Genomic DNA, 115,343 nt, shown 5'->3' on the forward strand with positions numbered 1-115,343 from the left:
ACCGATCCTCCCTTCGGCGCCGTGCACCGGTGAACCCGGAGGGCCCCATGGCGCGCCACCCCCCCGCCCGCAGTGGCTGCGCTGATAAGGGGTCACCCCACGTCGGCGTTTTCGCAGGTCAAACGGGTTGTCGTCAAGGGGCCGTCAAGTCGGCGCCAGGGCCCGTCAGGGAGGCGTCAACGCGTGGGGGCGGCCGGTGGATCGGATGTTTGCTGTCCTGGTCAATGTCCGTTCTGTCCGATTGAGGAGCACGTGATGGCCGATCTGGTCTTCGTGGCCATCACGGTCGCGGTGTTCGCGCTGGTGGCCTTCATCGCCAAGGCGGTGACGAAGCTGTGAGCGCGGAGAACATCGTCGGGCTCGTCGTGGCCGTCGCGCTGCTGGGCTACCTCGTCCTCGCGCTCGTCTTCCCCGAGAAGTTCTGAGGCCCGGACATGGGCCCCGTACCCGCCCAAGTGCTCCAGGTCGTCGCCCTCGTGGCGGCGCTGGCCCTGGTGTACCGGCCCTTCGGCGACTACATGGCCGCCGTCTACAGCTCCGGCAGGCACCTGCGGGTCGAGCGCGTCCTCTACCGCTGCTTCGGCGCCGACCCCGACGCCGAGATGCGCTGGCCTTCCTACCTGCGGGCGGTCCTGGCATTCTCCTTCGTCGGCGTGCTCTTCCTCTACCTGTTCCTGCGGGTCCAGAACCATCTCCCGCTCTCCCTCGGATTCGCCGCGTTCAGCCCCGACCAGGCGTTCAACACCGCGACCTCCTTCGTGACCAACACGAACTGGCAGTCGTACATGGGCGAGAACTCCATGGGGCACGCCGCCCAGGCCGCCGGTCTGGCGGTGCAGAACTTCGTGTCGGCGGCGGTCGGCATGGCCGTGGCCATGGCGCTGGTCCGCGGCTTCGCCCGGTCCCGCACAGGGGACCTCGGCAACTTCTGGGCCGACCTGGTCCGCGGCACCGTGCGCATCCTGCTGCCGATCGCCTTCGTCGCCGCGATCGTCCTGATCGCCTTCGGCGTGGTGCAGAACTTCGCCGGCTGGCACGACGTGTCCACCCTCGCCGGCGGCCATCAGACGCTGACCGGCGGGCCGGTCGCGTCCCAGGAGGCCATCAAGGAGCTGGGCACGAACGGCGGCGGTTTCTACAACGTCAACTCCGCCCACCCGTTCGAGAACCCGGACGCGTTCACCAACCTCTTCGAGATCTTCCTGCTCCTGGTGATCCCGGTCTCGCTGACCCGGACCTTCGGCAGGCTGGTCGGCAGCGTGAAGCAGGGCTACGCGATCCTCGCCGCCATGGGCGTCATCTGGATCGCCTTCGTCGCCCTGATGAGCTGGGCGGAGTTCGCCCACCCCGGCTCGGCGAACCAGATCGCCGGCGGCGCCATGGAGGGCAAGGAGCAGCGCTTCGGCATCGGGGGCTCGTCGCTGTTCGCGGTGAGCACGACCCTGACCTCGACCGGCGCGGTGGACGCCGCCCACTCCTCCCTCACCGGGTTCGGCGGCGGCATCACGCTGCTGTCGATGATGCTCGGCGAGATCGCCCCCGGCGGCACCGGGTCCGGCCTCTACGGCATCCTGATCATGGCGATCGTCGCGGTCTTCATCGCGGGCCTGATGGTCGGCCGTACGCCGGAGTACCTGGGCAAGAAGATCGGCACGCGCGAGATCAAGCTCGCCGCGCTCTACATCCTCGTCACCCCCGCGATCGTGCTCTGCTTCACGGCCCTGGCCATGGCGCTGCCGATCCCGCCGCACTCCATCCTGAACAGCGGCCCGCACGGCTTCTCGGAAGTGCTGTACGCCTACACCTCGGCCGGCAACAACAACGGCTCCGCCTTCGCGGGCCTCAGCGCCGACACGCGGTGGTACAACACGACGCTCGGCCTCGCGATGGTGCTGGGCCGCTTCGTGCCGATGATCTTCGTCCTGGCGCTGGCGGGCTCGCTCGCCGGGCAGAAGCCGGTCCCGGCCACCGCCGGCACCCTCCGCACCGAGAAGCTGCTCTTCGCGGGTCTGCTCGTCGGCGCGATCCTGATCATCACGGGCCTGACCTACTTCCCGGCGCTGGCCCTCGGCCCGCTGGCGGAGGGACTGTCATGAGCCGCGCGGACCGACCCACCCCCGAAGAGGAAGCCATGTCCACCGCATCGTCCCCGCGCGGGTCCAGGGCGGGGACGGCACCGCACGCCCCCGCCGCGGGACAGCGCGGCCGTGTCTCGGGCGGCATGTTCGACCCGGCGCAGTTGCTGAGGTCGCTGCCGGACGCGCTGCGCAAGCTCGACCCCCGGGTGATGGCCAAGTCGCCCGTCATGTTCGTCGTGCTGATCGGCTCGGTGTTCACCACCGTGCTGGCGGCGCTGTCCCCCGCCGACTGGTTCGGCTGGGCGATCACCGTCTGGCTGTGGCTGACCGTGATCTTCGCCAACCTGGCGGAGGCCGTCGCCGAGGGCCGCGGCAAGGCCCAGGCCGACACCCTGCGCAAGGCCAAGACCGACACCGTCGCGCGCCGGCTGACCGACGGCAAGGAGGAGCACGTCCCGGGCGCCTCCTTGCGGATCGGCGACCTGGTGGTCTGCGAGGCCGGCGACATCATCCCGGGCGACGGCGACGTCGTCGAGGGTGTCGCCTCGGTGGACGAGTCGGCCATCACCGGTGAGTCGGCCCCGGTCATCCGGGAGTCCGGCGGCGACCGCTCGGCGGTCACCGGTGGCACCAAGGTGCTGTCCGACCGCATCGTCGTCCGCATCACGTCCAAGCCGGGCGAGACCTTCATCGACCGGATGATCGCCCTGGTCGAGGGCGCCTCCCGGCAGAAGACGCCCAACGAGATCGCGCTCAACATCCTGCTGGCCTCGCTGACCATCGTCTTCCTGCTGGCGGTCGTCACCCTGCAGCCGTTCGCGATCTACGCGGGCGCCGAGCAGTCGATGATCGTCCTGGTCGCTCTGCTGGTCTGCCTCATCCCGACGACCATCGGCGCGCTGCTGTCGGCGATCGGCATCGCCGGCATGGACCGCCTGGTGCAGCGCAATGTGCTGGCGATGTCCGGGCGCGCCGTCGAGGCCGCGGGTGACGTCTCGACCCTGCTGCTGGACAAGACCGGCACCATCACCCTCGGCAACCGCCAGGCCGCGGAGTTCGTCCCCGTGGCGGGCGCGGGCGAGGCGGAGCTGGCGGACGCCGCGCAGCTGTCGTCGCTGGCCGACGAGACGCCCGAGGGCCGCTCCGTCGTCGTCCTGGCGAAGGAGCGGTACGGCCTGCGGGCCCGGAGCGAGGGCGAGCTCGGCCGCGCCGAGTTCGTGCCCTTCACGGCCCAGACCCGCATGTCCGGCGTCGACCTGGAGGACCGGCAGGTCCGCAAGGGCGCCGCGTCCGCGGTCACCGCGTGGGTCACCGGGAACGGCGGCGACGTCGCGGCCGACGCCCAGCACGTCGTGGACTCCATCTCCGCCGCGGGCGGCACCCCGCTGCTGGTCGCGGTCAAGGACAGCGGCGCGGCCCGGGTCCTGGGTGTCGTCCACCTGAAGGACGTCGTCAAGGAGGGCATGCGGGAGCGGTTCGACGAGCTGCGCCGGATGGGCATCCGCACCGTGATGATCACGGGTGACAACCCGCTGACCGCCCGCGCGATCGCGGACGAGGCGGGTGTCGACGACTTCCTGGCGGAGGCGACGCCCGAGGACAAGATGGCGCTGATCAAGCGGGAGCAGGCGGGCGGCAAGCTCGTCGCGATGACCGGTGACGGCACCAACGACGCCCCGGCGCTGGCCCAGGCCGATGTCGGCGTGGCCATGAACACCGGTACCTCGGCCGCCAAGGAGGCCGGGAACATGGTGGACCTGGACTCCAACCCCACCAAGCTCATCGAGATCGTGGAGATCGGCAAGCAGCTGCTGATCACCCGCGGCGCGCTGACGACGTTCTCCATCGCCAACGACGTGGCGAAGTACTTCGCGATCATCCCCGCGATGTTCGCGATCGTCTACCCGGGCCTGGACAAGCTCAACATCATGCAGCTGTCCTCGCCGGAGTCCGCGATCCTCTCCGCGGTGGTCTTCAACGCGCTGATCATCGTCGCCCTGGTGCCGCTCGCCCTGCGCGGCGTGCGGTACCGGCCGACCGGTGCCGACCGGATGCTCCGTCGCAACCTCGCGATCTACGGCCTCGGCGGCCTCGTCGCCCCGTTCATCGGCATCAAGATCATCGACCTGCTCATCTCCCTGATTCCCGGAATCGGCTGACCACCATGAACACTTCCGCACGCCACTCCGCCCGGCTGCTCTGGAGCGCCCTGCGCGCGCTGCTGGTGCTGACCGTCGTGACCGGCGTCGTCTACCCCCTCGCTGTGTGGGGCGTGGGCCAGGCGGCCTTCCACCGGCAGGCGAACGGCTCCGAGGTGACGGCCGGAGGCAGGGTCGTCGGCTCGGAGCTCATCGGCCAGAACTTCACGACCGGCAAGGACTTCGCGCCCGACCCCCGCTGGTTCCAGCCGCGTCCCTCGGCCGCCGACGCTGGGAACGGCGCGGGCCCCTACGACCCGACGTACACCAGCGCCTCCAATCTGGCGGCCACCAGCAAGGTGCTGACCGACCTGGTGAAGGAGCGCAAGAAGGACGTCGCCGCGTTCAACCACGTGCCGCAGTCCCAGGTCCCGGACGACGCCGTCCAGGCCTCCGGCTCGGGCCTCGACCCGGACATCTCCCCGGCCTACGCGGCCCTCCAGACCGCCCGCGTCGCCCGTGCCAACGGCCTGCCCACCGCCAAGGTCGCCAAGCTCGTCAAGGAGCACACCGACGGCCGGCAACTGGGCTTCCTCGGCGGGCCGACCGTCAACGTCCTGGAGCTCAACGTCGCCCTCGAGCGGCTGGCCGGCTGACCCCGCCGCCTCTCCGCCCCGCCCCGTGGCATCAGGGACGCGTCAGGGGCGGCGCCGGCAGCGTACGGAACCCGCCAAGGCGGCGGGCCGGGGCCGCGATCGCGGGAAGAGTGGTGGTCGCGAGGGGGGCCCGAGGAGGCCGCTCCGCGGTGTGCGAAGGGGGGCGCAGCCCGATGGCGATCGCCGTCACTGCTGCGAAAGACCGGGAGGCGCCTGCGGGGGCGCCGGAACCGGACCCCGGAGGGCGCCACCGCGTCCCACCGGAGGCCCCCACGCGTCGCCCACGGAGGCCGCGCGGCCATCGCCCGGTCACCGTACCGGCACGGCTGCGCGGCCTCCGCGCGCTCGTCCTGACGGCGTGCGCGGCGCTCGTGGCCGTCCTGGTGACGGGCGGCCTGGCCGCCGACGCTTCGTGGGACGCGGTCAGGGACCACTCCGCGCCCCGCGTGACCAGCGCTACCGGGCTGTACTTCGCCCTGAACGACATGGACGCCCAGATCGCCAACCAGTTGCTGGCAGGCCGCACCGCGTCGCTCGCCCGGACGCGCTCCGACGCGGCTCGCGTCTACGAACAGCGCCGCGTCGAGGCCGCCGGCTACCTCCGCGACCTCGCCGGGGCGGCCGCCGGTGATCCGGAAGGCGAGCGCGCGGTCGCCGCCGCCATCGCGGACTTCGGGGCGTACGAGGAACTGGCCGCTCGCGCCTTGGCGCTGGGCCGCATCGCGGAGTACCGCAATGCCACGCGTTTGATGCGCACACGCCTGCTGCCCGAGGCCGACGCCCTGGTGACGGGGAACGACCGCGCCTTCGAGCACACCTACCGGGACGCGCTCGCGCGGGAGGCGCGGTCGCGCGACGCGCTGCTCGCTTCGGGCCTGGCGCTGCTGGCGGTCCTTGTCGCGCTGCAGATCCACCTCGCCGGGCGTTTCCGCCGCGTGATCAATCCCGGGGCCGCAGCGGCCACCCTGCTTGTGCTCGCCGCGACCGTGGCGGGCGCCGCGGGCGTCGGGGCGCAGCGACACGATCTGGACGTCGCGCGACGGGACGCGTTCGACTCCGTCCTGGCCCTCACCCGCGCTCGCGCCGTCGCCTACGACGCCAACGCGGACGAGTCCCGCTACCTGCTCGACCGGGCCCACGCCGGAGCGCAGGAGGCCGCCTTCCTCGGCAAGAGCCAGCGGCTGCTCCGGGTGCCGGACGCCACGATCGACACCTATGCCGCCGGGCTCGACGCCGTCCGCGTCGACGACCGTGCGACGGGCTTCCTCGGCGACGAGTTCCGCAACATCACCTTCCCCGGCGAGCGCGCTGCCGCCGCACGCGTGCTCGATCGCTACCGGGTCTACCAGCGCGACGACCGCACGATTCGCGCTCTCGCCCGGTCCGGCCGGCACACCGAGGCAGTGGCCTACGGCACCGGGTACGCCCCCGGTGAGTCCAATCACGACTTCGCCGCCTTCGACGCGGCGCTGCGCGACCTCATCGCCATCAACATGTCCGCGTACAAGCACGCCTCCGCCGACGGCGCGCGCGCCGCGCTCCCGCTGCCACTGGGGCTCGCGGGCGGCGTGGCCGTGGCGGCGGGTCTGGTCCTGTTCGGCCTGCGACCCCGCCTCGCGGAGTTCCGCTGAGCGGCGCCGGTGTCAAGGCGGCGTCAAAGGCCCTCCGCGCGACGTCATGGCTTTGCCAACGCCCTGGGCGGCGGTGACGGCGAGGCGTTTCGCTACCAATGAGGCGGTGCCACGCACCGCACATCCCGCGCGAGGAGGCGCATCGGATGGCGCAGAGCGTCGTCGTGGACGATCCGCCGGGCCGCGTGCCCGGCCGGCTCAAGGTGTACCTCGGCGCCGCTCCGGGCGTCGGCAAGACGTACCGGATGCTCGACGAGGGCCGGCGGCGGGCCGCGCGCGGCACGGATGTGGTCGTCGCCCTCGCGGAGTGCCACAGCCGCCCGCGCACGCTGGAGATGCTGCACGGCCTCGAGGCCGTGCCCACGACGCGGCGCCCGTACCAGGGCGCGGAGTACGCGGAACTCGATGTGGCCGCCGTGCTCGCCCGGCGTCCCGCGGTCGCGCTCGTCGACGAACTCGCCCGCACCAATGTGCCCGGCGGCCGGAACGCCGAGCGGTGGCAGGACGTCGCCGAGCTGCTGGCCGCCGGGATCGACGTGGTGACCGCGGTGAACATCCAGCACCTGGAGTCGCTGAACGACGTGGTGCGGGAGATCACCGGCATTCCGGAGCCCGAGACCGTGCCCGACGCCATCGTGCGCGGCGCCGACCAGATCGAGCTTGTGGACATCCCGCCCGAAGGGCTGCGCCGGCGCCTGGCGCACGGCAACGTGTGCGAACCGGGCGGCATCGATGCCGCACTCGCCCACCGCTTCCGGATCGGCAACCTCACCGCGCTGCGCGAACTGGCCCTGCTGTGGCTGGCAGGGCGGGTCGACGAGGCGCTGCAGAGGTACCGCAGCGAGCACGGCATCGGACGGGTGTGGGAGACCCGCGAACGCGTCGTGGTGGCGCTGACCGGCGGGCCGGAGGGCGAGACGCTGATCCGCCGGGCGGTGCGGATCGCCGACCGGGCGGCGGGCGGCGCCCCCGGTGCGGGCCGGGGCTGCGACGTCCTGGCGGTGCACGTGGTGCGGAGCAAGGGCGGCCTCCCCGGCGTCCCGCCCGGCACCCTCGCCGAGCAGCGGCAGCTCGTGGAGGGCCTGGGCGGCAGCTACCACACCGTCGTCGGCGACCACGTCCCCACCGCGCTGCTGGACTTCGCCCGGGCCGAGAACGCCACCCAGCTGGTCGTCGGGGTGAGCCGGCGCGGCCGGCTGGCCCGGCTGGCGTCGGGGCAGGGTGTCGGCGAGACCACCGTCGAGCACTCCGGGGACATCGACGTCCACATGGTCACGCACGGGCGGGCGGGCCGCGGGCGCCTGCTGTCCCTCCGCGGCGGCGGCCTGCCCATCGTGCGCAAGGCCGCCGGGCCGGTGGCGGGCGTTGTGCTGCCGGCGCTGCTGACCGTCCTGCTCGCGCACACCCGCGGGCACCTCAACCTCACCAGCCAGGCCCTGCTCTTCCTGCTCGCCGTCGTCGGCGTCGCCTGCCTCGGCGGGGTGGTCTCCGCACTGCTCGCGTCGGTCACGGCCTCCTTGCTGCTCAACTACTGGTTCATCCCGCCCGTCGGCCGGTTCACGATCAACGACACCAACAACGCGCTGGCCACCGTGGTGTTCGCCGCGGTCGCCGTGACCGTGGCGGCCGTCGTCGACCGGTCGCTGCGGCTGTCCCGCCGGGCGGCCCGCGCGACGGCCGAGGCGGAGACGCTGTCCTCGCTCGCGGGGGACGTCCTGCGCGGCGACCAGGCCGTCCCGCTGCTGCTGGAACGCACCCGCGAGGTCTTCGGGATGGACAGCGCCGAGCTGACGGGAGCCGACGGGCCGCCGGCCGGGGAGGGGCCACCGCCGGTCACCGTGCCGATCGGGGGCGACGCCCGCCTGGTGCTGCGCGGCCGGGGCCTGGCCGCCTCCGAACGGCGGGTGCTGACCGCGTTCGCCGCCCACCTGACCGCCGCCGTCGACCACGCCCGGCTGGCCGAGGCGGCGGCCGAGATCGAGCCGGTCAGGGCGGCCGACCGCATGCGCACGGCGCTGCTCGCCGCCGTCAGCCACGACCTGCGCACCCCGCTGGCCAGCGGCTGGGCGGCGGTCAGCTCGCTGCGCAGCAGCGACGTCGACTTCTCCGCGGAGGACCGCGAGGAACTGCTCGCCACGGCCGACGAGTCCATGGCCCGGCTCAGCCGGCTGGTGGACAACCTGCTCGACATGAGCCGGCTGCAGGCCGGCGCGCTCAGGCTGCGGCCGGTGCCCACGGCGCTGTGCGAGGTGCTGCCGCTCGCCCTCGACAGCCTTCCTGGGGACCGGGCGCCGGTTCTCGCCCCGGAGTTGGAGCGCGCCCCCGACGTCCTGGCGGACGCGCCCCTCCTGGAGCGGGTGCTCGCCAATCTGGTCGCCAACGCGGTCCGCTACGCGCCCGCCGGGAAGCCCGTGCTGGTGACCGCCAGCTCGCTGGCCGACCGGGTGGAACTGCGCGTCGCCGACCGGGGGCCGGGGCTGCCGGAGGACGCGCGCGAGCGGGTTTTCGAGGCGTTCCAGCGCCTGGGCGACACCGACAACAGCACCGGGCTGGGCCTGGGCCTCGCCCTGTCCCGCGGCCTCGCCGAAGCCATGGGCGGCACCCTTGTGCCCGAGGACACACCGGGCGGCGGGCTCACCATGGTGCTGTCCCTGCCTGCCGCACCAGCACCGGAGCGCGCGGCCGCCTGAGCACCGCCGGGGCGGCCGGAAGGCGTCAAGGCCACGTCAACATGACCGGGTGCCGCGCATCGTGTCCCGTTTGTCCATTGCTGGGACCATAGGATTTGCTACGTCGGCGCGCCGGACAGCCGGCGCAATGAAGCGGAACGTGGAGTCATGGCACGCGGCATATTGCGGATCTACCTGGGGGCCGCCCCTGGAGTGGGCAAGACCTACGCCATGCTCTCCGAGGCGCACCGGCGGCTGGAGCGCGGCACCGACCTGGCCGTGGCCTTCGTCGAGCACCACAAGCGGCCCCGCACCGAGGTCATGCTGCACGGCCTGGAGGTGATTCGGCGCAAGGAGATCGAGTACCGGGACACGACGTTCACCGAGATGGACGTCGACGCGGTGCTCGCCCGCCGGCCCGAGGTCGCCCTTGTCGACGAGCTCGCCCACACCAACGTCCCCGGAAGCCGCAACGAGAAGCGCTGGCAGGACGTCGAGGAACTGCTCCAGGCCGGGATCAACGTCATATCGACGGTCAACATCCAGCACCTGGAGTCGCTCGGCGACGCCGTCGAGTCGATCACCGGGGTGCGCCAGCGCGAGACCGTCCCCGACGAGGTGGTGCGCAGGGCCGACCAGATCGAGCTGGTCGACATGTCGCCCCAGGCGCTGCGCCGCCGCATGGCGCACGGCAACATCTACGCCCCCGACAAGGTCGACGCGGCCCTGTCCAACTACTTCCGGCCGGGCAACCTGACCGCGCTGCGCGAACTGGCGCTGCTGTGGGTCGCCGACCGGGTCGACGAGTACCTGCGGCAGTACCGCGCCGACCACCACATCTCCACCACCTGGCAGGCCCGCGAGCGCATCGTCGTCGGACTGACCGGCGGCCCCGAGGGGCGCACCCTGATCCGGCGCGCGGCCCGGATGGCCGCCAAGGGCGCGGGCGGCGAGATCCTCGCCGTCCACATCGCCCGCAGCGACGGCCTGGCGGCCGGCTCGCCCAAGGAGATCGCGGTCCAGCGCACCCTGGTGGAGGACCTCGGCGGCTCCTTCCACCACGTCGTCGGCGACGACGTGCCCTCCGCCCTGCTGGACTTCGCGCGCGGCGTGAACGCCACCCAGATCGTGCTGGGCACCAGCCGCCGCCCGGCCTGGCAGTACGTGCTCGGCCCCGGCGTCGGCGCGACCGTGGCCCGGGAGTCCGGTCCCGACCTGGACGTGCACATCGTCACCCACGAGCGGGCCGCCAAGGGCCGCGGCCTGCCCATCGCCCGCGGGGCCCGGCTCGGCCGCTCGCGGGTGATCGCGGGCTGGCTGACCGGCGTGCTCGGCCCGATCGTGCTGTGCGCCGTGCTGACGCATCTGCACAGCGGCCTCGGCCTGGCCACCGACATGCTGCTGTTCATGGCCCTGACGGTCGCGGCGGCGCTCACCGGCGGCCTGTACCCCGCGCTCGTCTCCGCCGTCGGCGGCTCCCTGCTGCTGAACTACTACTTCGCGCCGCCCCTGCACACCTTCACGATCTCCAAGCCGGAGAACGTGATCGCCATCGTGATCTTCGTGGTGGTCGCCCTCGCCGTCGCCTCGGTCGTGGACCTGGCGGCCCGCCGCACGCACCTGGCGGCCAGACTCCAGTCCGAGGCGGAGATCCTGTCCTACCTGGCGGGCAGCGTGCTGCGCGGGGAGCACTCGCTGGAGGCGCTGCTGGAGCGGGTGCGGGAGACCTTCGGCATGGAGTCGGTGGTCCTGCTGGAGCGGGCGGGTGAGCACGAGGCGTGGACCTGTGCCGCCGGTGTCGGCGGCACAGGGTGCCTGCGTCCCGAGGACGCCGACGTGGAGGTGCCGGTCAGCGACAACCTCTCGCTCGCCCTCACCGGCCGCGTGCTGCCCGCCTCGGACCGCCGTGTGCTGTCCGCCTTCGCGGCCCAGGCCGCCGGCGTCCTGGACTGGCAGCGGCTGGAGGACGAGGCCGCCCTCGCCCGCGGCCTCGCCGAGGGCAACCGGATCCGCACCGCCCTGCTCGCCGCCGTCTCCCACGACCTGCGCACCCCTCTCGCGGGCATCAAAGCGGCGGTCAGCTCGCTGCGCTCGGACGACGTCGCCTGGTCCGAGGAGGACGAGGCCGAACTGCTGGCGGGCATCGAGGACGGCGCCGACCGGCTGGACAACCTGGTGGGCAATCTGCTCGACATGTCCCGGCTGCAGACCGGCACCGTCAATCCGCTGATCCGCGAGATCGACCTGGACGAGGTTGTGCCCAAGGCACTGCGCGGCGTCCCCGACGGAAGCGTCACCCTGGACGTCCCCGAGACGCTGCCCATGGTCTCCGTCGACCCGGGACTGCTGGAGCGCAGCGTCGCCAACATCGTCGAGAACGCCGTGAAGTACAGCCCCGAGGGAACCAAGGTGCTGGTGGCCGCAAGCGCCCTCGGCGACCGCGTCGACCTGCGCGTGGTCGACCGCGGACCGGGCGTGCCGGACACCGCCAAGGACCGGATCTTCGAGCCCTTCCAGCGCTACGGCGACGCGCCCCGGGGCAACGGCGTCGGCCTCGGCCTGGCCGTCGCCCGCGGCTTCGCCGACGCCATGGACGCGGCCCTGCATCCGGAGGACACCCCCGGCGGCGGCCTGACCATGGTGCTCACCCTCAAGGCCGCGCCCGGCAGCCCTCCCGCGACGCCGGACCTCCCCGCCGAGGCGACGACATGAGCGCGTCGCCCGGTCACATGTCCGTGGCCGCCGCAGCCCCCAAGACCGTTGCAGTGAACGAAAGGCAGGCCCCATGAACCGGGTGCTCGTGGTCGACGACGAGCCGCAGATCGTGCGGGCTCTCGTGATCAACCTGCGTGCCCGCAAATACGAGGTCGACGCCGCCCATGACGGTGCGACCGCGCTCGCGCTCGCGGCCGCCCGGCACCCCGACGTCATCGTGCTCGACCTCGGTCTGCCCGACATGGACGGCGTCGAGGTGATCCGGGGCCTGCGCGGCTGGACCCGGGTGCCGATCATCGTGCTCTCCGCCCGCCAGGCGTCCGACGAGAAGGTCGAGGCGCTGGACGCGGGCGCGGACGACTACGTCACCAAGCCCTTCGGCATGGACGAACTGCTGGCCCGGCTGCGCGCCGCCGTCCGGCGGGCCACGCCCGGCGGCCCCGAGGACGGCGCCGCCACCGTGGAGACCGAGTCCTTCACCGTCGACCTGGCCGCCAAGAAGGTCAACCGCGACGGCGCCGACGTCCGCCTGACCCCGACCGAGTGGCACCTGCTGGAGGTCCTGGTCCGCAACACCGGCCGCCTGGTGAGCCAGAAGCAGCTGCTCCAGGAGGTCTGGGGGCCCTCGTACGGCACGGAGAGCAACTATCTGCGGGTCTACATGGCGCAGCTGCGGCGCAAGCTGGAGGCGGACCCCGCGCATCCCCGGCACTTCATCACCGAGCCGGGGATGGGCTACCGCTTCGAGAAGTGAACCCGGCACCTGGCCCGGTACCCTTCGGAGTATGAGTGGTACCACCCGTTCGGACCGACCCGCCGGCCGTTTTCGCCGGATGCTCGACCGCCTGTCCACCTCCCAGGAGGAGCTGCACTCCGACGAGCTGCGGCGGGACACCGCGGACGTCGGGTGCACACGGATCTGCGACTGCCACGACCGTGACATCGTCACGGTGACGGGTACACTGCGCGCAGTCACGCTGCGTCCCCGTGCCGGCGTCCCCGCGCTGGAGGCGGAGCTGTTCGACGGCTCGGCGGCGCTCGACGTCGTGTGGCTCGGGCGGCGGAGCATCGTCGGTATCGAGCCGGGCCGCAGGATCATCGCGTCGGGGCGGATCTCCATGAACCGCGGCCGTCCGGTGCTGTTCAACCCCAAGTACGAGTTGCGTCCGGTCGGACAGGAGTAGCCGGTGGCGTCGATCGACAAGCGGACCGGGACAGAGCCCGGCACCGATGCCGGGCCGCAGGGCCCGGAGCACGACGCGGCGGCCTCCAGGGCAGCCGCGGACCACGCGCTCCTGGAGGCCTTCGGCGGCGTCTGGGGCATGGTGGACACCACGGTGCCCGGTCTGGTGTTCGTGCTGATCTACACGATCAACCACGACATCAAGACGGCGGCGGTGGCCGCGCTCGGCCTCTCCCTGGTGCTGGCGCTCGCCCGGCTGGTGCGCAAGCAGACGCTCAAGCACGCCTTCAGCGGCGTCTTCGGCGTCGCCTTCGGCGCGGTCTTCGCCATGCTCTCCGGGGACGCGAAGAACTTCTACCTGCCGGGCATGCTCTACACCCTGGGGCTCGCGGTCGCCTACGTGATCTCGGCGCTGGTGGGTTACCCCCTGATCGGGCTGCTCCTCGGCCCGATCCTGAAGGAGAACCTCTCCTGGAAGACCAGGAACCCCGGGCGGCTCGTGGCGTACACCAAGGCCACCTGGGCCTGGGGCATCATCCTGCTGGCGAAGTCGGCGGTGCTCTTCCCGCTGTACTTCTGGGGCAACGCCACCCAGCTCGGCTGGGTCAAGGTCGCGCTCGGCATCCCGCCGTTCCTGCTCGCCGTCTACCTGACGTGGATCTTCCTCGCGAAGGCCCCGCCGCCGATCGACGTGATCGCGGAGATGGAGGCCGCCGAAGCGAAGGAAGCCGAGGAACGGGCCGCCAAGGAGGCCGCGGAGCGCTGACAGCGCCCGCTGGCGACTCCCTCCGCACGGCACGAAGGGGCGCCCGGAACCACGTGGTTCCGGGCGCCCCTTCGTATGCGCCGGGCCCGCGGGTCAGGCGCCGCTGCGGACCGAGAGCAGGTCCTCCAGCTGCTCCTCGCGGTGCGGGGCCGCGACGAAGAGCAACTCGTCGCCCGCCTCCAGCGCGTCGTCCTTGGACGGCGTGAGCACCCGGTGACCACGGATGATGGTCACCAGCGCGGTGTCCTCGGGCCAGCGCACGTCGCCGACGCGGGTGCCGACGAGCGCGGCCTCCTCGGGCAGCGTCAACTCGACCAGGTTCGCGTCACCCTGGCTGAAGCGCATCAGCCGGACCAGGTCGCCGACGCTCACCGCCTCCTCGACCAGGGCAGACATCAGCCGCGGGGTGGAGACCGCGACGTCCACGCCCCAGGCCTCGTTGAACAGCCACTCGTTCTTGGGGTTGTTCACCCGGGCGACCACGCGCGGCACGCCGTACTCCGTCTTGGCGAGCAGCGACACCACGAGATTGACCTTGTCGTCGCCCGTGGCGGCGATCACCACATTGCAGCGCTGCAGCGCCGCCTCGTCCAGCGAGGTGATCTCGCAGGCGTCGGCCAGCAGCCACTCCGCCTGCGGTACCCGCTCGACCGAGATCGAGGTCGGGTTCTTGTCGATCAGGAGGACCTCGTGGCCGTTCTCCAGCAGCTCACCCGCGATCGAGCGGCCCACGGCACCCGCCCCTGCGATGGCGACCCTCATCGGCTCGTCTCCTCGGGACCCTTGGCGAACGCGGCCTCGACCTGCTCGACCTCATTGGTGCGCATCATCACGTGGACGAGGTCGCCCTCCTGCAGAACGGTCTCGGACGTCGGCAGCATCGCCTCGCCGAGCCGGGTGAGGAACGCCACGCGCACCCCGGTCTCCTCCTGGAGCCGGCTGACCTTGTGGCCCACCCACGCGGTGTCGGTGTGCACCTCGGCGAGCTGCACCCCACCGCTCGGATCGCGCCACAACGGCTCGGCACCCGACGGCAGCAGGCGGCGCAGCATCTGGTCGGCCGTCCAGCGCACGGTGGCCACGGTCGGGATGCCCAGACGCTGGTACACCTCGGCACGGCGGGGGTCGTAGATGCGGGCGGCCACGTTCTCGATGCCGAACATCTCACGGGCCACCCGGGCCGCGATGATGTTGGAGTTGTCGCCGCTGCTGACGGCGGCGAAGGCGCCGGCTTCCTCGATGCCCGCCTCGCGCAGCGTGTCCTGGTCGAACCCGACCCCGGTCACGCGGCGCCCGCTGAAACCCGAGCCCAGGCGGCGGAACGCCGTCGGATCCTGGTCCACCACGGCCACTGTATGACCTTGCTGCTCAAGGGAGTGCGCGAGAGTGGAACCCACTCGCCCGCAACCCATAATCACGACGTGCACGACCGTCCTTCCGGCTGTCAACGATGTGGCCGATTCCCTCTCAGGGTCTCAGACCGCGGCCAAAGCTACACACGCACGTAACCGCTCGATAGGTGGGCGGTGGGTCGGAAACCTTGACGATCCTCTAACATCCTCGGGTGTCCAAACTGACCGACCTTCCGAAACGGATCCTGATCGGGCGGGCGCTGCGGAGCGACAAGCTCGGGGAGACCCTCCTGCCCAAGCGGCTGGCTCTCCCGGTCTTCGCCTCGGACCCGCTGTCCTCCGTTGCCTACGCGCCGGGCGAGGTGCTCCTCGTCCTGTCGATCGCGGGAGTGTCGGCCTACCACTTCAGCCCCTGGATCGCGGTCGCGGTCGTGGTGCTGATGTTCACGGTCGTCGCCTCATACCGGCAGAACGTGCACGCCTACCCCTCCGGGGGCGGCGACTACGAGGTCGCGACCACCAACCTCGGGCCCCGCGCCGGGCTCACCGTGGCCAGCGCGCTGCTCGTCGACTACGTGCTCACCGTGGCCGTGTCGGTGGCCTCGGGCGTGGAGAACCTGGGCTCGGCGGTGCCGTTCTTCGTCGAGCACAAGGTGATCGGCGCGATCGGCATGATCGTGCTGCTCATGCTGATGAACCTGCGCGGTGTGCGCGAGTCCGGGACGATCTTCGCGATCCCCACGTACGCCTTCGTCTTCGGCGTCTTCTGCATGCTGCTCTGGGGCATCTTCAAGATCGCCACCGGCAGCGAGATGCACGCTCCGACCGCGGGCTACACGATCAAGGCCGAGCACACCGGACTGGCCAGCTTCGCCCTGGTCTTCCTGCTGCTGCGGGCCTTCTCCTCCGGCTGCGCCGCGCTCACCGGCGTCGAGGCGATCAGCAACGGCGTGCCCGCCTTCCGCAAGCCGAAGTCGAAGAACGCCGCCACGACGCTGGCCGCCATGGGTCTGCTCGCGGTGACGATGTTCTGCGGCATCATCGCGCTCGCGCTGTACACGAAGGTGCGGATGGCCGAGAACCCGGCCACCGACCTGCTCGTGAACGGCAAGCCGGTCGGCGCGGGTTACACCCAGGACCCGGTGATCGCGCAGGTCGCCTCCGCGGTGTTCGGCGACGGCTCGATCCCGTTCATCTTCCTCGCGGGGGCCACCGCCCTCGTCCTCTTCCTGGCGGCCAACACCGCGTACAACGGCTTCCCGGTGCTCGGCTCGATCCTCGCCCAGGACCGCTACCTGCCGCGGCAGCTGCACACCCGCGGCGACCGGCTGGCCTTCAGCAACGGCATCGTGCTGCTGGCCGCCTTCGCCGCCGTGCTCGTCTACCTCTACGGGGCCGACTCGACCCGGCTGATCCAGCTCTACATCGTCGGCGTCTTCGTGTCGTTCACCCTGAGCCAGATCGGAATGGTCCGGCACTGGAACCGGCACCTGGCCGACGAGACCGACCCCGCGGTGCGCCGCCACATGATCCGCTCGCGCGCGATCAACACCTTCGGCGCCTTCTTCACCGGCCTGGTGCTGGTGGTCGTCCTGCTGACCAAGTTCACCCACGGCGCCTGGGTCGCGGTCCTGGGCATGGGCCTGTTCTACGCGACGATGACCGCCATCCGCCGCCACTACGACCGGGTCTCCAGCGAGCTCGCGGCCGCGGAGGAACCCGGCGAGGAGGAGGCCAAGCCGTCCCGGGTGCACTCGATCGTGCTGGTCTCCAAGGTCCACAAGCCCACGCTGCGCGCCCTGTCCTACGCCAAGCTGTTCCGCTCGGACTCGCTGGAGGCGCTCAGCATCAACGTCGACCCGGCCGACACCAAGGCGCTGCAGGCGGACTGGCAGCGGCGCGGCATCGACGTGCCGCTGAAGGTGCTGGACTCGCCCTACCGCGAGATCACCCGGCCGATCGTCGACTACGTCAAGAGCCTGCGCCGCAGCAGCCCGCGCGACGTCGTCTCGATCTTCATCCCGGAGTACGTGGTCGGCCGCTGGTACGAGCACCTGCTGCACAACCAGAGCGCCCTGCGGCTCAAGGGCCGGCTGCTGTTCACCCCCGGTGTGATGGTCACTTCGGTGCCCTGGCAGCTGGAGTCCTCCGAGCGCGCCAAGGTCCGGGCCCGCAAGGGCGCCGAGTGGAACGCCCCCGGTTCGGTGCGCCGCGGCGAGGTCGGCCGCCCGCGCAGGCGCCGGGAGCCCAGCGAACGGGCGTGAGAGGAGGGCGGCGGCGCACCGTAGACTGGTGAGCTGCCGTCCTCGTCCCCCCGTTGTCAGGAGCCCGTTCCGAGATGCAGCACCGTACGAAGGCCCCCGAGGCCGACGCCCTCGTCGGCGAGCGCTACGAGGTCGAGGTCGGCCCCGTCGCGCACGGCGGTCACTGCGTCGCCCGCCACGAGGGCCAGGTGCTGTTCGTCCGGCACGCCCTCCCCGGCGAGCGCGTGATCGCCCAGGTCACCGAGGGCGGCCCGGACTCCCGCTTCCTGCGCGCCGACGCGGTGGAGATCCTCGAGGCCTCCCCGGACCGGGTCGAGGCGCCCTGCCCCTTCTCCGGACCGGGCAAGTGCGGAGGCTGCGACTGGCAGCACGCGGCGCCCGGCGCGCAGCGGCGGCTGAAGGTCCAGGTCATCACCGAGCAGCTGGAGCGGCTCGGCGGCCTCACCCCCCAGGAGGCCGGCTGGGACGGCACCGTGGAGCCCGCTCCCGGCGACAAAGTCGCCAAGGGCGAGGTCCCGGCCTGGCGCACCCGTGTCCAGTACGCCGTCGACGCCGACGGGCACGCCGGTCTGCGCCGCCACCGCTCCCACGAGGTCGAGCGGATCGACCGCTGCCTGATCGCCGCCCCGGGCGTCTCCGAGCTGGGCGTGGAGTCCCGCGACTGGCCCGGCATCGCCACCGTCGAGGCGATCTCCGCCACCGGCTCCTCCGACCGGCAGGTCATCATCACGCCGCGCCCCGGCGGGCGGCTCCCCATCGTGGAGCTCGACCGGCCGGTGTCGGTCATGCGCGTCGACGAGCAGGGCGGTGTGCACCGCGTCCACGGTCGCGGCTTCGTGCGCGAGCGCGCGGACGACCGCACCTGGCGCGTCGGGTCCGGCGGCTTCTGGCAGGTCCATCCGATGGCCGCGGAACTCCTCGTCGAGGCCGTCATGCAGGGCCTCACGCCCCGCAAGGGCGAGACGGCCCTCGACCTCTACTGCGGAGTGGGACTGTTCGCCGGCGCGCTGGCCGAACGGGTCGGCGAGACCGGTGCCGTGCTCGGCATCGAGTCCGGAAAGCGCGCGGTGGAGGACGCCCGCCACAACCTCGGCGACCTCGACCGGGTCCGCATCGAGCAGGGCAAGGTCGAGACGGTCCTGCCCCGCACCGGCATCACCGAGGCCGACCTCGTCGTGCTCGACCCGCCCCGCACGGGCGCCGGCCGCGCCACGGTCGCCCACGTCGCCTCCCTGGCCCCCCGCCGCATCGCGTACGTCGCCTGCGACCCGGCCGCCCTCGCCCGCGACCTGCGCTGGTTCGGCGAAGCGGGCTATGTCCCGCGCCGCATGCGGGCGTTCGACCTCTTCCCGATGACGCACCACGTGGAGTGCGTGGCGATCCTGGAGCCTGCGCCCAAGGACAGCTGACCCCCGCGCCCCCGGCGGGGGCACGGGTCGGGGCCGTGCAGACTGGTGGCATGCAGACTTCCGAGGCCGGGCCGTGGGAAGCGGCGCCGGCCGCACCCCTGAAGAGGGCGGACGCGCGCCGCAATCACGAGCGGGTCGTCGCCGCCGCGATCGAGGTGTTCGCCGAGCTCGGCCCGCAGGCCACCGTGCCGCAGATCGCGGCCAGGGCGGGGGTCGGCAAGGCCACCGTCTACCGGAGCTTCCCGGCCAAGGAGGACCTGGTCGAGGCGATCGCGCGGCTGCGCCTGGAGGAGCTCCGGCGGGAGACCGAGGCCGCGCTCGGCGAGACCGACCCCGGCCGCGCGTTCCACGCCTATGTGCTGCGGCTCTTCGAGACCCTGGCCCGCGACCGGCTGCTGACCGGACGGCTGGCGGAGGCCGCCTCGCCCGCGGCCGGCTCCGTCCTCACCGTGCTGACGGAGTTGATGCAGGCGGCCAAGGCGACCGGGACGGTCCGCGAGGACGCGACGCTGCTGGACCTGAGGGTCGTCCTGTGCGGCGCCGCGCTTCAGCTCATGACCGTGGCGGAACGCGACCCGGCGGTCTGGCGGCGCTACGGGGAACTGGTGCTCCAGGCCCTGCGGCCCTGACGCGTCGAACTTCGGAAACCGCGGAAGACGCCGTCGTCGTCCGCGAATCCGGTGAAGTCCTCCCAGGCCATGTTCGCCAGGGCCAGGTTGTTCTCGATCGAGTACAGCTGACGCGCGACGACGCGCAGCGTGTCGAACCGCCCCTGCTCGCCGACCCGCAGAGCGAGCAGCGGCATCTCGGGGGAGGCGAGCGAGGTCCTGTCGGCCATGACGACGAGCCGGTCCCGGGGCCGCTCCCGCCTCGGCGAGAGCGCCGCGATCCGCGCGGGTGCCAGGTCGCGGCAGGCGGGGTCCTCCACGATGTGCAGGTAGGCGATGAAGCCGTCCTCGGAGGGGGTGGCGAGTGCCCGGCGCATCAGGCGCCAGGCCGCGTCGTCGGAGAAGTCGACACGGACGAGCGGGGTCTCGTCGCCGTCCGGCTGGGGGAGCATGTTCACGGGGACCGCCTCGGGTGGGGTCAGCGGCTGCCGGATTCCGGGCCGGGAGCGTCGTTGAGGACGGGTTCGTCGCCGTACACCTTGGTGATCTCGACATCGAGCACCGTGCACACCCGGCTGAACGACCAGTAGTAGCCGGCCACTTGCAGCACCTCGACGATCTCCCGGTCGCTGAGGAACCGCCGCGCCTCGGCGAAGAGTTCGTCGGACACGTGCGGGCTCCGCACCACCTCGGCGGTGAGGCGGAGGAGGGCCTTGTCGTACGGCGACAGGGCGGGGCTCTCCAGCTCCCGCTCGGCGATGAGCCGGCGCGTCGCTGCGTCGACTCCCGCGGCCTGCGCCATCGGCTCGTGCTGGGCGGTGACGAAGGCGCAGTCGGTGTACTCGGCGACGGTGAGGATCACCAGTTCCCTTGAGCGGGCGGGGAGTTCGAGTGCGGTGAACTGCGCCTTGGCGAGCTCGATGAAGGGCCGCACCGTGCCGGCCGAGTGGGACAGCATCTTGACCAGCGGGTCCGGCGGGAGGAAGGAGAGGAATTCGCGCACGTCGGCAGGGAGGGCGTGCGGGTCCGGGTTCGCCAGGCGGGGCATGGGGGTTCTCCGTTCGTTCGGTGGCTCGGTGGCTCGGTGGCTCGGTGCTTCTGCTGCTTTCTGCGGGTCAGGGAGCCGGGTCCGGGGCGAGGCTGAAGCCGGTCTCGCTCAAGTGCCGGAAGCGGCCGTCCTCGGCCAGCGTTCCGAAGATCGCGATCTCCCGGTGCTGGGTGGAGCCGTCGGCAAGCGTGATCTCGAAGACGTGCCGTTCGGCATAGACGGAGCCGTCCCGCAGTTCGTCGACCACGGTGACGGTGCCCTTGGTGATGCCGGCGCGGGTGCGGGCGACCATGGCGGCGAACTCGGCGCGGTCGATGGTCCTTCCGTCGCTGCGGTGGGTGTAGTCGGGGGCGTAGTACGTGTCCAGGGCCTCGTCCAGGGGGAGTCGGGGCTCGAACACCAGGGCTCGGAGGGCTTCGCTGATCCGCGCGTGGGTCATCGCTGGCGCCTTTCTGAGGGGCCGGGGAAGATGTGGACTCTGAGGTCCGGATGCCCCGAACGCTACCGGACCCATGAGTCCGGTACCAACGTGAGGACCGTCATACGGGCACGCGAGGGCAGGTGGCGGCACCTGGTGGCCGCGTCGGCGCGGAGCGGTGGCGTGACGGATCTGCGGGCGTCGTGCGCCCGCGGCCGTTGCGGCGGCGCGGTCGCCGCCCCGCGTCAGACGGCGGGGGTGTGCGCGCCGGTGCGGACGCCGCGGATGCCGGCGACCAGGAGGTCGACGCCGCGCGCGTAGTAGACGTCGTCGCTCGCGCACGACGCCAGGGCGGCCGCGGCCGCGACGACGTGCGGGTAGCGCTCGGCGGGGAGCGCCTCCAGGGATGCCCGCTTGGCCTGGACCGCGTCGTCCCGTGCCGGCGCTTCCTCGGCCCGGCCGCCGCCGGGCTCCGTCACGACGAGCGTGACCATCGAGCAGAGGCACTGGCTCGCGATCTCCGCGGCCTGCTCGACCTCGAAGCCCGCGCCGGCCAGCAGTTCCAGCGTCCGCTCCGCGATGGCCAGACCCGACGGCGAGCCGAGGATCCGGGTGGTGACGAGTCCGGCCGCGGCGGCGTGCGGGCGCAGGACGGTGAGCAGCGACGTGAGGACGCCGTGGAGTTGGGCGTCCCAGGGGCGGTCGTCCGGTTCCGGGAGGCGGACCTCGGACAGGAGGCGCTCGGCGACGGCGTCGAGGATCTGGTCCTTGTCGCGGAAGTGCCGGTAGAGGGCCATCGCGGAGACCCCGTGCTCCTGGCCGACGCGGCGCGTGGTCACGGCGGTGAGTCCTTCCGTGTCGGCGAGGGAGAGGGCCGTGGTCACGAGGACGTCGCGGTCCAGGCGCTTCCTCGGTGACTCCATGTGCGACCTCCCTGACCGACCGGGTTTACAGCGTACATGTGCGAGGGCCGATGCGGGGACGCACTTGTTTACGCTGTAATCTCATGCCTATGCTTACGCTGTAAACATCATTCTTCCGGAATCGCCCCGACGCGTTCCGGCCCGGCGCGCGGCATTCGGCGACGCGTCAACTTCTCCGCACCATCTCCCTGTTCTGATGAGGAATTCCATGCGGCGCAGCCCTTGGGCGACCCTGACGGTGTTGGCCCTCGCACAATTCATCGTGGTGCTCGACGTGACGATCGTGAACGTCGCACTGCCCCGTATCCAGACGGATCTCGACTTCACCGCCGACGGCCTGCAGTGGGTCATCAGCGCATACACCCTGGTGTTCGGCGGGTTCCTGCTCCTCGGCGGCCGCGCCGCCGACCTGCTGGGATCCCGGCGGGTCTTCCTCACCGGCCTCGCCCTCTTCGGCGTCACCTTGCTCGTCGCCGGCCTGGCCGGCACCCCGGGCGCGCTCATCGCCGCCCGGGCCGTGCAGGGACTGGGCGGAGCCCTGATGTCCCCGGCGGCCCTGTCGATCCTGACGGTCACCTTCGCGCACGGCAGGCAGCGCAACATCGCCATGGGCGTGTGGGGCGGCTTGGCGGGCCTCGGCGGCACGCTGGGCGTGGTGGCCGGCGGCCTGCTCGTCGACTCGCTCAGCTGGCGCTGGGTCTTCTTCGTCAACGTCCCCGTCGTCGTGGCCCTGATCGCGGCCACCCCGCTGATCATCCGCGCCGTCGCCCGCCGGTCCGGTCACGGCTTCGACCTCCTCGGCTCGGTGCTGAGCACCGCGGGACTGCTGGCCCTGGTCTACGGCGTGGTGCGGGCCGAGCCGGTGGGCTGGGGATCGGCCGAGGTCGTCGGCTGCCTTGCGGCGGGAGTGGTCCTGCTGGCCGCCTTCGTCGCGGTCGAGGCCCGTTCCGCGGCGCCCCTCGTGCCCTTGCGGCTGTTCCGCTCCCGGGCACTCAGCTCGTCGAGCGGCGCCCTGGCCCTGAACGGCGCGTCCTTCCTTGCGATGTTCTTCCTGACCGCGATCTACCTCCAGCAGGTCCGCGGTGCCTCGGCGCTGAGGACCGGCATGGAGATCCTGCCGATGGGTGCCGCCGCCATCCTCGTCGCCGTCGTCACGCCGCCGTTGGTGCACCGTTTCGGCACGCGCACCGTCCAGTTGTGCGGCGCCGCGCTGAGCGCGCTGAGCCTGCTGCTCCTCGCCGGGACGGGCGCGGACAGCGGATACGCCTCGCACCTGCTGCCGGGTCTGATCCTGTTCGGGGCCGGTGTCATCGCGGTCGGTGTCCCCGCGCAGATCGCGGCCGTCGTGGACGTCGAACACCATGAGGCAGGTGCGGCCTCGGGTGTCGTCACCGCCTTCTACCAGGTCGGCGGCGCGCTGGGACTGGCCCTCGCGACGACCCTGTCCGTCTCGCGCTCCCATGCCGCGCTCGCGGACGGCATGGCCCAGCAGCAGGCCCTCGTCGAGGGGTTCCACCGCGGACTGCTCGTCGCGGCCGCCTTCGCCGTGGTCAATGTGGTGGTGACGCTCGCCTCGCCCAGGATCGCGCCGAGCGCGGAGCAGATTGCCGAGGCAGCAGCCACCGCCTGACGAAGCGTCAGTTCCTCGCGGCTGTGCCCGGCGCTTGAAGTCGGCGGGCTCCGTGCCGCGGTCGGAAGTCCGGGCCGGAGTGAGACGCGCGCCACTGTGGCCGGACTGGCGGACCGGAGCGGTGTCGTTTAATGTTCAACCATGTGCAGGGCGGCGCCCTGCCCGCAAGATCCGGCACAGCAAGGAGCGAAACACGTGACACGCGTCTCGATCATTTTCTACTCGGCCACCGGCTCGGTGCGGAGCCTGGCGCAGGCGATCGCCGAAGGCGCGCAGAAGGAGGGGGCTGAGGTCCGGGTGCGCCGCGTGGCGGAACTCGCGCCCGAGGCCGCGATCAACAGCAACCCCGTGTGGGCGGAGAACCACCGCGCCTCGCAGGACATCCCCGAGGCCACGAACGACGACCTCGAGTGGGCCGACGCCGTGCTCTTCGGCTCGCCGACCCGCTTCGGCCTCCCGGCCGCGCAGCTCAAGCAGTTCATCGACCAGACCGGCCCGCTGTGGGCCCAGGGCAAGCTGGCCAACAAGGTCTACGCCTCCTTCACCTCCGCGGCCAACGCCCACGGCGGCCAGGAGAGCACCATCCTCGCGATCAACAACACCTTCTACCACTGGGGTGGACTCATCGCGTCCCCCGGCTACACCGACCCGCTGCTCTTCGCGGCCGGTGGCAACCCCTACGGCCCCTCGCACCCCTCCAACAACGGTGCGGACCTTCCCGACGCCGCGCGTCTGGACGCCGCCCACTACCTGGGTGCCCGTGTGACCCGCATCGCCACCGCGCTCAAGCCCGGCGGCTCCCTCTGACCTCTCCGGTCCGGCCGAGGCCGTCGTCCCTCTGGGGGCGGCGGCCTTCGCGCGTTCCCGACGGGGCGGGTGAACCACGAGGGAACTCTTGGTCATCGATTTCTCAGGGAAGCGTTTTGACCTGATTCCGCTGCCTAGCATGAGGTGATCAACGCACCGTACGACACCGGGGGAGGCCCGGAATGCCCTTGTCCGGCCCGGGACTGCGCTCACCCCGTCTGTGGGGCGCCACCGGCATCGTGGTGGTGCTGGCCGTCTTCGCCGCCGTCGTCCTGTGGCAGGACTCACCTCCTGCCGCGCGGGCGGCCGCGGCCGGACCACCGCACACCACCGTCCAGGTCTCCCGCGGTGCCTGCGGCACCGGCTGGGCCGACGCGCGGCCCGGCCTTCAGGTCTTCGACCTGCACAACTCCTCCGACGTGGCCGCCGAGGTCTACCTGGAGGACGCCGCGAGCAAGGCCGTGTACGGCGAGGTCGAGGACATCGGCCCCGGCACGACCCGTTCGCTGACCGTCGACATCGGCAAGGGCGCGTACGCGTTCCAGTGCGTGCCCGACGACGGCGACGCGATCACCGGGCCCACGGTCCGCATCACTTCGGGACAGGGCGGGCCCGCCGCCGCCCCGGTCAGCCGGCAGGACCTTGTCCCGCCGTCGATCGCCTACCAGAAGTGGGTCGCCGGAGGGCTGGACCGCGTGGTGCGGCTCACCGGGGATCTGCGGGACGCCGTCGACCGCGGTGATCTCGCCGCGGCGCGCAAGGCCTGGCTGCCGGCGCACCTGGAGTACGAGCGGCTCGGCGCCGCGTACGACGCCTTCGGCGACGCGGACGGGCAGATCAACGGGACGGACGCGGGCCTGCCCGGTGGCGTGGCCGACCCGTCCTTCACCGGCTTCCACCGCATCGAGTACGGGTTGTGGCACGGCCGGTCCGCGGGCAGCCTGCGCGCCCCGGCGGCCGACCTGGTGGCGGCCGTCACCGCGCTGCGCGACAGCTGGTCGCAGGCCCGCATGGACCCGGCCCAACTGGGCCTGCGGGCACACGAGATCCTGGAGAACACCGTGCAGTTCGAGCTGACCGGACGCACCGACTACGGCAGCGGCAGCAATCTGGCCACCGCCCGCGCCAACCTCGACGGCACCCGTGAGGTCCTGTCCCGGTTGCGCCCCCTGCTGGCGACCCGGTACCAGGAACTGCCGCAGCTGGACCACGAACTGGACGCGGCACAGGACACGCTGGACGGGCTCGCCCCGGACGGCGAGTGGATCCCGCTGGCCCGGCTGACCCGGGCCCAGCGCGAGAAGGTGGACGCCGCCCTGGACGAACTGGTGGAACGGCTGGCCTCGGTGGCCACCCTGTGCGAACCGCGGAGGACGGTGTGAGCTCCGTGGAAGGGCCGGGAACCGGAGGAGTCGGACGGCGTGGTTTCCTGCGGGGCGCGGCGCTTGCCGGAGCCGGGCTCGCCGCCGGCGGAGCGGCGCCGCCCTCCGCCGGTGCGGCGGACGACGGCGCAGCGGCCGCACCGCCCGTCGCCCCGTTCCACGGCCGCCACCAGCAGTCGGTGATCGCGACCGCGCGCCGGGTCACCGCGTTCACCGCGCTCGACGTGACCGCGGGCACCCGCGCCGAACTCACCGACCTGCTGCGCACCGTGACCGACCGCGCCCGCGCGCTGACCTCCGGCGGCACACAGCGGCCGGTCGGCATCACCGGACCGCCCGCCGACTCCGGGCTGCTCGGGGAGCGGGTGCCCGGCGGCGCGCTCGCGGTGACCGTCGGCGTCGGCGGCTCCCTCTTCGACGGCCGGTTCGGTCTCGCCGATCGCAGGCCCCGCCGGCTGACCGCGATGCCCGCCTTCCCCGACGACGACCTGCTGCCTGAGTGGTGCCACGGCGACCTCAGCCTGCAACTGCACGCGGACGACACGGACACCGTGCTGCACGCGCTGCGCGACATCGCCCGGCACACCCGCGGCGGCATGCAGGTCCGCTGGCGGATGGACGGCTTCAGCAGCCCGCCGCGCCCTGCCGGCACCCCGCGCAACCTCCTGGGATTCAGGGACGGCACCGCCAACCCGGACTCCTCCGACGCCCGTGAGATGGACCGCCTGGTGTGGGTCGGCCAGGGCGCCGGCGAGCCGGACTGGGCCGTCGGCGGCAGCTACCAGGTGGTCCGGCTGATCCGGATGCTCGTGGAGTTCTGGGACCGGGTCTCGCTGCCGGAGCAGGAGCGGATGTTCGGCCGGGCCCGCGAGTCCGGAGCGCCGCTGGACGGCAACCACGAGCGGGACACACCCCGTTACGCCGACGACCCCAAGGGCGACGTCATACCCCTGGACAGCCATATCCGGCTCGCCAACCCGCGTACCGCGGGCACCGCGGACCAGCGCATCCTGCGGCGCCCCTACAACTACGACCGGGGCGCGGACGCCAACGGCAACCTCGACATGGGCCTGCTCTTCTGCAGCTACCAGCAGGACCTGGCCCGCCAGTTCGAGACCGTCCAGCACCGTCTGGCGGGCGAACCGCTCGTCGACTACATCAAGCCCTTCGGCGGCGGCTACTTCTTCGCACTGCCCGGTGTGAAGGACGCGGACGACTGGTACGGACGCGCCCTGCTCGGCTAGAGCGCTCGTCATACACCACGCGGGGACCGTACGCACCCCGGGTCAACTGATGGTCAAGTTTTGGCCCGGCTTCCCTGACCGCCTGTTCATCCCGCCGCCACCAACGCTCCGACATCACGCCGCTCCACGGGCGGAGCATCCGAGAACGTACGCCAAGGCAACGATCCTCTGCGGAGCGTGACAGAACATGATCAGCAGGAAGAGACGAGCGGCGATGCGGAGCCTGGGGGCGCTTGCGGGCGCCGCCGCCCTCACCGTTCTCGGCGGCAGCGCGGCCACCTACGCCGCGACGCCCAACTGGCACCACCCCGCCCCCTCGACGGCCACGCCCATCAAGCACGTGGTCGTCCTGTTCGACGAGAACGTCTCGTTCGACCACTACTTCGGCACCTACCCGACGGCCGCCAACACCGACGGCACCAAGTTCAAGGCGGCCAAGAACACCCCGCGTGACATCGACACCCTCGCGAACGCCGGGCTGCTGAAGAAGAACCCCAACCAGTACGCGCCCCAGCGGCTGGCCTCCTCGCAGGCGCTGACCTGCGACCAGAACCACAACTACGGGCCGGAGCAGTACGCCTACAACGGCGGCAAGGCCGACCAGTTCGTGCAGAACACCAATGTCGACACCTGCAGCGGCGGCCTCTTCGGCGAGCCGGGCCTGGTGATGGACTACTACGACGGCAACACCGTCACCGCGCTGTGGAACTACGCCCAGCACTACACCCTGGGCGACCGCTCGTTCAGCTCGGTCTATGGGCCGTCCACCCCCGGCGCCCTCAACCTGATCGCGGGTCAGACACACGGCGTCGTCTCCGTCGACCCGGCCTCGGGCACCGAGCACCCGAAGCAGACGTCCACGCCGGACGCCTACACCGTGCTCTCCCCGAACTCCAAGGGCGTCGGTACGGTCATCAACGACCCGGACCCGGCGTACGACGACTGCGCCGACAAGGACCACACCAGTACCAACGCGCTCGGCGCGATGCAGGGCCGCAACATCGGCGACCTGCTCAACGCCAAGAACGTCAGCTGGGGCTGGTTCCAGGGCGGCTTCCGGCCCTCCACGCCGTGGGACGGCAAGCAGGGCGACTACGCCAAGTGCGACACCACGCACGCCAACATCGGCGGCGCAGCGGCCGTGGACTACAGCCCGCACCACTCGCCGTTCGAGTACTACAAGTCGACGTCCAACCCGCACCACCTGCCGCCCAAGAACGTCGACGAGATCGGGCACAACGGCCAGGCCAACCACAACTACGACCTGACCGACTTCGACGCGGCCCTGAAGGCGGGCAAGCTGCCCGCCGTCAGCTTCGTCAAGGCGCCCGAGTACCAGGACGGCCACGGCGCCTACTCCGACCCGATCGACGAGCAGCACTTCCTCGTCCAGCAGATCAACGCCGTGCAGCAGTCGCCGCAGTGGAGCTCCACCGCTGTCGTCGTCGCGTACGACGACTCCGACGGCTGGTACGACCACACGTTCGTCAAGCCCCGCAACGGCTCGAAGGACACCACGGTCGGCTCGAACGGCAAGACCACCGACAGCCCCGCCTGCCAGGCCGGCCCCAAGGCCGCCGGTGGCTACGCGGACCGCTGCGGCCCCGGCACGCGTCAGCCGCTCCTGGTGGTCTCCCCGTACAGCAAGGTCAACAAGGTCGACCACACGCTGACGGACCAGTCCTCGATCATCCGTTTCGTCGAGGACAACTGGCACACCGGCCGGGTCGGGGACAGCTCCTTCGACGCCACGGCCGGCTCGCTGGCGGGCATGTTCGACTTCCGGCACCCGAACAACAAGCAGCTGGTGCTGAACGCGGACGGCTCGGTCAAGTCCTACGGCCCGATCCGGCACGTGGCGCCCGTCGCCACGAGCATCACGCCGGGACCGGCCATGCGGATTACCGCCGCGACCACCGACGCCCCGGCGTTCCCGGCCCTGCCGGTGGGCCTGGCCGTCGGCGCGCTGCTGGCCGCCGGTGCCACCGGGACCTGGTTCACGGTCCGGCACAACCGGCGTACCGCCGCCTGACGCGGACGTGGCGGTCGGCCTGACGGCCGCCACGGCGGAGGGCCTGCCCCTGGGGGCGGGCCCTCCGTTCGCGTTCGCCGTCAGTCCCGCGTCAGGGCGCAGTCCGGGCACCGGCCCCAGAAAGTCACGGCGGCCTCCTCGATCTCGTAGGTGTCCGGGATCTCGGGGCTCAGGCACGGCGCACGGCCCACGGCGCACTTGACGTTGCGGATGCTCCCGCAGGAGCGGCAGACGAAGTGGTGGTGGTTGTCACCGCGCTCGGTCTCGTAGCGGCCCGGCTGGCCGGGGATCATGGTGCAGCGAACCAGCCCCGCGTCCGTGAGGGCGCGCAGGACGTTGTAGGTGGCCTGCAGGGACAGGCCGCCCGTGACACGCAGGGCCAGATGACGCAGCGCCTCGGCGTCGGGGTGGCCCGGTGACTCGTCCACCGCCATGAGCAGCGCGATGCGCTGCGCCGTCACCCGCAGCCCGGCCGTCCGGAGCCGGGCGGTGGCGGCGGCCATGGGTTCGACGCTGGTCACAGGGTGTGCTCCGCGTGTGTCGGGGACCTGCCGGGACCGCAGTGCAGCTCGAACCACACGGCCTTGCCCGTCTGGTTGGTGTCGGAGCCCCAGCGAGCGGCGAGAAGTTCGACCAGCGTCAGTCCGCGGCCGCTCTCGTCCTCGGAACCCGCCCCCACGACCTGGGGCGGGTCCGGACTGCCGTCGATCACGGCGCAGCAGATGGTGTCGCCCAGGAGTACGCAGTTCAGGGCCAGCGGTGCGCGGGCGTGCCGCAGCGCGTTGCCGACCAGCTCGCTGACCAGGAGTTCGGCTGTGTCCGCGACATCGTCCAGGCCCCATTGGCGCAGCGCTCCGCGAACCGCTTCGCGTGCGTGGTGGCAGGCCTGACTGGACCAGGGAAGCGCCCAGGATCCCGCGGCAGCGGACGGGGTTCCTGCGCCGCCGGAACAAGGCGTCTTGGAGGGCAGCAATGCAGCGCCCATGATCAACACCAGCTCGAGAGAGGTGAATAAAAAGCTCTAATTAGGACAATACTCCACTTCTGGAGTGAGTCAAGTGAAACGACTCGCTCCTCGAAAGATGTCGCTCCAGTCGCTGGAGTGAAGGGGTGGCATCACTCTGCGTCACGGTCGGGGGTGGTGGCCGGGGCCGGGGAGGGGCGGCCTCCGGATTCGCCCGGGCGGGTGCGGGTCGCCCGACGGCATGCTCTTGGATGTGGGCATGACCGTTCACGACATCGCCCGGCGCCTGCCCGGCATTTCCGTACTCCGCGACCACTGCCGCGCGTTGGCCATGCTGGATGCGATCCTCAGCCCCGAGTGGGCCGGCCGGTACCACTCCTACGACTCCCAGTGGTCCGGGAGTGAGGAGATGGCCTCGATGCGCGACGGCTCCGGCAACGAGTACGCGATCGTCTTCTCGCCTGCGGGCGCCTACGTCTGCGGGTTCGCCCACGAATCGCCGATGAGTCCCTATGTGGCGGACGGCCCCTGGCCGGGCGTCCTCGACGAGGTCCCCGAGGTCTTCCGTCCGTACGTCGAGGAGCCGGCGTTCTCGGACGAGGACGGTATGCCGGTGGTGACCGTCTGTATGTGGAGGCAGCCCCAGGACACCGCCTGGCGGGCGGGAGTGATCGAGTTCCCCCAGGACGGGACGGACGACCCGGACGGCGCGGGCTGTCTCTTCGCCCTGCTGGCTGACCGCTCGGCGGAGGAGTACCGGGACTTCGCGGAGGACTACTACGAGACGCCGGTCGACGGGGAGGCCGTCCGGCATGTCCTCGCGCTCCGCCCGCTGACCGCGGAGGTGGTCGCCGCGCTGAATCCGGACGTGGCCCCGGCCGATCTCGCCAAGGACATGGAGCAGATCGGCTATCCCCTCGGCTGAGTGCCCGCTCCGGCGCGTACTGCGCGCTCCGCGGCGGCCTTGACCGCGGTCATCCATATCTCGTGCTGGGCGCGGAGCTTGCCGGGGCTGAACACGAGGCGGACCAGCGGGGCCGCCATCGACTCCTCCACGCGCAGGACGGTCCCGCCGTCCGGCGTCGCCGTGAGCACTTGGCGGTCCACCGCCTTGACGCCCATGGCGACGCCGGTCCAGGTCAGTTCACGCCCCTCGTCGACCACGGCGAAGCGGGACGTGATCGTGGCGCGGCCCATGGCCCAGATGAACTCGGCGTCCTGGGTCACCCCGTTGTCGAGCCGCACGATTCGGCGGCCGGGCAGCACCGACGACCATCCGGAGGGGTCGGCGATGATCTCCCAGACCCGCTCCGGCGGTGCTTCGATCCGCATCTCCGACACGCTCACGACCGGCGCGTCGGCGTCGATCCGGCGCCGCTTGGCGAACTGGTCGTGCAGGTCCTGCCGGTTAGGGCCGCGGTAGAGCAGTTTCATGACGAACCCCATTCGTGACGGGTGAGGCATGCTTCGAACTGTGAGCAATGCTCTCGCAGTGCATTGCTCGGAGTCAAGAGCAGTGCTCTCGCACGAGTGAAATCGAGTTCGTGATGCAACCGGCGGAGGCGCGGAAGCGGTGTGGTGGGAGCGGCAGGGCGCGCCGGGGTCAGACCATGCCGCTGATGCTTTCCGGGACGATCACGAACAGGACGCGCACCTGGTCGCGACCGCCGAACCACGGGTAGGGCCCGCCCAGGTACTTGTGGGACAGCTTCTCGATGTGCTCCGCGGCGCCCTCGGTCCTCACCTCGACGACCCGCCCGCGGATCTGGACGTAGCGGGTCGGGGCGGCGGGGTCCGAGACCGTCACGGCGACGCGCGGATCCCGCTGGATGTTCCGGGTCTTCACGTGCGTCTGGACGCTGTTGACGAGCACGTGCTCGCCGTCGGTGTCGACCCAGGTCTGGGTCAGCTGCGGCGAGCCGTCGGGCATCGTCGTCGCGAGGTAGCAAGTGCTGGGCCGGTCCAGCAGATCGAGCAGTTCGGCGGAGAGCTTCACGGTGATCCCTCGGTGCGGTGGTTCCTGGCGCGCGCAGCCTACGGGGTCGCTCGGCCGGCCCCCGGACGGATCCCCCCCTGCGCCGGCCCCCTGCGCCGCTCGCCGATGCCCCCGCATCGAGCCCTCGGTCAGGGGGCGTTCGCCCGGCGCGGCTCAGATCGTCTTGTTCTGGCCGCCGTCGATGAGGACCTCGGCACCGGTGATGTTGGCCGCGACCGGCGAGGCGAGGAAGAGGACGAGGTCGGCGACCTCGTGCGGCTCGGTGATCCGGCCCGTGCTGATGCCCATGCTCTGCGGCACGACCACGTCGAGTGCCTCCTGCGCCGTGGTGCCCGCGGCGCCGGCGGTCGCGTCGGCGAAGGCGCCCGGGGCCGTCCAGAACGGGGTGCGGACCGGACCGGGGGAGACCGCGTTCACGCGTACGCCGCGCGGTGCGAACTCCTCCGACAGGGCCTTGGTCACGCTGGTGAGCGCGGCCTTCGCCGCCGAGTAGTCCACCACCATCGGGAAGGGCAGGCGGGCGTTGATCGAGCTGATGTTGACGATCGAGGCCCCTTCGGCCGCGAGCAGGTGCGGGAGTGCCGCGCGGCTCGCGCGCACCGCGCTGAAGAAGGTCAGGTCGAAGATCCGGCGCCACTCGGCGTCGTCCACCTCCAGGAATCCGGCCCGCGCGTCCGCCCCGCCCACGTTGTTGACGAGGATGTCGATCCGCTCGTGCCGTTCCGCGGCCTGCCGCACCAGCGTCTCGGCGCCCTCGGCGGTGGACAGGTCGACCGGGACGACCGTGATGTCGTAGGTGTCGCGCAGTGCGTCGAGCTCGGGGGTGGAGGAGCGGCTGCCGGCGACGACACGGGCTCCTTCGCGACCCAGTGCCTCGACGATGGCCAGGCCGATGCCCTTGCTGGCCCCGGTGACGACGGCGACCTTGTCCTTGAGGTGCAGTTCCATGACGTGTCCTTTTCTGGATTGATTGATAAACAATTACGGTACGCGGAGGCGACCACCGGCGCGACGGGAGCGCCGCCGCTGGGGTGAGTGCCTCTGGGGGGGTGTCAGTCCAGGCTGCGCAGAGCCGTCGCGACCGCGTCCTCCGTGAACGTCCGGCCGAGTCGCGCCTGGCCGACGACGCGGAGGCCCTGGACGAAGGTGGTCAGGAAGCGGGCCAGTTCCACCGGATTCTTGTCCGGGGACAGCTCGCCGCGTGACTTCGCCCGCTCCAGGGCGCCCGCGAGGGCCGATTCGACCATCCGCATGGCGGCTCCGACGCGGTCCACCGTGCCCGGGTCGTCGCCGCGCTCGGTGGCGGCGCTGACCACGAGGCACCCCCGGCTGGGGTCCGTGAGGTCGGCCTCGACCATGTCCGTGAGGACCCTGTGCACCGCGGGCCGGATCTCGGTCGCGTTCTCCAGGATGTCCGCCAGGCCGCCTGCCTGCAGTGCGCAGTAGCGCTCCAGGGCCCGGGCGTAGAGCTGCTCCTTCGACCCGAAGGCCGAGTACAGGCTGCCGCTGCCGATCGACAGTTCCTTGAGTAGGTCCTGCAGGGACGTCTCGGCATAGCCGCGGCGCCAGAACAGGTCCATCGCGCGATCGACCGCCTGGTCGGTGTCGAACTCCCGGTTGCGTCCCATGTGCATCACCGTACCACAGTTCTGGATCAATCAATAAACTATCGCCGTCGCCCCGCCCCGTCCGGTCCCTGAATCGGTTGCCCGTAGGGCGCGCCAGGTGTCGGCCCCCCGTCGAGCCGCGGGCGGACACCGTTCCTGACCGCGGCCCCGGACACCACGCCGGAGCCGCGCGCTGTGGTGCCCCGTCCCATGTCGCGCGAGGAACGGGGCACTTACCGTCCGACACCATGACCACTCACGCAGCAGCACATCGCACGGGCCGCCTGCGCGCGGTCCTGCTCGTCCTGGTCGCGGCGCTCGCCGCCGCCTTCCTGCCCTCCACCACCGCCAAGGCCGCGGGCACCATCGAGGAGGTAACCGGCTTCGGCAGCAACCCGGGCGCCCTGAGGATGTACCGGTACGTCCCCGCCGGGCTCCCCCAGGGGCGGCCCGTCGTCGTCGCGTTGCACGGCTGCACGCAGAACGCCCGCGACTACGGGACACAGAGCGGGTGGACGGCCCTCGCCGACCGGTGGGGCTTCTCCGTCGTCCTGCCCGGCCAGACCACGGCCAACAACATCAGCCAGTGCTTCGACTGGTTCCAGCCCGGGGACATCGCCCGCGGCCAGGGCGAGGCCGCGTCCATCCGGCAGATGACCGCTCGCCAGATCACCGACACGGCGGCCGATCCCACGCGTGTCTACGTGACCGGGCTGTCCGCGGGCGGCGGCATGACCGCGGTCATGATGGCCGCGTACCCGGACGTGTACGCGGCCGGAGGCGTCGTCGCCGGACTGCCCTACGGGTGCGCGCAGGCCGCGGGATCGCCCTATGTGTGCATGTACGTCGGTGCGACGCAGACGCCCCGGCAGTGGGGCGACCGGGTGCGCGCCGCCTACCCGGGGTACACCGGGCCGTGGCCGAGGCTGACGGTCTTCCAGGGAACGGCCGACTACACCGTCAAGCCCGTCAACATGGACGATCTGGTGCGGCAGTGGACGGACGTCCACGGCGCCGACCAGACCGCCGATGCGAGCGACACCGTCGCCGGCTTCCCGCACCGCACGTACAAGGACCCGTCCGGCGCGCCGGTGGCGGAGACCTACAGCATCACCGGCATGGGACACGGACAGCCTGTCGACCCCGGTACCGGCGCCGCCCAGTGCGGGACCGCCGCCCCCTATGTGCTCGATGTCAACCTCTGTGCCGCCGGACGGCTTGGACAGAGCTGGGGGCTGGGCTGATCGCCGCCGCCCGGGTCACTCCCCGGCCATCGCCGCCAGCTTGGTGACGGTGTTCCAGTTGCGGGCCGTGGCCGTCAGGCCCAGTCGCCTCTCCCAGAAGGCGTGCGAGAGGCGGGTCTTCTGCACACCGTCGGGACAGTGCACGTAGATCTCCCGTTCGCCCGGGCGGAAGTCGTCCGGGGCGAAGTCCGCCGGGTCGAGGCCGGCGATGCGGTCCGGGTCCACCTGGCTGGACAGGAAGGTGACGAGGAAGCGCGCCGGGTTGACGCCGGTCATGTCGAACGGATTGCGTTCGATCACCGTGCGCAATCCGGCCGCCTCGCGCACCACGCACGGCACGTCGCGGCCGAACTCGCCGCGGATCGCCTTCTCCAGCTCGCGGGCGAGTGTCACCGGATCGGCACGGTCGTGGTCGAACAGCGCGTTGCCGCTCTGGAGATGGGTGCGCACCCCCGTGCCGCCGATGCCCTCCAGCAGCACCCGCAGATCCTGCATGGGCAGCCTGGTCGTCGGCCCGACGTTGATCCCGCGCAGGAGCGCCACGTATCCGGTCACGACGCCACATTAACGACGGGCTCGCGAGAGGTACCCACTTTCGGAGGACCGGTGGCCCGGCGTAACGGTTCGGCACCCCGCGGCACCGATACGTTCGCGAGCATGAGCACGAACAGTCACCGGCCTTCCGTGACCGAGTTGCGGCTGTCCGCCTTCAAGTCGCACCGCGGCGCGAGCTTTCCCCTCGGCCCCCTCACCCTGCTCGCCGGGCCGAGCGGCTCGGGCAAGTCGAGCGTGCTGGAGGCGCTGGGCGTGCTCGGGCAGCTTGCCGCCGGGGAGGAACTGGAAGCGGTCTTCGACGGGGTGCGCGGAGGCGTTGCGGCCTGCGTGCCGGACGGCGCCCAGCCGGACGCCGAGGGCCGGCGCGGATTCCGCATCGGCTGCACGGTGCAGGGCCCCGTCGGTCCGGTGCAGCTCGATGTCGCCGTGCAGACCGAGCCCGAACTGCGCATCGTGGGGGAGCGGTTGGTCGGGGCCGGGGAGACACTGCTCTCCACGGCGCTGCGTGATCCCGGCCGCCGCCAGGTCCAGGCGGCCTGGCACACGGCGGGCCTCGTCCCGGTCACCAGGGCACCCCTTCCGGACGACCGGCTGGCCACCTCCCTGCTTCCGCTGCGCGTCGCGGGGACGACGGAGGGGCAGCGCCTGGTCCTGGCGGCGGCGGAGCAGGTCGTGCTGGCGCTGCGCGGGGTCTTCCCCGTCGATCCGCGTCCCCAGGGCATGCGGACTCCTGCCGCGGTGTCGGACGGGATGCTGCGGGGCGGCTGCGACAACCTTTCCGCGGTGCTGCGCCGCACGCAGGGCGAGTGCCGCACCCGGCACGCCGCGCTGGTGGGTGCCCTCCGAGAGGTGTGCAGGCCGCCCGTGGAAGGACTGACCGTGGTTCCGGGGGAGCGGCAGGAACCGGGCCCCGACAGCGTGCTCGCGGCGATCGACCGGGGGTCGGCCGGACTGGTGACGGTGGACCGGCTCGGTGACGGGGAGCTGCGCTTCCTGGCTCTGGCCCTGGTCCTGCTCACTGGCCCGGGAGTGCTGGAGGTCGACACCAGCGGCGAGGTGCCGGACGCGGTCCAGGTGCTGACCGTCCTCGCCGACGGCCTGGACGCGGGCCTGGACCGCGCGCAGTCCCGGAAACTGCTCGACCTCGCTCGGCAGGTGGCCGAGCGAGGTCACATCAGGCTGGTGGGAACGGTCCACGACGAGACGGTGGCGGAGGGCGCCGAGGGTGTCACGCTGCTGCGCCTCGGGGCCCCGGTGGAGGACCGGGAACGCGTCCCCGTCCAGGGAACGGGGCCGGACTCGGAGCGCACCGGCGCCGCGATGCGGTAGACCTTGCCGGTGTGACCGAGGATCTGCACGCCCTGCAGCGCCGGCTGGCCGCCTTCGCGGCGGCCCGGCACTGGGAGGGCTACCACACGCCGAAGAACCTGGCCGTGGCGCTGAGCGTCGAGGCGTCCGAGCTGCTGGAGATCTTCCAGTGGCTCACGCCCGAGGAGGCGGCCCGGGTGATGGAGGACCCGGAGAGCGCGCACCGGGTACGGGACGAGGCCGCGGACGTTCTCGCGTATCTGCTGCAGTTCTGCGAGGTGCTGGGGGTCGATCTCCTGGCCGCGCTCTCGGCGAAGATCGACAGGAACGAACGGCGCTTCCCGCTGCCGGCCGCCGCGTCGCGGGAGCCGGAACGGCCCGCGGTCGCCAAGCAGTCGCAGAGCGCGCCGCCGGCCGGGGAGGGGCTCGGCGGCTGAGGCGCCCGGGCCGTCCCGGCTCCCGCGACGCTGCTGTCCGCCCGCTGTCGGTGGCGCGCGTGGGACGGAGGCGGTCGCTGGATTTCCTCGATCGGGTGAGCGAGTTTTCCACAGGCGCGATGTTGTCCACAGTTCCGCACCGGGCCCTTTCGCCGAGGACCGTGATCCGTCACGCTGAGTGACACATCGGATTCTCAGGGTCTCAGGCGGAGGTGCGACATGGATGCGGTACGACTGATCCGGGCGACGCGGGACGCGCTGCGGGGCGGCGGGGCGGAACGCGATCTGATGGCCGAGGCATGGCAGGCCCAGGCGCTGACGCAGGCGATCGGCAGCCACCTCGCCCTGCACGGGCCCCCGGAGCTGCGCACACTCGGTTTCTGGGTGTGCGAGGCGAGCGGCCGGGCCTGCGGTTCGACGGGGCCGCCCGGCGCGGGCACCGGTTCCGGTCCGCTGCGGGCCGCGATACTCACCGAGGTCCGCGAGCCGGCGGACGCGCTGCGCGAACTGCGCCAGCTGCTGGCGGAACTCTGCATGGCCCTGGTGTCGGTCGCGTGCACGGCCGAGTCCGAGACCGAGTACTGGCAGTGCATCGAGGCGGTCGACGCCGCCGACGAGTCCAAGGACCGGGTCGGCGCCCTGCTGCGCGCGGTCGAGTCGTCACGGCGGCACAGCGCGTGATCCGAGGCGACGCGCGACCCGGATGCGTGGTGGTAGACGACAGGTATCGCCAACTCCCCTTCTCCTATGGGGAATCAGCAGACATTCACCTCGTCGGGGGCGCGGGTGCGGTGCCGGAGCCGCCGGTCGGCGATCACTTTCGCGGCACGGGGTGCAGGATGGAACCATGGATCTTCGAATCTTCACGGAGCCCCAGCAGGGGGCCACCTACGACACCCTTCTCACGGTCGCCAAGGCCACGGAGGAGCTCGGCTTCGACGCCTTCTTCCGCTCCGACCACTACCTGAAGATGGGCGGGGCGGACGGCCTTCCCGGACCCACGGACGCCTGGATCACCCTGGCCGGCCTCGCCCGCGAGACCTCCCGCATCAGGCTCGGCACGCTGATGACGGCCGCGACCTTCCGGCTGCCGGGCGTGCTCGCCATCGAGGTCGCGCAGGTGGACCAGATGTCCGGAGGGCGCGTCGAGCTGGGCATCGGGGCCGGGTGGTACGCGGAGGAGCACGCCGCGTACGGCATTCCGTTCCCGAAGGCGAAGTTCGCGCGCCTGGAGGAGCAGCTCGCTGTCATCACCGGCCTGTGGTCCACCCCCGTCGGGGAGACCTTCGACTTCGACGGCAAGCACTACACGCTCAAGGACTCGCCCGCGTTGCCCAAGCCGGCCCAGACCAAGGTGCCCGTGCTCATCGGCGGGCACGGCGCCGAGCGGACGCCGCAGCTCGCCGCCCGCTACGCCGACGAGTTCAATCTGCCCTTCGGATCGCTGGAGGACACGGCCCGGCAGTTCACCCGGGTGCGGAAGGCGGCCGAGGAGCACGGGCGCGGCAAGGACGACATCGTCTACTCCAACGCCCTGGTGGCGTGCGTCGGCAAGGACGATGCCGAGGTGGCACGCCGTGCCGCCGCCATCGGCCGCGAGGTCGACGAGCTCAAGGCCAACGGCCTGGCCGGTACGCCCGCCGAGGTCGTCGAAAAGATCCACCGCTACGCGGAACTCGGCGCGAGCCGCTTCTACCTCCAGATTCTCGACCTGTCCGACCTCGACCACCTGGAACTGATCGCCTCGGGCGTCCAGTCGCAGCTGGACTGACCGGGCATCGCCCCAGCACACCGCACCAGCAGGAAGGAGCACCCGCGATGTCCCTACCGACCAGGCCCTTGGCGCAGGCACTCGCCGAGGGGGCCGTGGTCCTCGACGGCGGCCTGTCCAACCAGCTCGCCGAACAGGGCTGCGACCTGTCCGGCGAGCTCTGGTCCGCCCGGCTGCTCGCCGACGACCCGGCGCAGATCGAGGCGGCCCACACGGCCTACGTCCGGGCGGGCGCGCGGGTGCTCATCACCTCCAGCTATCAGGCGACCTACGAGGGCTTCGCCCGGCAGGGCACGGGCCGGGACGCCGCAACCGGCCTGCTGCGGCGCAGCGTCGAACTCGCCAGGGCCGCCGCGGACCGGGTGGAGGAGGAGGTATGGGTGGCGGCGTCGGTCGGCCCGTACGGCGCGATGTGGGCGGACGGCAGCGAGTACCGCGGCCGCTACGGCCTGAGCGTCGCGGAACTGGAGCGTTTCCACCGCCCCCGGATCGAGACCCTGGCCGAGGCCGGGCCCGATGTCCTGGCGCTGGAGACCGTGCCGGACACCGATGAGGCCGAGGCGATGCTGCGCGCGGCCGACGGACTCGGTGTGCCCGTGTGGCTCACCTACACCGTCGAGGGGAACGCGACCCGTGCCGGCCAGCCGCTGGAGGAGGCCTTCGGGATCGCCGCCGGCAGCGACGCCGTCATCGGTGTCGGCGTCAACTGCTGCTCGCCGGCGGACGCGGACCGGGCGGTGGAGACGGCGGCAGCGTCGGGCACACCCGTCGTGGTGTATCCCAACAGCGGTGAGACATGGGACGCGACGGACCGTGCCTGGTACGGCGGTTCGTCCTTCGACCCGGAGCGGATACGCGACTGGGAGAAGGCCGGGGCCCGTCTCATCGGCGGGTGCTGCCGGGTCGGTCCCGGCGCGATATCCGCCCTGGCTGCTGCCCTCGGCCGCTGACCTTCCGGAAAACCGCTGGTAGGGGCGGGCGTGGCACGGTGATACTCGGGTGGTGTTCCTGACGATATCGACCACCGGCAGCAGTGCCGCGCCCGCGACGGACCTCGGCTTCCTGCTGCACAAGCACCCGGAGAAGACCCAGGTCTTCTCGACCTCCTACGGCGACGCCCATGTGTTCTACCCCGAGGCGTCCGAGCAACGCTGCACTGCGGCAATGCTCCTGGAGGTCGATCCCGTCGCGCTGGTGCGGCGGGGCAAAGGCAAGGGCCGCGGCGGCGCACCCGACTCCGCGCTCGCGCAGTACGTCAACGACCGTCCGTACGCGGCGTCGTCGCTGCTCGCGGTCGCCTTGCGCACCGTCTTCGCCAGCGCGCTCAGGGGCGTGTGCGACGCGCGTCCCGAGCGCGCGGCGAACCCGCTGCCACTGCGGATCGGCATCCCGGCCGTTCCGGCGCGCGGTGGCGCCGCCCTGGTACGGCGGCTGTTCGAGCCGCTGGGTTGGACGGTCGAGGCGGAACCGGTCGCGCTGGACGCGCAGTTCCCCGCCTGGGGCGACTCGCGGTACGTACGGCTGGTGCTGGAGGGCGAACTGCGGCTCGCCGAGGCGCTGCGTCATCTGTACGTGCTGCTGCCGGTGCTGGACGACGCCAAGCACTACTGGGTGTCGCCCGACGAGGTCGACAAGCTGCTGCGGATGGGGGAGGGCTGGCTCGCCGGACACCCGGAGCAGCGGCTGATCACCAGCCGCTACCTCGCCCGGCGCTGGTCGCTGACCCGGCAGGCCATGGACCGGCTGGAGCTGGCGCGGCTGGCCGAGGCCGACGACAGCGAGCCCGAGGCACTGGACAACGCCGTGGACGAGGAGGTGGACACCGAGGAGAAGCCGGTTCCGCTGGCCGTGCAGCGGCGCGAGGCGATCCTGACGGCGCTGCGCGCCGCCGGCGCCGCCCGTGTCCTGGACCTCGGCTGCGGGCAGGGGCAGCTGGTCGGCGAGCTGCTGAAGGACGCGCGCTTCACCGAGATCGTCGGCGTCGACGTGTCGATGCGGGCGCTCGGCGAGGCGACACGGCGACTGCGCCTGGACCGTATGGGCGACCGCCGGGCCGCGCGTGTGCGCCTGATGCAGGGCTCGCTCGCGTACACCGACACCCGGCTCAAGGGGTACGACGCCGCGGTCCTCAGTGAGGTCGTCGAGCACCTGGACCTGCCGCGGCTGCCGGCCCTGGAGTACGCGGTCTTCGGCACGGCACGGCCCACGACGGTGGTCGTGACCACGCCGAACGTCGAGTACAACGTGCGCTGGGAGACGCTGCCGGCCGGACACGTCCGGCACGCCGACCACCGCTTCGAGTGGACCCGCGAGGAGTTCCGCACCTGGGCCGGGGAGGTGGCGCGGCGGCACGGGTACGAGGTCCGCCACGTTCCCGTCGGGCCGGACGACCCCGAGGTCGGCCCGCCCACCCAGATGGCAGTTTTCACCACGGCCACGACCGTGACCACGACCCCGAAGGAGGCGGTGGCATGACCGGCAAGCGCACCCTGCCCGTGACCGACCTGTCCCTCGTGGTCCTGATCGGCACCACCGGCTCGGGCAAGTCCACCTTCGCCCGGCGCCACTTCAAGCCCACGGAGGTGATCTCCTCCGACTTCTGCCGCGGCCTGGTCAGCGACGACGAGAACGACCAGAGCGCCACCGGCGACGCCTTCGACATCCTGCACTACATCGCGGGCAAGCGGCTGGCCGCCGGCCGGCTCACCGTCGTCGACGCCACGAGCGTCCAGCAGGAGAGCCGGCGCCAACTGGTCCGGCTCGCCCGGGAGTACGACGTCCTGCCCATCGCGATCGTCCTGGACGTCCCCGAGCAGGTCTGCATCGAGCGCAACGCCACCCGGCCCGACCGCGCCCATCTGCCGCGGCACGTCGTACAGCGCCAGCAGCGCGAACTGCGGCGCTCCCTGCGGCAACTGGAGCGCGAGGGCTTCCGCAAGGTGCACATCCTGCGCGGCGTCGAGGAGGTCGACGCGGCCGAAATCGTCCTGGAGCGCCGCTTCAACGACAAGCGCGAGCTCACCGGCCCGTTCGACATCATCGGCGACGTCCACGGTTGCAGCTCCGAGCTGGAGACCCTGCTCGGCAAGCTCGGCTATGCCGACGGCGTGCACCCCGAGGGCCGCACCGCGGTCTTCGTCGGCGACCTCGTCGACCGGGGACCCGACAGCCCGGGCGTGCTGCGCCGCGTCATGGGCATGGTCGCCTCCGGCAGCGCCCTGTGCGTCCCGGGCAACCACGAGAACAAGCTCGGCCGCTATCTCAAGGGCAAGAAGGTCCAGCACACCCACGGACTCGCGGAGACGATCGAGCAGCTGGAGAAGGAGGACGCGAAGGACCCCGCCTTCCGGGAGCAGGTCCGGGAGTTCATCGAGGGACTGGTCAGCCACTACGTCCTCGACGGCGGCAAGCTGGTGGTCTGCCACGCCGGCCTGCCCGAGAAGTACCACGGCCGCACCTCCGGCCGGGTGCGCTCGCACGCCCTCTACGGCGACACCACCGGCGAGACCGACGAGTTCGGTCTGCCCGTGCGCTATCCGTGGGCCGAGGACTACCGCGGCCGTGCCACGGTCGTCTACGGCCACACGCCGGTGCCGGACACCTCGTGGATCAACAACACGATCTGCCTGGACACCGGCGCGGTGTTCGGCGGCCGGATGACGGCCATGCGCTGGCCCGAGCGGGAGATCGTCGACGTGCCCGCTGAGCGGGTCTGGTACGAGCCGGCCAAGCCGCTGGCCGCCGAGGCCCCCGGCGGCCACGACGGGCGCCCGCTGGCGCTGGCGGACGTCACCGGCCGCCGCATCGTGGAGACCGCGCACCACGGCCGGGTCGCCGTCCGCGAGGAGAACGCGGCGGCCGCGCTGGAGGTCATGAGCCGGTTCGCGGTCGACCCGCGCCTGCTGGCGTACCTGCCGCCCACGATGTCGCCGTGCGCGACCTCGCAGGTCGAGGGGTACCTGGAGCACCCGCACGAGGCGTTCGCCGCCTACCGCGAGGACGGCGTGCGCGAGGTGCTGTGCGAGGAGAAGCACATGGGCTCCCGCGCGGTGGCCCTGGTCTGCCGCGACGCCGAGGCGGCCCGTGCCCGCTTCGGGGTGGCCGACGGCGTCACCGGCACCCTGCACACCCGCACCGGCCGGCCGTTCTTCGACGACCCGGCCGTCACGGAGGCGGTGCTCGACCGGCTGAGGACCGCCGTCACCGCCGCCGGCCTGTGGGACGAGTTCGGCACCGACTGGCTGCTGCTCGACGCCGAGCTGCTGCCCTGGTCGCTGAAGGCCTCGGGTCTGCTGCGCAAGCAGTACGCCGCCGTGGGCGCCGCCTCCGGCGCCGCCTTCCCGGAGGCGCTCGCCGCACTGGAGGCAGCGGCGGCGCGCGGCAGCGACGTGACCGGGCTGCTGGACCGGCAGCGCGAGCGCGCCGCGGACGCCGCGGCCTTCACCGAGGCGTACCGGCGCTACTGCTGGACGACCGAGGGACTGGACGGGGTGCGTCTCGCGCCGTTCCAGATCCTGGCCGCCGAGGGCCGGAGCCTGGCCGCGCTGCCGCACGACGAACAGCTCGCGCTGATCGACCGGCTCGTCGCGGGCGACCCGACGGGCCTGCTGCGGGAGACCCGGCGGATGCTGGTGGACACCGGCGACGAGGAGTCGGTGGCCGCGGGCACCCGCTGGTGGCTGGAGATGACGGAGGCCGGCGGCGAGGGCATGGTCGTCAAGCCGCTGCGGGCGCTGCTGCGCACCGAGGACGGCAACCGGCTGGTGCAGCCCGGCATCAAGTGCCGCGGCAGGGAGTACCTGCGGATCATCTACGGTCCCGAGTACACCCGGCCCGACCAGCTGGCCCGTCTGCGCTCCAGGGCGCTCGGCCACAAGCGCTCGCTCGCGCTGCGCGAGTACGCCCTCGGCCTGGAGGCGCTGGACCGGACCGCGGCGGGTGAGCCGCTGTGGCGGGTGCACGAGGCGGTGTTCGCCGTCCTGGCGCTGGAGTCGGAGCCGGTGGACCCCCGGCTGTGACGGACGAGGGGCGGGCACAGGAGTGCCCGCCCCTCCCAGGCGGTAAACCCCGGCCAAGTGGGAATGTCTAGCCCCATGGCATTCCATGTGGACTCCGAGGCCGGGCGGCTGCGCAGCGTCATCCTCCACCGCCCGGGCCTGGAGCTGAAGAGGCTCACGCCGTCGAACAAGGACGCCCTGCTCTTCGACGACGTCCTGTGGGTGCGCCGGGCGCGCGCCGAGCACGACGGCTTCGCCGACGTGCTGCGCGACCGGGGGGTGACGGTCCACCTCTTCGGGGACCTGCTGTGCGAGTCGCTGGCCCTCCCCGAGGCCCGGCGCCTGGTCCTCGACCGGGTCTTCGACGAGAAGGAGTACGGGCCGGTCGTCACCGACCATCTGCGGGCCGCCTTCGAGGAGCTGACCGCCGCCGAGCTGACCGAGGCGCTGGTGGGCGGCATGACCAAGCGGGAGTTCCTGGCCCGGTTCGCCGAGCCGACCTCGGTGCGCTTCCACGTCATGGAGCTGGACGACTTCCTGCTCAATCCGCTGCCGAACCACATCTTCACCCGGGACACCTCCGCCTGGGTGTACGACGGTGTGAGTATCAACGCGATGCGCTGGCCCGCCCGCTGGCACGAGACCGTCCACTACGAGGCGGTCTACCGGCACCACCCGCTCTTCGCCGGCGCGGGCTTCCATGTGTGGTCGGAGGGCCAGGCGGCCTACCCCTCCACCATCGAGGGCGGCGACGTGCTGGTGATCGGCAACGGCGCCGCGCTGATCGGCATGAGCGAGCGCACCACTCCGCAGGCCGTGGAGATGCTGGCGCAGCGGCTGTTCGCCGCCGGTTCGGCGACCAGCATCGTGGCGCTCGACATGCCCAAGCGGCGGGCCTTCATGCACCTGGACACCGTGATGACCATGGTGGACGGCGACACCTTCACCAAGTACGCGGGGCTGGGCATGCTGCGCTCGTACACCATCGAGCCCGGTGCGGGGGAGCGTGACCTGAAGGTCACCGACCACCCGCCGGAGCACATGCACCGCGCGATCGCCGCGGCCCTGGGCCTGGACGACATCCGGGTCCTCACCGCCACCCAGGACGTGCACTCCGCGGAGCGCGAGCAGTGGGACGACGGGTGCAATGTGCTGGCGGTGGAGCCCGGGGTGGTCCTGGCGTACGAGCGCAACAGCACCACCAACACCTTCCTGCGCAAGCGCGGCATCGAGGTGATCGAGATCCCCGGGAGCGAGCTGGGCCGGGGGCGTGGCGGTCCGCGCTGCATGAGCTGTCCCGTCGAGCGCGACGCCGTGTGACGCCTCGGTGACGACGTGGCGGTGACCTGACGCCGCGGCCGGTAAATCGTGTGCCCCGTGGGCACCGGTGGGGTTACCCTCGCCCCATGAACGTCATGGGCCGAAGCACCACCGCGACCGCGCGAGCGACCAGCTCGCCGGTTGCCGCCGCCTGACGTACGTCCTGCTTCCACCGGCGACCGGAAACGGTCCGCCGCTGGCTCCATGGCTTCCCCGCCCCGGTTCCGACGATCGTGCGGACTGTTGTCCGGTGCCTCCCCGCTGCACACGCGAAGGAGTCATCCCATGCACACCGACCGGATCATGAGCACCGAACAGATCGTCCGCACGTTCCTCGAGTACTACGAGGAGCGCGGCCATCGCCGGATCACCGGCTCGACCCTGCTGCCGCCGCCCGGGGACCCGGTGCTGTTCACCACTTCGGGCATGCATCCGCTCACCCCGTACCTCGAAGGGCGCCCGCACCCGCTCGGCAGGCGACTGGTCAACCTGCAGCGCTGCCTGCGCACCACGGACCTCGAAGAGGTCGGCGACAGCACGCATCTGACGGTCTTCGAGATGCTCGGCACCTGGTCGCTGGGCGACTACGAGGGCCCGTCGAGCCTCGAGTGGGGCTACGGACTGCTCACCGAGGGGTTCGGCATCGATCCGGGCCTGCTCCATGCCACGGTCTTCGCCGGCGACGAACGGACCGGCCCGGACACCGCCTCCCTGGAGGTCTGGCAGGGGCACGGGGTGCCGGTGGAGCTCACCGTCGAGGACAACTGGTGGTCCAACGGGCCGACCGGCCCGTGCGGTCCCGACTCGGAGATCTTCCTGTGGACCGGCGACACCCCGCCGCGGTCCACGCCGACCGGGGACGACCGCTGGGTGGAGGTGTGGAACCACGTGATGATGCGGCACCGGCGGCTCGCCGACGGTTCGCTCGTGCCGCTCCCTCAGCGCAATGTCGACACCGGCCTCGGCCTGGAACGGCTGGCCTCGCTGCTGCAGGGGCGGTCGTCGGTGTTCGAGTGCGACGTCTTCGATCCCTGGCGCCGTGTCCTCCCGGCCCTGTGGCGGCTGGACGAACCGTCGATGCGGCTGGCCTACGACCATCTGCGCTCGGCCGTGGTGGTGATCGGCGACGGGACGCTCCCGGGCAACACCGGTCGCGGCTATGTGCTGCGCCGGCTGATCCGGCGGGTGCTCACCGTGCTGCGGCGGGACGATCCGTCGCGCAGCCTGGGCGACCTGCCGGACGAGCCGGTCCGGCACACGCTGGAGCACTTCCGGCAGGACATGGACGGGGACACCGTGCGCCGGGTGCTGCTGGATGAGGAGCGGCGCTTCGGCCGGCTGCTGGAGCGCGGCCGGCAGGTGCTGGCCCGCCCCCGGTTCCGCGGCCCGCTGGGCGAGGAGGACTTCCGCTACCTCCACGACACCCACGGCCTGCCGCGCGACCTCGTCCTGGGCCTCCGGCAGGAGTGACGGCCCGGGTCGCGGCGGCGCATCCGGGTGGGTGGTCCCGCGGCGGGGAGGATGTGACCCGGCACGCCCTTCGGCGCGGCCGATGCCGTGCCGACACGAGAGGGGGCACGCCGGGTCACAGTGGTGTCACCCACTCTTCATCGCGAGACTCTGTATAAACATGCGAATTTACGTATAGACTTCCATGTCAGCGATGTACGCGTGTTCGGCGCCCGGCCGACGACGACCTAGGAGCCCCCATGGCCATCGACCTCACCGGTCGCCCCTTCCTCAAGGAGCTGGACTTCGCCCCCGAGGAGTTCCGCGGCCTGGTGGAGCTGGCGGGCGAGCTGAAGGCGGCCAAGAAGGCGGGCGCCGAGGTGCGGCGGCTGGCGGGCCGGAACATCGCGCTGATCTTCGAGAAGACCTCGACCCGCACCCGTTGCGCCTTCGAGGTCGCCGCCGCGGACCAGGGCGCCGCCACGACCTATCTGGACCCCGCCGGTTCCCAGCTCGGCCACAAGGAGTCGGTCAAGGACACCGCCCGCGTGCTGGGCCGCATGTTCGACGGCATCGAGTACCGCGGCACCGGCCAGGAGGTCGTCGAGGAACTGGCCGCGCACGCGGGGGTCCCGGTGTGGAACGGGCTCACCGACCAGTGGCACCCGACGCAGATGCTCGCCGACGTCCTCACCATGACCGAGCACTCCGGCCGCCGGGCCGGCGACGCGGCCGGCATCGCGTACGCCTACCTCGGCGACGCGCGCTCCAACATGGGCAACTCCCTGCTGGTCACCGGCGCCCTGCTGGGCATGGACGTGCGCATCGCGGCCCCGAAGGGCCTGTGGCCGGACGCGTCGGTGGTCGCCGAGGCGCACCGTCTGGCCGCCGCCACCGGCGCACGTGTCACGCTCACCGAGGACGTCGCCGAGGGTGTGGCCGGCGCGGGGTTCGTCCACACCGACGTCTGGGTCTCGATGGGCGAACCCAAGGAGGTCTGGGACGAGCGCATCGCGCTGCTCGCCCCCTACGCGGTGACCGCGGACGTCCTGCGCGCGACGGGCCGTGCGGACGTGAAGTTCATGCACTGCCTGCCGGCCTTCCACGACCTCGGCACGAAGGTGGGCCGGGAGATCCACGAGCGGCACGGGCTGACCTCCCTGGAGGTCACCGACGAGGTCTTCGAGTCGCCGCAGTCGGTCGTCTTCGATCAGGCCGAGAACCGCATGCACACCATCAAGGCGGTCCTCGTCGCCACCCTCGGGGGCACCACGTCTATCGCGTAGTCGTGACGGCAGTCACGGATGAGTGATAACTTCGCGGTGAAGGCAGTCTGCCTCCCCCGCGAAGGAGGACGTGCCCATGAGCCCCTACCGAGGCTCCGCAGGCCGCACCGAGGAATGGCGGCACCTGCGGGTGGACCGGGCCGACGGCATCGTCACCGTCACCCTCGACCGTCCCGACCGGCTCAACGCGCTCACCTTCGGCGCCTACGCCGATCTGCGCGACCTGCTCACCGAACTGCCGCACGACGGCGACACCCGCGTCCTGGTGCTCGCCGGAGCCGGGCGCGGCTTCTGCTCCGGCGGCGACGTGGACGAGATCATCGGCGCGACCCTCGCCATGGGCGCGGGCCAGCTGCTGGACTTCACCCGGATGACCGGGCAGGTCGTCAGGGCCATCCGTGAGGCGCCCTTCCCGGTGATCGCGGCGGTGCACGGCGTCGCGGCGGGCGCCGGGTCCGTCATCGCCCTCGCCTCGGACTTCCGGGTGGTCGAGCGCTCCGCCCGCTTCGCCTTCCTCTTCACCAAGGTGGGCCTCGCCGGAGCCGACATGGGCGCCGCCTATCTGCTGCCCCGCATGGTGGGCCTCGGTCACGCCACCCGGCTGCTCATGCTCGGCGACACCGTCGGCGCCGCCGAGGCCGACCGCATCGGCCTGGTCAGCGAACTCGTCGACGACGGGCAGGCCGACGCGAGCGCCGCCGCCCTCGCCAAACGCCTGGCCGCCGGGCCCGCGCTGGCGTACCAGCAGACCAAGGCGCTGCTCACCGCCGAACTCGACATGCCGCTGGCCGCCGCCGTCGAGATGGACGCCGCCACCCAGGCGCTGCTGATGACCAGCGCCGACTACGCCGAGTTCCACGCGGCGTTCACCGAGAAGCGCAGCCCCAACTGGAAGGGCCGCTAGCCGTGCGCGTGGCCATCATCGGCGGCGGCCCCGGCGGTCTGTACGCGGCCGCGCTGCTCAAGCGCCTCGACCCCGAGCGGGACATCACCGTCTGGGAACGCGGCGCGCCGCAGGACACCTTCGGGTTCGGTGTCGTGCTGTCCGACGAGACACTCGGCGGCATCGAGCACGCCGACCCGGTCGTCTTCCGCGCCCTGGAGGGCGAGTTCACCCGCTGGGACAACATCGACGTCCACCACCGCGGCCGCGTCGTGACCTCCGGCGGCCACGGCTTCGCGGCCGTGGACCGGCGCCGGCTGCTCACGATCCTGCACGACCGCTGCCGCGCCCTCGGCGTGACGGTCCGCAGCCGCGAACTCGCCCCAGCGGCTGCGGAACTGGCCGCCGCCCACGACCTCGTCGTCGCCGCCGACGGCGCCAACAGCGCCACCCGCGGCGCCCACGCCGCCACCTTCCGCCCGGCCCTGACCGGCCACGGCTGCCGCTACATCTGGCTCGCCACCGACCTCGCGCTGGACGCCTTCCGCTTCGAGATCGTGGAGACCGAGCACGGGATCATGCAGGCCCACGGCTACCCGTACCGGCCGGACGCTGCCACGTTCATCGTCGAGATGCGCGAGGACGTGTGGCGCCGCGCGGGCCTGGACCGCGCGGACGAGACGGAGTCCATCGCCCGCTGCGAGAAGATCTTCGCCGACGCGCTCCGCGGCCACTCCCTGCGCGGCAACCGCTCCCGCTGGGGCGCCTTCACCACGGTCGTCAACGAGCGCTGGCACCACGAGAACATCGTGCTGCTGGGTGACGCCGCGCACACCGCCCACTTCTCCATCGGCTCCGGCACCAAACTCGCCATGGAGGATGCCCTCGCGCTCGCCGCGTCGCTGCGCGAACAGCCGGACATCCCCCGCGCCTTGGCCGCGTACGAGGCCGAGCGGCGGCCTGTCGTCGCCAGCACCCAGCGGGCGGCCCGGGCGAGCCTCGAGTGGTTTGAGCACCTGGAGCAGTACGCGGCCCAGCCGCCGCGGCAGTTCGCGTTCAACCTGCTCACCCGCAGCCGCCGCGTCACCCACGACAATCTCCGGCTGCGCGACGCGGACTTCGCCGCCGCCGTGGAACGGGACTTCGGCACGGACCCGGACACCCCGCCGATGTTCACCCCGTTCACCCTGCGCGGGCTGACCCTGCGCAATCGCGTCGTCGTCTCCCCGATGGACATGTACTCCGCCGCCGACGGCGTCCCCGGCGACTTCCACCTCGTCCACCTGGGCGCCCGGGCCCTGGGCGGTGCGGGCCTGGTCATGACCGAGATGGTCTGCGTCAGCCCCGAGGGCCGCATCACCCCCGGCTGCGCGGGCCTGTGGAACGACGAGCAGGAGGCGGCCTGGCGCCGCGTCACCGACTTCGTCCACACCCAGCCCGGGGCAGCGGTCGGCCTCCAGCTCGGCCACAGCGGCCGCAAGGGCTCCACACGCCTGATGTGGGAGGGCATCGACCAGCCACTCCCGTACGGCAACTGGGCACTGGCCGCGCCCTCCCCGCTGCCGTACCGCCCCGGCACCAGCCAGATCCCGCACGCCCTGGACGCCGGCGGACTCGCCCGCATCCGCGAGGAGTTCACCGAGTCCGCGCGGCGCGGCGCCCGGGCCGGCTTCGACCTGCTGGAACTCCACTGCGCCCACGGCTATCTGCTCTCCGGCTTCCTCTCCCCGCTCACCAACCGCCGCACCGACGCCTACGGCCGGGGCCTGGCCGGGCGGCTGCGCTTCCCGCTGGAGGTCTTCGACGCCGTCCGCGAGGTCTGGCCCGCCGACCGGCCCATGACGGTGCGCATCTCCGCCACCGACTGGGCCGAGGGCGGCACCACCGCCGAGGACGCCGTGGAGATCGCGCGGGCCTTCGCCGACCACGGCGCCGACGCCATCGACGTCTCCACCGGCCAGGTCGTCCCCGACGAGCGGCCGGACTTCGGCCGCTCCTACCAGACCCCGTTCGCCGACCGCATCCGCAACGAACTCGGCGTCCCCGTCATCGCCGTCGGCGCCATCTCCTCCTGGGACGACGTCAACTCCCTGCTCCTCGCGGGCCGCGCGGACCTGTGCGCACTGGCCCGCCCGCATCTGTACGACCCGCACTGGACCCTGCACGCCGCCGCCGAGCAGGGCTACACCGGCCCGGGCGCGCCCTGGCCGCTGCCGTACCAGGCGGGCAGCCGCAAGCCGCCCACGGGACGTACGGACGCGCCGAGGCCCCGCCTGACGCTCGACGGGTGAGGGGCGTCAGGCGAAGACGGAGGTGTCCAGGGAGAACGCGAACGGCTCGGGCAGGTCGAGTGTTTTGCCGAACAGGACGCGGATGTCCTGGCGGTAGTCCCCGGCGTCCGGCTCGCTGTAGAGGGCGACGGTGCCCTCGGTGCGGTCCACCAGGAGGCAGAAGGGGATCCCGGCCGCGGCGTAGCCGCGCCGCTTCGGGCCGCGGTCCTTGTCCGGGCGGGTCGACGTCACCTCGGCGGTCATCACGACGCCCTCGGGGACGGCCCATGACTCCTTGCCGGCGAACAGTCCCTCGGGACCCACCGTCAGATCCGGGATGAAGCGGCCTGCCGGAGTGATGAGCCCTCTGGTCCCGGACGCGTAGAAGTCGGCGGGGGACTTGCGGATCATCTGGCGGACGAAGCGTCCCAGGATGTCCTCGTGGTCTCCGTCGGACGGCGGGGTCACGACGATCTCCCCCTCGATGAGCTCGGCGCGGTAACCCTCGGGCACCGTGAGGTCGAGGAAGGCGCCGAGAACGGCGTCACCGCCGGAGTCCGAGCGTTCGGTCGCGGGCAGTGCCATCTCGCGTACCTCCTCGATCGTCATGGTTCCGCTCCGGTGCGGTCAGGTTATGCCGCCCGATGAAGGCAGGCGGTGCATCCGTTCCCACGATCACCCGCGGCGCCGGTCACGTCATGCGATCAGCGGACCGCCAGGAACGCCGCCCCTGCGTCCCGGAGCCGGTCGTGCAGGTCGTGGAAGACCGCGGCGCTCCTGCCGCCGGGCCAGTCGCCGGGCAGCAGGGCGGAGGGAAGGCCGGGGTCGGCGTAGGGCAGCCGGCGCCATGAGTCGAGGGCGCGGAGGTAGTCGGCGAAGGCGTCCTGGGCGGGGGTGGTGCGGCGGGCGGCCCAGCGGCGCAGGACGGGCTCGTGGGCGTCGAGGAAGGCGAGGTGGAGCTTGGCGATGCCGTCCAGGTCCCACCAGCGGCGCACCGCGGATGCGGTCGGCTCGAATCCCAGGTGGGTGCCCGTGAAGAGGTCCACGTACGTGTCCAGGCCGAGCCGGCGCAGGGTGTGCCCGGCCTCGTCGTACAGGCGGGCGGGGGCGATCCACACGCCGGGCGCGGCGGTGCCGAAGCCGAGGCGGGCCAGCCGGGAGCGCAGCAGATGGCGCTTGTGGCGCTCGCTCTCGGGGACCGAGAAGACCGCGAGCACCCAACTCTCCCCGACCGCCTCGTCGTCCGGGCGGCCGTAGATGCGCCGATCGCCGTCGGCGAGCAGCTGCCGTGCGTCGTCGGAGAGGGCGTACCCGGCGGCCCCGTCGACGCGGTCCGGCGCGAGCAGGCCGCGCCGCTTGAGCCGGGAGACCGCGGAGCGGACCGACTGCGGGTCGACGTCGAGCGCGCCCATGAGCCGGATCAGTTCGGCGACCGGGATGCGGCCGTCCCACTCCCCGGTCCGCCCGTAGGCGCCGAAGTAGGTCACGATCAGCGAACTGGGGGTGTGCTCGGTCACGCGATCACTCTAGGTCGCGGAGGCGGAAGCGTTGCAGCTTCCCCGTGGGCGTGCGCGGCAGGCCCGGGAGGAACCGTATCTCGCGCGGGCACTTGTAGCCCGCGATCTCCTCCTTGACGAAGGCGCGCAGCGCCTCGGCCGTTCCGGTGCGCCCGTCCTGCGGCAGCCCGTCGCGCAGGACGACGAAGGCCCGCACGACCTGCCCGCGGCTCTCGTCGGGGACGCCGATCACCGCCGCCTCGCGGACGTCGGGGTGGCGCAGCAGGGCCTCCTCGACCTCGGGGCCCGCGATGTTGTACCCGGCCGAGATGATCATGTCGTCGGCGCGGGCCACGTAGCGGAAGTAGCCGTCCGGTTCGCGCACATAGGTGTCGCCGGTCAGGTTCCAGCCGTCGCGCACGTAGTCGCGCTGCCGGTCGTCCGCCAGGTAGCGGCAGCCGGTCGGGCCGCGCACGGCGAGCAGTCCCGGTTCGCCGTCCGGCAGTTCGGTGATCGTCAGGGGGTCGACCACGCGGGCCTCGTAGCCCGGCACGGCGACGCCGGTGGTGCCGGGGCGGATGGCGTCGTCGGCGGCCGAGATGAAGATGTGCAGCATCTCGGTGGCGCCGATGCCGTTGATGATGCGCAGCCCGGTCGCCTCGTGCCAGGCCCGCCAGGTCGCCGCCGGCAGGTTCTCGCCCGCGGAGACGCAGCGCCGCAGGGAGGACAGGTCGTGCCCGCCGGGGAGTTGCAGCATCGACCGGTAGGCGGTGGGCGCCGTGAAGAGCACGCTGACCCGGTGGGCGGCGACGGCCCGGGCCAGCTGCTCGGGTCCGGCCTGTTCCAGCAGCAGGGTCGACGCCCCGGCGCGCAGCGGGAAGACGACGAGGCCGCCGAGCCCGAAGGTGAAGCCGAGCGGTGGGCTGCCCGCGAACACGTCGTCGGCGCGCGGTCGCAGGACGTGCGCGGAGAAGGTGTCGGCGATGGCGAGGACGTCGCGGTGGAAGTGCATGCAGCCCTTGGGCCGGCCGGTGGTGCCCGAGGTGAACGCGATGAGCGCGACGTCGTCCGCGGACGTCGCCACGGCCTCGAAGCGGTCCGGCTTGGCCGCGGCCGACCGCAGCAGGTCGTCGGACGCCTCCCCGCCGTACGTGGCGATCCGCAGTCCCGGCACCTCGGCCTTGGCGAGGTCGTCCACCGACCGGATGTCGCACAGCGCGTGCCCCACGGCGGCGATGCCGCAGATCGTCGCCAGCTCCTGGGCGCGGTGGGCCGCCAGCACGGTGACCGCGACGGCCCCGGCCTTCATCACCGCGAACCAGCACGCCACCAGCCACGGCGTGGTCGGTCCGCGCAGCAGCACGCGGTTGCCGGGCACCACACCGAGGTCGTCGACGAGCACGTGCGCGATGCGGTCGGCGGCGGCGCGCAGGTCGTCGTACGACCACACCTCGCCGCCCGGCATGCGCAGGCAGGGCGCGTCGGGCGCGCCCCCGGCGAGCAGTTCGGCACCGCAGTTGAGCCGGTCCGGATACGCCAGGGAGGGGAGGTCGCAGGAGAGGACGGGCCACTGGTCACGCGGCGGGAGGTGCTCCCGCGGATAAGCGTCCACGTGTGCGGATGGCAGCAGGTCCATGGCGGGTTCGCCCCTCGTTGGCACCTGGTTGCGGACGGATTCAGCGTAACGTGTTTGTGACGGCAGTCAACAGTACGCGATACGGGAGGTGCCCTGTGGCATCGTTCGCGCTCGACCCGGAACAGCTCAAGTGGTGTGCGCAGGTGCGCGAATGGGCCGCGGAACGGCTGCGGCCGCTCGCGGAGGCGGGTGAACCGGGCCGTGTCAACCGGCCGCTGCTCACCGCGCTCGGCGAACTCGGCCTGCTCGACCGCCTGTTCTCCGGCACCGCACTCGACCTGTGCCTGCTGCGGGAGTCCCTGGCCCGCGAGTGCACCGAGGCCGAGACCGCGCTCGCGCTGCAGGGCCTGGGCGCGCACGCCCTGCTGGGGTCACCGGACCTGGCCGGACGCTGGATCCCGCGCGTCGTCTCCGGGGAGGCGGTCGCCGCGTTCGCCCTCACCGAACCCGGTGCCGGTTCGGACGCCGCCGCCCTGGAACTCGCCGCGGAACCCGCCCCGTCGGGCGGCGGCTGGCGGCTCACCGGTGAGAAGTGCTGGATCTCCAACGCCCCCGACGCCGACCTGTACACCCTGTTCGCCCGGACGACCCCCGGCGCGGGCGCCCGCGGTGTCACCGCCTTCGCCGTGCCCGCCGACCGCCCCGGACTCGGCGGGGAACGGCTCGACATGCTCTCCCCGCACCCGATCGGCCGGGTGTCCTTCGACGCCGTCGCGGTCGGCGAGGCGGACGTGATCGGGGAGGTGGACCGCGGCTTCCGCGTCGCCATGACCACCCTCAACCGCTTCCGGCCGAGCGTCGGGGCCTTCGCCGTGGGCATGGCCCAGGCCGCCCTGGACGCGGCCACCGCGCACGCCGCGTCGCGTACCGCCTTCGGCGCCCCGCTGAAGGACCTCCAGTCGGTCTCCCACGGCCTCGCCGAGATGGCCACCCGCACCGAGGCCGCCCGCCTGCTGGTGTACGCGGCCGCCGAGGCGTACGACGCGGGCTCGCCCGGCACGGCGCGCAGCTCCGCCATGGCCAAGCTGTTCGCCACCGAGACCGCCCAGTTCGCCGTGGACACCGCCGTCCAGATCCACGGCGCCCGCGCGCTGGAGCGCGGCCATCTGCTCGAACACCTCTACCGCGAGGTCCGCGCACCGCGGATCTACGAAGGTGCCACCGAAGTCCAGCGGTCGATCATCGCCAAGGAGCTCTTCGCATGACCCTGCAGCGCGTCAACCCGCCCGAACTCTCGCCGCCCACCGGCTTCAGCCACGCCGTGACCGCCACCGGCCGCACCCTGGTGCTCCTCGCGGGGCAGACCGCACTCGACGCCTCCGGGAAGATCGTCGGGGACACCCTCCCGGAACAGTTCGAGCGGGCCCTGTCCAATCTCCTCACCGCGCTGCGCGCGGCCGGCGGCACACCCGCCGACCTCGCCCGCCTCACCGTCCACACCACCGACGTCGCCGCCTACCGGGCGCACGCGCCCGAACTCGGCCGCCTCTGGCGGGACCTGGCGGGCCGGGAGTACCCCGCCATGGCCGTCATCGGCATCACCCGGCTGTGGGACGAGGAGGCCATGGTCGAACTCGACGGCCTCGCGATGCTGCCCTAGGGACGGTCGTGCCGCCGGCGCAGCGGCCTGCCCCGGCGCGCGAGGGCGCTTTCACCGGCACCAGGACCGCCCACCACCCCATCGCCCCGGGCGGTGGGAGGAACGCCTGCGGCACGGCGAGGCCGAAGACCAGGACCGTGGATGCCAGGTCCACGAGGTCGTCGCGGGCCGTCGTGCCCGGTGGCGCAGGCGGCCCGCCGAGCCACGGCCGCCTGCGCGCACCGCCGCCGTAAGGGCCGGTTGCGCCCCCACGGCGGCCGCGACCGCGCCGGAGCCGATCGCGACGGACGCCGGCCGGTCGGCGTACGCGGCCCGGAGCGTCGTGGGGAACGGCATCCGTGCGGCCAGTGCCTGTCCGAAGAGGCTGACGGGCGGCGCCGTGCCGTCGATCTCCCGTACGCCCGGGAAGGTCCGGCGATGCCCCTGCCGCACGGCCGTGATGACCGCGAAACCCAGAACGCAGGCCCGGAGACGGGGCGCCAGGTGGCTCGACGCCTGGTGGCAGCCGGCATCACCGAGCCCGTGAGGGAGCGTGAGGTCCAGCGCCGGCGGGGTCGTGGCGATGGCGCAGACCTCGTCCGACAACGCCAGGAGCCGGTCCGGCCGGGCGCTGTCCACGCCTCACGACAAGTCGATCTCCGCACGCCTGCGCCGCAGGAAGTCCCGCTCGGCGGCGTTCCCGGTGCGTTCGATCGCCGTCTCGTACGCCCGCGCGGCCTCGGTGTCGCGGCCCAGGCGCCGGAGCAGGTCGGCGCGGACGGCGTGCAGGACGGAGTAGCCGTCGAGCGCCAGGCCGTCCACGAGGGCGAGCGCCGCCCCCGGGCCGTCCACCTCGGCGACGGCGACGGCGCGGTTGAGCGCGACGACCGGGCCGGGGGCGACTGCCATGAGCTGGTCGTACAGGGCCAGGACCTGCGCCCAGTCGGTTGCCGCGGCCGTCGGGGCGTCGCTGTGCACGGCGTTGATCGCGGCCTGGATCTGGTACGGGCCCGGTTGTCCGCGGCGCAGGCACTGGCGGACGAGGGCCTGCCCCTCGGCGACCAGCGCGCGGTCCCAGCGGGCGCGGTCCTGCTCGCCGAGGGGGACCAGGCGTCCGTCGGCGGCGGTGCGGGCGGGCCGGCGCGCCTCGGTGAGCAGCATCAGCGCCAGCAGTCCCAGCACCTCCGGCTCGTCGGGCATGAGCCCGGCGAGCAGCCGTCCCAGCCGCAGTGCCTCCGCGCACAGGTCGGCACGCGTCAGATCGTCGCCGGAGCTCGCCCGGTAGCCCTCGTTGAAGATCAGGTAGACCACCGCGAGCACCGGCCGGAGCCGTTCGGGGAGGTCGGCCTCGGCGGGGATCCGGTACGGGATGCGGGCGTCGCGGATCTTGCCTTTGGCCCGTACCAGGCGCTGCGCCATGGTCGGCTCGGGGACGAGGAAGGCCCGGGCGATCTCCGCGGTGGTGAGCCCGCCCAGCAGCCGCAGGGTGAGGGCGACCTGCGCGGCGGGGGCCAGGGCGGGGTGGCAGCAGGTGAAGACCAGGCGGAGCCGGTCGTCGCGCACGGGGCCCTCCTCTGCCGGTTCGTCGCGGTCGTGCAGCAGCGCGGCCTCGGCGTGCCGGTCCTCCCGGGTCGCCTCGCGGCGCAGCCGGTCGACGGCGCGGTTGCGCGCGGTGGTGATGATCCATCCCGCCGGGCTCGGCGGCATCCCCGAGGACGGCCAGTGCCGCAGGGCCGTCGCGAACGCGTCCTGGACCGCCTCCTCGGCGATGTCGATGTCGCCGAAGCGGCGGACCAGGACAGCCACCGCGCGCCCGTACTCCGCGCGGAAGACGCGTTCGACCTCGTCGGCGGGCGCCGGCATGCCGCTCGTCAGTCCCCGGCCCCGTCGGCCCCGCCGGGGGTTCCGGCGAACGGCCGCACCTCGATGGGCAGCGTGGTCGCGCGGGCGAGGTCCCGGCCCCAGGCCAGCGCGGCGTCCAGATCGGGCGCGTTGACGATGGTGAAGCCGCCGAGGTACTCCTTGCCCTCCAGGAAGGGCCCGTCGGTCGTCAGCACCTCGCCCTCCTTCAGCCGGACGACGGTCGCCGTGCCGGGCGCGTTCAGGCCGCCGGAGAAGACCCAGGCGCCGGCGGCCCGCATACGGGCGTTCAGGGCGTCGAGGTCGCGCATGATCCCTTCCAGGACCTCCGGCGGGGGAGGGGTGCCCTCCGGCTGGTAGACGCTGAGCAGGTACTGCTTCATGGCTGTTTCCCCTCGGGTCGGCGTGGTCGGGACGGCCGGCCGCCGGTCTCGTGCCGGTGTCCCACCTTCTGTACGAACGGGCCCGGCCCGGATCGACACCCGCCGCCGGGCGTTCTCCGCGCGGGGCGCCGCCGCGGCCCGCGCTCCCCTCCTCCCCGGTCCCGGGCGCGCCGATGCCCCGCCGGTCGGCCGAACGGGGGACGGGCGGGGCATCGGGGGTGCGGCGTCAGCGCCGCGGGGCGGACACCTCGTCGCGGAGCCTGGACAGGACCTGCGCCGCCTGGGCGAGACCGGCGGCCTCGCAGCGGGCGATGGCGGTGCCGAGCCGGGCGAGGGCCGCGGCGGGCGACTTCAGGCCGTTGGCCTCGATGAGCGCCGCGACGCGGACCGCCTCGGCGCGCGGCGACTCTCCGGCCGGCCCGCCCTCCTCATGGGCGGTGACGGCCCGCTCCATCTCGGCGAGTGCCTCGGGGAAGCGCTCGGCGGCGGCGAGGGCGCGGCCCCGCTGGTAGTGCGTGGCGCCCTTCTCGTACCAGAGGGCGACGTCCTCGCTGCCCTCGTCCACGGCCGCCAGCAGCTCGTCGGCCTCGCGCAGGAAGCCGAGCGCCGTGTCGATCCCGTCCGGACCCTCGGACGCCATGGTGTGCGCGGCGAACTGCCGCATCATGTCGGCGACCATGGGCGGGTGGGGCGCCTTGCCGTGCGAGGCGACGGCCCGGTCGTACGCGGTCCGGGCCGCGTCCGGACGGCCGGCGTCCAGCAGCGCGACCGCGGCCTCGGCGGCGGCGAGGGTGTGCGTGAACTGCTCCTCCCACGGCGCGACCAGGTCGGCCAGGAGCAGGAACTGCTCGGCGGCGGAGCGGTGTTCCTCCAGCTCCCGCAGCCCGCGGCCCAGGCTCAGCCGGGCCTGGGCGAGCACGCGCTCGTCGGCGTCGGCGGGCACGTCGCCGGTGACCAAGGACTCCAGCACGGCCACCGCGTCCGCCTGCCGGTCGGCGCGGGCGAGGACGTCGGCGAGCTCCACCCGCACCTCGACGGCACCGGCGGCATCGTCCTCGCGGTCCAGCCGGGAGGCGCCCTCGGACAGGTGGCGTACCGCCCCCGCCAGGTCGCCGGCGTGCGCGAGGGCATGACCGAGCATCGCGTGGGTGCGCGCCACCGGGAAAGCGGTGTCGCCGTGCGCGGCCGCCGAGGCAAGCGCCCTGCGCAGCTGCTCCACGGCCTCGTCGGGGCGGTGCTGCTGCATCAGGATCTGGCCGAGCAGCCCGTGCGGGCGCTGCGCGCGCCAGGGCGTCCCGGCGCTCTCGATGGCCTCCAGCGCGGCACGCAACTCCCGCTCCGCGCCGTCGAAGTCCCCGGAGCGCGCCGTGAAGTCGCCGACGTACAGCCGGACGTTGATGGCACGCTGCGGCACCCCGAGCCGTTCCGCCTCCGCGACGGCCTCCCGCGCGGCGGCCCGGAAGCGGGACTCCGTCTCCGCGGGGACGTCCGGCAGTGCCGCGGTGGCCTCGGTGTACGCCAGGAAGGCCCGGCACTGCAGCACGACGCAGTACGACCGCCGGTCGTCCTCGGAGCCGTCCTGCGGCAGTTCGCGGGCGCGCGCCAGGACGGCGTCCAGCTCCGTCCAGCCCTCGGCGCTCTCCTCCCCGGGCGTGACCCCGACCGAGGCGCGCCGTGCCCGGGCGGCCAGGGCCCGCCATTCGGCGCCGGCGCGGCCGAACAGCTCCACGGCCTCGGTCAGCGCCTCGCGGATCACGGGCCGGTCCGGGCCCTCGGCCAGGTCCGAGGCCGAGAACGCGCGCTGCTCGGCCAGTTCGCCCCGCAGCACCTCCTCCGGGCCCAGCCGCGGGTCGTGCGCGTGGTCCGCGGCCTCGACGCGCTCGGCGATCGCCTGCCAGAGCCGCTCGTCGCCGGGACGCGCCTGCGCGGCGTGCGCGCGGGCCCGCTCCACGAGTTCCGCGAAGTCCTCGGGGATCTCCTCCACCGGCGCCGCCGCCGGACGCGGCGGGAGGACGGGAGCGTCCGCGGTGGACGGCACCGCGGCCGTGCGCAGTCCCAGCTCCAGCGGCTCGGCGAGCAGCGGCCGCGCGGCGAGCCGGGCCCGCCGCCGGTCGCCCACCGCGGTGGTGCCGTTGCGGTCGTCGAAGGCCGCGGTCAGCGCGTCCGCCTCGGTCCCGACGTGGGCGAGCAGTGTCCGCGCCGTCCAGGTGCGGCCGAGCGGCCCGGACACCGGGACGGCGGAGTGGCCGTCCTCGGTCAGCCGCCGCAGCAGGACCTGCACCCCGGTGAGGAAGCCGAGCAGCGACAGGGGCGCGCCGGTGGTCTCGAACAGCGGGCGGTTCTCCGCGAGGATCTCCAGGGCGCGGCCCTCGTTGCCCGACAGCGCGCAGAACTCCAGGTGCAGCCCCACCTCCTCCGCCATGCCGATCCGGCCCCTCGCCCGCCGGTAGCCCGACAGGTGGTACGAGCGGGCCTCGTCGGTGCGTCCGAGGCGCAGCAGCGGCAGCAGGGCGTGTGCCTGGCTGACCCAGGGCTCCTCCTCGCAGCTCTGGCCGCCGTCGAGCACGGGCCGCCAGGTCTCCAGCGCCCGGGCGTCGTCGCCCGGGACGAGGTGGTGCAGGGCACGGTGCCGGGTCTCGCACGCCTCGCAGTCGCTCAGGGACTCGCGCCGCCGGGTGGCCCACAGGTCGAAGGCGTGCTCGCGGTCCGCCCCGGTGTGGGCGGCGACCCGGTGGCGCATGGCGGCGACGGGCTGGAGTCCCTGTTCCGCGTCGCGGTAGCGGTCGCGCATCCGGTCGATCCAGCCGGTGACCGTGGACAGCGGCACCTCGGGCACCTGGAGCAGTGAGGTCGCCACCCACTTGTGGCGCCACAGGACCTGGCGGGCCTCCCATTCGCTGAAGGAGCCGGGCTCGTCGTCCCACAGCTTCAGCACGCGGGCGAAGACGACCGGCGACTTGCGGTGCTCGGCGGCGTACTCGTACGCCGACATCAGCTCCAGCAGCGCGGTGACGAGGGCGCCCTTGTCGTCGAACTGCTCCGCGGCCTCGACCAGTTCCTCGGCGGTCACGGTGCGGGGCAGTCCGTAGGGCCGCTCGTTGTTCTCGCGCAGGGCCTCGAACACGGCCTCGGGGGTTTCCAGCATCACAGCTCCTTGGCGTCCGGGCCGGGCGCGGGGGTGTCCTGGTCGTGCATGGCGTGGGTGAGCAGGCCGATGAACGCCCGGTTGAGCAGGGCGCTCTCGGACGCCTTCAGCGGACGGCGGGTGAGCAGCAGGGCCTGCCCGTACAGGGCCTCGGCGGTGGTGACGGCCAGCCCGCGTTCGGTGACGGTGGCGGCCCGGCGCACCAGCGGGTTGAGGTGGTTGAGCACGAGCTGCGCCCGGGGCGCCTCGGTCCTGAGCGAGCCCAGGATGTCCGCCCACAGCCCGTCGGTGGCGTCGGCGAGTCCGGCCCGGGTGCGTTCGTGGCGTGCCTCGCGGTTGTCCAGGAGCAGCGCGGGCGCGGTGACGGGCTGGAAGGCCCGCAGCACCACGTCGCAGTCGTACGTCCCGACGACCTCGCGGGCGACCGCGAGGAAGGCCGCGGCGGCGAGTTCGGCCGCGGAGTCGACGGGGTCGAGATGGGCGGTCACCGTCGCGGGGTCCAGGTCGGTGACGGCGGTGCCGGGACGGATCTCCGGCAGCCGGTGCACCAGGTCCCGGTCGTAGGTGTAACCGCCGTTGACCACGCCGAGGCCGGCCGCCGCCGCGATGGGCGCCACCTGCCGGAACTCGTCGACGCTGCGGGTGACCAGCACCGTCGGGTGGGTGCGCGCGAACTCCTCCAGCGTGACGTTGCCGTCGGTCGTCTCGAAGGGCAGCCAGGGCAGCAGCATCCGCAGCAGGTCGTCGTCGTAGCGGGCGAGCGCCTTGACCGCGAGGTGGTGGCTGTCGATGAAGCGGGCGAGCAGCGCCGGGTCGCTGGCGGCGAGCCCGGTCAGCCAGTCGCGGATGCGCGCGCCCAGCGCGTCGCGGACCGCGGCCAGCGTCTCGTCCTCGTACAGGGACTCGCGGGACGCCGTCGGGCGCAGGCTGGTGACGTCCACCACGCAGCGGACGAAGAAGGCCCACTCCGGCAGGAGTTCGGACGCCTGGTCCGACAGGAGCATGCCCTTGAGGTGCACCCGGTGCCCGGCGCGCTCCGACGGGTTGACGGCGGTGGGCAGGACGTACGCGACACCGCGCAGCCCGGCGACGGGCAGGTCGAGGTCGATGGTGTCCAGCGGCGTGAAGCCGAAGGTGGTGCGGCAGTGCTCGGCCAGCGCCTCGGCGCGGGCCAGCGGCGAGCCGTGGCGGCGCTCCCAGGGCGGGGTGTCGTTGACCCGGGTGGTCCCCCCGCGCGGGTCGACCACGGTGACCTCGTGCCGGAGCATGCTGCCGTAGTGCCGGGCGAGCGAGGTCACCCGCTCCGGCTGCGTCCACTCGGTGCCGTCCGCGCGGGGCGTCAGCGTCACGCGGGTGCCGGGCTCGGGCATCGCGTCGGCGGGCAGGGTGCGGATGGTGTAGCTGCCGTCGGAGCGCCCGCGCCATTCGACGGCCGGGGCGCCGGGGGTGGCGGCGTGGCGGCTGAGCACGGTGATCTCGTCGGCCACGACGAAGCAGGCGAGCAGGCCGATGCCGAACTGCCCGATGAAGTCGCCGCGGGCGGCCTCCAGTTCGCCGTCGGCGGCGCGCTTGGAGCTGCGCCCGATCGTGGCGAGGAAGGTGTGCACGTCGGTCTCGCTCAGGCCGACACCGGTGTCGGTGACGGTCAGCGAGTCGCCCGTCCGCACGGTGATCCGGGCCGGGGCGCCGGGCTGGAGCGCCTGCCGCGCGGTGATCGCGTCGACGGCGTTCTGCAGCAGTTCGCGCAGGTAGACGCGGGGGCTGGAGTAGAGGTGGTGGGACAGCAGGTCGACCAGGCCGCGAAGGTCGACCTGGAACGTGTGGGCCGTCTGGGACGGAACGTGGGACTGGGACACCTGGATGGCCTTCTGGATCGGCGCGCGGACGACGTCTGCCGCCCGGCACGGCGCGGTGGGCGGAGTGCGGTGGCGGGGATCAGCGGCGTCCGGCGCCGGAGCGCAGGGCGCGGTAGGGCGCCCGCGGGTCTGCCCCGTTGAGGTACTGCCACGGGAAGCGGGTGACGAGGCCGCCCGTCGCGGCGAAGGCCGCGGCGGCCGCCTGCTTGTCCCCGTTCAGGGCGAACGCCATGGCGAAGGCGTTCCAGCACTCGGGCGCCTCGATCCGGCCGGCGAAGCCGGGGTGGCGGACCGACCGGTCGGCGGCCTCGTGGAGCTCCCGGCGCACGCGGTCCTGGGTGATGTAGGTGCCGTCGGGACCGCTGTCGAGGTGCACCCAGTGCTCCAGGTGCGCGACGGCCACGAGCATGCCGAGGGGACCGCCCTCCGGACCGCTCTCCATGGACTGCCGGGCGAAGGCGTGCATCTCCTCGTGCGAGCCGCCCCACTTGGCGCACACCTGCTGCAATTGCTGCTGGTGCGCCCCCAGATGGCCGGGGTCCCGGCGTACGGACGCCTCGAAGCGCCGCCGCGCGACGTCCTGGCCGACCTCCAGCCCCCGCCCGCACATCTGGAGGAAGTACCAGGGCGAGGCCCAGCCGGGTTCGCGTTCGGCCGCCCGGTAGAGCAGGTCCTCCGCGATCTCCAGGCGTTCGTGGAAGATGCGGAACTGCTCGCGGGAGACGTGCGAGGCGCTCGCCCCCGTGCGGGCGTCCCAGGCCCACTGCACGGCGCGGGCCCCCGCCACCAGCAGGGCCAGTCCCGAGTCCCCCTCGGCCTCGACGACCTTCGGCATCCACTGCTCGTAGCCGGCGACGTCGCTCGCCGCCCGCAGCAGCCAGCTGCGCTCCCAGTCGTCCGTGACGGCCGACAACTGCTCCCGCATCGCGGGCCAGTCGGCCGCGGCGGCGGACGCGAGCAGCCGCCCGAGCCCCGGGTTCCCGTGGGCCGGGTCCAGCCGGGCCTGCGGGCGCGGCCCCACCGCTTCAACGAGAACGCGGACGTGCGTTCCGGAATCCCCTCCGCCGTTCCCGTGGCGGGTTGCTGACGGACCGATCTCATGAAGAACCCCCTCCTGGCCTGGCCTTTCCCCCTGGGCCATGATCCGGTGACCGCAGCATGCCTATCACGACGGCCGGACAGAGGGCCAAGGGGTTCCGGCCCTTCCGGCACGAGGCCGTGCGCTGCCGCGCCGCGTCACGGCGTGAGCGCCCTGATGCGGGCGTCCACCCGCGTCCGGAGCGATCCGATCCCGCACCGGATCCGTCAACTCACCGGACCCATCGCGAAGTCACTGATCAAGGGGGTCGCGGACAGGATCACCCGCCGGATCCGGCACGAACAGGCGCATCCGGTAGGTGGTCGGGTACACCAAGCGCCCGCAGAACTGGTCGATCCGTATCACCGCATCGCTGTCGAACCGCTGCTCCCCGGCCCGCAGCGCACGGCGGAAGTCGTGCCATTCCGACTCGTCCTGGGTCTCGAAGACCACTTCCCAGTGGCCCGCGCCCAGAGCATCGCGAGCGGCGGTACGCCGCATCTCGTCCCGCTGTTTCCGTTTCCTCTTCCGCTGTCCCGGCACGGGCCCAGCATCACTGCCGAGCCGGACGACGACAAGGTCGTTCCGCGCACCACGGAGATGCCGCCGCCCCCCGCCACGCCCCGCTCACAGCGGGTCGGACAGGGGGCGGCGGCATGGGTCCGTCAGATGTCGCGGAACGTCTCGATCTGCGCGCCGATCGAGTTGAGCCGCTCCGCCAGTTCCTCGTAGCCGCGGTTGATGACGTACACGTTCCGCAGGACCGACGTGCCCTCGGCCGCGAGCATCGCCAGCAGCGTGACCACGGCGGGCCGCAGCGCGGGCGGGCACATCATCTCGGCGCTGCGCCAGCGGGTCGGGCCCTCGACGAGGACGCGGTGCGGGTCCAGGAGCTTGACGTTGGCGCCGAGGCGGGTCAGCTCGGTGAGGTAGATGGCGCGGTTGTCGTAGACCCAGTCGTGGATGAGGGTCGAGCCCTGCGCGGTCGCGGCGATCGCCGCGAAGAAGGGCACGTTGTCGATGTTGAGGCCCGGGAAGGGCATCGGGTGGATCTTGTCGATGGGGGAGCGCAGCTTGGAGGGGCGTACCGTGAGGTCGATCAGCCGGGTGCGGCCGTTGTCGGCCTTGTACTCGGCCGTACGCTCGTGGTCCAGGCCCATCTCCTCCAGGACGGCGAGCTCGATCTCCAGGAACTCCACCGGTACGCGGCGGATCGTGAGCTCGGACTCGGTGACCACGGCCGCGGCGAGCAGGCTCATCGCCTCGACCGGGTCCTCCGAGGGCGCGTAGTCGACGTCCCGGTCGATGTGGGCGACGCCGTGCACGGTCAGTGTGGTGGTGCCGATGCCGTCGACCCGCACCCCCAGCTCTTCCAGGTAGAAGCACAGGTCCTGGACCATGTAGTTGGAGCTGGCGTTGCGGATGACGGTGACGCCGTTGTGCCGCGCGGCGGCCAGCAGCGCGTTCTCGGTGACGGTGTCGCCGCGCTCGGTCAGCACGATGGGCCGTCCGGGGGTCACCGCGGGGGTGACCCGCGCGTGGTACATGCCGCTGGTGGCGGTGACGTCCAGGCCGAAGTGGCGCAGGGCCGTCATGTGCGGCTGCACGGTGCGGGTGCCGAGGTCGCAGCCGCCCGCGTACGGGATGCGGAAGCGGTCGGTGCGGTGCATCAGGGGGCCGAGGAACATGATGACGCTGCGGGTGCGCCGCGCGGCCTCCATGTCCATGGAGTCCAGCTCCAGCGCGGCCGGGGGGACGATCTCCAGGTCGTTGCCGTCGTTGATCCAGCGGGTGCGCACCCCGATGCTGTTCAGCACCTCCAGGATGCGGTAGACCTCCTCGATCCGCGCGACGCGGCGCAGAGTGGTCCGCCCGGAGTTCAGCAGCGTGGCGCACAGCAGTGCCACGCACGCGTTCTTGCTCGTCTTGACGTCGATGGCGCCGGACAGCCGGCGCCCGCCGACGACGCGCAGGTGCATCGGGCCCGCGTACCCGAGGGAGACGATCTCGCTGTCGAGCGCTTCACCGATTCGGGCGATCATCTCAAGGCTGATGTTCTGGTTTCCGCGTTCAATACGGTTCACCGCGCTCTGGCTGGTGCCGAGCGCCTCCGCCAGCTGCGATTGTGTCCAGCCCCGGTGCTGGCGGGCGTCACGGATGAGTTTGCCGATACGTGCGAGGTAGTCGTCTCCCATGGGGCGAGGGTATCTCACATATGAGATGGCAACCCGCGTTCCAGGTCCAGTAGGTACCTCTTGCGGCCCAGTCCGCCCCCGTAACCGGTCAGGCTTCCGGAGGCGCCGACGACCCGGTGGCAGGGCACGACGATGCTGATCGGGTTCCGCCCGTTGGCGAGTCCCACGGCGCGAGAGGAGCCGGGGTTGCCCAGCTCGGCGGCGAGTGTGCCGTACGTCATGACGCTGCCGTACGGGATCTCCCGCAGGGCCGCCCAGACGCGCTGCTGGAACGGGGTGCCGCGCATCGCCAGGGGCAGGTCGAAGTCGGTCAACTCGCCCGCGAAGTAGGCCTCCAGTTGCTCGGTCACCGGTGCGAAAGGGGCCTCCGCGGGGTCGCGGCGCTCGCCGAAGGTCTCGGCCGGCGGCTGGTGCCGGTGCTCGGTCATGTAGAGACCGGACAGGACGCCGTCGGTCGCGACCAGGGTCAGCGGTCCGACCGGGCTGTCGGTCAGGGCGTGTGTGCAAAGGGACATGACGCTTGCTCAGTTCTCGTCGTCGGGAAGGAAGTTGATTGGGTGGTCACCGGTGGCCCACAGGTACTGCACGGCATAGGCCCGCCAGGGCCGCCATGCGGCGGAGCGCCGGACCAGGGCGGCGGGGGTTGTCGGAAGTCCCAGGGAATCCGCCGCGAGCCGTACACCCAAATCGGTGGGGAGGAAGGCGTCGGGGTCGCCGAGCGCGCGCATCGCGACGGCCTCGACCGACCATGGGCCAAAGCCCGGGAGGGCGGCCAGCTGTGCGCGTGCCTTGTCCCAGTCGCTGCCGACGTCCAGGTCGAGCCCGCCGCCGGTGAGCGCGTCCACCAGGCCGGTCAGCGCGGTCCGTCGTGCCCGCGGCATGGCCAGCTGCTCGGGGTCCAGCGAGGCCAGCTCCCAGGGCGACGGGAAGAGGTGGGTGAGGCCGCCGCCGGGGTCGGCCACCGGCTCGCCGTGCGCCGTCACCAGGCGCCCGGCCAGGGTGTGCGCGGCGGCCGTGGACACCTGCTGCCCGAGGACCACGCGCACCGCGAACTCCGCGCCGTCCACCGTGCGCGGCACCCGGCGGCCCGGGCTCCCGTCGACATGGGGGGCGAGCAGCGGGTCCTCGCGGAGCAGCCCGTCGACCGCGACGGGGTCGGCGTCCAGGTCCAGCAGCCACCGGCAGCGGCTGATGGCGTGCGACAGGTCGCGCCAGTCGGTGAGCGACAGCCGGCACCCGATGTGGCCGGCCTCCGGCCGCAGGGCCACGATCCCGTGCCCGTACGGCAGGCGCAGCGTGCGCCGGTACGCGCCGTCCCGCCACTCCTCCACCCCGGGCACCGCGGTCGCGGCCAGGTGCCCGAAGAGATTGCCCGGGGTGAGCGGGGTGCGGTAGGGCAGGCGCAGCGACAGCGTTCCCGATACGTCGGACGGCGGGCCGGACCCCCGGCCGCGGCCGCGCCCGGCCGCCCGTGCGCGCAGCTCGGTCGGCGTGAGGGCGAAGACCTCGCGCACGGTGTCGTTGAAGGTGCGGATGCTGGAGAAGCCGGCGGCGAAGGCGACGTCGCCCATCGGCAGCGCCGAGGTCTCGATGAGCAGCCGGGCGGTCTGCGCCCGCTGCGCCCGGGCCAGTGCCAGCGGCCCCGCGCCGAGCTCGGCGAGCAGCTGCCGTTCCACCTGGCGGGTGCTGTAGCCCAGCCGGCCCGCGAGGCCCGGGACGCCGTCGCGGTCCACGACCCCGTCGGCGATCAGCCGCATCGCGCGGGCGACCAGGTCGGCCCGCTCGTTCCACTGCGGCGAGCCGGGACTGGCGTCCGGGCGGCACCGCTTGCAGGCCCGGAACCCGGCCTGCTGCGCGGCGGCGGCGCTGGGGTAGAAGGTCATGTTCTCCGGCTTCGGCGGGTGCACCGGGCAGCCGGGACGGCAGTAGATACCGGTGGTCAGCACCGCGGTGAAGAACCACCCGTCGAAACGGGAGTCCTTCGACTGCACGGCGCGCACACAGCGCTCGAAGTCCTCATGCACATCACCCAGCATCCGTGCGCCCGGGGCCGAAGGCTAGCGAGATTCCGACATCGAGGGGGCGGGACGTCCATGTCGGAAATCCGCCGGACGGGCACCCCGCGCGCCTGATGGACTGCCCTGCGTGAATCCCGAACTCAAGGCCAAGGCCGAACTGTTCCGCTCGCTCCATGTCCCGGGCCGCCCCCTGCTGCTGGCCAACGCGTGGGACGCCGCGAGCGCCCGCGTCGCCGAGCGCGCGGGCGCCGCCGCCGTCGCCACCACCAGCTCCGGCGTCTCCTGGACGCTCGGCACCGCCGACGGCGACCATGTCGAGCCGTCCCTCGCGCTGGCCCTCACCGCCCGGGTCGCGGCGGCCGTCGCGGTCCCCGTGAGCGCGGACATCGAGGGCGGCTACGCGGCCGACCCCGAGGGCGTCGCCGGCACGGTGCGCGCGGTCCTCGCGGCGGGCGCCGTCGGCGTCAACATCGAGGACTCGTACGACGGCGGCCCGCGGCCGTTGCGCGACCCGGCCGACCAGGCCGCCCGCATCGCCGCCGCGCGCGGCGCCGCCGACGAGGCCGGGGTGCCGCTCTTCGTCCACGCGCGCACCGACACCTTTCTGCGCGGGCCCGGCGACATCGCCGAGACGCTGGAGAGGGCCGCCGCCTACCTGGCCGCCGGCGCCGACGGGATCTTCGTCCCCGGCGTCACCGACCCGGCGCTCGTCGCCGAGCTCGCGGCGGGTATCGACGCGCCCCTCGGCGTCCTCGCCGGCCCGGGCGCGCCCTCCGTCGCGGACCTCGCCGCTGCCGGTGCCGCCCGGGTGAGCCTGGGCAGCGCGGTCGCGGAGGCCGCCTACGCGCTCGTCGACCGGGCGGCCCGCGAGCTGCTGACGACGGGCACCTACGCCGGCCTCGCGGGCGGCATCCCCTGGGGCGAGCTCAACGCCCTGATGCTCCCGGAGGGCTGAGCGGAGGTACGGCCGGGCCCCGGGCCCGGTGGGCCGCGTGCGGTCACGAAGTGCCTGATCAGCGACCGGGAGTGAGTGCGCGCACCGGGCGGACGCCGCGTCGTCCGCCCGGTCGCGCCGGGTGAACGGGGAATGAGAACGCGCTCTTTCGACCAGGTTACGCCATCACCCTTGACAACGTTGTCTGTTAAGGAACAGGCTAACCGCGATCTACCGCCGGGTGTGCCCTTCCACGAGTCCACCATCCCCGTATGGAGCTTCCGCATGGTTCACGGCATACGCCCAGACTCGCCCGATTCCGCACTGCGGTTGCCGCCCCCCGACGGCAACCCGCCCGGCACCCCCGCTCACTGAGGACCCCTGCCCGCGGCAGGCCCGCCGAGTGCCCGTCAGGCGCACTCGCGCCCCCCGCGGCCGCTCCGCCACGCCGGCCAGGTCCCTCGTCCCGACGTGATGCTCACGGCCTCCAATGACGAAAGGTCTCCCCGTGTCACCCTCCTCCTCCGCACGCCATTTGTCCCTGCGAAGATGGATCAGCGCGGCCGCGGTACTGTCGCTGCCCGTGGGAGTGTTCGCCGTCGCGCCCGTCGCGAGCGCAGCGGCTCCTCCCGGCAGCTTCAGCTCCTCGTTCGAGTCGGCCGACCCGCAGCCCGCCGCGAGCACCGTCGAGGTCGACGGCAGCGGCAAGCCGGTCCAGGGGAACCTGAGCGGCGCAAGCTCCACCGGACTGCCCGGCAGCCTGCTGGACCAGGTCAGCGCGGTGACCGCCAGCGCCGAGAACGCGCCGGGCGAGGTCGCCTCGAACCTCAAGGACGCCAATCCGTCGACCAAGTGGCTGGCGTTCGACAAGACCGGCTGGGTGGCCTACCGGCTCGCCAAGCCCGCGGCGGTGGTCAAGTACTCGTTGACCTCCGCGAACGACGCGCCCGGCCGCGACCCCAAGAACTTCACCGTGCAGGGGTCGGACAACGGCGACTCGTGGACCGACCTGGACACCCGGACCGGTGTGACCTTCAGCGGCCGGTTCGCCACCAACACGTACAGCTTCACCAACACGACGGCCTACACGTACTACCGGCTGAACGTGACGGCGAACTCCGGTGACTCGATCACCCAGCTCGCCGACTGGAACATCAGCGACGGCTCGGACGCCCTGCCCCCGGCCACCCCCATGGTCGGCGTCGCCGGCTCCGGCCCGGTCAGCGGCTTCAACATGAAGTCGGGCGCCGGATTCACCGGTGTGGCCTCGCTGCGCTACTCGGGCGGCGCCCGGGTCGACGGCCGCTCCTACGCGACGGACAAGCTGTTCGACGTCAACATCCCGGTCGGGCCGCAGACCCGGCTGTCGTACAAGATCTTCCCCGAGTTCACGGCCAAGGACACCCAGTACCCGTCCACCTACGCCGCCGTCGACCTGCACTTCACCGACGGCACGTACCTGAGCGGGCTCTCCCCCGTGGACCAGCACGGCTACGCGCTCACGGCCGCCGGTCAGGGCGACTCGAAGGTGCTCTACGCCGACCAGTGGAACGCGGTGCAGTCCGACATCGGCGCGGTCGCCAACGGCAAGACGATCGACCGGGTCCTGCTCGCCTACGACGACCCCAAGGCGACCGCCGCGACCCGCTTCCAGGGCTGGCTCGACGACGTCGCCGTGACGGGCACGCCCGCGGCGATCGACGGCTCGAGCCGGACCAACTACGTCGACACCCGCCGCGGCAGCAACGCGTCGGGCTCGTTCTCGCGCGGCAACAACCTGCCGATCTCGGCGGTGCCGAACGGCTTCAACTTCTTCACGCCGGTCACCAACGCCACGTCCAACTCCTGGGAGTACGACTACCAGCAGGGCAACAACGCGGCGAACCTGCCGACGTTGCAGGGACTGGCGATCTCGCACGAGCCCAGCCCGTGGATGGGTGACCGCAACCAGATGTCGGTCATGCCGGTGGCGGCCGGCGGTTCGCTCACCGGGGCGCCCAGCTCCCGTGCGCTCGCCTTCAGCCACACCGACGAGACCGCGCGGCCGGACCTGTACCGGGTCACCACGCAGAGCGGGCTGACCGCGCAGATGTCGCCCACCGACCACGGTGGCATCATGCAGTTCACCTTCCCGTCCGGCGGGAACACCGGAAGCCTCGTCTTCTACAACGGCACGTTCACCATCGGCACGGACGGCACCTTCACCGGCTGGGTGGACAACGGCAGCGGGCTGTCGGCGGGCCGCAGCCGGATGTTCGTGTCCGGTGCCTTCGACCGGGCGCCGACGGCGACCTCCGCGACGTCCGCGACCTTCGACACCTCTGCGAGCCGGCAGGTGACGCTGCGCATCGCGACCTCGTTCATCTCGGTCGACCAGGCGGGCAAGAACCTCGGCTTCGAGGTCACCGGCAAGAGCTTCGACGAGATCCGCGACGCCGCCACCGCGGCGTGGAACGACCGCCTCGGCCGGATCGACGTCAAGGGCGCGACCGAGACGCAGATGGTCACGCTGTACTCGAACCTCTACCGGCTGAACCTGTACCCGAACTCGCAGTCGGAGAACACCGGCACGGCCGCCGCGCCGCGCTGGCAGTACGCGAGCCCGGTGTCGGCGCCGACCGGCACCTCCACCGCCACGCAGACCGGCGCCAAGGTCGTCGACGGCCAGATCTACGTCAACAACGGCTTCTGGGACACCTACCGCACCGTGTGGCCGGCGTACTCGCTGCTCTACCCGGACGTCGCGGCCAGGATCGCCGACGGCTTCGTCCAGCAGTACCGCGACGGCGGATGGATAGCCCGCTGGTCGTCGCCCGGCTACGCCGACCTGATGACCGGCACCAGCTCGAACGTCGCGCTGGCCGAGGCCTACCTCAACGGCGTCAAGGTGCCCGACCCGCTGGCCGCCTACAACGCCGCCGTCAAGGACGCCACCGTCGCGTCGGGACGCAGCGCGGTCGGCCGCAAGGGCATCGAGAACGGCCTGTTCCTCGGGTACACGCCGACCTCCACCGGCGAGTCGGTGTCGTGGGCGCTGGAAGGCTTCATCAACGACTACGGCATCGGCAACATGGGTGCGGCCCTGGCCAAGGACACCTCGGTGCCCAAGGACGACCGCAAGCGCATCAAGGAGGAGTCCGACTACTTCCTGGAGCGCGCCCGCAACTACGTGAACCTCTTCGACAAGGACAGCAAGTTCTTCGAGGGCCGCGACGCCAAGGGCAACTTCCTCACCGCCAACCCGCTGGACTGGGGCAACGCCTACACCGAGACCAACGGCTGGAACTTCGCGTTCACCGCGCAGCAGGACGGCCAGGGACTGGCGAACCTGTACGGCGGCCAGAAGCAACTGGAGCAGAAGCTCGACCAGTTCTTCGCCACCCCGGAGAACGCCGACCACCCGGGCGGCTACGGCGGCACGATCCACGAGATGCTCGAGGCGCAGGCGGTCCGCCTGGGCCAGCTCGGCATGAGCAACCAGCCGTCGCACCACATCCCGTACATGTACGACTACACCGGCGCGCCGTCCAAGACGCAGGCGATCGTCCGCGAGATCCTGCAGCGCCTGTACGTCGGTGACGAGATCGGCCAGGGCTACCCGGGCGACGAGGACAACGGCGAGATGTCGTCGTGGTACGTGCTCAGCTCGCTGGGCATCTACCCGCTCCAGGCCGGCTCCTCCAACTGGGCCATCGGCTCGCCGCAGTTCACCGGGATGACGGTCCACCGCGAGAGCGGGGACATCGTTGTCAACGCGCCGGGCAACAGCACGAAGAACGTCTACGTGCAGAGCGTGAAGGTCAACGGGAAGTCGCAGCGCGGGGTGTCCATCGACTCCTCCGTGCTCGCCAACGGCGGCACGATCGACTTCCAGATGGGTGCGAGCCCGTCGTCCTGGGGCACCGGCAAGAACGACGCCCCGCCGTCGCTGACGCAGGGCACGGACGTGCCCAAGCCGTTCCAGGACACCACCGGTCCGGGCCTCGGCACCGCCACCACCAGTGACGGCCAGGACGCGTCGAAGCTGTTCGACGACTCGTCGACCACGCAGATGACCTTCGCCGGCGACGAGCCCCAGATCGACTGGGTCTTCCGCGGCAGCGGGCAGACGCCGTCGTACTACACGCTCACCTCGGGGGCGAGCCAGGGCGACCCGTCGGACTGGAAGTTCCAGGCCTCCAACGACGGGATCACCTGGACCACGCTCGACTCCCGCCACCGCGAGGTGTTCCCCTCGCGCAACCAGACCCGGGCGTTCAAGATCGGCAACCCGGGCAAGTTCACGCGGTTCCGCCTGGTCGTGAAGGAGACGGCCGGCGCAGCGCAGACCAACCTCGCCGAGGTCGAGCTGCTCGCGGGCGGCGACGTCCAGCTCGGCGGCGGCGACCTCACGGTGACCCCCGCGACCGGCGGCGTGCACGCGACCTCGGGCCTGTCGGTCTCGGCGTCGCTGGCCACCGTCACCGGGGGCACCGCGAGCGGGTACCAGGCCACGGTCGACTGGGGTGACGGCACGCCGGCCACCACGGGCACCGTGACCCTGAGTTCGCGCGGCGTGTACGGCGTCACCGGCACGCACACCTACGCCAAGCCCGGTTACTACCAGGCCGGCGTCACGGTGACCGACGGCAGCGTCCAGGGCGTCGCAACGGTCGGGGCGGACGTGGACTACGCGCCGAGCTCCGGTCTCACCGCGGCCTTCGACAGCCAGTGCATCGGCGACGAGGGCGTCCTCGCCGCCAACTGCGACAGCAAGTCGTGGGCGTACTCGCGCTCCGCCCTCCAGGCGGCCGGCGTGACCCAGGGCCAGGAGCACGGCGTCCCGGGCACCGGGCTGAGCTTCACCCTGCCCGCGGTCCCGGCAGGCCGGCCGGACAACGCGACCGGCAACGGCAGCACCATCGCGCTGGGTCTGCCGGACGACGCGAAGAGCATCTCCTTCATCGGCGTCGGCACGCAGGCCAACCAGAACACCACCGCCACGGCGACGTTCAGCGACGGCAGCATCGCGGCCGTCCCTGTCCAGCTGAGCGACTGGACGCTGGGCGGCAACCCGGGCGGCACGCCGGCCTTCGGCAACATCGTGGTCGCCAAGGCCGCGTACCGGCTGCTCGGCACGAGCCGGGACGGTGCCCAGCCGTTCCTGTTCGCCACCACGCCGTACCAGATCCCCGCGGGCAAGACGCTGGTCTCGGTGACCCTGCCGAAGCAGACCGGCGACGCCGGTTCCGCGGGCCGGATCCACGTGTTCGCCATCGCGCACGACGGCACGCCCGACGCCGCGCTGGTGACCACGGCCCCCAAGGACCGGACGGCCACCGCGGGCGACGCCTTCACGGCGGACCTCGGTTCGGTGACCGGCGGTGTCCCGGGTGCGACGGGCTACCAGGCCCGCGTCCAGTGGGGTGACGGCACGGTTCCCGCCGACGCCGCGGTCGACGCCTCCGGCGCGATCAGCGGGGAGCACACCTATGTGCAGGCGGGCACCTACACGGTGCACGTGACGGCGTGGGACTCGCGGTCGAGTGCCACGAGGACCTTCACCGTGACCGTGGGGACGGCGGATCTCCAGCCGTCGATCTCCGCGTCGTCCGGGGTCCTGGCCGGTGACCCGATCACCGTCAACGGCAGCGGGTTCGCCGCCGGTGAGCGCGTGACCGTCAAGCTGGGCACCAGCCCGGCGCGCACGGTGACGGTCGCGGCCTCGGGGACGGGTGCGGTGCACGCGTCGATCGAGTCGTCCGACGACGCCGAGCCCGGTCGGTACTCCCTCACCGCCGCCGGCACGTCCTCCCGGACGCCGGCGACCGCCACCGTCAAGGTGACGGACGAGGCGGTGGCGCCGGAGTACCGGCCCGAGGTGCTGCTGTCGACGAACTCGGGACCGAGGGCCACGGCGATCACCGTCAACGCCTCCGGGTTCGCGCCCAACGAAGCCGTCGTCATCGGCTTCGGTGACGGCCTGTCCTCCCTCACCGTGCACGCGAACGGTGACGGCGTGATCTCCGGCGTGACCATCAGCGTTCCGGGGACGGCCAAGCCGGGGACGACCGGCGTCACGCTCGCCGGCGACGAGTCGGCGACCCATGTCCGGCTGCGCTTCGAGGTCACCGACCCGAGCTGAGCCGAACAGCAGTGAGACCGCCGGTGGGCGGGGCCGTGACCACGGCCCCGCCCACCGGCGCTTTTGCGCGACGCCCCCGCGGCGCGGCCTGACGGGCGTCCCAGGGGCCTGCGGGCCTCTCCCGGGCCCCGGAGTCCGGGGCGGGCCCGTGGCGCCGTCCGCGGCGGGCTGCCGTCCCTCCAGAGGCCTCGGCGACCGGGCGGGCGGCATGGCGGCCCGTCCGCGACGGTGGCGGGGGCGGCCCAGCGCATGACCGTGCGGCGGTGATGTACTAGAGTTATCTCGACATCGAGATATCTGCCGAGGCGCACCGCTGCCGCCACGGGTAAGGCAACCCTAACTAAGTCTTACCTTAGCGGATCGGCCATGAGTCGAAGCGGCAGCATGCGGTGGTACGCGCAAAGTTACGAAGGAGACTGTCGTGTCGGCGAACAGCTTCGACGCCCGCAGCACCCTGCAGGTGGGCGACGAGTCGTACGAGATCTTCCGGCTGGACAAGGTCGAGGGCTCCGCGCGCCTCCCTTACAGCCTGAAGGTGTTGCTGGAGAACCTGCTCCGCACCGAGGACGGCGCGAACATCACCGCCGCCCACATCCGCGCGCTCGGCGGCTGGGACTCCCAGGCGCAGCCGAGCCAGGAGATCCAGTTCACGCCGGCCCGTGTGATCATGCAGGACTTCACGGGCGTGCCGTGTGTGGTCGACCTCGCCACCATGCGCGAGGCCGTGAAGGAACTGGGCGGCGACCCGTCCCGCATCAACCCCCTGGCGCCCGCCGAGCTGGTCATCGACCACTCCGTGATCGCCGACAAGTTCGGCACCCCGGACTCGTTCGCGCAGAACGTGGAGCTGGAGTACGGCCGGAACAAGGAGCGCTACCAGTTCCTGCGCTGGGGCCAGACCGCGTTCGACGAGTTCAAGGTCGTCCCGCCGGGCACCGGCATCGTCCACCAGGTGAACATCGAGCACCTGGCCCGCACGATCATGGTCCGGGGCGGCCAGGCCTACCCCGACACCCTGGTCGGCACCGACTCGCACACCACCATGGTCAACGGCCTCGGCGTGCTGGGCTGGGGCGTCGGCGGCATCGAGGCCGAGGCCGCGATGCTCGGCCAGCCGGTCTCCATGCTGATCCCGCGCGTCGTGGGCTTCAAGCTGACCGGCGAGCTGCCGACCGGCACCACCGCCACCGACCTGGTGCTGACCATCACCGAGATGCTGCGCAAGCACGGTGTCGTCGGCAAGTTCGTCGAGTTCTACGGCGAGGGCGTCGCCGCCACCTCGCTCGCCAACCGCGCCACGATCGGCAACATGTCGCCGGAGTTCGGCTCCACCGCGGCGATCTTCCCGATCGATGCAGAAACCATTAACTACCTGAAGCTGACGGGTCGTTCGGAGCAGCAGCTCGCTCTCGTCGAGGCGTACGCCAAGGAGCAGGGTCTGTGGCTGGACCCGGCCGCCGAGCCCGACTTCTCCGAGAAGCTGGAGCTCGACCTCTCCACGGTCGTACCCTCCATCGCCGGCCCGAAGCGCCCGCAGGACCGCATCGTCCTCGCGAACGCCGCCGAGCAGTTCAAGAGCGACGTCCGCAACTACGTGGACGACGCCGACGAGGCGGGCAAGGAGTCCTTCCCGGCCTCCGACGCCCCGGCCGCGACCAACGGGGTCCCGTCCCGCCCGACCGTGGTCACCGCCCCCGACGGGTCCACGTACGAGATCGACCACGGCGCCGTCACCGTCGCCGCGATCACCTCGTGCACCAACACCTCGAACCCGTACGTCATGGTCGCCGCCGCGCTGGTGGCCAAGAAGGCGGTCGAGAAGGGCCTGAGCCGCAAGCCGTGGGTCAAGACCACGCTCGCCCCGGGCTCCAAGGTCGTCATGGACTACTACGACCGCGCCGGCCTCACCCCGTACCTCGACAAGATGGGCTTCAACCTCGTCGGCTACGGCTGCACCACCTGCATCGGCAACTCCGGCCCGCTGCCGGACGAGGTCTCCAAGGCCGTCAACGAGCACGACCTGGCGGTCACTTCGGTGCTCTCCGGCAACCGCAACTTCGAGGGCCGGATCAACCCGGACGTCAAGATGAACTACCTGGCGTCCCCGCCGCTGGTCGTCGCGTACGCCATCGCCGGCTCCATGAAGGTGGACATCACCAAGGACGCCATCGGCACCGACACCGAGGGCAAGCCGGTCTACCTCCAGGACATCTGGCCGTCCGAGCAGGAGGTCAACGAGGTCGTCGCCTCCGCGATCGGCCAGGACATGTTCGCCACCTCCTACCAGGACGTGTTCGCCGGCGACGCCCAGTGGCAGTCGCTGCCGATCCCGACCGGCAACACCTTCGAGTGGGACCCGCAGTCGACCTACGTCCGCAAGCCCCCCTACTTCGAGGGCATGAAGCACGAGCCGGACCCGGTCACCGACATCACCGGTGCCCGCGTGCTGGCCAAGCTGGGCGACTCGGTCACCACCGACCACATCTCCCCGGCCGGCGCCATCAAGGCCGACACCCCGGCCGGCCAGTACCTCACCGGGCACGGTGTGGAGCGCCGCGACTTCAACTCCTACGGCTCCCGCCGCGGCAACCACGAGGTCATGATCCGCGGCACCTTCGCCAACATCCGCCTGCGCAACCAGATCGCGCCGGGCACCGAGGGCGGCTACACCCGCGACTTCACCCAGGACGGCGGGCCGGTCGCGTTCATCTACGACGCCTCGCAGAACTACCAGGCCGCCGGCACCCCGCTGGTCATCCTGGCGGGCAAGGAGTACGGTTCCGGCTCCTCGCGCGACTGGGCGGCCAAGGGCACCGCGCTGCTCGGCGTCAAGGCCGTCATCGCCGAGTCCTACGAGCGCATCCACCGCTCGAACCTCATCGGCATGGGCGTTCTGCCGCTGCAGTTCCCCGAGGGCGCCTCGGCGGAGTCGCTGGGCCTCACCGGTGAGGAGACCTTCTCCTTCACCGGCGTCACCGAGCTCAACGAGGGCACCACCCCGCGCACCGTCAAGGTCAGCACCGACACCGGCGTGGAGTTCGACGCCGTGGTGCGGATCGACACCCCTGGCGAGGCGGACTACTACCGCAACGGCGGCATCATGCAGTACGTCCTGCGTTCGCTGATCCGTAAGTAAGGATCAAGACGCACGCAAGGCCACGGTGGGCCCGCATCCCGGCACGGGATGCGGGCCCGCTCGCGTTACCGCGAGGTCTCAACTAGGGAAAGCTGTCCGCCAAACGCGCGTATGACCTTGCCCACTTCACGGGAAGTGGACTATACCTGTGCGCGTCCAGGGGGCCCGCCAACACGGGCTCGCGCGGGGGGAACGGCGGGCGTGTGGCCCGTGCTTGGAAAAAAACTCCGCACTGCCTGGGTCCTGGAGAAGGTGAGGACTTGAGCATGGGATCCGACGTCAACCGGCGCGATCTGATCAAGCGGGCAGCGGCCGTGAGCCTGCTGGCCGCCCCGTCCGCGGGACTGCTGAGCGCGTGCGCGTCCAGCGGTGGCGGCAGCAACGCCCCCGAGAAGGGGGAGAAGTCCAAGGACAATCCGTTCGGCGTGGCCAACGACGCCGCACTCGATGTCGTGATCTTCAAGGGCGGCTACGGCGACGACTACGCCAAGCAGTTCGAGAAGCTCTACCAGAAGAAGTTCTCCGGGGCGAAGGTCAGCCACCTGGGCACCCAGGAGATCACCGGCAAGCTCCAGCCCCGCTTCAACGCCGGCACCCCGCCGGACGTCGTGGACGACTCCGGCGCCGCGCAGATCAAGCTGGACGTCCTCTACAAGAGCGGTCAGCTCACCGACCTCACCCCGCTCCTCGACGCCCCGTACATCGACGACCCGACCAAGAAGGTCCGCGACGTCCTCCAGCCGGGCACCATCGAGACCGGCACCTTTGACGACGGCAAGATGTACCAGCTCTCCTACATCTACACCGTGTGGGGCCTGTGGTACTCCGGCAAGCTCTTCAAGGACAAGGGCTGGACCGCGCCGAAGACCTGGGCCGACTTCATGTCGCTGTCCGCGGAGATCAAGAAGGCCGGCATCGCCCCCTTCTGCCACCAGGGCAAGTACCCGTACTACATCAACATCGTGGTCATGGACCTGATCGCCAAGCAGGGCGGTCCCGACCTGGTGAAGCGGATCGACAGCCTCGACCCGACCGTCTGGGACGAGCCCGCCGCCAAGGCGGCCGTCGAGGCCGTCTACCAGATCCCGGACAAGGGCTTCCTGCTGCCGGGCACCAACGGCATGACCCACATCGAGTCCCAGACCGCCTGGAACGAGGGCAAGGCCGCCTTCATCCCCTGCGGTTCGTGGCTGGAGAACGAGCAACTGAAGGCCACCCCCTCGGACTTCGAGATGACCTTCATGCCGATCCCCTCCCTCGACGGCGACAAGCTGCCCTTTGAGTCGATCCGCGCCGGCGCCGGTGAGCCCTTCATCGTCCCGAAGAAGGCCAGGAACCAGGCCGGCGGCCTGGAGTTCCTGCGGCTGATGCTCACCAAGGAGGGCTCCAGCAAGTTCGCCCAGACCGCGAACTCGCTCACCGTCCTCAAGGACGGCGTCGGCTCCGACGTCGAGCTCCGCCCGGGCACCAAGTCCACCGTGACGGCGCTCAGCGCGGCCGGCACCAACGTCTTCAACTACAACTACCCCAACACGCAGAGCGCCTTCGACACGGACGTGCAGAACGCCAGCGCCGAGCTGATGGCCAAGCGCATCAAGCCGGCCGACTGGCTCAAGCGGGTCAAGGCCGCGGCCGAGAAGGCCAAGAAGGGCTAATCGTCCACCAGCCCTCGCGCACCGGGAGTCCGGCCCCCCTCATGGACGAGGGGGGCCGGGACCCCGGTGCGACGGTCTGTCCGATGGCAGGAGCAGTGCCATGCGATACCGCAAGTACCCCTTCATCGTGGGGTTTCTCTTCTTTCCGCTCGTCCTGTACATCGTCTTCGTGATCTGGCCGTACCTCCAGACCTTCGGCTATTCGCTGACGGACTGGTCGGGTCAGTCGCAGACGATGAACTTCGTCGGTCTGAAGAACTACACGACGCTTTTCACCGACCACGTGTTCCTGCAGGCGCTGCAGCACAACGCGCTGCTGCTCGTGTTCCTGCCGGTGATCACGATCCTGCTGGCGCTGTTCTTCGCCTTCATGCTCAATGTCGGCGGCCGCGGTGGCACGACCGGCGTCCAGGGAATCCGCGGCTCCGCCTTCTACAAGGTGGTGTTCTTCTTCCCCCAGGTGCTGTCGGTCGCCATTCTCATCGTGCTCTTCCAGGCGATCTACCGCAGTGACGGATCCGGCCTGCTGAACGGCGTGCTGATCAAGCTGCACCTGGAGAGCGCACAGAATCCGATCGAGTGGCTGAACAGCCCCGACCTGGTGATCTGGTGCCTGCTGGGCGTGCAGATCTGGGCCGGCGTGGGCTTCTACCTGGTGCTTTTCTCGGCGGCCATGCAGTCCATTCCCAAGGACATCTACGAGGCCGCCCTGCTGGATGGCGCGGGCCGTCTGCAGACGTTCTTCAAGGTGACGCTCCCACTGCTGTGGGACAGCGTGCAGACCGCCTGGGTCTATCTCGCGATCGCCGCGATGGACTTCTTCGCGCTGGCCTCCACCCTCACCCCGGGCTCGAATTTCGGCGGCGGCCCGGACTACCACGGTGAGGTCATGGCGACCTATCTGATGAGGAACTTCCTCACCTTCGGAAAGAGCGGCTACGCCTGCGCCATGGGCGTCGTCATCCTCTTCCTCACCCTGATCCTTTCCGCTATCGCGCTGCGGGCCACCCGCCGCGAGCGCGTCGAATTCTGAGCGGGGCGCATCCCATGGCCACTCCCATCAAGCAGCCCACGCCGGTGCCCCTGATGAACCCGCTGCCGGCGACCGGCCGCAGGGACCCGGACCGGACGCGCTCCGCCGAGGGCGGCACGACGCTCAACGTCTTCTCGCACGGCTTCCTCGTGCTGTGGGGCGTGATGATCCTGCTGCCGCTGGGCTGGATCGTCCTCGGTTCGTTCAAGAACAATTCGGAGATCGGCGCGAGCGCCTGGTCCTGGCCCGCGCACTGGTCCTTCGACGCCTTCTCCCGGGCCTGGGAGAAGGGCATCGGCGAGTTCTTCGTCAACACCGTGATCGTGCTGGTCTTCTCGGTGCCGCTGACGATGCTGCTCGGCGCGATGACGGCGTACGTGCTGGCGCGCTACGAGTTCCCGGGCAACCGGGCCGTCTACTACCTGTTCGTCGGGGGCGCGATGTTCCCGGTGTACCTCGCCCTGGTGCCGCTGTTCTTCATGGTCAACAACCTGGGCATGCTCAACACCTACCAGGGCCTGATCCTGGTCTACATCGCGTACTCGCTGCCGTTCACGGTCTTCTTCATGCACTCGTTCTTCCGGACGCTGCCGACGGCGGTGCACGAGGCGGCGATGATCGACGGCTGCTCGCACACCCGGGCGTTCTTCCAGGTCATGCTGCCCATGGCGAAGCCGGGTCTGATCAGCGTCGGAATCTTCAACGTCCTCGGCCAGTGGAACCAGTACATCCTGCCGATGACCCTCATGCAGCAGCAGAGCAGCAGCGACCCGGACCGCTCGATGCTCGCCCAGGGCCTGGTGAACCTGGCCCAGCAGCAGGGCTACTCCGGCGACTACCCGGCGCTCTTCGCCGGTATGACGGTCGCCATGCTGCCCGTGCTGGTGGTCTACCTCAGCTTCCAGCGCCAGGTCCAGGCCGGCCTGACCGCCGGCACCCTGAAGTAACCGGACCGGCACGCTGCGCTGCCGACCCGTCCGAACCGGAAGCGGTTCCGTCACATGACGGGGCCGCTTCCGGAGTTTTCGGGCATACCGCCAGCTGTGTTGTTCTCCCCCTTGACGGGAAGTAGGCCCAAAGGCTCAAGTTAGAGTTCACATGTTGTAGACGACGGGGTCTCATCGGTGCGGTCCCGTCCGGTCGTCGGGAGTGGGATGGTCGTGGAGACTCCGGGATCGCAGTCGTCGCTGCACCGGGCCAACCTGGAGCGGGTGGTCCGGGCCGTACGCCTGGCGGGCTCGCTGACGCAGGCGGAGATCGCCCGGTCGACGGGGCTGTCCGCGGCAACGGTCTCCAACATCGTTCGTGAACTGAGGGACAGCGGGACGGTCCAGGTCACGCCGACCTCCTCGGGCGGCCGGCGGGCCCGCGCGGTCACCCTGTCCGGCGACGCCGGCATCGTCGTCGGCGTCGACTTCGGCCACTCGCACCTGCGCGTCGCCGTCGGCAACCTCGCCCACCAGGTGCTCGCCGAGCAGTCCGAGCCCTTCGACGTGGACACCGAGGCCTCCGAGGGCTTCGACCGGGCGGAACAGCTGGTGACCCGGCTGATCGAGTCGACCGGCGTCGGGGCGGACAAGGTGATCGGGGTCGGCCTCGGCGTCCCGGGCCCGATCGACGTGGAGACCGGCACCCTGGGCTCCACCGCGATACTGCCGGGCTGGGGCGGCCTCAACCCCCGGCAGGAGCTCGCCGAGCGGCTGGGCATGCCGGTGCAGGTCGACAACGACGCCAACCTCGGCGCGCTGGGCGAACTGGTCTGGGGCAGCGGCCGCGGCGTCAAGGACCTCGCGTACATCAAGGTGGCCAGCGGCGTCGGCGCCGGCCTGGTGATGGACGGCCGGATCTACCGGGGCCCGGGGGGCACCGCGGGCGAGATAGGTCACATCACGCTGGACGAGTCGGGCCCGGTCTGCCGCTGCGGCAACCGGGGTTGCTTGGAGACCTTCACCGCGGCCCGCTATGTTCTGGAGTTGCTGCGCGGCAGTCACGGACCGGACCTCACGCCGGCGCGGATGGTGCAACTGGCACGCGAGGGCGACCCGGGGTGCCGCCGCGTCATCGGCGACGTGGGCCGGCACGTGGGCATGGGGGTGGCGAGTCTGGCCAACCTCCTCAACCCGAGCCGGGTCGTGCTGGGCGGTGACCTCGCCGAGGCCGGTGAGCTGGTCCTGGGGCCCATACGGGAGTCCGTGGCCCGGTACGCGATCCCCAGTGCCGCCCGCCGTCTTTCCGTGGTCTCAGGGGCCCTTGGGGGCCGCGCGGAGGTGCTCGGGGCGCTGGCGCTGGCCCTCAGCGAGGTCGGAGATTCGTCCCTTTTGGACGCTTCTGTACCCCTGGTTGCGGGCGTGTCCTAGGGATCACGCTGCGTTCATCTACATAACGAAACGCACCGTTGCCATCTCGTTAAGTATTAACTTCTTGACGTCAAGTCTGTTGCCGAGTTGACTCACGTCCACCTCGGCCGCAGTGTTGCGGCCCAGTCAGGGAGGCAACCCCACATGAACGCAATGATGCGGCGCGTCGTGATCGGCACCGCGGCTGTTTCGATGGCCCTTTCCGTGGCCGCGTGCGGCAAGGCCGGCGACGACAAGAAGGACGACGCGAGCGGCAGCAGCAGCGCCGGCGGCTCCAAGACCATCGGTCTGCTGCTCCCCGACAGCGTCACGGCGCGGTACGACAAGTTCGACCACCCGCTCTTCGAGGCGAAGGTCAAGGAACTCTGCGCCGACTGCGACGTCCAGTACGCGAACGCCGCGGGCGACGCCGCCAAGCAGGCGCAGCAGGTGAGCACCATGATCACCAAGGGCGTCAAGGTCATCGTGATCAGCTCGCAGGACGCCGCGGCCATCAAGTCCTCCGTGCAGGCCGCTGTCGACAAGGGCATCAAGGTCGTCGCCTACGACCGCCTCGCCCAGGGTCCGGTCTCCGCCTACGTCTCGTTCGACAACGAGAAGGTCGGCGAGCAGCAGGGCCAGGCGCTGCTCGACGCGCTCGGCTCCAAGGCCACGCCGTCGGCGAACGTTGTCATGATCAACGGTGACGACGCCGACCCGAACGCCGCGCTGTTCAAGCAGGGCGCCCACAAGATCCTCGACGGCAAGGTCAAGATTGCCTACGAGCAGAGCGGTCTGTGGAAGGACACCGTCGCCAACCAGAAGGTGACGGCGGCCATCACGCAGCTCGGTGCCAAGAAGATCGCCGGCGTCTACGCCGCGAACGACGGCATGGCCGGCGGCATCGCCACCGCCCTCAAGGGCGCCGGCATCAGCGGCATCCCGCTGACCGGTCAGGACGCCGAGCTCGCGGGCATCCAGCGCATCATCGCGGGCACGCAGTCCAGCACGGTCTACAAGCCGTTCAAGCCGGAGGCCGACGCCGCCGCCCAGCTCGCGGTCAACCTGCTCGAGGGCAAGGACATCACCTCGCTCGCCACGACCACGCTGACCAGCGGCTCCGGCGACAAGGTCCCCTCGCAGCTCGTGCCTTCGGTCTCCGTGACCAAGGCGAACGTGAAGGACACGGTCATCAAGGACGGCCTCTACAGCGCCGCCGAGATCTGCACCGCCGAGTTCGCCAAGGCCTGCACGGCCGCCGGCATCCAGTAGCACGGCCGGCCCTCCCTCCGGAGGCCGCCGCACAGACCTGTTCGGTGCCCGCCCCGTCCACAGACCCCGCTGACGGGGCGGGCACCGGACAGACGCTCTGTTGTCATCATGTAAGGCAGTGCAACTCGCACAAAACTCCGCGCCTGTCCAAGCGCGGCATCCCCGCCGGTCAGGCGGCGAAGGAGATGGTTCACGTGTCCGCTACGCCCGTGCTGGCGTTGCGCGGAGCCTCCAAGCGATTCGGTGCGGTCCAGGCACTCACCGATGTCGACCTGGAGGTTCACGCCGGAGAGGTCGTCGCGCTTGTCGGCGACAACGGCGCAGGTAAGTCCACCCTGGTGAAGACGATCGCCGGTGTGCACCCCATCGATGAGGGCGTCATCGAGTGGGAGGGCAACGCGGTCAGCATCAACCGGCCGCACGACGCCCAGGGTCTGGGCATCGCGACGGTCTACCAGGACCTCGCGCTCTGCGACAACCTGGACGTCGTCGCCAACCTCTACCTCGGCCGGGAGCTCAAGCGCGCCGGTGTGATCGACGAGGTCACGATGGAGAAGCGGTCGCGGGAGCTGCTCAGCACCCTGTCGATCCGCATTCCGAGCGTCCGTATCCCGATCGCGGCCCTGTCGGGTGGTCAGCGGCAGGTCGTCGCCATCGCCCGCGCGCTGATCGGTGACCCCAAGCTGGTGATCCTCGACGAGCCCACCGCGGCCCTCGGCGTGGAGCAGACGGCCCAGGTCCTCGACCTGGTCGAGCGGCTGCGCCAGCGCGGCCTCGCCGTCATCCTCATCAGCCACAACATGGTCGACGTCAAGGCCGTCGCCGACCGCGTCGCCGTGCTGCGTCTCGGCCGCAACAACGGCGTCTTCGACGTCAAGAGCACGTCCCAGGAAGAAATCATCTCCGCCATCACGGGTGCCACGGACAACGCCGTGACCCGCCGTCAGGCGCGGCGCACGGAGGTTGCGAAGTGAGCGACACGTCGAAGACCGTCAAGCCGGAGAACGAGACGGTTGCGTCGGTCGAGGACCCGTCCTCGGCGGCCGTGCCCGTCGTCGACCCGCGACTTCTGGTCCGTGAGGAAGGCTTCAAGGGCTACCTCACGGAGTTCAAGCGCAAGGTGCGCGGCGGTGAACTGGGCTCGCTCCCGGTCATCATCGGCCTGATCATCATCTGGACCATCTTCCAGACCCAGTCCAGCCAGTTCCTCACCGCGGGCAACCTGGCCAACATCGGCTTCTTCCTGGCCGCGACCGGCATGCTGGCCATCGGCCTGGTCTTCGTGCTGCTGCTCGGCGAGATCGACCTGTCGGTGGGCTCCGTCAGCGGTCTGGCCTCGGCGGTCTTCGCCATCTTCGTGACCAAGCACGGGATGGACCCCTGGCTCGCCCTGGTCCTGACCGTCGTGACCGGCGTCCTCATCGGTTCGCTGCACGGCTGGTTCTTCGCGAAGATCGGCGTCCCCGCCTTCGTCGTCACCCTCGCCGGCTTCCTCGGCTGGAACGGCCTGATGCTCCAGCTGCTCGGCGACAGCGGCAGCCTCTCCATCCCGGACAACGGCCCGCTGCACATCCTGGGCCAGCGCTCGTTCTTCCTGGACCAGGACGTCGCGGGTGCCTACCTGCTCGCCGGCCTCGGCACCGTGGCCATGCTCGCGGGCTCGCTGATCGACCAGCGCCGCCGCCGCGCGGCCGAGGTCCCGTTCCGGCCCACCAGTGAGATCGTGCTCCGCGTCGGCGCCCTCGCGGTGGTCTCCTTCGTCGCCGCCTACGTGCTGAACCAGGCGAGCGGCGTGCCGAACGCCCTGGTGGTCTTCCTGGCGGCCCTGGTCATCACCGACTTCGTGCTGCGCCGCACCTCCTACGGCCGCAAGGTCTTCGCGGTCGGTGGCGGTATCGAGGCGGCCCGCCGTGCCGGTATCAACGTCGCGCTGGTCCGCATCTCGGTGTTCGCCATCGCCGGCGGTTTCGCGGCGCTCGGCGGTCTGTTCTTCGCCGCGCAGACCTTCACCGCGACGCTGGGCGCCGGTGGCGGCAACGTCCTGATGCTGGCCATCGCGGCCGCGGTCATCGGTGGCACCAGCCTCTTCGGCGGCCGCGGCAACGTCTGGTCCGCCCTGCTCGGCATGCTGGTCATCCAGTCCATCCAGACCGGTCTGGACCTGCTCAACATGAACACCGCACTGCAGTACATGATCACCGCGGCGGTCCTCCTCGCCGCCGTGGTCATCGACTCGGTGTCCCGCCGGAGCCAGAAGGCGGCCGGCCGCGGCTAGTCCGCACCGCGTACCAGTGGCGTGACGTGCCCGGCGCAGGGAAGATCATCCCAGCGCCGGGCACAGGTGTGTGCGGGGCCCGGAACACGACCACATACACTCGGGAAACCCGGCAAGCGACAGCAAGGAGGCACGGGTGGCGCTGCTGACCCGTATCAAGGGACCGCGCGACCTCGACCGGCTCGCTCCAGAGCAGCTGGTGGAGCTGGCAGGCGAGATCCGTGACTTCCTGGTCGACGAGGTCTCCAAGACCGGTGGGCACCTGGGCCCGAACCTGGGTGTGGTCGAACTGACCATCGCCCTGCACCGCGTCTTCGACTCGCCCAAGGACAAGGTGCTCTGGGACACCGGTCACCAGAGCTACGTCCACAAGCTGCTCACGGGCCGTCAGGACTTCACCAGGCTCAAGGGCAAGGGCGGCCTGTCCGGCTACCCGTCGCGCGCCGAGTCCGAGCACGACGTCATCGAGAACAGCCACGCCTCCACGGTGCTCGGCTGGGCCGACGGCATCGCCAAGGCGAACGAGCTCCTCGGCAAGCGCGACCACACCGTCGCCGTGATCGGTGACGGCGCCCTCACCGGTGGCATGGCCTGGGAGGCGCTGAACAACATCGCCGCCGCCAAGGACCGCCCGCTGGTCATCGTCGTCAACGACAACGAGCGCTCCTACGCGCCGACCATCGGCGGCCTCGCCAACCACCTCGCCACGCTGCGCACCACCGACGGCTACGAGCGCTTCCTCACCCGCACCAAGGAACTGCTCGAGCGCACCCCGGTCATCGGCCAGCCCCTCTACGAGACGCTGCACGGCGCCAAGAAGGGCTTCAAGGACTTCATCGCCCCGCAGGGCATGTTCGAGGACCTGGGCCTGAAGTACGTCGGCCCCATCGACGGCCACGACATCGCCGCCCTGGAGTCCGCGCTTCAGCGGGCCAAGCGCTTCGGCGGACCGGTCATCGTGCACTGCCTCACGGAGAAGGGCCGCGGCTACACCCCGGCCCTGGAGGACGAGGCCGACCGCTTCCACGCCGTCGGCAAGATCCACCCCGACACCGGTCTGCCGATCGCCGCCTCGGGCGCCGACTGGACCTCGGTGTTCGGCGAGGAGATGGTCAAGCTCGGCAAGGAGCGCAAGGACATCGTCGCCATCACGGCCGCGATGCTCCAGCCGGTGGGCCTGGACAAGTTCGCCAAGGCCTTCCCCGACCGCGTGTACGACGTCGGCATCGCCGAGCAGCACGCGGCGGTCTCGGCCGCCGGTCTGGCCACCGGCGGCCTGCACCCGGTCGTCGCGGTCTACGCGACGTTCCTCAACCGGGCCTTCGACCAGGTGCTCATGGACGTCGCGCTGCACAAGTGCGGGGTCACCTTCGTCCTGGACCGCGCGGGCATCACCGGCACCGACGGCGCTTCGCACAACGGCATGTGGGACCTGTCGATCCTCCAGGTCGTGCCCGGCCTGCGGATCGCCGCCCCGCGCGACGCCGACCAGGTCCGCGCCCAGCTGCGTGAGGCCGTCGAGGTCGACGACGCCCCGACCGTGGTGCGCTACTCCAAGGGCGCGGTCGGCCCGGCCGTCAAGGCCGTGGGCCGTGTCGGCGGCATGGACGTGCTGCGCGAGGCGACGCCCAGGACCGACGAGCCGGCGGGGGAGACGGACGCCCCGGCGCACGACGTGCTGCTGGTCTCCGTCGGCGCCCTCGCCCCGATGTGCCTGGAGATCGCCGACCTGCTCGACGCCCAGGGCATCACCACCACCGTCGTCGACCCCCGCTGGGTCAAGCCGGTCGACGCGGAGCTGCCGGGCCTCGCCGCCCGCCACCGCGTCGTGGTGACCGTCGAGGACAACGGCCGCGCCGGCGGCGTCGGCTCCGCGGTCTCCCAGGCGCTGCGCGACGCCAACGTGGACGTTCCGCTGCGGGACTTCGGCATCCCGCAGCAGTTCCTGGACCACGCCGCCCGCAAGGAGGTCATGGCCGAGATCGGCCTGACCGCCCCGGACATCGCCCGTCAGGTGACCGGACTGGTCTCCCGGCTGCAGGGCCGTTACGCCGACGAGCCCACCCCGCAGCCGGCCGGCGACTGAGGCACCACCGGCGACGGGCCGGGCGGCCATCCTTACGGGTGATCGCCCGGCCCGTCTGCGCAGGTGTAGGCGCGCCTGTTCCGGTCACAAGCACCTCCAGGTGCTGTGATGCAGGAACAACCGTGGAGGTGCGCCGGTGGATCTGGGCGATGACGGCGGCAGGACAACCGGAAAGCGGCAGAACAGTTTCTTCCGCACGAAATCGGTCGAACAGTCCCTCAAGGACACCGAGGAACCGGAGCACGCGCTCAAGAAGTCGCTGTCCGCGCTCGACCTGACGGTCTTCGGCGTGGGTGTCGTCATCGGCACCGGCATCTTCGTGCTCACCGGCAAGGTGGCCAAGGACAACGCGGGCCCGTCGGTGGCGCTCGCCTTCGTCGTCTCCGGCATCGTGTGTGCCCTCGCGGCCCTGTGCTACGCGGAGTTCGCCTCCACCCTGCCGGTCGCCGGCTCCGCGTACACCTTCTCCTTCGCCACCCTCGGCGAACTCCCCGCCTGGATCATCGGGTGGGACCTCGTACTGGAACTCGCGCTGGGATGCGCGGTGGTGTCGGTCGGCTGGTCCGGCTACATCCGCTCCCTGATGGAGAACTGGGGCTGGCAGCTGCCGACCGCCCTGTCGGGCAGCACGGACACCGCGTTCCACTTCGACCTGCTGGCCTTCCTGCTGGTCCTCGTGCTGACCGGCATCCTGGTGGCCGGCATGAAGCTCTCGGCCCGTGTCACCTCCGTGATCGTGGCCGTGAAGGTCGCCGTGGTGCTCGTCGTGATCGTCGTGGGCGCGTTCTTCATCAACGCGGGCAACTACAAGCCGTTCATCCCGCCCGCCAAGGAGGTGACCGGCCCGGAGGCCGGTCTCGGGGCGCCCCTCATCCAGTTGATGACCGGCTACCAGCCCGCGCAGTTCGGCGTGATGGGCATCTTCACCGCGGCCGCCGTCGTCTTCTTCGCGTACATCGGCTTCGACATCGTCGCGACCGCCGCCGAGGAGACCCGCAACCCCCAGCGGGACGTGCCCCGCGGCATCCTCGGGTCGCTGCTGATCTGCACGATCCTGTACGTCGCGGTGTCCGTGGTCGTCACCGGCATGCAGAGGTACACCGAACTGTCGGTGGACGCCCCGCTCGCCGACGCGTTCAAGGCGGTCGGCCACCCCTTCTGGGCCGGGCTCATCAGCTTCGGCGCCGCGGTCGGCCTGACGACCGTCTGCATGATCCTGCTGCTCGGCCAGAGCCGGGTGTTCTTCGCGATGAGCCGCGACGGGCTGCTGCCGCGCTTCTTCTCCCGCGTGCACCCCAAGGCGGGCACGCCGTACCGCTCGATCCTGCTGCTCGGCGTCGTCGTCGCGGTCGTCGCCGGCTGCACGAGCATCTCCGAACTGGCCGAGCTGGTGAACATCGGCACGCTCTTCGCGTTCATCGTCGTCGCCATCGGCGTGGTCGTGCTGCGCCGCACCCGCCCCGAACTGCCCCGCGCCTTCCGCACCCCGCTCGTGCCGTGGCTGCCGGCCGTGTCGGTGCTGGCCACCTTCTGGCTGATGCTGAACCTGCCCGCCGAGACCTGGCTGCGGTTCGCGATCTGGATGGCGGCCGGCTTCGTCGTGTACTTCGCCTACGGGCACCGGCACAGCCGGCTGGCGGTGCCGCGGCAGGACCGCCGCGAGGCGGCCTGAGGCGGGCCCGGGGGGCGGCCGCACGCGTGGGGTAGCTTGGGGCGCGTGCCCAGCCGTTCCCGCAACGCCCGACCCGCCGCGCCGGCACGGGCCTTCGCGGGCGACCGGTTCTGGCTGCCGCTCCTCCCGCTGCTGACGCTCCTGGCCGCGCTGGTGCACCTGCCGTCCTTCCTGCGCCCGGTCTGGAACCCCGACGAGGGCTTCCTCGCCACCCAGGCCCGGATGCTGGCGGCGGGCGGCGTCCTGTACGACACCGTGGTCGACCGCAAGCCCCCCTTGCTGCCGTGGCTCTACCAGGGGGCCTTCGCGGTCTTCGGCGACGACTCGCTCCGGCCCCTGCGCTGCGCCGCCGTCGCCGCCCATGTGGTGACGGCCGCGCTGCTCGCCGCCCTCGCCCGCCGCCGCTGGGGCGACCGGTGGGGCGCGGCCGCCGGCGCCGCCTATGTGCTGCTCTCCGTCGGCCTCGCCCCCGAGGACACCCAGGCGGCCAGCTTCGAGGTCTTCACACTGCCCTGGACCGCCGCCGCCGTACTGCTGGCCGACCGGCGGCGGTGGGGACTCGCGGGGCTGGCCGTGGCCGGGGCGGCGCTCACCAAGCAGACGGGGGCGGCGGTGCTGCTGCCCGTCGCCTGGTCGCTCTGGCGGACCGGGCGCGCGGCCCCGTCTTCGTCTTCGTCCTCGGGGCTCCGGCTGCGCACACTGACCCCGTCCTGGGCCGCGGGCCGCGCGGACGGCATGCTGCTGCGCGCGGCGGCCGGCCCCGGCGCCCTGCCGCGCCCGGGGCGCGGAGCTGCCGGCGGCGGAGCCCTCGGCAGGTACGCCGCCGGGACGGCCGGCGCCTGGGGGCGCCTGCTGGCGGGCTGCGCGCTGCCCGTCGCGGTGGTCGCCGCGGCGACCGGGACGCGGCATTTCGTCTTCTGGACGCTCACCGGCTCCAGCACCTACATGTCGCCGCAGGGCGCCTGGCTCCTCGGCGCGGGCCGCGGGCTCGGCAACGCCGCGATCCTGCTGGCCGCCGGTGCCGGTCTGCTGGTGCCCGCGCTGTGGTGGGCGCTGCGCCGGCGGCGCTTCGCCGACGCGGACCTGTGGGTGTGGCTCGTGGGCTCGGTCTGCGCGGTCGTCGCGGGCTTCCAGTTCTACGGCCACTACTACCTGCAACTGCTGCCCCCGCTGGTGCTGATCGGCATCGCGGCGGTGCGCGCGCTGCCCTCGCGGGGGCCGGCCCGCCGCCTCGCCGCCGCCTGGACGCTGCTGGCGGCGGCCGTCTTCACCGCCTGGGGACTCGCCGCGCCGCGCGCCGAACTGGACCACGCCCAGGCGGTCGCCGCGGCGGTCCGCGACCGCAGCGGCCCGCGGGACACCGTCCTGCTGTGGGGCATGCACCCGGAGCAGTACTGGCTCGCCGACCGCGCCCCCGCCTGCCGCTACCTCACCGCCGGCTTCCTCACCAACTTCAGCGGCGGCCGCGGCGGTGCCCGGGTCGGCGCCCGCTATGCCGTCCCGGGCGCCTGGGACGTGCTGCGCGAGGAATTCGCCGGGGCGCCGCCCGCCCTGGTCGTCGACGACTCCCGCGGCGCTCCGTACGGCGCCGCCGCCGTCCCCGAGTTCCGCGACCTCCTCGCGCAGGGCGGCTACACCCGGGTCGGGACCGTGGACGGGGCGGTGCTGTACGCGCGCCGCGGCCGCGGCTAGATCGTTCGTGCGGACGTACGGGGCCGGTGGGAGGGCGGGTGCCGGCCCCGCTCAGCCGGTGATCGGGGTCCAGCCGTTGCTGGCGTACCAGTAGTGCGGCAGGCCCCTGATGCCGCTCGTACGGAACGGCCGACCGCGGTCGTCGATGCGCTCGGTGCCCGTGCGGCCCTGCGAGGACCAGTCGAGCTCCAGGTACCAGCGGCAGTCGCAACCGGCGGTTCGGGCGTCGACCAGCAGCGCCTCGGGATCCTTCGAGGACACCCGGTAGGGCATGGGCATCGCCGGGGTGCTGGTGCCGTTCTCACTGCCCGGGACCGGGCGGGCGATCGGCCGGCCCTTGTCCAGGTCCACGGCGAAGGAGCGGGGAGTCATGTCGCTGCCGCAGCCCTGGCCCGTGGCGTAGACGGTGCCCTTCACGGGTGCCGCCCGCCCCACGACGCGGACCCGCAGTGCCTCCAGGACGACGGCGGCCTCCGTCCGCCCCTGCACGGTGATGTCCACCAGCGTCCGGCCGCCGTGGACCGCGCCTTGCGCAAGCGCCCATGAGCCGGCGTCCTGCGGGGCCGGAGGCGGCGGCACCTGCGGGGGTGCCTTGTCGATGACGTAGTCGTGATCGCAACCGGTCTCCCAGAGCTGGGAGTTCGCGGACCAGGTGAGGGGCGCGGCGGCTGAGGGCGGTGTCGGGGAGCCGTACGGTGCGCCCGCGGTCCTCGGGGCCGCCGTGCCGGCGGCCTTGTGGTCGCCGGCGGCCCGGGAGTGCCCGGACGGCAGCAGGGACAGGCCGCCCACGGTGGCGATGGTCGCGGTCACGACAGCCGCGACGACCGCGGCACGACGCCTTGGCCAGGGCTGCCGCGGTGCTGCCGCGGGCTCGGCGGCCTCCTCCGGCACGAGCTCGGCCGCCTCGTCGGCCGCGTGGTCGTCAATGCCCGCCGGACGCGCCGCGGCGTCCTCGGTCCGGGGCCGTTGCCGTGCCGCCACCGCCAGGACCCACCGCCGGTGCAGCTCGATCCGTTCGGCCGTACTGGCCTCGCACAGCACGGCGAAGCGCTCCACGGGCGCGAAGCCGAGCGGCACGGTGTCCCCCGTGCAGTACCGGTGCAGCGTCGAGGCGTTCATGTTCAGGCGGCGGGCGAGTGCCGCGTAACTGCGGTCCGTGCGGGCCTTCAGACGCCGCAACAGCGCCGCGAACTCCTCCACCTCGTCCTGGGACGGCATCGCTTCCCCCGCTCGGCGTCCCGGGACGGCATCCCAGGCACTCCCATAAGAAGAGGTCACAGGGCCTGGGACGGTTCCACCGTTGCGGAGGTGCCGTCGTCCGTTGTGCCCGGACCGCAGTGGCGCGGACGCTCTTGCTGTCGCCGGGGCCGCCCCTGACTCCTCCTGGGTCGAGGAGGCCGCTCCGTCCATGGCGACGCACTCCCGCATCGATCCGGAACGAGGAAGCACAGATGAACACGAGGACGACCGTCCGTAAGCACGCCCGCCGTACCGCTCTGATCGCCGGCTCTGTCGCCGCGGCGGTGGCCCTGCCGTTGGGGCTCACGGCGTCGGCCCAGGGAGCCGCCCCTGCCCCCGCGGCGGTGTCGGCCGCCGCGCCGGGGCCGGTCAGCGGCACGCCCGGCCAGGCGGTGACCCGGGTCGCCGACTTCTACGGCGCGTACATCGACGCGAAGGGCGACTACGAGGACCCCGACGGCGCGCTGGCCGCGGCGCTCCGCACGCACTACCTGACGCCCGACTTCGCCCGCCGGCTGGCGACCTGGGAGGAGGAGAACGGGGCGGACGGCGTCCTGCGTGCCCAGAACGTCCCCGCGCGGTGGACGGTGCGGGACAACGGTGCCGTGGGCAACGGTCACGAGGTCGTCGTCACCCTGACCTACGGCAGCGGCGGGACGACGCAGAAGAACAAGCTCTTCGTGCTGCTGGAGCGGTACGACCGCATCGTCGACATCGAGACGACGAGCAGCCGCTGACGGCGAAGCCGCGCGGGGGAAGCGGCGAAAGGGCTGCCCGGCATCCCACCGGGCAGCCCCGGGCCGGAACGCGGTCGCGTCGCGCGGGCGCGCTCGGCCACACTGCTGCGGTGGATACCCGCCGCCCCTGTCCGTGCTGCGGTCACCTCGTCCTCGTCCTCGACGCCGGGGACGGATGGCCGGGGACCTACGTCGTCTGCCCCGTGTGCCACTGGGAGGACGACCCCGAGCGGCTGCGGTGGCCGTACCGGCGGGGCGCCGCGCACCGGGCCCCCTTGGCCGAGGCCCAGCGCAATGTCGGGGCCTACGGCGCCTGCGATCAGTACGGGCGGCGCTTCGCACGGCCGCCGGCGGACGACGAGCCGCTGGACCCCGACTGGCGCCCGATCGATCCGGCCGTGGACCTCTTCGAGGAGTGGACGGGCGGGGCGCACCGCCCCTGGCCCGAGGACCGGACGGTGCTCTGCTGGTGGCTGCCGTCCTTCTGGGGGCGTCCCGAGGAGCCGGAGCCGCAGGCGCTCCCGCGCGTGGTGATCGACGTCGGCGCGGTCCGGGGCGATCGGGACCTTCACGCGGTCCTGAAGCGCGAGCTCGGTTTCCCGTCCTTCTACGGCATGAACCGGGCCGCCTTCTGGGACGCGATCACCGGGCTGGTCCCGATGCCCGCGGAGCTGTGCTTCACCGGCTGGGCCGGTCTTGAGCGCCGGGTCCCGGAGTCGGCGGCGGCGCTCCGCGGCGAACTCGCTGGGTACGCGGCGGCCGCTCCGGGCTTCACCGTCGTGTACGACGCGTGATCCGGGCGGCTACGGGCGCACTGCCCGCGGGCCGGCCACCGCGGCGCCGTGCGCGGTCACGCGCTCGCGCAGTTCGCGGTCGGCGGTGACGACGAGGCAGGGCCGGTCCGGCGGGTCGCGGTCCGTGACGAGCTCCACGATCAGCTCGTCGCCTGGACCCGCGGCGGCCGCGACCCGGACCCCGGCGACCGCGGCCACGTCGCGGGCCGCGCCCTCCACCACGAGCAGCAGCTCCAGCGGCGGTCTGCGGGCCCACTCCGGCACGTCCGCCCGCTCCCGGAGCCCTGTCCCCGTGAGGGGGGCGAGCGCGTCCCGCAGCCGCTCGGCCGCCCCGCGCCGGTCGCGCCACCAGCCGTCGGGCACGGAGCCCACGACGTTGGCGGCGTCGACGACGACCAGCGGGACGGTGATGCGGTTCACACCCACCAGCCTGGCACAACGGCCGGGGAGGCGGCCCCCGGTTCCGCCGGGACGGCCCCCCGCCCTCATCCGGGCACCGGGCCCGGTGGTAGAAAGACCCGGTGAAGCAGACGAAGTCCAAGCGCTTGCGGTCGTACGCCGGGACCGTGGTCGTCCTGGCCGTGGTGTTCGGCGGGTCGGCCGTCATCGGCGCGCATGTGCGTTCCGAGAAGCAGCACTCGGCCAAGGCGCCGACCGGTGCCGCCGGTCAGGACAGCCTCGCCGTGCCGGTGCGGCCCGATGTCCTGCCGGTGACGCTGACGGTGTACGAGGACCTGCGTGCCCCGGAGTCCAAGGCGTTCGCCGCCGAGTACGCGGACACGTTCGCGCGGCTGCTGGCGGCGGGACAGGTCCAGATCGACTACCGCCTGGTGACGCCCTCCGACGCCGCCAACGGCGGTGAGGGCGCCCTGACCGCGGCCAACGCGGCCGCCTGTGCGCAGGACCAGGGGCACTTCACGCAGTTCGTGGACGCGCTGTGGGCCGTGCAGCCCGTCGACGTGCAGGACGACGGCCTCAACAGCGAGAAGCTGCTCAAGGCCGTGTCGCGGCAGGCCGACGGGATCGACGAGGCCAAGTTCGTGCCGTGCGTCGAGGAGCGCGACCACGACGGCTGGGTGAAGAAGTCCCAGCAGCAGTTCACCGAGGCCGGGTTCACCACCGCCCCGGTCGTGCAGGTCAACGGTGAGACGGTCACCGCCCCGACGGGCGGCGCGGACGGGCTGACGCCGGCGCGGCTGCGCGCTCTGGTGCAGAAGGCCGTGAACCTGGCGGTCCGTCAGGCCGTGAGTCCCAGCCCGAGTTCGTCGGCGGGCGCCACGGACGGCAGCACGGCGGCCGGCACCGGTACCCCGTCGGACGCTGCCACGAGCGGCACGGACACGGCGGGCATCGGCGCCGATCCGTCCGCGACCACGAGCGAGAGCGTCACTCCGGTCGGCTGATCGCGCGCACTCTTACCCCATTTCGCAGCTTTTCCTATGAAATGGGGTAAGGGGGGCGTGTGGCATCCGATTCAGAGGAGTGGTGCGCATGTCCCCGCCGGTGTTCGTCGACGTCGAGCCGCGGCCCGGTTGCGGGTGCGAGGACTGCGCCCGCACACGGTTGGTCCGGTTGACGGCGCGCAGGTCAGGACGGTTCTCCAGGCCGCATGCGGCACCCGCGGCAGTGGCGGTGGTGGCCGTGGCGGGCGCCGTCGCCGCGGTCCCCGGCGTGACCGTCGCGGCCCCGGCGCCGGCCCAGGCCGGCCCCGAACTCGCCGCAGCCCCCCTGCGCCTGTCGGGCAATGAGATCCTGGACCGGGCGCGGAGCTGGGTGGACGCCGAAGTCCCGTACCGCATGAACGAGTACTGGAGCGACGGCTACCGGCAGGACTGCTCGGGCTTCGTCTCCATGGCCTGGGGACTGAACCGCAACGAGTGGACCGGCAGTCTGCCCCGCTTCGCCTACCGCATCGACGTCGACGACCTCGAGCCCGGCGACATCCTGCTCTACCAGAGCCGCAGGAGCCCCCACGGCGGCTCGCACGTGCGGATCTTCGTCGGCTGGGCGGACGACGAGCACACCGCCTACAACGCCTACGAGCAGGCCCCGCCGCACACCCAGATGTCCGAGATCCCGCTGCCGCCGGACTCCGGCTACCGGCCCTACCGCTACAAGTACCTGAGCGAGGGCGGCGACTCCGGCGGCGACCTGTTCGACGACTTCCCCGGGAGCTGGTCGTTCGGCGCCGGTACGTCCAACGCCAACGTCACCCGCCTCGGCCGGATGCTGCGGACCCGCGGCGGCGGCCCGTACTACCAGGCCGGGCCCGGGCCCCGCTGGGGCGCGGCGGACCAGCGCGCCACCCGTGCCTTCCAGCGGGCGCAGGGCTGGAAGGGCCCGGCCGCCAACGGCATCCCCGGTCCGGCGACATGGCGCTACCTCGTCGACGGCCGGGGGGCCGACATCGGGCGGGGAGCACCGGGCCCCGCCTCCCCGGCACCCGCCGCGGCCCCCGTGCCGGCGCAGGACCCGGCCGGCACGGCGCCGGGCGCCGTCCCGGCCTACCCCGGACCCGGCGCCTTTCAACCCGGCCGATCCGGCCCCCACGTCCTCGCTCTGGGCCGGCGACTGGTCGCCAAGGGGTTCGGCACGTCCTACCGGTCCGGTCCCGGCCCCACCTGGGGCGAGGCCGACCGCCGCGCCGTCGAGGCGTTCCAGCGCGCACAGGGCTGGTCGGGCCGCGAGGCCGACGGCCACCCCGGACCCGAGACCTGGAGGCGACTGTTCTCGTGACCACCACCGACACGACGCCCATGCCCGGCTTCCCCGGCCCGAAGCCCGCGGGCCCGCTCATCCCCGCGCCGTCCCCCACCCCCCAGCTCTCCCCTGCGGGCTTCCCGCAGCAGACCACCGACTCCGACTCCGACATCGCGGAGCGCCCGGCACGCGGCCTGCCCGGCATCCCGGTGCTGGCCCTCGCCGTCACCGCGGCGCTCGCGGCGGTCGTCGTCCCGCTGCGCTTCGGCGGCGACCCGCACTCGCTGGGCTACCTGTTCACCGTCATCCTGGCGGCGCTCGCGGCCTTCGCCGCGCTGGGCCTGGCCCGGGGCCGCCCCGGCGCCGTCTGGGTGCTCACCCGGCACGGCGCCTACCGCGGCACCGTACGGCGCACGGGGCTGCTGTGGCTCAACCCGCTGCTGCCGCGGCGGCGTGTGGACATCACCGTCCGGCACTGGCGCGGCAGCCCCGTCGAGGCCACCGACTCCGCCGGCACGCCGGTGCTCGTCACCGTCCTGCTGGTGTGGCGGGTCCGTGACACCGCCCGCGCCTGCTTCGCCGTCGAGGAGCACGAGCGGTTCCTGCGGGAGCAGACCGAGGCCGCCGTGACGCGCTGCGCGTCCCGGCTGCCCGCCGACGACTTCCGCGGCTCCGGCCCCACCCTCCGCGACGTCGACATCCTCGCGGAGGAACTCACCCGTGTGCTTGCCCGGGACCTGCGCCCGGCGGGCGTCGAGGTCTTCTCCGCGCAGCCCGTGCGCGTCGCCTACGCGCCCTCCGTCGCGCCCGCCATGGAGCGGGCCCGGCTGGCGGCCCTGGACGCCCGGCACCGCCGTGCCGTGCTGGACGACGTGCTGACGGCCGTTGACGACACCGTGCGCGGCCTCACCGAGCGCGGTCTGGTCGAACTCGACGACTACGAACGCAGGGCGCTCGTACGGGACCTGACGGTCGCTTACGCGAAGTAGGCCGGCCGCCGTCACGACGAAGGGCCGCCCGGGCACGAAGCCCGGGCGGCCCTTCCCGCGTGCGGCGGCGTTACGCCGGGACGCTCGCGACGCCCGGGGCGAGGAACGGCTTGCCGTTCACCCGCTCGGAGACGCCCTCACGGTCCAGGTACGGCGTGATCCCGCCGAGGTGGAACGGCCAGCCGGCACCGGTGATCAGGCACAGGTCGATGTCCTGCGCCTCGGCGACGACGCCCTCCTCCAGCATGATGCCGATCTCCTGCGCGACGGCGTCCAGGACGCGGGCGCGCACCTGATCCTCCGTCAGCACGCTGTCGCCCTGCACCAGGAGCGCGGCGACCTCCGGGTCCAGCTCCGGCTTGAAGCCGTTCTCGGCGGTGTAGACGTAGAAGCCGCGCTTGCCCGCCTTGACGACGGCCGCGAGGTTCGCCGAGACCGTGAAGCGGTCCGGGAAGGCGCGGTGCAGCGTCTCGGAGACGTGCAGGCCGATCGCCGGGCCGACCAGTTCCAGCAGCACCAGCGGCGACATCGGCAGACCGAGCGGCTCGATGGCCTTCTCCGCGGTCGCCACCGGGGTGCCCTCGTCGATGACGTTCTGGATCTCGCCCATGAAGCGGGTGAGGATGCGGTTGACGACGAACGCCGGGGCGTCCTTCGTCAGGACCGCGGTCTTCTTCAGCTTCTTCGCCACGGCGAACGCGGTGGCCAGCGACGCGTCGTCGGTCTGCTCGCCGCGCACGATCTCCAGCAGCGGCAGCACCGCGACCGGGTTGAAGAAGTGGAAGCCGACGACCCGCTCCGGGTGCTCCAGCTTCGAGGCCATCTCGCTCACCGACAGCGAGGAGGTGTTGGTGGCCAGGATCGCCCCCGGCTTCACCACCGCCTCGACCTCGGCGAACACCTGCTGCTTGACGCCGATCTCCTCGAAGACCGCCTCGATGACGAAGTCCGCGTCGCCGAAGGCCGCGGCCTTGTCGAGCGAGCCGGAGACCAGGCCCTTGAGGCGGTTCGCCTTGTCCTGGTTGACGCGGCCCTTGAGGAGCAGCTTGTCGATCTCGCCGTGGACGTAGCCGACGCCCTTGTCCACGCGCTCCTGGTCGATGTCGGTGAGGACCACCGGCACCTCCAGGCGGCGCGCGAACAGCAGCGCCAGCTGGGAGGCCATCAGACCGGCACCGACGACGCCCACCTTGGTGACCGGGCGGGCCAGGTTCTTGTCGGGGGCGCCGGCGGGGCGCTTGGCGCGCTTCTGCACCAGGTTGAAGGCGTAGATGCCGGAGCGCAGTTCGCCGCCCATGATGAGGTCCGCCAGGGCCTCGTCCTCGGCGTCGAAACCGGCCGACAGGTCACCGCTCTTGGCGGCGGCCATGATGTCCAGCGCCCGGTACGCGGCCGGGGCGGCGCCGTGCACCTTGGAGTCGGCGAAGGCACGGCCCTTGGCGACGGCCTCGTCCCAGGCCGCGCCGCGGTCCACCTCGGGGCGGATGATCTGGATCTCGCCCTTGAGGACGGCGGCGGTCCAGGCGAGCGACTGCTCCAGGAAGTCCGCGGCCTCGAACAGCGCGTCGGCGATGCCGAGGTCGTAGACCTGGCCGCCCTTCAGCTGCTTGTTCTGGTTGAGCGAGTTCTCGATGACGACGCTCACCGCGCGCTCCGCGCCGATGAGGTTCGGCAGCAGCGCGCAGCCGCCCCATCCCGGGACCAGGCCCAGGAAGACCTCGGGGAGGGAGAACGCCGGGATCGCGTCGGAGACCGTGCGGTACGAGCAGTGCAGGCCGATCTCGACACCGCCGCCCATGGCCGCGCCGTTGTAGAACGCGAACGTCGGCACCGCGAGGCCCTGCAGGCGGCGGAAGACGTCGTGGCCGCTCTTGCCGATGGCCAGCGCGTCCTCGCGGCGGCGCAGCAGCTCGACGCCCTTGAGGTCGGCGCCCACCGCGAAGATGAACGGCTTGCCGGTGAGGCCGACGCCGACGATCTCGCCGTCCGCGGCCTCCTTCTCCACCTGGTCGAGAGCGGCGCTCAGGTTGGCCAGCGACTGCGGGCCGAAGGTGGTCGGCTTGGTGTGGTCCAGGCCGTTGTCCAGGGTGATGAGCGCGAAACGCCCGGCGTCCTGGGGGAGGTCGAGGTGGCGCACGTGCGCCTGCGTCACGACCTCGTCCGGGAACAGCTCGGCGGCTCCCTTGAGGAGCTCGGCGGTGGTGGTCACTTGCTGCCTCCGTCGAAGTGCGGGTTCTCCCAGATCACGGTGCCGCCCATGCCGAAACCGACGCACATGGTGGTCAGGCCGTAGCGGACGTGCGGCTGCTCCTCGAACTGACTGGCCAGCTGCGTCATCAGACGGACGCCGGAGGAGGCGAGCGGGTGGCCGAACGCGATGGCGCCGCCGTACTGGTTGACGCGCGCGTCGTCGTCGGCGATGCCGTAGTGGTCGAGGAACGACAGCACCTGCACGGCGAACGCCTCGTTGACCTCGAACAGGCCGATGTCGGAGATCGACAGGCCCGCCTTGGCGAGCGCCTTCTCCGTCGCCGGGACCGGGCCGATGCCCATGACCTCGGGTTCGACGCCCACGAAGGCGTACGACACCAGGCGCATCTTGACCGGGAGGCCCAGCTCCCGGGCGACGTCCTCGGCCGCGATCAGCGACGCGGTGGCACCGTCGTTCAGACCGGCCGAGTTGCCCGCGGTCACATTGCCGTGGGCGCGGAACGGGGTCTTCAGGCCCGCCAGGTTCTCCAGCGTGGTGCCCGGGCGCATCGGCTCGTCGGCCGTCGCCAGGCCCCAGCCGGTCTCCCCGCCCTCGGGGGAGGTGCGGCGCACCGAGACCGGCACCAGGTCCTGCTGGATCCTGCCGTTCGCGTACGCCTTCGCGGCCTTCTCCTGGCTGCGGACCGCGTACTCGTCGGCGCGCTGCCGGGTCAGGTGCGGGAAGCGGTCGTGCAGGTTCTCCGCCGTCATGCCCATGAACAGGGCGGAGTCGTCGACCAGCTTCTCCGACACGAAGCGCGGGTTGGGGTCCACGCCCTCGCCCATCGGGTGGCGGCCCATGTGCTCCACACCGCCGGCCACCGCCACGTCGTACGCGCCGAAGGCGACACCGCCGGCGACACTGGTCACCGCGGTCATCGCGCCCGCGCACATGCGGTCGATCGAGAAGCCGGGCACCGACTTGGGCAGCCCGGCCAGGATCGCGGCCGTACGGCCCAGGGTCAGGCCCTGGTCGCCGATCTGGGTGGTCGCGGCGATGGCGACCTCGTCGATCCGCTCCGGGGAGAGGGCGGGGTTGCGCCGCAGCAGCTCCCTGATGGACTTGATCACCAGGTCGTCGGCACGGGTCTCGTGGTAGATACCCTTCGGGCCCGCCTTGCCGAACGGGGTGCGGACGCCGTCGACGAAGACGACGTCCCTAGCGGTACGAGGCACGTTGGCTCTCCTCAGGATGCGGGTTCGCTTGCCGCGGGCAGAAGACGGCGGCTCCGGGCTCCATGCTACTCATCGGTAACCGATGTGCCCAGTGCGGGTGTGCGGGGTCACACGTTGTGTCTTCCCCGCTTTTTCCCCCACCCTCCCACCCGTGTGCCCCATGAAGTCACGCACCCCGACGCCAGTCGTTGGGGGACCAGGTGCGGGGCCTCCGGGGCTGCCATTCTGGACAGCACATTTAGGTGCCTCAGGTGCCCGGTTTGATCACTCCGGGTTGTGCACCCAAATATGCTCCAGCGTCCAGAACGCCACCCCTCCGACCCCGCCCCCTCCGTAGCTGCAAGCGCCTGATCCCCGGTGGGTGGTGTTGAGCGGCACCGTGCTCGGGCACTCGTTGGCGCAGCGCCAACAAAGTGCGCAGCCGTCGCCGCCCACAGCACTCCCACCGGCCGTAAGTCGCCCCAACCGGCCCGGGAGGGGGTGCGCCGGGGTCCGCCCGCAGGCGACGAGCGGAGACTGCGGTGCGCAGCCGTTGGCGTAGACCGCGAGCGCCGAGGACGGATCCCGGAGCGGCGCCGACCCCCCAGGAAACAGAGCGGGGCCCGCACTTACCGCGCCGGGCACACGGGTGGGAGGGCGGGGAAAAAGCCCAGGCAGAAGGAAGCGCAGCGCGGCCTCAGGGGTGGGCCGCGAGCGCCTCCGCGAGGATGGGCGTCGTGAGCTCGACCTGCCAGCGCCGCGCCCCCGCATCCGCGAGGAACTCCGCGACAGCGTCCCGCGTCCGCTCCCGCGGCGGCGCCCAGCACAGGCGCCGTACGGTGTCCGGGGTGATGAGGTTCTCCTGCGGCAGATTGAGCTGCTCCGCGAGTTCGGAGACGGCGCTCCGCGCCGCCGTGAGGCGGGCCGCGGCGACCGGGTCCTTGTCGGCCCAGGCGCGCGGCGGCGGGGGGCCGGTGAAGGCGGGGCCCGGCTGGGGGAGCTCGCGTTCGGGGATGAGGCGGGCGTGGTCGATCGCGGCCTGCCACTGCTCCAGTTGGCGCCGTCCCATGCGGTGCCCGAAGCCGGGCAGTGCGGCCAGCGCGTGCGCGTTCGCGGAGGGCTCCAGGGCCGCGGTGACGATGGCGGCGTCGGTGAGGACGCGGCCGGGGGAGACGTCGCGTTCGCGGGCGAGCCGGTCGCGGAGGTTCCACAGTTCGCGGACGACGGCCATCTGGCGGCGGCGGCGCACCTTGTGCATGCCGGAGGTGCGGCGCCAGGGGTCGATCCGCGGCGGGGGCGGCGGGGCGGCCGCGATGGCCTCGAACTCCTGCATCGCCCAGTCCAGCTTGCCCTGCTCGCGCAGTTCCGCCTCCAGCGCGTCGCGGAGGTCGACCAGGAGCTCGACGTCGAGCGCGGCGTAGCGCAGCCACGGTTCGGGGAGCGGCCGGGTGGACCAGTCGACGGCGGAGTGCCCCTTCTCCAGGGCGTAGCCGAGGACGTTCTCCACCATCGCGCCGAGTCCGACCCGTGCGAATCCGGCCAGGCGCCCCGCGAGCTCGGTGTCGAACAGCCGCGTGGGCCGCATGCCGGCCTCGTCGAGGCAGGGCAGGTCCTGCGTGGCGGCGTGGAGCACCCATTCCGTGCCGTCCAGCGCCTCGCTCAGCGGCGACAGGTCGGGGCAGGCGACGGGGTCGATCAGCGCGGTCCCTGCTCCGGTGCGGCGCAGCTGGACCAGGTAGGCCCGCTGTCCGTAGCGGTAACCGGATGCGCGCTCGGCGTCGACGGCGACAGGTCCGGAGCCCGCGGCGAAGGCCGCCACGACGTCGGCGAAGGCCTCCGGGCTTGCGGTCACCGGCGGGATTCCCTCGCGCGGGTCCAGCAGCGGGACCGGCGCCGGTGGTGCTTCTGTTGCGGTCTCTCGGGCGTCGGTCACCAGTCAAGAGTATCCGTGTACGGCGGGCGCCCGCCGACGGAACGTTCCGTCGGCGGGCGCAAAGGGGCCGGTGAACGCGATCAGTGGATGATGCCGGTACGCAGCGCTACCGCGACCATTCCCGCGCGGTCGCCCGTGCCGAGCTTGCGGGCGATGCGCGCCAGATGGCTCTTGACGGTGAGCGCGGACAGGCCCATCGAGACGCCGATCGCCTTGTTCGACTGGCCCTCCGCGACCAGCCGGAGCACTTCGACCTCGCGGCCCGACAGTTCGCGGTAGCCGCCGCCGTGGCCGGGGGCGCCGGGGGGCCGGCGCTGGATGCGCTGTCCTGCCGCGCCGATGGGGGCGCCGCCGGGGCGTCCGGGGATGCCGAGGTTGGTCCGCGTACCGGTCACGACGTAGCCCTTGACGCCGCCGGCGAGGGCGTTGCGGACGGCGCCGATGTCGTCGGCGGCGGACAGGGCCAGGCCGTTGGGCCAGCCCGCGGCGCGGGTCTCTGCGAGCAGGGTCAGCCCGGATCCGTCGGGGAGGTGAACGTCGGCGACGCAGATGTCTCGGGGGGTGCCGACCCGCGGCCTGGCCTCAGCGACGGAGGACGCCTCGATCACGTCGCGCACCCCGAGCGCCCACAGATGGCGGGTCACGGTGGAGCGAACGCGGGGGTCGGCGACAACCACCATTGCGGTCGGCTTGTTCGGGCGGTAGGCGACCAGGCTTGTGGGGTGCTCGAGAAGAACCGACACCGGGCCTCCTGGGACTTGGCTGAAAGGGTCACAGGTTCCTTCGGCAGCAACTTCGCCCGGCTTTAGAGAAAGATCACGATTTGTTTAGTAACAATTCCGGCAATTCGGACGCCCTGTCGATCGTTGTCGATCGAAGGTGTGAAGATCGCGTTCATCGCGTGTGAGGGCGTGTTGACGGCGGTAAAGCGCGAGGTCGGACGGCCGGGGGTCAGCGGGTCTGCTGCGGACCGCGACGCTTCGGCAGCGGTACGACGGACGGCGCGCCGCCCAGCGGCGCGCGCGGCTCGGCCGGCGCCGGGGGCAGCCCGGCGCTCGTGCACATCAGGTCGCACCAGCCCGCCAGGTGCGCGGCGACGTCCGGAACGCCGCCCGTCGGTGCCACCGGTGTCCAGGAGGCGCGGATCTCGATACGGGTGGAGTCCTCGCGCTCCGCGAGCGCGCCGAAGTGGTGCGAGGAACTGCGCGAGACCGTGCCGCCCGCCGCGTCGAAGGCGGCGCCGTGCGTCTCCAGCGCGCCGGTCAGCCACGACCAGCTCACCTCGGGCAGCAGCGGGTCGCCCGCCATCTCCGGTTCCAGCTCGGCCCGGACCAGCGTCACCAGACGGAAGGCGCCCTGCCAGCCCTCCTGGCCGTCGGCGTCGTACAGCAGCACCAGCCGGCCGTCGGCCAGCTCCTCGCCGTCCACCACGACGGCCGCCTCCAGGGCGTACGCGTGGGGGGCCAGGCGCTTGGGCGGCGGTACGGGTTCGAGCTCGACCTCGCTCCGTACGCGAGCGCGCCGCAGCGCGTCGACCGCGTGCTGGAACGGGAGAGGGGCGTCGTTCCCGTCCGAGAGGTGCCCATGAGCCGCTGCCATGCCCGGAAGCGTAGGCCGAAGGGCGGCTTCAGTGAGGGAGGACACCCGGTTGGGCGGGTCGCCCACTTGGCGCATGCGAAGATTCGGGGGTGAGTGCGCACCAGCAGACCGCTGCTTCCCCCTTCATCCTGGCGTGCCGCCGCCGGCACGTGCCGCACACCCCCGTGTGGTTCATGCGCCAGGCAGGCCGCTCCCTGCCCGAGTACCTCAAGGTGCGCGAGGGCATCCCGATGCTCGAGTCGTGCACGCGACCCGACCTCGTCACCGAGATCACGCTGCAGCCGGTGCGCCGCCACAAGGTCGACGCGGCCGTGTACTACAGCGACATCGTGGTCCCCCTCAAGGCCATCGGCCTCGACCTCGACATCAAGCCCGGCGTCGGCCCCGTCGTCGCCGAGCCCATCCGCACCGCCGCCGACCTCGACCGGCTGCGCCCGCTGGAGCCCGACGACGTCAAGTACGTCACCGAGGCGATCGGCATGCTCACCGGCGAACTCGGCGCCACGCCGCTGATCGGCTTCGCCGGCGCGCCCTTCACGCTCGCCAGCTACCTGGTCGAGGGCGGCCCCTCGCGCAACCACGAGCGCACCAAGGCGCTGATGTACGGCGAGCCCGAGCTGTGGGCGCAGCTGCTGGACCGGCTCGCGGACATCACCTCCGCGTTCCTCAAGGTGCAGATCGAGGCCGGCGCGAGCGCCGTGCAGCTCTTCGACTCCTGGGTCGGCGCGCTGGCACCTGAGGACTACCGGCGCTACGTGATGCCGGCCTCGGTGAAGGTCTTCGACGCCGTCGCCGGGTACGACGTGCCGCGCATCCACTTCGGCGTCGGCACCGGCGAACTGCTGGGGCTGATGGGCGAGGCGGGCGCGGACGTCGTCGGCGTCGACTGGCGGGTGCCGCTGGAGGAGGCGGCGCGGCGCGTCGGCCCCGACAAGGCGCTCCAGGGGAACCTGGACCCGGCGGTGCTGTTCGCCCCGACCGCGGCCGTGGAGAAGAAGACGCGCGAGGTGCTGTACTCGGCGCAGGCCGCGCCCGGGCACATCTTCAACCTCGGGCACGGCGTCCTGCCGTCGACCGACCCGGACGCGCTGACGCGGCTCGTGGAGTTCGTCCACCAGGAGACGGCGCGCTGAAGCCTGCCGCTACCGCGCCCGGTCTGTGCGGCACCGCACGGACCGGGCGCGCGGCGCGTCAGGGACGCGGCTGCTCGACCGCGGCGGGCTCGGTGACCGGCGCCGGCGCGACGGGGTCGCGGCGGCGGCGCAGCAGCCGGAAGGCCAGCAGACCCAGCAGGGCGAGGACGGCGAACGGCAGCGCGGCGGCCAGGGCGATCAGCAGGGCGCGCAGGGTCACGTACAGCGCGTGCCAGCCCGCGCCGAGCGCGTCGCCCACGGACGCCCAGAACCCGTCGGCCTTCGCCGGCGCCGCGACCCGGTCCGGCTCGGTGAGGACGAGTGTCACCGTCGCCATGCCGGTGCGCTCCTTGAGCGAGGCCTGCTGCGCCTCCAGCGCCTCCAGATCGGCCTGGCGGCTGCTGAGTTCCCCCTCCAGCGTGACCACGTCGCTCAGCTTCGTCGCCCGGTCCATCAGTTCCCGCACCCGCGCGACGCTCGCCCGCTGCGTCTTGATGCGGCTCTCCACGTCGACGACCTGGCTCGTCACGTCCTGCGCGCTGACCTTGCGCTCCAGGAGCCTGCCGAGGCCCGCGAGGTCGCCGAGCACCCGCTCGTAGTCGGTCGGCGGGACGCGCAGGGTGACGCGGGAGTGCTCATGGCCCTCGTCGTCCAGGGACGTGCTCTCGTCGCCGATGTACCCGCCCGCGGCCTCGACGAGGGTGCGGGACCGGGCGAGCGCGTCGGGGACGTTCCCGGCCTCGACGGTGAGCGTCGCGGTGCGGACGATGAGGGAGCGGTCGAGGACGGGCGGCACCTTGCTCTTGCTCTCCGGCACTCCGGCGGCGTCCGAGTCCTGCTTCACCGGTCCGGCCTCCGGCGCCGGTCCCTGTGCCGGTTCGGCCACGGACTTGTCGTCCGCACTGCTCTGCAGGCTGCCGCCGTCGGACGCGCTGCAACCGGTCAGGACGAGCACACCCGCCAGCGCGACGGCGGCAAGTGCTCTGCGGACGGCGGTCGTTGGTGCGTTCATGGGGTCCCCCCTGGGGCCGGCTCGGATGTCGCAGGTTCGACGCCGCCGAACGGCAGGGGGTTTCGGGCCCGCGATCCCGAAGAGGTCACGGTTAGGGCTCGTTCCGGCGTCTGAGACAGTGGAGGCATGAGCGAAACGCAGCCCCGGGCCGGACATGTGGTGGTCGTCGGCGGCGGGGTCTCCGGACTCTCCGCGGCGCACTTCCTGCTGGAGGGCGGTGCGGCGCGCGTGACGGTGCTGGAGTCCTCCGGCCGGCTCGGCGGCAAGCTGTACGCGGACGAGATCGCCGGCGTGCCCGTCGACCTCGGCGCGGAGTCGCTGCTGGCCCGCCGCCCCGAAGCGGTGGACCTGGCCCGCGCCGTCGGCCTCGGCGACGACCTGGAGCCGCCCGCGACGACCACCGCGGGGCTCTGGACGCGCGGCAGGATGCGCCCGATGCCCAAGGGCGGGGTCATGGGCGTCCCCGGTGACATCGGCTCGCTCGCCGCTTCCGGCGTGCTCTCCGCCGCCGGTCTGGCGCGGCTGCCGCTCGACCACGTGCTGCCCCGCACCAAGGTGGGCGACGACGTCGCCGTCGGCACCTATGTCGCGGCCCGGCTCGGCCACGAGGTCGTCGACCGGCTCGTCGACCCGCTGCTGGGCGGGGTGTACGCGGGCAACGCGTACGAGATCTCCCTGCGCGCCGCCATTCCGCAGCTGTACGAGAGCGCCCGCTCCGGCCGCTCCCTCATCGAGGCGGTCCGCGAGACCCAGCGCCGCGCCGCGACGGCGGCGAGCGCGTCCACCGGGAAGGAGCCGGCGCCGGTCTTCGCGGGCATCCGCGGCGGCGTCGGACGGCTGCCGGTCGCGGTCGCCGAGGCGTGCCGCGCCGCCGGCGCCCGCATCCTCACCGACGCCCCCGTACGGCAGCTGCGGCGCACCCCGGACGGCTGGCAGGTCACCTGGGACCACGACGGCGCGAGCGAGGTGATGGAGGCCGACGCGGTCGTGCTGGCGGTGCCGGCCCCCGCCGCGGCCAGGCTGCTGGGCTCGGAGTCGCCGGGCGCCGCGGCAGATCTGGCGGCGGTGGAGTACGCGAGCGTCGCCCTGGTGACGATGGCCTTCCGGCGCCGCGAGATCACGCACGCCCTGCCCGGCAGCGGCTTCCTCGTGCCGCCGGTCGACGGCCGCACCATCAAGGCGTCCACCTTCTCCAGCCAGAAGTGGCACTGGAGCGGCACCGCCGACTCCGACGTCTACGTGCTGCGCACCTCCGTCGGGCGGTACGGCCAGGAGGCCGACCTCGCCTGGGACGACACCGACCTCGTCCGGCTCTCCCGGGAGGACCTCGGCGAGGCCGTCGGGCTCACCGCCGCGCCGGTCGCCGCCCGGGTCACCCGGTGGGACGGCGGCCTCCCGCAGTACCCGGTCGGCCACCTCGCCCGGGTCGCCCGCGTGCGCGAGCAGGTCGCCAAGCTGCCGGGCCTCGCGGTGTGCGGGGCGGTGTACGAGGGCGTGGGCGTGCCCGCGTGCGTGGCGAGCGCGCGCGGCGCGGCGGACCAGGTCCTGGGCACCCTGCGGCCGTCGGCGGAACCCGGCGCGGGACAATAGCCCCATGACCGACTCGACTGCTTCCGACGCACCGGCCAAGGCCCCCAACGCGGGCAAGAAGGCCAAGGACCTCAACGAGGTCATCCGCTACACCCTCTGGTCGGTGTTCCGGCTCCGCGACGTCCTGCCCGAGGACCGCGCCGGCTGGGCGGAGGAGGTCGAGGAGCTCTTCGAACAGCTCGCCGCCAAGGACGTGACGGTCCGTGGCACCTACGACATCTCCGGTCTGCGTGCCGACGCCGACCTCATGATCTGGTGGCACGCGGAGACCGCGGACGCCCTCCAGGACGCCTACAACCGGTTCCGCCGCACCCGCCTCGGCGGCCGTCTGGAGCCGGTCTGGTCCAACATGGCGCTGCACCGGCCCGCGGAGTTCAACAAGAGCCACATCCCGGCCTTCCTGGCCGACGAGACGGCCCGCGACTGGGTCTCCGTCTACCCCTTCGTCCGCTCCTACGACTGGTACCTGCTGCCCGACGAGGACCGCCGCCGCATGCTCGCCGACCACGGCAAGATGGCGCGCGGCTACCCGGACGTGCGGGCGAACACGGTGGCGTCGTTCTCGCTGGGCGACTACGAGTGGATCCTGGCCTTCGAGGCGGACGAGCTGCACCGCATCGTCGACCTGATGCGGCACCTGCGGGCCTCCGAGGCGCGGATGCACGTCCGCGAGGAGGTCCCCTTCTACACCGGCCGCCGCCGGTCGGTCGCGGAGCTGGTGGCGGGGCTGGCCTGACGGCTCCGGAACGCGTACGAAGGGGGAGCGGCCGGCGGCCGCTCCCCCTTCGTCGTTGTCAGTCGTGTCAGGCCAGGGCGGCGCGGAGCTCGGGGTCGGACAGCGCCGACGGCCCCCGCACCGCGAGGGCGGTGAGCAGGTGCGGGTCGTCGGGGGCGGGGGAGCGCGGGACGGCGACGGCGCGCAGGAGGTCCTGGCCGGTGGGGGAGGCCCAGCGGCTGTAGGGGTGGATCTCGACGCGGGCGATGCCGAGGCAGCCGGCGGCCAGCAGCAGCGGGAGCGCGAACCAGGGCGCGATCGGGGCGGCGCCGCCCGGGTTGCCGACGGTCGCGGCGGCCAGCATGACGACGATGACGACCACGGCCGCGCGCACCTCGCGCATGCCCGAGGCGACGGACTCACGGACGGCCGCGGGGACCGCCAGACCCGCCGCCGTGAGGCGGTCGGCGAGAGCGGCCAGGACGTCGGAGGCGGCGTGCGCGGCGCGGGCCCCGGCGATCTCCCGCTGGCCCCCGGGACCGATCGCGTCGATCAGGGCGCGCTCGACGGCGTTGCGCCCCTCGGGGTCGACGACGGTCGCCCAGCCGGTTCCCGCCAGGTGCAGACGCCGCTGGCGGCCCATGGTGACCATCGCCAGGTCCGTCACCCGGCGCGGGCCGCCGGAGAGATAGGCCATCTCGTACAGCCCGAGCCGGCGTTCGCCCTCGGAGGGCGCCCTCACAGGCGGCTGGGCCGCGGCGACCGCCGCCCTGCACAGGTGTGCGCAGGAGACGATCGCCGCGGCCCAGGCCACGCAGAGGAACAGCATCCACATGGGGGAGTTCTAGCCCAACCCCGCGGGGTCCGCCCGGGATTTCACGGATCGGGCGGGCGGACCGGGGGCGTCAGCCGCAGGTGCGGTTGCGGTTGATGCAGCTGACGAGCTGGTTCATCAGGTTCGCCGGCATGAAGTTGGCGAAGTCGCCGTGGTCGGTCACCGGCTTGTGCTGCTGCTCGGGGAAGCTGTCGACCGCGTAGTTCGGCCCCTGCGGCACCTGGTAGGTCAGGCGCATCTGGAGCTGGGGGACCGGCTTGGTGCCGGCCGGGCACTGGCCCGCGCCGTCGGGGAAGACGACGTGGGTGCGGTGGTTGGCGCTGTCGGTGTTCGCACCGTCCCAGCAGCTGGGGAAGTTGAGGGTGCGGACCACCCGGCTGCCCCGCGGGCAGAGCGGGTACTTGTCGGTGAGCTGGCGGTTCTCGAAGCCCGTGCAGCTCCACGACGCCTTGGCGTTGGCGACGCCGTTGGTGAACGACTTCGCGTCACCGGTGATGATCCTCATGGTGGACGGCATGCCGACCACCTTGGCCGTCGGGTTGCCCCGGAAGGTGAGGCTGACCGACTGCGACTGCAGGATGGTGCCGGTGTTGCCGTCGGCGTCCGGCGCGTCGTTGGCGGTACGGGCCCGCAGCACCGGCCAGAAGTAGGTCGACTTGTCGCCGCGGGCACAGGTGGTGCCGGCCGCCGCCAGGGTCTCGTTGGTCGAGAACCCGTCGGTGCTCAGGTTGCCCACATAGTCGTGGACGTGGTGCGCGCCGTTGGAGACACCCGGGGCCACGATGAAGTTGTCGGGGTTGTTGTGCTTGTTCTCGTTGCGCCCGCAGCGCGCGGTGAAGGTGCCGCGCGAGGCGCTCCGCTGGTTGGCCGCCCGCTGGACGTTCGGCTGGACGGAGCGGATGTCCGCGAAGTCCGCCGCCACCGGGCCGTTGGTCTGCGTACCGCCGGCGGGGGCCGACGCGGAGGCGGAGGCGGACGGTGCGGCGGTGCCGCCGTTCTGGCCGCCGTTGTTCTGGTTCCCTCCGTTGCCGGTCCCGTTGTCGGCCTTCGTGCTGTTCCACGAGCTGGGCTTCTGCCACCCGTTGGAGTGGCCGGAGGAGGGCCTCCAGTGGGCCGAAGCCGTGCCGGTGACCAGGGCGAAGGTGCCGCCGGAGCCGAGCAGTGCCAGCACGGCTATCAGCACGAGTTGCTTGGTGCTCAACCTGCGCCGGTGGTTCATCTGTTGTCGTGTGGGCATGGATAGCTCATTTCTACTGCGACGGCTGGGGTGAGGACGCCGCGGGGGGGAGGGAGTACGTGGGGGACGGGGTGACGATGAAGGTCGGTTCTCCGGGGGCCGGGGAGACCGGTATCGCGGCCGCGGGGTTGGTCGGGCTCGCGGTGGTGTCGACGGCGATCTGGTCGAAGTTCACCAGCCCGGTCTTCTCCAGGACGGTGATGTGGTCGAGCACCGTCGTGTTCGCCTGGTCCGCGAGCTCGCGGACCAGTGAGTTGCGGGTGGTGGCACGAACCTGGGCCACGACCGAGAACACCTGGCCGTGGGCGAGCCTCAGGATGTTCGCGAACTTCTGGTCGAAATCCTTGCCGTTGGCCGCGGACAAAGTGGCAAGAAAGCCCATTTGCTGCGGAGTCGGCTGATTGGGCAGCGTGATGCCCAATTGCGGACCGATCGTCCGGCACGACGAGTCCAGACCCGTGTGCCCGTCGATCAGGTGCTGCCCCGCGCGTTTGACGGCGGAGGTCGTCCCCTTCTGCAGGGCCATCTGCCCGGCCGGGAACTCCCACAGGCCGGCCAGGCGCACCTTGGTGACGAAGGTGCGGTCCAGCGGGGTGAGCGGACCGTACTGCGTGGCGACCGTCTGGGCGGCGGCCGCGGTGACGGCGGGGCTGTTCAGCCCCGACATGACCGGGTAGGCCAGCGCGGCCAGGGTGACCACGAAAGCCCCGACCACGAGGCTCAGTCCGGTGGCGTAACGGGTGGATCGCATGGGACCGCACGTTAGTGCGTTTGAAGCGGTCCGGGCGAGTAAACATCACGTATTTGCGAATCCAGGGAATCGCCGCGCAGTTCTTGATACGTTGTTGCGTTTCCCGGCGAACAGCCCCCGCCGCTATTTGCGTTGCAGGTCGGAGGCCTGTTGAAAAAGATTATGGCAGCTTTGAACGGAGCGTGTCCCGCATACGTATGAATACGCGTGAGGGCTGTCGCGGGATCGCGGAACGGTGCCGCAGCAGCCGCCGTTGCCATCCGTTCAGGGGCGCCGGACCCGAACGTTCCCGCCACCACACGTGGAGCCGGCGCAGGGTGGCGCCGTCCGGTGCGCCCGCGGTGTCCGCCCCGTCGAGCAGATGCGCGGCGAAGTCGAGCGCGTCACGCCGGTAACCCCCGCCGAGCGGGCGGCCGGCGGCGTAGCGCAGGAACGCGGGCCGGTACGCCGGGCCGAGGATCTCCGCCAGTTCGGGCGCGACCTTCGCCACGATGCCGGCCCGCTTGGCCGCCAGGGCCCGGCTCTGCACGCCGACCCGGACCCGGTCGAAGCCCTCGGGCACCGGGGTGCCCGCGACCAGCGCGGACAGCAGCGCCGTCTGGCGCAGGGCCAGCCGCTGCCGCGCGCCCCGCGCCGCCGGCGCGACACCTACGGGCAGGGCGGGCCGCGCACCGTCCGCGGGCCGCGCCGCGGCGTCCACCACGGCCCGCACGGCAGCCAGTTCGGCCGACAGCTCGTCCCCCGCGGGGAAGTCGTCGTCGCGCTCCAGCAGCACACCGGGCGGGCAGGCCCGCTCGTACAGCGCCGCCAGCACCTCCAGGACGGCCGCGGGCACGGGGTGGGCGTGGCTGTCGTGCCACACGCCGTCCTTCTCGTAGCCGCCCGCGACGTGGACGTAGGCGATGGATCCGGCCGGCAGCGCGTCCAGGGCGGCGAGCGGGTCCTCGCCCCGGTTGACGCGGTTGGTGTGCAGGTTGGCCACGTCGATCAGCAGGCGCACACCGGTGCGCTCCACCAGCTCGGCGAGGAAGGCGCCCTCGCTCATCTCCTCGTCCGGCCACGCGACCAGCGCGGCGATGTTCTCCAGCGCGAGCGGCACGGGCAGCGCCTCCTGGGCGATGCGCACGTTCTCGCAGAGCACGTCCAGCGCGTCGCGGGTGCGCGGCACCGGCAGCAGGTGCCCGGCCTCCAGCGGGGCCGAGCCGGTCGTCTCGCCGCCGCCGCGGACGAAGGCGATGTGCTCGGTCACGAGCGGTGCCCCCAGCACCTCCGCGCGCTGCGCGAGCGCGGCCAGCCGCCCCGGGTCGGGCCGCTCGGCGCCCCCGAGCCCGAGCGACACCCCGTGCGGGACGACGGTGACGCCGCGCTCGCGCAGCCGTACCAGGGAGTCCGGGACATGGCCGGGGCACACGTTCTCGGCGACCGCCTCGACCCAGTCGACGCGGCCGGCCTCCGCCAGCGCCTCGACGGTGTCCGCGATCTCCGGCCGCCAGCCGATCCCCGTGCCCAACTTCGCGTGCTCCACCGGGCCCCCCTTTCTCCTGCCGGGGTTGTCGCCCCGCAGAACTGGCACGAACCGCGCCCGCGGGTGGTTCAGAGCTGAATTTGAGCTTCGCGCTGGGCGGTGGCCGACTGTGAGGGCAGACCCGCGACGGCCCGGACGATCCGCAGACCGCGCGGAGCCTTGGACGTACCTGGGCGCGCCTCGGATTGCGGCCGGCGTCGCAGACGGTGTCGGCGGGCCGACGAGCCGTCCGAAGGGGGTTGGCGCGCGTCCGGCGCGACGGGCGAGCGCCTGACGCTGCCGCGCCCCGCGCGGCGGTCCTTGACGCGGCGCTGCCGGTCGACCATGCGGGCGTAGCCGGATACCGGGTGAGGCGGCGACGGCCACCGGCGATCCTGCGATCCCGGGCCAACCCGCGGCGCACCCCCCCGCCGGGGGCGTCCGGCGTGGCTACCACCTCGGTGCCGGGTCGGCCATGGCGGTGCGCGATCGCGGAGGGGTCCTGGAACGGCGCTGGTGGCCGACCGTGCGGGCGTGGCCGGATACGGGGTCGGTGGCGACGGCCTTCGGTGAGCCTGTGATCCCGGGCCAACCCGCGGCGCACCCTCCGCCGGGGGCGTCCGGCGTCTCGCGCGACGGGCGGACCGCCGCAGGTGAGCGTACGTGGTG

94 protein-coding genes are annotated in these 115,343 nt (G+C 72.2%); 56 read left to right on the forward strand and 38 right to left on the reverse strand.

Annotated elements, in window-relative coordinates:
- The first annotated feature begins 183 nt into the window (after nt 1-183).
- From ACIP9H_RS30895 to ACIP9H_RS30945, 11 genes are all read left to right on the forward strand, one after another.
- Entirely contained in the window at nt 184-339 is a 156-nt protein-coding gene (locus tag ACIP9H_RS30895) for a hypothetical protein (RefSeq protein ID WP_401594525.1), read from the forward strand.
- Entirely contained in the window at nt 336-425 is a 90-nt protein-coding gene (gene kdpF, locus ACIP9H_RS30900; RefSeq protein ID WP_401594522.1) for a K(+)-transporting ATPase subunit F, read from the forward strand. Before ACIP9H_RS30895 ends, kdpF begins: the two co-directional genes overlap by 4 nt.
- A gap of 9 nt (nt 426-434) precedes the next feature.
- A complete protein-coding gene (gene kdpA / locus ACIP9H_RS30905; protein WP_401962062.1) occupies nt 435-2,096 on the forward strand; it encodes a potassium-transporting ATPase subunit KdpA in 1,662 nt (553 codons plus the stop codon).
- Between the two features lie 35 nt (nt 2,097-2,131).
- A complete protein-coding gene (kdpB, locus tag ACIP9H_RS30910) occupies nt 2,132-4,237 on the forward strand; it encodes a potassium-transporting ATPase subunit KdpB (protein WP_401962064.1) in 2,106 nt (701 codons plus the stop codon).
- A gap of 5 nt (nt 4,238-4,242) precedes the next feature.
- The gene (gene kdpC / locus ACIP9H_RS30915) at nt 4,243-4,872 is read left to right on the forward strand and encodes a potassium-transporting ATPase subunit KdpC (protein ID WP_401962066.1); all 630 of its coding nucleotides are present in this window, start codon (nt 4,243-4,245) and stop codon (nt 4,870-4,872) included.
- A gap of 371 nt (nt 4,873-5,243) precedes the next feature.
- Nucleotides 5,244-6,503: a hypothetical protein gene (locus tag ACIP9H_RS30920; protein WP_401962068.1), complete on the forward strand. Its 1,260-nt coding sequence runs from the start codon at nt 5,244-5,246 to the stop codon at nt 6,501-6,503.
- Between the two features lie 146 nt (nt 6,504-6,649).
- Nucleotides 6,650-9,193, forward strand: coding sequence for an ATP-binding protein (locus ACIP9H_RS30925; protein ID WP_401962070.1), 2,544 nt, complete (start codon nt 6,650-6,652; stop codon nt 9,191-9,193).
- Between the two features lie 147 nt (nt 9,194-9,340).
- Complete coding sequence (locus tag ACIP9H_RS30930; RefSeq protein ID WP_401962072.1) at nt 9,341-11,884, forward strand: DUF4118 domain-containing protein; 2,544 nt, start codon at nt 9,341-9,343, stop codon at nt 11,882-11,884.
- Between the two features lie 73 nt (nt 11,885-11,957).
- Complete coding sequence (locus ACIP9H_RS30935) at nt 11,958-12,641, forward strand: response regulator (RefSeq protein WP_319659086.1); 684 nt, start codon at nt 11,958-11,960, stop codon at nt 12,639-12,641.
- Between the two features lie 31 nt (nt 12,642-12,672).
- Nucleotides 12,673-13,071, forward strand: a complete 399-nt coding sequence (locus ACIP9H_RS30940; protein WP_360905814.1) for an OB-fold nucleic acid binding domain-containing protein — start codon at nt 12,673-12,675, stop codon at nt 13,069-13,071.
- A gap of 3 nt (nt 13,072-13,074) precedes the next feature.
- Nucleotides 13,075-13,836 carry a DUF3159 domain-containing protein gene (locus ACIP9H_RS30945; RefSeq protein WP_360905813.1) on the forward strand — a complete coding sequence of 254 codons (762 nt, stop codon included), beginning with the start codon at nt 13,075-13,077 and terminating at the stop codon, nt 13,834-13,836.
- A 93-nt stretch (nt 13,837-13,929) separates the two neighbouring features.
- On the opposite strand, the gene ACIP9H_RS30950 is transcribed toward ACIP9H_RS30945, so the two are convergent.
- The gene (locus tag ACIP9H_RS30950) at nt 13,930-14,598 is read right to left on the reverse strand and encodes a potassium channel family protein (RefSeq protein WP_401594499.1); all 669 of its coding nucleotides are present in this window, start codon (nt 14,596-14,598) and stop codon (nt 13,930-13,932) included.
- Nucleotides 14,595-15,263 (reverse strand): TrkA family potassium uptake protein, encoded by a 669-nt coding sequence (locus ACIP9H_RS30955; RefSeq protein ID WP_360905811.1) that lies wholly within the window; start codon nt 15,261-15,263, stop codon nt 14,595-14,597. The genes ACIP9H_RS30950 and ACIP9H_RS30955 overlap by 4 nt, the downstream gene beginning before the upstream one ends.
- Before the next feature lie 137 nt (nt 15,264-15,400).
- Here ACIP9H_RS30955 and ACIP9H_RS30960 point away from each other — a divergent pair, with 137 nt between their 5' ends.
- From ACIP9H_RS30960 to ACIP9H_RS30970, 3 genes are all read left to right on the forward strand, one after another.
- Nucleotides 15,401-17,452: an APC family permease gene (locus ACIP9H_RS30960; protein ID WP_401594496.1), complete on the forward strand. Its 2,052-nt coding sequence runs from the start codon at nt 15,401-15,403 to the stop codon at nt 17,450-17,452.
- Nucleotides 17,453-17,526: 74 nt separating this feature from the next.
- Nucleotides 17,527-18,861: a class I SAM-dependent RNA methyltransferase gene (locus ACIP9H_RS30965; protein ID WP_401962076.1), complete on the forward strand. Its 1,335-nt coding sequence runs from the start codon at nt 17,527-17,529 to the stop codon at nt 18,859-18,861.
- 50 nt (nt 18,862-18,911) lie between these two features.
- On the forward strand, nt 18,912-19,490 hold the full coding sequence (locus ACIP9H_RS30970) for a TetR/AcrR family transcriptional regulator (RefSeq protein ID WP_401962078.1): 579 nt from the start codon (nt 18,912-18,914) through the stop codon (nt 19,488-19,490).
- On the opposite strand, the gene ACIP9H_RS30975 is transcribed toward ACIP9H_RS30970, so the two are convergent.
- The 4 genes from ACIP9H_RS30975 to ACIP9H_RS30990 form a co-directional block, all read right to left on the reverse strand.
- Nucleotides 19,454-19,921, reverse strand: a complete 468-nt coding sequence (locus tag ACIP9H_RS30975) for a DUF6924 domain-containing protein (protein WP_401962217.1) — start codon at nt 19,919-19,921, stop codon at nt 19,454-19,456. The two genes, ACIP9H_RS30970 and ACIP9H_RS30975, sit on opposite strands and share 37 nt — an antisense overlap.
- 26 nt (nt 19,922-19,947) lie before the next feature.
- A complete protein-coding gene (locus tag ACIP9H_RS30980) occupies nt 19,948-20,517 on the reverse strand; it encodes a carboxymuconolactone decarboxylase family protein (protein WP_401594488.1) in 570 nt (189 codons plus the stop codon).
- Between the two features lie 67 nt (nt 20,518-20,584).
- Entirely contained in the window at nt 20,585-20,956 is a 372-nt protein-coding gene (locus ACIP9H_RS30985) for a nuclear transport factor 2 family protein (RefSeq protein WP_401594485.1), read from the reverse strand.
- A 224-nt stretch (nt 20,957-21,180) separates the two neighbouring features.
- A complete protein-coding gene (locus tag ACIP9H_RS30990) occupies nt 21,181-21,858 on the reverse strand; it encodes a TetR/AcrR family transcriptional regulator (protein WP_401594483.1) in 678 nt (225 codons plus the stop codon).
- 208 nt (nt 21,859-22,066) lie between these two features.
- On the opposite strand from ACIP9H_RS30990, the gene ACIP9H_RS30995 reads away from it, so the two are divergent.
- The 5 genes from ACIP9H_RS30995 to ACIP9H_RS31015 all read left to right on the forward strand — a co-directional run bounded on the left by ACIP9H_RS30995 (nt 22,067) and on the right by ACIP9H_RS31015 (nt 28,953).
- Nucleotides 22,067-23,488 carry an MFS transporter gene (locus tag ACIP9H_RS30995; RefSeq protein ID WP_401962081.1) on the forward strand — a complete coding sequence of 474 codons (1,422 nt, stop codon included), beginning with the start codon at nt 22,067-22,069 and terminating at the stop codon, nt 23,486-23,488.
- Nucleotides 23,489-23,683: 195 nt separating this feature from the next.
- Nucleotides 23,684-24,295: an NAD(P)H:quinone oxidoreductase gene (gene wrbA, locus ACIP9H_RS31000; protein ID WP_401594479.1), complete on the forward strand. Its 612-nt coding sequence runs from the start codon at nt 23,684-23,686 to the stop codon at nt 24,293-24,295.
- A 182-nt stretch (nt 24,296-24,477) separates the two neighbouring features.
- Nucleotides 24,478-25,677, forward strand: a complete 1,200-nt coding sequence (locus ACIP9H_RS31005) for an EfeM/EfeO family lipoprotein (protein WP_401594476.1) — start codon at nt 24,478-24,480, stop codon at nt 25,675-25,677.
- Entirely contained in the window at nt 25,674-26,921 is a 1,248-nt protein-coding gene (gene efeB / locus ACIP9H_RS31010; protein WP_401594473.1) for an iron uptake transporter deferrochelatase/peroxidase subunit, read from the forward strand. The genes ACIP9H_RS31005 and efeB overlap by 4 nt, the downstream gene beginning before the upstream one ends.
- 214 nt (nt 26,922-27,135) lie before the next feature.
- Entirely contained in the window at nt 27,136-28,953 is a 1,818-nt protein-coding gene (locus ACIP9H_RS31015; protein WP_401594604.1) for a phospholipase C, read from the forward strand.
- An 80-nt stretch (nt 28,954-29,033) separates the two neighbouring features.
- On the opposite strand, the gene ACIP9H_RS31020 is transcribed toward ACIP9H_RS31015, so the two are convergent.
- Nucleotides 29,034-29,474: a Fur family transcriptional regulator gene (locus ACIP9H_RS31020; RefSeq protein WP_401594471.1), complete on the reverse strand. Its 441-nt coding sequence runs from the start codon at nt 29,472-29,474 to the stop codon at nt 29,034-29,036.
- The gene (locus ACIP9H_RS31025; protein WP_401962084.1) at nt 29,471-29,938 is read right to left on the reverse strand and encodes an ATP-binding protein; all 468 of its coding nucleotides are present in this window, start codon (nt 29,936-29,938) and stop codon (nt 29,471-29,473) included. Before ACIP9H_RS31025 ends, ACIP9H_RS31020 begins: the two co-directional genes overlap by 4 nt.
- A gap of 238 nt (nt 29,939-30,176) precedes the next feature.
- On the opposite strand from ACIP9H_RS31025, the gene ACIP9H_RS31030 reads away from it, so the two are divergent.
- On the forward strand, nt 30,177-30,842 hold the full coding sequence (locus ACIP9H_RS31030) for a hypothetical protein (RefSeq protein ID WP_401594465.1): 666 nt from the start codon (nt 30,177-30,179) through the stop codon (nt 30,840-30,842).
- Here ACIP9H_RS31030 and ACIP9H_RS31035 read toward each other — a convergent pair.
- The 4 genes from ACIP9H_RS31035 to ACIP9H_RS31050 all read right to left on the reverse strand — a co-directional run bounded on the left by ACIP9H_RS31035 (nt 30,827) and on the right by ACIP9H_RS31050 (nt 33,541).
- A complete protein-coding gene (locus ACIP9H_RS31035; protein ID WP_401594462.1) occupies nt 30,827-31,351 on the reverse strand; it encodes an SRPBCC family protein in 525 nt (174 codons plus the stop codon). The genes ACIP9H_RS31030 and ACIP9H_RS31035 overlap by 16 nt on opposite strands.
- A gap of 169 nt (nt 31,352-31,520) precedes the next feature.
- The gene (locus ACIP9H_RS31040) at nt 31,521-31,913 is read right to left on the reverse strand and encodes a PPOX class F420-dependent oxidoreductase (RefSeq protein ID WP_401594460.1); all 393 of its coding nucleotides are present in this window, start codon (nt 31,911-31,913) and stop codon (nt 31,521-31,523) included.
- A 153-nt stretch (nt 31,914-32,066) separates the two neighbouring features.
- The gene (locus ACIP9H_RS31045; RefSeq protein WP_401594458.1) at nt 32,067-32,861 is read right to left on the reverse strand and encodes an SDR family NAD(P)-dependent oxidoreductase; all 795 of its coding nucleotides are present in this window, start codon (nt 32,859-32,861) and stop codon (nt 32,067-32,069) included.
- Nucleotides 32,862-32,965: 104 nt separating this feature from the next.
- On the reverse strand, nt 32,966-33,541 hold the full coding sequence (locus ACIP9H_RS31050; protein WP_401594455.1) for a TetR/AcrR family transcriptional regulator: 576 nt from the start codon (nt 33,539-33,541) through the stop codon (nt 32,966-32,968).
- Nucleotides 33,542-33,768: 227 nt separating this feature from the next.
- Between ACIP9H_RS31050 and ACIP9H_RS31055 the strand changes: the two genes are divergently transcribed.
- Nucleotides 33,769-34,764: a PHB depolymerase family esterase gene (locus tag ACIP9H_RS31055; protein ID WP_401594452.1), complete on the forward strand. Its 996-nt coding sequence runs from the start codon at nt 33,769-33,771 to the stop codon at nt 34,762-34,764.
- A 15-nt stretch (nt 34,765-34,779) separates the two neighbouring features.
- On the opposite strand, the gene ACIP9H_RS31060 is transcribed toward ACIP9H_RS31055, so the two are convergent.
- The gene (locus ACIP9H_RS31060; RefSeq protein ID WP_401594450.1) at nt 34,780-35,319 is read right to left on the reverse strand and encodes a DUF1697 domain-containing protein; all 540 of its coding nucleotides are present in this window, start codon (nt 35,317-35,319) and stop codon (nt 34,780-34,782) included.
- Between the two features lie 102 nt (nt 35,320-35,421).
- Between ACIP9H_RS31060 and ACIP9H_RS31065 the strand changes: the two genes are divergently transcribed.
- The 12 genes from ACIP9H_RS31065 to ACIP9H_RS31120 all read left to right on the forward strand — a co-directional run bounded on the left by ACIP9H_RS31065 (nt 35,422) and on the right by ACIP9H_RS31120 (nt 51,061).
- A complete protein-coding gene (locus tag ACIP9H_RS31065; RefSeq protein WP_401594448.1) occupies nt 35,422-36,648 on the forward strand; it encodes an AAA family ATPase in 1,227 nt (408 codons plus the stop codon).
- 11 nt (nt 36,649-36,659) lie between these two features.
- Entirely contained in the window at nt 36,660-37,064 is a 405-nt protein-coding gene (locus tag ACIP9H_RS31070; protein ID WP_401594446.1) for a nucleotide pyrophosphohydrolase, read from the forward strand.
- Between the two features lie 219 nt (nt 37,065-37,283).
- The gene (locus tag ACIP9H_RS31075; protein WP_401594443.1) at nt 37,284-37,745 is read left to right on the forward strand and encodes a DUF6099 family protein; all 462 of its coding nucleotides are present in this window, start codon (nt 37,284-37,286) and stop codon (nt 37,743-37,745) included.
- Nucleotides 37,746-37,911: 166 nt separating this feature from the next.
- The gene (locus ACIP9H_RS31080) at nt 37,912-38,835 is read left to right on the forward strand and encodes an LLM class F420-dependent oxidoreductase (RefSeq protein WP_401594441.1); all 924 of its coding nucleotides are present in this window, start codon (nt 37,912-37,914) and stop codon (nt 38,833-38,835) included.
- 47 nt (nt 38,836-38,882) lie between these two features.
- Nucleotides 38,883-39,785 (forward strand): homocysteine S-methyltransferase, encoded by a 903-nt coding sequence (mmuM, locus tag ACIP9H_RS31085; protein WP_401594438.1) that lies wholly within the window; start codon nt 38,883-38,885, stop codon nt 39,783-39,785.
- A 52-nt stretch (nt 39,786-39,837) separates the two neighbouring features.
- Nucleotides 39,838-41,310 (forward strand): 3' terminal RNA ribose 2'-O-methyltransferase Hen1, encoded by a 1,473-nt coding sequence (locus ACIP9H_RS31090; protein WP_401594436.1) that lies wholly within the window; start codon nt 39,838-39,840, stop codon nt 41,308-41,310.
- Entirely contained in the window at nt 41,307-43,853 is a 2,547-nt protein-coding gene (locus ACIP9H_RS31095; RefSeq protein ID WP_401962093.1) for a polynucleotide kinase-phosphatase, read from the forward strand. Before ACIP9H_RS31090 ends, ACIP9H_RS31095 begins: the two co-directional genes overlap by 4 nt.
- Nucleotides 43,854-43,928: 75 nt before the next feature.
- The gene (locus tag ACIP9H_RS31100) at nt 43,929-45,152 is read left to right on the forward strand and encodes an arginine deiminase (protein WP_401962096.1); all 1,224 of its coding nucleotides are present in this window, start codon (nt 43,929-43,931) and stop codon (nt 45,150-45,152) included.
- Nucleotides 45,153-45,455: 303 nt separating this feature from the next.
- A complete protein-coding gene (locus ACIP9H_RS31105; RefSeq protein ID WP_401962219.1) occupies nt 45,456-46,622 on the forward strand; it encodes an alanine--tRNA ligase-related protein in 1,167 nt (388 codons plus the stop codon).
- Between the two features lie 239 nt (nt 46,623-46,861).
- Nucleotides 46,862-47,887, forward strand: coding sequence for an ornithine carbamoyltransferase (gene argF / locus ACIP9H_RS31110; protein ID WP_401962099.1), 1,026 nt, complete (start codon nt 46,862-46,864; stop codon nt 47,885-47,887).
- Between the two features lie 76 nt (nt 47,888-47,963).
- The gene (locus ACIP9H_RS31115; protein WP_360905766.1) at nt 47,964-48,791 is read left to right on the forward strand and encodes an enoyl-CoA hydratase family protein; all 828 of its coding nucleotides are present in this window, start codon (nt 47,964-47,966) and stop codon (nt 48,789-48,791) included.
- Between the two features lie 2 nt (nt 48,792-48,793).
- A complete protein-coding gene (locus ACIP9H_RS31120) occupies nt 48,794-51,061 on the forward strand; it encodes a bifunctional salicylyl-CoA 5-hydroxylase/oxidoreductase (protein WP_401962102.1) in 2,268 nt (755 codons plus the stop codon).
- A gap of 6 nt (nt 51,062-51,067) precedes the next feature.
- Here the strand turns inward: ACIP9H_RS31120 and ACIP9H_RS31125 are convergent, their stop codons facing one another.
- The 3 genes from ACIP9H_RS31125 to ACIP9H_RS31135 form a co-directional block, all read right to left on the reverse strand.
- On the reverse strand, nt 51,068-51,649 hold the full coding sequence (locus tag ACIP9H_RS31125) for a Uma2 family endonuclease (RefSeq protein ID WP_401594419.1): 582 nt from the start codon (nt 51,647-51,649) through the stop codon (nt 51,068-51,070).
- A 95-nt stretch (nt 51,650-51,744) separates the two neighbouring features.
- Nucleotides 51,745-52,557 carry a PaaX family transcriptional regulator C-terminal domain-containing protein gene (locus ACIP9H_RS31130; RefSeq protein WP_401962105.1) on the reverse strand — a complete coding sequence of 271 codons (813 nt, stop codon included), beginning with the start codon at nt 52,555-52,557 and terminating at the stop codon, nt 51,745-51,747.
- Nucleotides 52,558-52,561: 4 nt separating this feature from the next.
- Nucleotides 52,562-54,172 carry an AMP-binding protein gene (locus ACIP9H_RS31135; protein ID WP_401962108.1) on the reverse strand — a complete coding sequence of 537 codons (1,611 nt, stop codon included), beginning with the start codon at nt 54,170-54,172 and terminating at the stop codon, nt 52,562-52,564.
- Nucleotides 54,173-54,267: 95 nt separating this feature from the next.
- Between ACIP9H_RS31135 and ACIP9H_RS31140 the strand changes: the two genes are divergently transcribed.
- Nucleotides 54,268-55,377 (forward strand): acyl-CoA dehydrogenase family protein, encoded by a 1,110-nt coding sequence (locus ACIP9H_RS31140; RefSeq protein ID WP_401962111.1) that lies wholly within the window; start codon nt 54,268-54,270, stop codon nt 55,375-55,377.
- Nucleotides 55,374-55,772, forward strand: coding sequence for a RidA family protein (locus tag ACIP9H_RS31145; protein ID WP_401594409.1), 399 nt, complete (start codon nt 55,374-55,376; stop codon nt 55,770-55,772). Before ACIP9H_RS31140 ends, ACIP9H_RS31145 begins: the two co-directional genes overlap by 4 nt.
- 51 nt (nt 55,773-55,823) lie before the next feature.
- On the opposite strand, the gene ACIP9H_RS31150 is transcribed toward ACIP9H_RS31145, so the two are convergent.
- The 10 genes from ACIP9H_RS31150 to ACIP9H_RS31195 all read right to left on the reverse strand — a co-directional run bounded on the left by ACIP9H_RS31150 (nt 55,824) and on the right by ACIP9H_RS31195 (nt 68,292).
- Nucleotides 55,824-56,390 (reverse strand): TMEM175 family protein, encoded by a 567-nt coding sequence (locus ACIP9H_RS31150; RefSeq protein WP_401962114.1) that lies wholly within the window; start codon nt 56,388-56,390, stop codon nt 55,824-55,826.
- Between the two features lie 3 nt (nt 56,391-56,393).
- On the reverse strand, nt 56,394-57,614 hold the full coding sequence (locus tag ACIP9H_RS31155; protein WP_401962117.1) for an RNA polymerase sigma factor: 1,221 nt from the start codon (nt 57,612-57,614) through the stop codon (nt 56,394-56,396).
- Between the two features lie 8 nt (nt 57,615-57,622).
- Nucleotides 57,623-57,994: a YciI family protein gene (locus tag ACIP9H_RS31160; protein WP_401962120.1), complete on the reverse strand. Its 372-nt coding sequence runs from the start codon at nt 57,992-57,994 to the stop codon at nt 57,623-57,625.
- A gap of 226 nt (nt 57,995-58,220) precedes the next feature.
- Nucleotides 58,221-61,139 carry a hypothetical protein gene (locus tag ACIP9H_RS31165; RefSeq protein ID WP_401962123.1) on the reverse strand — a complete coding sequence of 973 codons (2,919 nt, stop codon included), beginning with the start codon at nt 61,137-61,139 and terminating at the stop codon, nt 58,221-58,223.
- Nucleotides 61,139-62,995 (reverse strand): HSP90 family protein, encoded by a 1,857-nt coding sequence (locus tag ACIP9H_RS31170; protein WP_401962126.1) that lies wholly within the window; start codon nt 62,993-62,995, stop codon nt 61,139-61,141. Before ACIP9H_RS31170 ends, ACIP9H_RS31165 begins: the two co-directional genes overlap by 1 nt.
- A gap of 79 nt (nt 62,996-63,074) precedes the next feature.
- Entirely contained in the window at nt 63,075-64,016 is a 942-nt protein-coding gene (locus tag ACIP9H_RS31175) for a hypothetical protein (RefSeq protein ID WP_401962129.1), read from the reverse strand.
- Nucleotides 64,017-64,325: 309 nt separating this feature from the next.
- Nucleotides 64,326-64,574, reverse strand: coding sequence for a hypothetical protein (locus ACIP9H_RS31180; RefSeq protein ID WP_401594396.1), 249 nt, complete (start codon nt 64,572-64,574; stop codon nt 64,326-64,328).
- 164 nt (nt 64,575-64,738) lie between these two features.
- A complete protein-coding gene (locus ACIP9H_RS31185; protein ID WP_360905633.1) occupies nt 64,739-66,268 on the reverse strand; it encodes a UDP-N-acetylglucosamine 1-carboxyvinyltransferase in 1,530 nt (509 codons plus the stop codon).
- A gap of 14 nt (nt 66,269-66,282) precedes the next feature.
- On the reverse strand, nt 66,283-66,783 hold the full coding sequence (locus ACIP9H_RS31190; RefSeq protein ID WP_401962133.1) for a methylated-DNA--[protein]-cysteine S-methyltransferase: 501 nt from the start codon (nt 66,781-66,783) through the stop codon (nt 66,283-66,285).
- Nucleotides 66,784-66,792: 9 nt separating this feature from the next.
- Entirely contained in the window at nt 66,793-68,292 is a 1,500-nt protein-coding gene (locus ACIP9H_RS31195; RefSeq protein ID WP_401594389.1) for an AlkA N-terminal domain-containing protein, read from the reverse strand.
- Between the two features lie 121 nt (nt 68,293-68,413).
- On the opposite strand from ACIP9H_RS31195, the gene ACIP9H_RS31200 reads away from it, so the two are divergent.
- From ACIP9H_RS31200 to ACIP9H_RS31260, 13 genes are all read left to right on the forward strand, one after another.
- Nucleotides 68,414-69,241, forward strand: coding sequence for an isocitrate lyase/phosphoenolpyruvate mutase family protein (locus ACIP9H_RS31200; protein ID WP_401962137.1), 828 nt, complete (start codon nt 68,414-68,416; stop codon nt 69,239-69,241).
- Between the two features lie 469 nt (nt 69,242-69,710).
- Complete coding sequence (locus ACIP9H_RS31205) at nt 69,711-75,344, forward strand: GH92 family glycosyl hydrolase (RefSeq protein WP_401962140.1); 5,634 nt, start codon at nt 69,711-69,713, stop codon at nt 75,342-75,344.
- Between the two features lie 421 nt (nt 75,345-75,765).
- Nucleotides 75,766-78,480: an aconitate hydratase AcnA gene (acnA, locus tag ACIP9H_RS31210; RefSeq protein WP_401594382.1), complete on the forward strand. Its 2,715-nt coding sequence runs from the start codon at nt 75,766-75,768 to the stop codon at nt 78,478-78,480.
- Nucleotides 78,481-78,746: 266 nt separating this feature from the next.
- The gene (gene ngcE / locus ACIP9H_RS31215) at nt 78,747-80,135 is read left to right on the forward strand and encodes an N-acetylglucosamine/diacetylchitobiose ABC transporter substrate-binding protein (protein WP_360905853.1); all 1,389 of its coding nucleotides are present in this window, start codon (nt 78,747-78,749) and stop codon (nt 80,133-80,135) included.
- Between the two features lie 100 nt (nt 80,136-80,235).
- Complete coding sequence (locus ACIP9H_RS31220) at nt 80,236-81,168, forward strand: sugar ABC transporter permease (protein ID WP_360905627.1); 933 nt, start codon at nt 80,236-80,238, stop codon at nt 81,166-81,168.
- A gap of 14 nt (nt 81,169-81,182) precedes the next feature.
- Nucleotides 81,183-82,115: a carbohydrate ABC transporter permease gene (locus ACIP9H_RS31225; RefSeq protein WP_401594379.1), complete on the forward strand. Its 933-nt coding sequence runs from the start codon at nt 81,183-81,185 to the stop codon at nt 82,113-82,115.
- Between the two features lie 213 nt (nt 82,116-82,328).
- Nucleotides 82,329-83,525, forward strand: coding sequence for an ROK family transcriptional regulator (locus ACIP9H_RS31230; RefSeq protein WP_360905625.1), 1,197 nt, complete (start codon nt 82,329-82,331; stop codon nt 83,523-83,525).
- A 144-nt stretch (nt 83,526-83,669) separates the two neighbouring features.
- Nucleotides 83,670-84,776, forward strand: coding sequence for a sugar ABC transporter substrate-binding protein (locus ACIP9H_RS31235; RefSeq protein ID WP_401594376.1), 1,107 nt, complete (start codon nt 83,670-83,672; stop codon nt 84,774-84,776).
- Between the two features lie 185 nt (nt 84,777-84,961).
- Nucleotides 84,962-85,750, forward strand: a complete 789-nt coding sequence (locus ACIP9H_RS31240) for an ATP-binding cassette domain-containing protein (RefSeq protein WP_360905623.1) — start codon at nt 84,962-84,964, stop codon at nt 85,748-85,750.
- Nucleotides 85,747-87,051: a sugar ABC transporter permease gene (locus ACIP9H_RS31245; protein ID WP_401594372.1), complete on the forward strand. Its 1,305-nt coding sequence runs from the start codon at nt 85,747-85,749 to the stop codon at nt 87,049-87,051. The genes ACIP9H_RS31240 and ACIP9H_RS31245 overlap by 4 nt, the downstream gene beginning before the upstream one ends.
- 136 nt (nt 87,052-87,187) lie before the next feature.
- Nucleotides 87,188-89,137, forward strand: coding sequence for a 1-deoxy-D-xylulose-5-phosphate synthase (gene dxs, locus ACIP9H_RS31250; RefSeq protein ID WP_401594370.1), 1,950 nt, complete (start codon nt 87,188-87,190; stop codon nt 89,135-89,137).
- Nucleotides 89,138-89,273: 136 nt separating this feature from the next.
- Nucleotides 89,274-90,809, forward strand: a complete 1,536-nt coding sequence (locus tag ACIP9H_RS31255; protein ID WP_401962148.1) for an amino acid permease — start codon at nt 89,274-89,276, stop codon at nt 90,807-90,809.
- A gap of 45 nt (nt 90,810-90,854) precedes the next feature.
- Nucleotides 90,855-92,501 (forward strand): glycosyltransferase family 39 protein, encoded by a 1,647-nt coding sequence (locus ACIP9H_RS31260; RefSeq protein WP_401962151.1) that lies wholly within the window; start codon nt 90,855-90,857, stop codon nt 92,499-92,501.
- Between the two features lie 51 nt (nt 92,502-92,552).
- Here ACIP9H_RS31260 and ACIP9H_RS31265 read toward each other — a convergent pair whose 3' ends face one another.
- Nucleotides 92,553-93,719, reverse strand: a complete 1,167-nt coding sequence (locus ACIP9H_RS31265; RefSeq protein WP_401596083.1) for a helix-turn-helix domain-containing protein — start codon at nt 93,717-93,719, stop codon at nt 92,553-92,555.
- Nucleotides 93,720-93,952: 233 nt separating this feature from the next.
- Here ACIP9H_RS31265 and ACIP9H_RS31270 point away from each other — a divergent pair, with 233 nt between their 5' ends.
- Complete coding sequence (locus ACIP9H_RS31270) at nt 93,953-94,477, forward strand: hypothetical protein (RefSeq protein ID WP_401596086.1); 525 nt, start codon at nt 93,953-93,955, stop codon at nt 94,475-94,477.
- A gap of 110 nt (nt 94,478-94,587) precedes the next feature.
- The gene (locus ACIP9H_RS31275) at nt 94,588-95,271 is read left to right on the forward strand and encodes a CPCC family cysteine-rich protein (RefSeq protein ID WP_401596088.1); all 684 of its coding nucleotides are present in this window, start codon (nt 94,588-94,590) and stop codon (nt 95,269-95,271) included.
- Between the two features lie 9 nt (nt 95,272-95,280).
- Here ACIP9H_RS31275 and ACIP9H_RS31280 read toward each other — a convergent pair whose 3' ends face one another.
- On the reverse strand, nt 95,281-95,691 hold the full coding sequence (locus tag ACIP9H_RS31280; RefSeq protein WP_401596091.1) for an NTP pyrophosphohydrolase: 411 nt from the start codon (nt 95,689-95,691) through the stop codon (nt 95,281-95,283).
- A gap of 101 nt (nt 95,692-95,792) precedes the next feature.
- Between ACIP9H_RS31280 and ACIP9H_RS31285 the strand changes: the two genes are divergently transcribed.
- The 3 genes from ACIP9H_RS31285 (at nt 95,793) to ACIP9H_RS31295 (ending at nt 98,960) form a co-directional block, all read left to right on the forward strand.
- The gene (locus ACIP9H_RS31285; RefSeq protein ID WP_401596094.1) at nt 95,793-96,674 is read left to right on the forward strand and encodes a DsbA family protein; all 882 of its coding nucleotides are present in this window, start codon (nt 95,793-95,795) and stop codon (nt 96,672-96,674) included.
- Nucleotides 96,675-96,762: 88 nt separating this feature from the next.
- Entirely contained in the window at nt 96,763-98,007 is a 1,245-nt protein-coding gene (locus ACIP9H_RS31290; RefSeq protein WP_401596097.1) for a peptidoglycan-binding protein, read from the forward strand.
- On the forward strand, nt 98,004-98,960 hold the full coding sequence (locus ACIP9H_RS31295; RefSeq protein ID WP_401596100.1) for an SPFH domain-containing protein: 957 nt from the start codon (nt 98,004-98,006) through the stop codon (nt 98,958-98,960). Before ACIP9H_RS31290 ends, ACIP9H_RS31295 begins: the two co-directional genes overlap by 4 nt.
- 70 nt (nt 98,961-99,030) lie before the next feature.
- On the opposite strand, the gene ACIP9H_RS31300 is transcribed toward ACIP9H_RS31295, so the two are convergent.
- The 5 genes from ACIP9H_RS31300 to ACIP9H_RS31320 form a co-directional block, all read right to left on the reverse strand.
- A complete protein-coding gene (locus ACIP9H_RS31300; protein WP_401596103.1) occupies nt 99,031-101,169 on the reverse strand; it encodes a 3-hydroxyacyl-CoA dehydrogenase NAD-binding domain-containing protein in 2,139 nt (712 codons plus the stop codon).
- A complete protein-coding gene (locus ACIP9H_RS31305) occupies nt 101,166-102,386 on the reverse strand; it encodes a thiolase family protein (protein WP_401596106.1) in 1,221 nt (406 codons plus the stop codon). The genes ACIP9H_RS31300 and ACIP9H_RS31305 overlap by 4 nt, the downstream gene beginning before the upstream one ends.
- 676 nt (nt 102,387-103,062) lie before the next feature.
- The gene (locus ACIP9H_RS31310) at nt 103,063-104,298 is read right to left on the reverse strand and encodes an HRDC domain-containing protein (protein ID WP_401596109.1); all 1,236 of its coding nucleotides are present in this window, start codon (nt 104,296-104,298) and stop codon (nt 103,063-103,065) included.
- 80 nt (nt 104,299-104,378) lie between these two features.
- Nucleotides 104,379-105,041 (reverse strand): LuxR C-terminal-related transcriptional regulator, encoded by a 663-nt coding sequence (locus ACIP9H_RS31315; RefSeq protein ID WP_401596112.1) that lies wholly within the window; start codon nt 105,039-105,041, stop codon nt 104,379-104,381.
- A 208-nt stretch (nt 105,042-105,249) separates the two neighbouring features.
- Nucleotides 105,250-105,897, reverse strand: coding sequence for a DUF3000 domain-containing protein (locus ACIP9H_RS31320; RefSeq protein WP_401596115.1), 648 nt, complete (start codon nt 105,895-105,897; stop codon nt 105,250-105,252).
- 89 nt (nt 105,898-105,986) lie between these two features.
- Between ACIP9H_RS31320 and hemE the strand changes: the two genes are divergently transcribed.
- Nucleotides 105,987-107,030, forward strand: coding sequence for a uroporphyrinogen decarboxylase (hemE, locus tag ACIP9H_RS31325; protein ID WP_401596117.1), 1,044 nt, complete (start codon nt 105,987-105,989; stop codon nt 107,028-107,030).
- A gap of 58 nt (nt 107,031-107,088) precedes the next feature.
- Here the strand turns inward: hemE and ACIP9H_RS31330 are convergent, their stop codons facing one another.
- On the reverse strand, nt 107,089-108,042 hold the full coding sequence (locus ACIP9H_RS31330; protein WP_401596120.1) for a DUF4349 domain-containing protein: 954 nt from the start codon (nt 108,040-108,042) through the stop codon (nt 107,089-107,091).
- A gap of 126 nt (nt 108,043-108,168) precedes the next feature.
- Between ACIP9H_RS31330 and hemG the strand changes: the two genes are divergently transcribed.
- Together hemG and hemQ are read left to right on the forward strand one after the other, a co-directional pair.
- Nucleotides 108,169-109,632, forward strand: a complete 1,464-nt coding sequence (gene hemG / locus ACIP9H_RS31335) for a protoporphyrinogen oxidase (RefSeq protein WP_401596123.1) — start codon at nt 108,169-108,171, stop codon at nt 109,630-109,632.
- Nucleotides 109,633-109,636: 4 nt separating this feature from the next.
- Nucleotides 109,637-110,368, forward strand: coding sequence for a hydrogen peroxide-dependent heme synthase (gene hemQ, locus ACIP9H_RS31340; protein WP_401596125.1), 732 nt, complete (start codon nt 109,637-109,639; stop codon nt 110,366-110,368).
- Nucleotides 110,369-110,435: 67 nt separating this feature from the next.
- Here hemQ and ACIP9H_RS31345 read toward each other — a convergent pair whose 3' ends face one another.
- The 4 genes from ACIP9H_RS31345 to ACIP9H_RS31360 form a co-directional block, all read right to left on the reverse strand.
- Nucleotides 110,436-111,182 carry a TIGR04222 domain-containing membrane protein gene (locus ACIP9H_RS31345; protein WP_401596128.1) on the reverse strand — a complete coding sequence of 249 codons (747 nt, stop codon included), beginning with the start codon at nt 111,180-111,182 and terminating at the stop codon, nt 110,436-110,438.
- Nucleotides 111,183-111,252: 70 nt separating this feature from the next.
- Entirely contained in the window at nt 111,253-112,419 is a 1,167-nt protein-coding gene (locus ACIP9H_RS31350) for a DUF1996 domain-containing protein (protein ID WP_360914719.1), read from the reverse strand.
- 13 nt (nt 112,420-112,432) lie between these two features.
- A complete protein-coding gene (locus ACIP9H_RS31355; RefSeq protein WP_401596132.1) occupies nt 112,433-113,170 on the reverse strand; it encodes a DUF4142 domain-containing protein in 738 nt (245 codons plus the stop codon).
- 160 nt (nt 113,171-113,330) lie between these two features.
- Complete coding sequence (locus ACIP9H_RS31360) at nt 113,331-114,695, reverse strand: DUF692 domain-containing protein (protein WP_401596135.1); 1,365 nt, start codon at nt 114,693-114,695, stop codon at nt 113,331-113,333.
- Nucleotides 114,696-115,343 lie beyond the last annotated feature (648 nt).

The sequence above is a fragment of the Streptomyces sp. NPDC088732 genome, assembly GCF_044751205.1.
Classification (GTDB): Bacteria; Actinomycetota; Actinomycetes; order Streptomycetales; family Streptomycetaceae; genus Actinacidiphila.

Coding starts and splice junctions, on each gene's coding strand:
- ACIP9H_RS31145 (WP_401594409.1), top strand. CDS start 55,374: ATGACCCTGCAGCGCGTCAACCCGCCCGAACTCTCGCCGCCCACCGGC.
- ACIP9H_RS31035 (WP_401594462.1), bottom strand. CDS start 31,351: ATGAAACTGCTCTACCGCGGCCCTAACCGGCAGGACCTGCACGACCAG.
- ACIP9H_RS30935 (WP_319659086.1), top strand. CDS start 11,958: ATGAACCGGGTGCTCGTGGTCGACGACGAGCCGCAGATCGTGCGGGCT.
- kdpB (WP_401962064.1), top strand. CDS start 2,132: ATGTCCACCGCATCGTCCCCGCGCGGGTCCAGGGCGGGGACGGCACCG.
- ACIP9H_RS30980 (WP_401594488.1), bottom strand. CDS start 20,517: ATGCCCCGCCTGGCGAACCCGGACCCGCACGCCCTCCCTGCCGACGTG.
- ACIP9H_RS31355 (WP_401596132.1), bottom strand. CDS start 113,170: ATGCGATCCACCCGTTACGCCACCGGACTGAGCCTCGTGGTCGGGGCT.
- ACIP9H_RS31345 (WP_401596128.1), bottom strand. CDS start 111,182: ATGTGGATGCTGTTCCTCTGCGTGGCCTGGGCCGCGGCGATCGTCTCC.
- hemQ (WP_401596125.1), top strand. CDS start 109,637: ATGACCGACTCGACTGCTTCCGACGCACCGGCCAAGGCCCCCAACGCG.
- ACIP9H_RS31185 (WP_360905633.1), bottom strand. CDS start 66,268: ATGGGAGACGACTACCTCGCACGTATCGGCAAACTCATCCGTGACGCC.
- ACIP9H_RS31015 (WP_401594604.1), top strand. CDS start 27,136: ATGCGGAGCCTGGGGGCGCTTGCGGGCGCCGCCGCCCTCACCGTTCTC.
- ACIP9H_RS31180 (WP_401594396.1), bottom strand. CDS start 64,574: ATGCGGCGTACCGCCGCTCGCGATGCTCTGGGCGCGGGCCACTGGGAA.
- ACIP9H_RS30985 (WP_401594485.1), bottom strand. CDS start 20,956: ATGACCCACGCGCGGATCAGCGAAGCCCTCCGAGCCCTGGTGTTCGAG.
- ACIP9H_RS31065 (WP_401594448.1), top strand. CDS start 35,422: ATGAGCACGAACAGTCACCGGCCTTCCGTGACCGAGTTGCGGCTGTCC.
- ACIP9H_RS31270 (WP_401596086.1), top strand. CDS start 93,953: ATGAACACGAGGACGACCGTCCGTAAGCACGCCCGCCGTACCGCTCTG.
- ACIP9H_RS31005 (WP_401594476.1), top strand. CDS start 24,478: ATGCCCTTGTCCGGCCCGGGACTGCGCTCACCCCGTCTGTGGGGCGCC.
- ACIP9H_RS30970 (WP_401962078.1), top strand. CDS start 18,912: ATGCAGACTTCCGAGGCCGGGCCGTGGGAAGCGGCGCCGGCCGCACCC.
- ACIP9H_RS30925 (WP_401962070.1), top strand. CDS start 6,650: ATGGCGCAGAGCGTCGTCGTGGACGATCCGCCGGGCCGCGTGCCCGGC.
- ACIP9H_RS31055 (WP_401594452.1), top strand. CDS start 33,769: ATGACCACTCACGCAGCAGCACATCGCACGGGCCGCCTGCGCGCGGTC.
- ACIP9H_RS31030 (WP_401594465.1), top strand. CDS start 30,177: ATGACCGTTCACGACATCGCCCGGCGCCTGCCCGGCATTTCCGTACTC.
- ngcE (WP_360905853.1), top strand. CDS start 78,747: ATGGGATCCGACGTCAACCGGCGCGATCTGATCAAGCGGGCAGCGGCC.
- ACIP9H_RS30995 (WP_401962081.1), top strand. CDS start 22,067: ATGCGGCGCAGCCCTTGGGCGACCCTGACGGTGTTGGCCCTCGCACAA.
- ACIP9H_RS31165 (WP_401962123.1), bottom strand. CDS start 61,139: ATGCTGGAAACCCCCGAGGCCGTGTTCGAGGCCCTGCGCGAGAACAAC.
- hemG (WP_401596123.1), top strand. CDS start 108,169: ATGAGCGAAACGCAGCCCCGGGCCGGACATGTGGTGGTCGTCGGCGGC.
- ACIP9H_RS31290 (WP_401596097.1), top strand. CDS start 96,763: ATGTCCCCGCCGGTGTTCGTCGACGTCGAGCCGCGGCCCGGTTGCGGG.
- ACIP9H_RS30975 (WP_401962217.1), bottom strand. CDS start 19,921: ATGCTCCCCCAGCCGGACGGCGACGAGACCCCGCTCGTCCGTGTCGAC.
- ACIP9H_RS31045 (WP_401594458.1), bottom strand. CDS start 32,861: ATGGAACTGCACCTCAAGGACAAGGTCGCCGTCGTCACCGGGGCCAGC.
- ACIP9H_RS31350 (WP_360914719.1), bottom strand. CDS start 112,419: ATGCCCACACGACAACAGATGAACCACCGGCGCAGGTTGAGCACCAAG.
- ACIP9H_RS31025 (WP_401962084.1), bottom strand. CDS start 29,938: ATGGGCGCTGCATTGCTGCCCTCCAAGACGCCTTGTTCCGGCGGCGCA.
- ACIP9H_RS31080 (WP_401594441.1), top strand. CDS start 37,912: ATGGATCTTCGAATCTTCACGGAGCCCCAGCAGGGGGCCACCTACGAC.
- ACIP9H_RS31095 (WP_401962093.1), top strand. CDS start 41,307: ATGACCGGCAAGCGCACCCTGCCCGTGACCGACCTGTCCCTCGTGGTC.
- mmuM (WP_401594438.1), top strand. CDS start 38,883: ATGTCCCTACCGACCAGGCCCTTGGCGCAGGCACTCGCCGAGGGGGCC.
- ACIP9H_RS30990 (WP_401594483.1), bottom strand. CDS start 21,858: ATGGAGTCACCGAGGAAGCGCCTGGACCGCGACGTCCTCGTGACCACG.
- ACIP9H_RS31205 (WP_401962140.1), top strand. CDS start 69,711: ATGACGAAAGGTCTCCCCGTGTCACCCTCCTCCTCCGCACGCCATTTG.
- argF (WP_401962099.1), top strand. CDS start 46,862: ATGGCCATCGACCTCACCGGTCGCCCCTTCCTCAAGGAGCTGGACTTC.
- ACIP9H_RS31155 (WP_401962117.1), bottom strand. CDS start 57,614: ATGCCGGCGCCCGCCGACGAGGTCGAACGCGTCTTCCGCGCGGAGTAC.
- ACIP9H_RS31220 (WP_360905627.1), top strand. CDS start 80,236: ATGCGATACCGCAAGTACCCCTTCATCGTGGGGTTTCTCTTCTTTCCG.
- ACIP9H_RS30950 (WP_401594499.1), bottom strand. CDS start 14,598: ATGAGGGTCGCCATCGCAGGGGCGGGTGCCGTGGGCCGCTCGATCGCG.
- ACIP9H_RS31115 (WP_360905766.1), top strand. CDS start 47,964: ATGAGCCCCTACCGAGGCTCCGCAGGCCGCACCGAGGAATGGCGGCAC.
- ACIP9H_RS31050 (WP_401594455.1), bottom strand. CDS start 33,541: ATGGGACGCAACCGGGAGTTCGACACCGACCAGGCGGTCGATCGCGCG.
- ACIP9H_RS31075 (WP_401594443.1), top strand. CDS start 37,284: ATGGATGCGGTACGACTGATCCGGGCGACGCGGGACGCGCTGCGGGGC.
- ACIP9H_RS31320 (WP_401596115.1), bottom strand. CDS start 105,897: ATGGCAGCGGCTCATGGGCACCTCTCGGACGGGAACGACGCCCCTCTC.
- kdpC (WP_401962066.1), top strand. CDS start 4,243: ATGAACACTTCCGCACGCCACTCCGCCCGGCTGCTCTGGAGCGCCCTG.
- ACIP9H_RS31135 (WP_401962108.1), bottom strand. CDS start 54,172: ATGGACCTGCTGCCATCCGCACACGTGGACGCTTATCCGCGGGAGCAC.
- ACIP9H_RS31235 (WP_401594376.1), top strand. CDS start 83,670: ATGAACGCAATGATGCGGCGCGTCGTGATCGGCACCGCGGCTGTTTCG.
- ACIP9H_RS31190 (WP_401962133.1), bottom strand. CDS start 66,783: ATGTCCCTTTGCACACACGCCCTGACCGACAGCCCGGTCGGACCGCTG.
- ACIP9H_RS31100 (WP_401962096.1), top strand. CDS start 43,929: ATGGCATTCCATGTGGACTCCGAGGCCGGGCGGCTGCGCAGCGTCATC.
- ACIP9H_RS30940 (WP_360905814.1), top strand. CDS start 12,673: ATGAGTGGTACCACCCGTTCGGACCGACCCGCCGGCCGTTTTCGCCGG.
- ACIP9H_RS31125 (WP_401594419.1), bottom strand. CDS start 51,649: ATGACGATCGAGGAGGTACGCGAGATGGCACTGCCCGCGACCGAACGC.
- ACIP9H_RS30965 (WP_401962076.1), top strand. CDS start 17,527: ATGCAGCACCGTACGAAGGCCCCCGAGGCCGACGCCCTCGTCGGCGAG.
- ACIP9H_RS30930 (WP_401962072.1), top strand. CDS start 9,341: ATGGCACGCGGCATATTGCGGATCTACCTGGGGGCCGCCCCTGGAGTG.
- ACIP9H_RS31240 (WP_360905623.1), top strand. CDS start 84,962: ATGGTTCACGTGTCCGCTACGCCCGTGCTGGCGTTGCGCGGAGCCTCC.
- ACIP9H_RS31265 (WP_401596083.1), bottom strand. CDS start 93,719: ATGCCGTCCCAGGACGAGGTGGAGGAGTTCGCGGCGCTGTTGCGGCGT.
- ACIP9H_RS31330 (WP_401596120.1), bottom strand. CDS start 108,042: ATGAACGCACCAACGACCGCCGTCCGCAGAGCACTTGCCGCCGTCGCG.
- ACIP9H_RS31105 (WP_401962219.1), top strand. CDS start 45,456: ATGAGCACCGAACAGATCGTCCGCACGTTCCTCGAGTACTACGAGGAG.
- ACIP9H_RS31225 (WP_401594379.1), top strand. CDS start 81,183: ATGGCCACTCCCATCAAGCAGCCCACGCCGGTGCCCCTGATGAACCCG.
- kdpA (WP_401962062.1), top strand. CDS start 435: ATGGGCCCCGTACCCGCCCAAGTGCTCCAGGTCGTCGCCCTCGTGGCG.
- ACIP9H_RS31160 (WP_401962120.1), bottom strand. CDS start 57,994: ATGAAGCAGTACCTGCTCAGCGTCTACCAGCCGGAGGGCACCCCTCCC.